We start from the raw sequence: 115343 nt of genomic DNA, 5'->3' as shown, positions 1-115343 counted from the left end.
GGGTGGAGAACGTTTCCGCGACCTGGGCTACACCGTCATCTTTTTTAGTGGTGGTTTCTGTCGCAGACGCCGTCGACGAGCTCGTGGTCGTGGCGTCACTGGAAGTTTCAACAGTGGACGACACTTCGGTGGACGCCTCTGTGGAGGTTGCCGGTGTTTCTTGGCCACTACCGCACGCCACCAAGGCTGAGGTGGCAAACACTGTAGCTGCCACGCTAACAATCAGGCGGACACAGGTGGAAGAGGCCATCGGAAAACTCCTTGGGAGGGTCAAAGTTTAATCGGCTATTGATTCTAGAGCATGCGCCAGACAAGGGGCGTCCGCGCTCTTTTCTACCACTGTTCGGGATCGGCCTCGAGACCGTATTTCAATGCTGCGATCACGTTGGGCGCAACGCCTGGACCGCCGCGCAGCTGGATATCATCCTGGGCAAAGGGGCCTGCTTCTTCGAGTTCTTCTTCGGTGGGGCGCAATTGGAGCAGGGTCTGTTCCGCGCCCTCGCGCAGCACGCCGGAAATCAGACGCGCAGGACGAGCCGGAGCGTCCGGTCCCGCCGAGGAGTCCTTGAACATAATCTCCTGGGTGAGCACCACGCCTTCGATATGTGGGGGCCAGGCGATGCGAGTGAGGTAATCGGCCAGCATGGCGGAGCCTGGTTCGATGTTCTCGGGCAGGTTATCCTGCACGATGAGCGTCAGGGGCGCGGTGTCTTCGTCGTCGACGTTGGTCAGGGTGATGTCGGCGTCGGCAAGCATCCTGGAGCTCACCAGGCCAAAAAGTACCGGCGGGCCGTCCCACCCTTCGGCGTGGACGTATTCAATAGCTTCGACCATGGCTTTATTGAGCGCCTGCTGAGTCTGCTCACGCTGCGTCATTTTTTACGCGCACCCCTACTTCTTTACTGCTTCATCACTGCGAACGTATTACCACACGGCTAACAAAATCCGTACAGTGGTATCACGATACCTGGCCAGATTCTCAACGTGTTCAAGGAGTTCCATAGTGGCGAACGGTTCCACTTATTCGGCAGCCCCGGCACGCGCCCCGAGAAAAGGCCTCGCATGGCTAGTCGGCATTCTTGCCGTCCTGGTCATTGGTGCACCACTCCTCGTTGGTTTTTACACCGACTGGCTGTGGTTCGGTGAGGTCGATTTCCGTGGCGTGTTTACCCGAGTGGTTGTCACCCGCATCATTTTGTTCATTGTTTTTGCACTGCTCGCAGGCCTGATTACATGGGCTGCAGGGTATTTGACGTGGAAGAATCGGCCGAACGATCTTGCCGATTTAGACCTCAACTCGCCCGTGCACCAGTACCGGCAGTCCATCGACCGTTCGGTCAAGGGCTTGCTGGTGGCTTTGCCTGTGGTCATCGGCATTTTTGCGGGGTTGACTGGCCAGGCCCAGTGGCGCAATGTGTTGATGTTCGTCAACGGTGAAAACTTTGGAATCCAGGACCCCCAGTTCGGGCACGACCTCGGTTTCTACGCGTTCACCGCACCATTCTTGCGTCTGGTTCAATCCAGCTTATCGACGTGGCTGATTATTGCCTTCCTTATCTCTCTAGTGGGCTACTACCTCTTGGGAGCGATCCGGATTGGTAACCAGGCTGCTGGAATCAACGGCACGGTGACCAAGCCGGCGCGTATCCAACTTGCCGTGATTGCTGGCCTGTGGATGCTGGTGAAGGTCTTCGGCTTCTGGCTGGACCGCTTCTCCTTGCTGAGTAACCGCCACGAGGTGTTCACCGGCGGTTCCTACACGGACATCAACGCCCAGCTTCCAGCCCAGATTATCCTCATGATTATTGGCGTCTTGGTGGCGGTGTCTTTCTTCTCTGCCATCGTTATCAAGGACCTGCGTATCCCAGCCCTCGGCGTGGTTCTGATGCTGGTTTCCCAGGTTGTCATCGGCGGCGCATGGCCGGCCCTGATGGAGCGTTTCTCCGTCAACCCGAACCGCGCTGCGAAGGAATCTGAATACATCGCCCGCAATATCGATGCCACCCGCCACGCGTACGGCATCACGGATGAAGAAGTCACCTACCTGGAGAACTGGGGCGCTGAAGGTGCTTCCAACGAGGCCGTAGCTTCCGACGAGGCAACCATTTCCAACATCCGCCTCCTGGACCCAGACATCTTGAGCCCAACCTTCACCCAGCAACAGCAGCTGCGTAACTTCTACGGATTCCCGGACACCCTGGCTGTTGACCGCTACGAGGTGGACGGGGAGCTGCGTGACTTCGTCGTCGCAGCCCGCGAACTCGACCCGAACGAACTGCGTGAAAACCAGTCCGACTGGATCAACCGTCACACTGTGTACACCCACGGCAACGGCTTCATCGCAGCGCAGGCCAACCAGGTGGATGAGGTTGCCCGTGATGTGGGCTCCACCCGTGGTGGCTACCCGGTCTACCGTGTGTCTGACCTGCAGTCCCAGACCTTGGCCCGCGAAAACGAGGCGAACGAAGATCTGGGCATCAAGGTCGATCAGCCTCGTATTTACTACGGTCCGGTGATTGCCTCTGCCGCTGATGGCAAGGATTATGCGATCGTCGGCACTGCTGGAAACGGCGACGTGGAATACGACACCGACAACTCCAACTACACCTACACAGGCAAGGGTGGTGTAGATGTAGCTAACTGGATCAACCGCGCAGCGTTTGCGATCAAATACCAGGAGATGAACCTGATTCTCTCCGACCGTGTTGGCGACGAATCGAAGATCATCTTCGACCGTGACCCGCGTGAGCGTGTGGAAAAGGTTGCCCCATGGTTGACCACCGATTCCAAGACCTACCCGGCTGTCGTCGATGGCCGCATCAAGTGGATCGTGGACGGCTACACCACCTTGAGCTCCTTGCCATACTCCTCCCGTACCAGCCTGCAGCAGGCCACCGAGGATGCCCTGAACCCGGACGGCACCAACCAGCGCCTGGTCTCCAACGAGGTTGGCTACATCCGCAACTCCGTCAAGGCCACCGTGGACGCGTACGACGGCACCGTGGAACTCTACGAGTTCGACACCGAGGACCCAGTCCTCAAGGCATGGCGTTCCATCTTCCCGGACACGGTGAAGCCAGAGTCCGAGATTTCCGACGAACTCCGTGAGCACCTGCGCTACCCAGAAGACCTGTTCAAGGTCCAGCGTGAAATGCTTGCCCGCTACCACGTCGACGACCCAGGCGTGTTCTTCACCAACGACTCCTTCTGGTCCGTCCCGAACGACCCAACCGCACCGGAAGGACGCCAGGAATTGCGCCAGCCTCCGTACTACATCGTGGCTGCCGACCCGGAGACCGGAGAATCCAGCTTCCAGCTGATTACCCCGTTCCGCGGCCTGTCCCGTGAGTTCCTGTCCGCACACATGACCGTGACCTCCGACCCGGAGAACTACGGCCAGATCACCGTGCGCGTACTGCCGACGAACACCCAAACCCAGGGCCCGAAGCAGGCACAGGACACCATGATGTCCTCCGACCAGATTGCCCGCGACCGCACCCTGTGGGAAGGCACCAATACGCTGCACAACGGCAACCTGCTGACCTTGCCGGTCGGCGGGGGAGAAATCCTGTACGTAGAACCGATTTACTCCCAGCGTAAGGATCAGGAATCTGCATTCCCGAAGCTGCTGCGTGTGCTGGTGTCTTACGACGGCCAGGTGGGCTACGCACCGACCATCGCTGAAGCCCTCCAGCAGGTGGGCATCGACCCGAAGTCCGCTCAGGACATCGAGGTCGTTGAAGAAGACGGAAGTACCTCCACCCCTGCGAAGTCGGCAGACTCCAAGGATGAGAAGAAGGGCGAGTCCACTCCATCCGCCCCGGCGTCTGGAACCGGTGACGCAGGCGACGCGATTGGCCGCATCAACGACGCCCTGCGCAACCTAGAATCTGCCCGTAACGGCAGCTTCGAGGAATACGGTCGAGCCCTAGACCAGCTGGACCGCGCTGTGAAGTCCTACCAGGACCAGCAGTAAGCGCTGAGTAGTGAGTAATCCCCTGGGCGTTACTTAGGTGGTGTGCCCAGGGGATTTGGTCTTTTATAGGAACGTGCGTATAGTACTTCTTTGTTGCCGCAAGGCACGGTATCCCTGATAAGGGTTACGTGACGCGGGGTGGAGCAGCTCGGTAGCTCGCTGGGCTCATAACCCAGAGGTCGTAGGTTCGAATCCTGCCCCCGCTACCAATTTAGATTCCCCTTCCAGTTCGCTGGAAGGGGAATTTTTTGTACCCACTTCCGGGGGTAAGTAAGGGGTTAAGTAAAGAAATGCGTTTGGCTTTCCGGTGTCGGTTCGCCAGTAGGCAACAGTAACATGGCGTATGTTTGATGGTAAAAGTTTCCTCAGGCGAGGAAAATGCCAACACTCGGAGTGAAGATATGACAGCAGCTGAAAAGTATGTGCCGTTCCTGGCTTTGGGGGTGCTGGTGTTTGCCTCGGTGTTGTGGGCGGTATACATGCACGTCAATGTGCTTATAATTTGTGGTCTTCTTATGGGGGCTGGGGTTACTGCGTGGCAAATATATCGCCTCGATATGAAGATTCCAGTAGTTGCTAGTTCAAGCGCGCTGATCGCAGGGGTGGCCTCGATTGTGGGTTTTGCCTTCCGGGCGTACTTCTCGAATCTTGTGGGGGATATGGTAGGAATCGGGACCGCTGCAGCATTAGTTATTTTTATCGTTTTTGTTTCTCTAAAGGAGCCTGCTTACAGCGCGGTATACGCGCCGAAATAAACGCCAGCGCAAGCCGGCAAGGTCGAACGTAACCGGCCGGGCGGAATTCAGCGGAGTGGCACTCCGTGCGGCGAATGCGGGCTGATGTTCAAACGGGCGAGAGGCGGCCGGAGGGCGTCGTGAAGCTGATACCCACCTCACCGCAACACTCCACAGTGGACACGTCACTCAATAGACCTTTTGGTTTTTTCGTGCCGATTCTTGGGGCCGAAAATATACCAAAAGGTTTCTTCTTTTTGGATTTGTTTAACCGCCATTAATGCCATAAAATCTCTTCGTTCTTTTTGCATCTACCTTTCGAAGGGAGTCTCATGAGTATTTTCAACAAGTCCATTGGCATGGCTTTGGCCAGCGCACTTGTCGTCACAACTGCGCCCGCAATTGCCTCAGCCGAGCCTCTCGGCATAGGAGTAACACCGAACGCCACAGAAAACCGGTCCGCCTCGAGTGGACCGGTAATACCTGCGGCGGTCGCGGTGTTTAACCCCTACTGGTTGCTCAAGCGCGAAGCCGATGACATTGCCAGGAAAGTTAAAGAAGCAAATCCTGAAGCCACAGACATCACCACTCCTGAGGGGACAGGGAAGGTCACCTTCACGCTCGGGGGAAAGCAGCAGGAGCTGAAGATCACTGACTTCGTGCTCTACAAGGATCACACCGCAACGGGTCAGCGCGAACCCGAACTGCCCACCTTCACGAACGCGGGCGAGAACATCGCCGAAAAGCCGACTGAAATGCACTTTTTCCGTGGTGCTGCTGGCCGCGACGTCAAGCACACCGTGAAGCTGCAGAATTTCCAAGCCAAGTTCTCTGAAGGGGACACCAGCCCGGCAACTCCTTGCTCAAATGCGCCTACCAAGGCACAAGAATCACAACAAACTGCCAGTGGCCTGTGCGTCTTTGCAAACAACATCACGGTGGTCAAGCGCAAAGAAAATGACGCGACCCCTGACGTTACGGTCCAAGGCCTTCCCAAGGGCCTGAGCATGAGCCTGGTCGGCGATACGCGCGACGGCAACCGTAAGGATGTCAAACCTGCCGACGCCAAACCGTATATGGCCGTGGACTACGCAATTACCGGAGCGATTGACCTCGACGCGCAGCTGGGCAAGAACGTAGTTACCTATTCGGTACCGCGAGCCACGAATCCGGCCGACATACGCGTGGGCACCATGAACCTGCACGTGTACCCGCTCAAGGACAAGTACGAGCCAGCGGTTAACACCGAACTGAACTCGCAGCAGAAGCCGCTGGATATCTCTAGTCTCGGGGATCTCACCGCGCAGAACCTCAGCAAGCTGGTCAGCTTCTCCGCGAAGAAGAAACCCAAAGCAGAGACTGAGGAAACCGGGCAACCGCTTCCCGACGGCGCCACACTCGTCGTTCACCCGTCGCAGAAATTAGAACCGGGTACCACCCAAACGGTTTCGGTTCAGGTTGTGTACAAGGACAACCAGGGTGGTGACTCCGTCGATACGTTTGACCTGTGGGTTCGCACCCCAGCACTGCTGGACGACATCGCGGAATCCACCGTCGTTGAGCATGCGCCGGTCGAGCCGATCGCCGTCACGGGTAAAAACCTGGAGGCTCACCCGACCTTCCACACTGCCGTCGGGCGCGGAACGCCGAATGCCGGCCTCCCCGAAGGGTTGACGTACAACCCGGAAACCCGTGAGATCACGGGCACGCCGGAAGTGACGTGGGAAAAGGGGGAGGAGACCAAAGAATTCAAGGTCGAAGCGAAGGTCACGCACCCAGGCGGGACAGAAGACGTCAAGTACTTCACCATCACCGTGCAGCGCGACACCGACCGTGACGGCGAGCCGGACCTCACGGACAAGGACGACGACGGCGACGGCTTCAGCGACGAGGTAGAAAAGCACGCTGGCACAGATTCCAAGAGTGAGAAATCGCAGCCAATGAGCGTCGTGAAGCCAGTCAAGTCCCTCGAGCCCATTGATAACCAGACCAAGGTAGAGGGCAAGGCCCTCGACGCGGTGGCGATTAAAGCCGAAGACCCCAAAGCAATCATCACCGTCGATGGGCTTGACGGCACTGGCCTGACCTTCGACGAAGCGACGCGCACCATCACCGGAACCCCAACCGTGACCTGGGATGGGGCAGAAGAAACCCGCGCCATCACGGTCAAAGTAGCCGCCGTCAACGAGGACGGCTCGGGCGTGACCACCAACTTCACCATCACCGTCGCCCGCGACACGGACAAGGACGGCGAACCCGACACCACGGATACTGACGACGACGGCGACGGCTTCACCGACACGTTAGAAACCGCGGCGGGGACCAACCCGAAGGATAAGGACGAATTCCCGGCGACCCCGCTTAACCCGGGCGCGGAAGCCGATGTCACCGGTGCTGGGCAGACGGTCTTCGAATACCAGCCCATCCACGACATCGTGATCACCCCTCGCGATGGCGCGACCGTCACAATCGATACCGCGAGCCTGCCTGAGGGCCTGACCTTCGACCCCGCGACCAGCACCATCTCCGGGACCCCGCAGGTGAAGTGGGGTAGCGGAAAGGAAGAACAACGCCTCACCATCGAAGCCACGGTGACCACGCCGGCCGGGGCGAAGACCACCAAGATCATTACTATTGACATCCTGCGCGACACCGACAAGGACGGCGAACCCGACACCACAGATACTGACGACGACGGCGACGGCTACACCGACGTCACCGAAACCGCAGAGGGAACCGACCCGAAGAATAAGGACGAATTCCCCGCAACGCTTCTTATTCCCACTAAGCCGCAGATCATCCCTGGTAAGGGCGTTGATCGAATCCTTGCCAATGGGGTGCCAGTGGCTCTCGACGACGTCGTCCGCAATCCACGCGAAGGCCTTACAGGAACGCTCCTTGGTGGCGACGGCACACCTCTGGCGGGCGCTTCCGTACAGGTTGATCCGAAGACCGGGGCGATTACGGTGACGGTGAGTAACGGCGCTCCAGCAGGGGATGCCACCGTAGTCATCGCCGCGAAAGACGGCACAACCGTCGGCGAAATCCCCGTCACGATTGAAGCCGTTGACGTGCAGGAACCAACAGCAGTGAACGGTAAATGTGTCGCCACGGGAGTCGGCCTGGGAATTCCATTCCTGGCGCTGATCCCATTCGCCCTCGGCGCATCGATTAACGTGCCTGGTTTGGCACAGCGTCAGGCGGAGATTTCGCAGTCCATCGCGGACGTGCATCGTATGCTGCAGCAGCGGGCCGGAATCTATAACCCTGACGTTGCTGCGTGGGTGGAGCAGCTCAATGCCACGCTCAAGTCCCCGCAGGTCCAGCAGGGTATGCGTTTTGCTGGTCTAATTGCGTACGCGGTCATCGCCGGGCTGACGATCGCGGATCAGTGCGTGAGTGACTAGCACATGGCTATGGATGCGAGGCTCGGGAATTCTCTCGGGCCTCGTGGCTTGTCCGCGTCTCCAGGCTGGGAAACTTAACTTTTTATCTAAAACGATTCAGAACGCTGCGAAGCCCAGCCCCCGCGTGCTCCGTGACGGGGAGAAGAACGCCGCCAGCCACACATTTCCGAGGACAAAGTAGCAGGTAAATGAATTGACTGGCGGGTGAGTGGGGGAGGGGGACGTCGATAAGCGCAGACATGGCGCGGTTGCCTTTTCTACGGCCGAAAATACGCCAAAAACCCAAAAAACCATTTGACCGTACTGTTACACCCCTCCACTATGTGAGCCATGACATTATTTTCACGGGCGTGTAAGGCGGTTCTCGCGACCGCGGCAGTAGCAGCACTCGCAGCCGGGTGCTCCAGCACCGGCGGCGCTCCACGCGAGGGCGACAACAGCACCGGAACGGCCGGCGGCGTGGATACGCCACGTTACGTCGTCTCGTTCATCTCCCACGGCGCGCCGGGGGATACCTATTGGGATCTCGTGCGCAAGGGCGCGGAAGAAGCGGCCGCGAAAAACAACATCGAACTGCGCTACTCCTCCGACCCGCAGGCCCCGAATCAGGCGAACCTGGTGCAGTCGGCCATCGACTCCGGTGTCGACGGCATCGCCGTCACCTTGCCCAACGCCGAGGCAATCGGGCCGAAAGCACAAGCGGCTGTCGACGCTGGCATCCCCACCGTGGGCCTCAACGCCGGAATGAACGACTACAAAAAATACGGCATGACCGGCTTCTTCGGCCAAGATGAGACCGTCGCCGGCACCGCAGCCGGGAAGCGCCTGGCGGAAGAAGGCAAGAAAAACGTGCTCTGCGTGATCCACGAACAGGGCAACTCCTCCCAAGAAGCACGCTGCGCGGGTGTCGCCGACGGTCTGCAGGGCGGCAAGGTGGAACTGCTCTACGTCAACGGCCAAGATCTCACCTCCGCACAGGCGACCATGCAGTCCAAGTTGGCGCAAGATAAGAACGTTGATGCTGTCATGGGACTGCAGGCACCCGTGGCGATGCGTGCCATCGATGCAGTAAAGGATGCCGGCTCCGAAGCGGAGATCGTTACTTTCGACACCAACGCGGAGCTCGTCGAGGCCATCGCGGATGGGCGTATCCAATGGGCTGTTGACCAGCAGCCTTACCTGCAGGGCTACCTCGCGGTGGACTCCCTGTGGGTAGCCAAGCGTAACGGTGGCACCTATGGTGGCGGGCGGCCGGTCTACACCGGCCCAAGTTTCGTGGACGCCACCAACGTGGATGAGGTTGCCGAGGCCGCGAAGGCAGGGCTGCGATGAACGTGGTCACGAAGGTGATCCGCCGCCCTGAATTGGCCAGTTTGCTGGGTTTCCTGGTCATTCTGGTCCTGTTCTTGGCAGTGGCGCCCGCGTTTCGTTCTTTAGACGCGGTGGCCACGATTTTGTACGCGTCCTCAACGCTGGGCATCGTCGCGGTGGCTGTGGGCCTGCTCATGATTGGCGACGAGTTCGATCTTTCCTCCGGCGTCGCCGTAACCACCGCAGCGCTTGCTGCCACGATGCTCAGCTATAACCTGCACCTCAACGTGTGGGTGGGTGCCCTGCTGGCCCTGGGTATTTCTCTGGCGATTGGTGCGCTCAACGGGATTTTGGTCACGCGTACTGGCATCGCCAGCTTCCTCATTACGCTTGCGGCATTCCTCATGTTGCAGGGGTTGAATCTGGCGGTGACCAAGTTGGTGACCGGCCAGGTAGCCACGCCTTCGATCAGCGATATGGCCGGTTTCGATTCCGCCCGCACTTTTTTTGCGGGCAGCTTTCAGATTGGCGGGGTAACAATCCGCGCCACGGTGGTGTGGTGGATCCTTTTCGTCGCGATCGCCGCGTTTGTCCTGCATAAGTCGAAGTTCGGCAACTGGATTTATGCCGTCGGCGGCAATAAGGAAGCCGCGCGTGCAACGGGTGTCCCGGTACGGCGCACGAAGGTCATCCTCTTCATGACCGTCGCTTTCGCAGCCTGGTTCGTCGGCATGCACACACTCTTTGCCTTTGACTCCATCCAGGCCGGCCAAGGCATTGGCAATGAATTCCTCTACATCATCGCGGCGGTCATCGGCGGGTGTTCCATGACAGGCGGGCGCGGCACCGCCGTCGGTACGGCGATCGGCGCCCTAATCTTCGGCATGACCAACCAGGGAATCGTGTATGCGGGCTGGAATCCGGACTGGTTCAAGTTCTTCCTCGGCGCGATGTTGCTGTTCGCGGTTCTAACCAATACGTCCGTCGCAAAGTACAACAAGACCAGGTAGGAGGTCCTCCATGGCAGTCATCAGCTTGCGCGACATCACCAAAAACTACGGCAGCTTCAGGGCACTGCGCGGCATCAACCTCGACGTCGAGGCCGGCCGCGTCACCTGCATTCTCGGCGACAATGGCGCCGGAAAATCCACACTGATCAAGATTTTGTCGGGTATCCACCAGGCGACGTCGGGCACAATGCTTATCGACGGCACCGAAACCCGATGGGCCTCACCCCGCGAAGCTATCGATAATGGCATTGCTACCGTGCACCAAAACCTGGCGATCGTCGATGAGATGAGCGTGTGGCGCAACTTCTTCCTGGGCCAGGAAATAACCGGTGTATTCGGCGCGCTCAAGGAAGAGGAGATGCGCAGGATCTGTGCGCAGCAATTGGAGGAAATGCGGATTAACATCCCGGATGTGAACGTTGAGGCCGGCACCTTGTCCGGTGGCCAACGGCAGGTCGTCTCCATTGCGCGTGCCATTTACTTCGGGGCGCGGGTACTCATCCTCGACGAGCCCACCGCTGCCCTTGGTGTGAAGCAGTCCGGGATGGTCCTGCGCTTTGTCAGCGCCGCCCGCGAAAAGGGAATCGGCGTGGTGCTGATTACCCACAATCCGCACCACGCCTACCTGGTGGGCGACCACTTCTCCATCCTGAAATTGGGGGAACAAGTTCTGGACGCCGACCGCTCCGAGGTCACGCTCGAAGAACTGACCTATCAGATGGCCGGCGGCGGAGAACTCGAAGCGCTGAGCCACGAACTCCAGCGCTAGTGGGATTCAGGTGCGAGCTTGCCTTCCTGCTTGAGGTTGTGCAGCACGGTGACGTGCTCCGGGCGGAGCTCGGAGACGTCCGCAACCTGCAGTAGTCGCATTGTACGGGCAACTTCGGAGGACAAGATTTCAATCATGCGGTCCACACCGGCCTCACCACCGGCCATGAGCCCGTACAGGTAAGCGCGGCCGACGAGAGTGAAGTCCGCGCCGACTGCCAGGGAAGCCACGATATCCTGGCCGGACATGATGCCGGTATCGATGGCAACGTCCACGTCAGAGCCCACCGCGTTGCGGACCTCCGGCATGAGGCGGAAGGGGACTGGCGCACGGTCGAGCTGGCGGCCACCATGGTTGGACAGCACCAGGCCGTCCACGCCTAGGTCCACGAGCTTGCGCGCGTCGTCTACATTCTGCACACCCTTGACCACGAGCTTGCCTGGCCAGAGGGCACGAATTTCATCCAAGTCGGAGAACTGGATGGATGGGTCCATCGCGGAGTCCAGGAGTTGGCCCACGGTGCCGCCGGTAGAAGACAGCGACGCGAACTGCAGTGGTTCGGTGGTTAGCAGGTTGATCCACCACCACGGGCGAATCGCAGCATTGACCACCGTGTTTAAAGCAATCTGCGGCGGGATAGAAAAACCATTGCGCGCGTCGCGCAAGCGGTTGCCAGCAACCGGCGTGTCCACGGTAAAGAACAACGTATCGAAGCCAGCCTTGGCGGCGCGTTCAACCAGCCCGTAGGAGATGGAGCGGTCCTTCATCACGTAGAGCTGGAACCAGTTGCGGCCGTTGGGGTTGGCTGCCTTGACGTCCTCGATGGAGGTCGTACCCAAGGTGGAAAGGGAGAAGGGGATTCCTGCGCGGCCCGCTGCGCGTGCGCCGGCGCGCTCGCCTTCAGTCTGCATGAGGCGGGTAAAGCCGGTTGGTGCGATGCCGAAAGGCTGCGTCGAGGACCCGCCGAAAATTTCCGTGGTGGTGTCTAACTCGGAAACGTCGTTGAGGATTGAGGGGTGGAACTCGATGTCGCGGAAGGCCTGGCGGGCGCGATTCATGGAGATTTCGTCATCGGCGGCGCCGTCGGTGTAGTCGAACGCTGCGGCAGGCGTCATGCGCTTGGCCACCTTGCGCAGGTCCCAGATAGTTTGGGCGTTATCTAGCTGAGCTTGCTTGAGGTTAAGTTGTGGCTTTTTGAACTTCACTAAATCAAAAAATTCCCCGAGATTGGGAATCTGACGATGCATTTTGACCATCGTTACTCCTTCGCTTGATTGGCAGGGTAGCCTAACCTTACGCTTGTACTATGGTCTAGTAAATGGGGTGCAACCTAAATCACGTTTTTTCTCGGCTCTGCGTTGTCGGGCCGGAGGGGCGTCGATAAGCATGAAAAGATGCCATACTGGAGTTTTAGGCTTCACGACGACCCAAAGACGAGGTGCGCCCATGGTAGATAATATTCAGGACTTCTTCGCCGACACGGAAAACGTTGGAATCAAGCTGCTGATCACCCTGGCAATCGTGCTGGCATTCATTGCGCTGCGGCGCAGTGCCCGTTATTTGGTTCGAAAGATTGCCCAAAAGGAAATCAACGTCATCAGGTGGACTCACGTTGCGACGGCCCTTTTCGGTTTTCTGGCGCTGGTGGCGGTGCTGCTCGTGTGGTTCAACGTGACGGGTGCGATTGTGATCTCTGCGGTCATCGTCATCGCGATCGTCTTCCTGGCGATGAAAGATCTGGTCAACGATCTTTTTGCCTTCTTCTACATCACCTCCCAGGCACCCTTCGACTCTGGCGATCGCGTCGAGGTAGGTGAGATTCGCGGAATCGTGCACGCCATAGGCCCGCTGCACACGCAGGTGCAAGAGGTAGAAGGCTGGCTGAGCACCGCTACACCAACCGGGCGGATTGTCTCTATCCCGAACTCGAAAATCCTGAGCGGTACTTTCGCCGTGACGCGCGATGAATTCCCATTCGTGTGGATCGAAATAGCCCTGCCCATCGCCCACGAGCACAACCTAGACAAAGCTGAAAAGATTCTCACCCAGGCCGGCGAACGGGAGGTAGCGCGCCTGATCAATGCGCAAAACTCCGATAAGGATGAGGAAGCTCCGGATGCTGAAATCCTGACCCGCGAAACCCTCGAAGAACGCGCGGGTGTGTACTGCACTGAGTCGGCAACGCCAACCATCACCCTGGATATGGACGGGCAAGGTATCACCGTGACGATGCGTTTCCTAGCGCACCAAAACGATATTGGCGGCGCAAAGACCCGAGTCTGGCGCGATGTTTACCACCGCCTAGCTGGCGTCGACGATGTTGCGCTCGTTCCCGATACCCTCGAAGTGGACTTGGGGGAACAGGATTAACGCCAGTTAGGGCTCCGGGGCCGGGACCGCATCATCCGGTTGAGGGGGCTGTTTAACGCGCCCGCGCAGGGCTTCAATACATGCGACGAGTCCCGCTTCGAGATTAGGCGGAAGGTCCGGGTATTCGGTGGCTTTCTCGACGACGTCGTTGAAGTCGATTCCCAGGCGCGTGATATGGAAACTGAGCTCTTCGGCCAAGCTTTCCACCGAATCTAGGTAGAGGGAGCGGTCACTGATATCGACGTAGCGCGCGGCGGCGAGATTATTCACTGCGTTGGCGAAGCGATGAACCATGGGCGTTCCCTTTCTTCCACTGTGAGACCTAGCCGGCTGAGAAGTGTGTGCCGGACTCAGAGACGGTCTGCGATAAATAAGAATAGTGTTCTCTTTGTTGCCGCTCAACGCTGTGTGTTCGGAGCGCACATCGCTTACCTGCACTTCTGTGAGTCTCATCATGGAATGTGAAGTGCGTTGCTTTGCCCCCTCGAGTGTGAAGTGCTTCAACGTGGCGTGATAGGTCGTCCTGGACTGTGGGACGAAAATCTGAAAGCTCACTTAACTCAACTAAATCAAGAAAGTGTGGCTAAAAACATAGCGAGCAACCAGATATTGCGGCCGTCGTGCGTGGGCGTAGCGGTGGGTGTAACGGTGGGTGTAGCGGTGGGTGTAACCCCGCGACATGGATAAAGCAATATTCTGCCCATATTCGTGGCATGATGGTGATAATTTGCGATTACAGATGGGGCGGATGGTGCGCACGGGACAACCGGGGCATAACGCGGAAAGGGTAGCGGTAATACATGAAAAGTAAGGTCGGCACACTAGCAGCTACAGTGTGCGCGGCAGTAGTGGCGTTGGGCACCGTGCCAGCGACTGCAGCAGAAAACGCCACAACCACACAGGGCCACGATGCGCAGGAGATCCAGCGCGGTCCCGTGACGGACGCGCTGAATCAGGCGCGTGCACAGCTCTCCAGCGTGGGCATTGAGGCCCCAGAGCTCCCGACGGACGTGCTCATGGAAGCAGACCGGGTGGTCACCGACGTCCAGAACCGCGTCCAGGATGCAGTAAATCAGTCCCGCGTCCAGTTCGAAAGCTTGGGGGAAGCCAGCAAGCACGTCACCGACCCGCTGCTTAATTACCCTAACTACACCTGGACTAATGATCCCGTCAGCCAGGTTCTTGCAGGTAAAGCACCAGGAAGTGGCCCCGTTTTGCACCGGGCGCCGGGCAGCTACTATGACGCGCCGCGTGTACCACAGGAGTCGGTAGCCGCAGAACGCCAAGGTAAAGCACTCTTCGGTGCAGGCACCCCGATCTATTTGGGGAAGCACAGCCTGTGCACCCTTACTGCAGTTGGCACGGACGCCCAAGGCCGCAAAGTGGGCCTGACTGTTGGCCACTGCGGCACGGTGGGCCAAGAGGTGCGTTCTGCGGATGCCGTTACCGTCGGCCCAGCGGGAACTGTTGTACGTGGCGGGTCGGGTGCGCCGTTTTCCGTCATTGAATTCGGCTCTAATACCGTGTTGACCGACAACTACAACGGTGTCAAAGTCGATGGCGTTGGCGGGGCAGCGACCACGGGCGACCGCGTGTGCAAGTTCGGCGTGGCAACCGGGTGGACCTGCGGTTATACGCTTCTGGGTAGTGGTTTGCAGTCCACTTCCCACATGGCGGCAATGCAGGGCGATTCGGGTGCCCCGGTTATGCGTGGCAACCACGTAGTCGGTGTTGTTGACGGTGGCCTGTGGGCCAACCCGGCACTGGTTTCTCGTTCCCCGCTCCAGGGAGTTTTCCACATGCCGGTGGTTTCATTTGCCATGGATAACGTAATCCGCCAGCTCAACCAAGGTGACGCTACCGCGGTCGGGTACGGATTCACCCCCTACGTGCAAAAATAAAGCACCGTGATGCCGGGCCCGGGCGGCCCGGCATTTTTTATGCCCCGAGCTGCTTGACGACTTCCTCGTGGAGCAGCCCATTCGTGGCCACGGCGTCACCGCCATGCGGACCGTCTTCACCGATTAACGACGTAAACCGGCCACCAGCTTCACGCACCACACAATCCAAAGCCGCGAGATCCCACAACGAAACCTCCGGCTCGGCGGCAATATCTACTGCGCCTTCGGCGACGAGGACGTAGGAGAAGAAATCACCGTAACCGCGCAGGCGCCAGGTTTTATCTGTAAGCTCTACGAAATTCTCGCGCAGACCACGGTCCTTCCAACCCGACAGGGAGGAGAAGGAAAGGGAAGCGTCTGCCAGATCGTCCACCTCAGAAACGTGCAGGCGCTTCGGGGTCCCACCCTGGAAAGTGCGCCACGCTCCCTCGCCCTGGGCTGCGTACCAACGCTTGCCGAGTGCCGGGGCAGAGACCACGCCGACGACGGGGACGCCGTCGATAAGCAAAGAAATAAGGGTCGCCCAGACGGGGACCCCGCGGACGTAATTTTTAGTGCCGTCGATGGGGTCGATGACCCATTGGCGGCCAACCTTTTCTACGTCGCCGCCGAACTCTTCGCCCAGGATGGCGTCGTCGGGGCGGCAGCGCTTAAGCTCCGCGCGTAATTTCTCTTCGGTGGCTAGGTCGGCCTCAGAGACGGGAGTCATATCCGGCTTCGACTTCACCTTCAGGTCGCTGGCTTCGAAACGGGGCATTGTGATGGCATCGGCGATGTCTGCCAGGGAAAGTGCCAGTTCAAGATCAGTATTAGACATGTTCATGCTCCTTGGTTGTTGTTACGCTTCGCGCAGGTGGGCGGCGATTTCCGCTACGGACTGCTTATTTCCGGCGATGCGCCACACCACGCCGTGGGACTCGACCTCCTCGGTGGTTCCACCGGCGCCTTCGACGAGTGCTCGGCCTGGAAGCCAATCCCAAGCGGGAACGCTGTGCTGGACCCACGCGCTCCACGTGCCGTCGGCGACGCCAGACATATCCACGGACCCTGAGCAGAGCATGCGCACGGTGGCAGCCTGTTGAACAGCTTTGATCCAGGCTTTCCGCACTGCGTCGACCTGCATCCACGTCGGGTGGAGGTAGGTGGCTACGCTCGCGTGATCTAACGGGGTGTCAGCTTGGGCGTGAACCTCTTTGCCGTCGCGGGTGGTTGGAATCTTCGGCCCGCCGAACCAGGTGTATCCCATAGCGGGACGGTGGACGGCACCGAAGAGAAGCTCATCGGGGGAGTGTGGGTCGCCCTTAACCAGGGCTAGTGCAGAGCACCAGTAGTCAGAACCTGCGACAAAGTTGTAGGTGCCGTCAACAGGATCGATGACCCATGTTTTGCCGGACTGCGATTCCCGGGCGGCTCCTTCTTCGCCAAGGATCCCATCTTTGGGGCGTAGAATTTCCAGAGCTCCGGCCACGAAACGTTCGGCGGCGCGATCGGCTTCGGTGACGACGTCGGAAATGTTCGTCTTTTGCTCAGTAGTGACCCCGGATTCGCGCATCCGCCAGGCTAAACGGCCGGCGTTGAACACTAGCGCTTGGGCAAGGTGTTCGTCGGAATCTTCGGTGTGTGCGACCGCAAACGTCTTAATGATTGCAGCCAGCATCTGGTCAAAATCTGCAGCAGGTTCACTCATGGACACTATTGTGCCCTGCCGTTGGAGGTTTCACCACACCTGCGGGACGGGCGTGGGGGTGGCGAACCTTGTCAGGGGTAGAAGCAGAAAAGAGCCACTATGGATAGTTGGCAATGGTCATACATGGGGTAGCACGGGGGTGGTCCGGTAACAACATTGACCTGGGAAACGCTCATTGGGATGCGGCAAGTTTCGCGCCAGAACATTCATTCCGATTACTCTTTTGTGAACATAACTTTCAATAACGGGTGCCACAGAACCCGATACAACACTGCAGAGGTCTGCCATGAACCTGTATTTCTTTATACTTCACGGGGTACTCATCCTGTTACCCGTCCTGGTAACGGTATTCGTTAGCTGGATCGCGTATAGATCGGAACGTAAGTCGTGGGAGGCGAAAGCAGAACTGCTCGCTGCCCACGGTTATACCTCGCCCCAGCCGCCACAGCGCCCACGGGCAGTAGCCGTCGGAGTCGTGGCGTGGGTCGCCGGGGCCGTGTCGTGGGTCGGCGCCCTGCTCGGTGGACTGGTCACCTTGCTTATCCCGGTCTCTGACCCGCCGCCGCTGTGGTACGGGGAGGTTTCCTTATACTCGGGTGTCGCGCTGATGGTAATCGTTCTGCTTGTCGCGGCTTTTTACCTGTTGCGGTGGACCAAATGGACGTACGGGCCTGCGTGCATGATCGCGGGGATGCTCACCTCTGGCGCGGCTACGGTGTTTCTCCTCTTCGGTGCGCTGCAGCCGTATGCTGATGGACTGTATCTTGTTGGCTGGCTATTCCTTATCGTAGGCATGGCGGTCGTGGCGAACCTCGTGTGTCTTATCGCTGTCGCGGCCAAAGGTTCCGCGCGCCGCGCTCCGGGCGGGTATCCGCAGCCAGGCCCGGACTCAGCTGAAGGCGGTTCTGCTCCGGAAGGCCGGGGTATGTAATGGACTTCAATCCAGTAGCGAAATTATTTTTGAAAGCCCTCTATTTTGTGGGATTTCCACTGCTCATCCCCTTCGCTCTTGCAGCGGGGACCGCGTGGTTTGTCTATTCGGCCGAAGCGGATTGGCGGGACAGTAGGCCTGCTCAAGCGGCCGCGGGCGACTACAAGGATCCTGCGCGCGTACCTCATCCGCTTGGGGTAGCTGGCGCAGCGTTCGTCGTAGGTTTTGTGTCGTGGGCATGGATGTATGTGGAGATGGCCGTGACCGACGCCAGGTGGGAGTGGGAGTTGTGGAAGCACATTCCTTCGCATACGGGCGTCGCAGTCTTAGTTGTGGGGCTGCTGATCGGAACAATTGTGTTGTTGCACTGGAGTGGCTGGCGCTACGGTCCGGGTTGGTTGGTTGCGAGCATGATGACCATAGGATTTAGCGCCGCATTCTATTATTTCGCTGGGGTACTGGACCCGGATCCTGCAAACATGTTTGGAGTCGGGTGGTTCTTCTTGATTGTCGGCATGGGGATTGTCACTCACCCCGCGTGCTTGCTCTTGGTCGCTGTGGCGCGCGCGGTGCATAGGCGTAGCGCTGGACGGGTTGACGCTTAAGCTGCTTATCGACGTCCCAGCGTGTCTTTCCACCGGCCTGCACCTGGAGAGCCAGTGGGGCTGTACTATCTAACGCATGCGCGCTGATGTTTCTTCTGACTTGCAGGATCTCGACCACACTCTCGCCGAGATCGAGAAGGTGATGGATCCGGAGTCTTTGCGTACCCGCATCCGCGAACTCGAAGCCCAGGCTGGGGACCCCACTCTCTGGGATGATCCGGACCATGCGCAACAGGTAACTAGTGAACTATCTGCGACTCAGGCGAAGGTCCGCAAGCTCACCGAACTACGTCAGCGTATCGACGACCTCCCGGTCATGTACGAGCTCGCCGAAGAGGAAGCCGACGGTGAGGCGCTTGCCGACGCCGAACGCGCCGAGCTACGCACCGCTATTGAAGCCCTCGAAGTGACGACCATGCTGTCCGGTGATTATGACGACCGCGAAGCCGTGATTAACATCCGCTCGGGCGCGGGGGGTGTCGATGCTGCCGACTGGGCTGAAATGCTTATGCGCATGTACATCCGCTGGGCGGAAAAACACGGCCATAAGGTAGACGTCTACGACATTTCCTACGCGGAAGAAGCTGGCATTAAGTCTGCGACGTTCGTGGTCCATGGTGATTACATGTACGGCCAACTCTCGGTAGAGCAGGGTGCGCACCGATTAGTACGGATCAGCCCTTTTGATAACCAGGGCCGCCGCCAAACTTCCTTCGCGGAGGTTGAGGTGCTACCGGTTGTGGAGCAGACGGACAAGATCGACATCCCCGACGCGGACGTACGCGTGGATGTGTATCGCTCCAGCGGACCTGGCGGCCAGTCGGTCAACACCACGGATTCCGCCGTGCGCCTGACGCACATCCCTACGGGGATCGTGGTGACCTGCCAGAATGAGAAATCGCAGATTCAAAACAAGGCCTCGGCTATGCGCGTCCTCCAGGCTAAACTCTTGGAGCGTAAGCGCCAGGAGGAGCAGGCTGAGCTCGATGCACTGGGTGCCGGTGGTAACGCATCCTGGGGTAACCAGATGCGCAGCTACGTTCTTCACCCGTACCAGATGGTCAAGGACTTGCGTACAAACTACGAGGTAGGCGATCCCTCCAAGGTTTTGGACGGCGATATTGATGGATTCCTCGAGTCAGGTATCCGCTGGCGGATGGCACAGCAAGAAAGTTAAAAGGCTAGGTCATATCGGCGCGGGGGTAGGCCGGGAGGACGTCGATAAGCATAGGAAAACCCTGGGAAAGGTGCACCCTTGAGGTTTGTGTGACTAGAGTGGTCTAAGTGATTACGTTTGACAATGTCACCAAGGTGTACAAGACCTCGACCCGACCCGCGCTGAACAACATTTCGCTGACCATTGATAAAGGCGATTTCGTGTTCCTCATCGGGCCGTCGGGCTCGGGTAAATCCACGTTCCTGGAACTGCTGATCCGGGAACAAAACGTCACCGAAGGCGACATTTACCTCGGGGATTTCCACGTCAACACACTCAAAGGCAAGCAGATTAATGAGCTGCGCCGCCGCATTGGATACGTCTTCCAGGACTTCCGCCTCCTGTCCAAACTCAACGTGTATGACAATGTTGCCTTTGCGCTGCAGGTTATCGGTGAGCGCAAGGAGCGCATCGCGCAATTAGTGCCAGAAACCCTGGAACTGGTTGGCCTGGCCAGCAAGGCCACGCGTATGCCTGGTGAGCTCTCTGGCGGTGAGCAGCAACGCGTCGCTATCGCGCGGGCCTTCGTTAACCGGCCCCTCGTGCTGCTTGCCGACGAGCCCACAGGCAACCTTGACCCCGATACCGCTGACGGCATCATGAACTTGCTCAGCCGGATTAACCGCACTGGCACGACCGTCGTGATGAGTACGCACAACTCTCGGGCCGTCAATGACATGCGTCGCCGGGTCATCGAGTTGCACCTCGGCGACCTGGTGCGTGACGACGCCCACGGTGTCTACGGCAGCGTCCTGTAAAGCCCGCACGTACAAAGGAGAACTACGATGAAATTCGGTTTCGTACTCAAAGAAGCTGTGCGCGGGCTTGGCCGCAACATCACCATGACCATCGCGCTGGTGATCACCACCGCGATTTCGCTGGCACTTCTGACCACCGGCTTCTTGGTGACCAAGATGACCGCCGACACCAAAGATATCTACCTGGACCGCGTCGAAGTGATGGTGCAGTTCGACGAGGAAACCTCCGCAAACGACGACACCTGTTCCTCCGAAGCGTGCCGTCAGGTGATGGATACCCTCGATGGGGCAGAAGGCGTGGAGTCGGTAACCTACCGCTCCCGTCAGCAGTCCTACGAACGGTTCGTCGAAGTGTTTAAGGACACGGACCCGCGCCTGGTCGAAGAGACCTCGTCGGACGCGCTGCCCGCAGCTGTTCACGTCCGCCTGACTGATCCTCTGGACACCACGCCACTGGATCCGATCCGTGACAACGAGCACGTGCTCGATGTTGTGGACCAGGTCGACGACCTACGCGGCGCAACTGACAACCTGGATTCGATCCGCAATGCGACCTTCCTCCTGGCTGGCGTGCAGTTGCTGGCTGCAATCTTCCTGATCGCGAACATGGTGCAGATCGCTGCCTACAACCGCCGCGACGAGATGGCAATCATGCGCATGGTGGGTGCTTCCCGCTGGTACACGCAGGGGCCGTTCATTATTGAGGCCGTCTTGAGCACCCTGATTGGTAGTGTTTTTGCCACCGCCGGATTGTTCTTGGGCAAGGAGTTCGTGGTGGACCGTGCGCTTCGCAGCCTGTACGACGCGCAGCTCATAGCCCCCATCACCACAGCGGACATTTGGGTGGTTATGCCGGTCGTGGCGCTGGTGGGCATGATTTTTGCCGGTGTGATTGCGCAGATTACCCTGCGGTTCTACGTGCGGACATAAACTGCGGTTATGGTGGCCCTTCCTGCGTTGCAGGAAGGGTTATTCTTTTGCCGAGGCATAAATGCGTAGCACTGTGAATGTTTTAAAAGCGAACCCGGAACTCATGAGCATCGCCGCCGCAAGGTAGTTCTGGGCTGGCAGCAGGAGAATTGCGGCGATTACAAAGCATATTCCCGCGCCACAATAAGCGTTTCGCTCCAGCGGTGTGGAGTCAAGCAGGTCGTCCACACGGGCTTCTCGTGGATTGGGGAACTTAACGGATCAATTCCTTAGCCACCCCGGAGCATCGTAGAGGGAACTAGCGCCGGGCACTTTTTAACCAGTACACTTGACAGCCATTATGGCCGCAAAGAAAAAGAAGTCTAAAGTCCCCGGCGACGTTGTTGCCTACAACCGTCGGGCACGTCACGATTACACCATCCTGGACACCTACGAAGCCGGCGTCCAGCTGGTGGGCACCGAGGTGAAATCACTACGCGACGGCAAAGCGTCCCTCGCCGAAGCGTTCTGCACTATTGACGACGGCGAAGTCTGGCTCCGTAACCTGCACATTCCGGAGTATTCGCAAGGCCACTGGACGAACCATTCGCCACGTCGCGTCCGCAAGCTCTTGCTGCACCGCCGCGAGATCGATTCGCTTACGGGCAAGGTCCGCGACGGCAACCGCACACTTATCCCACTTACCCTGTATTTCAAGAACGGTCTGCTGAAGTGTGAACTCGGGTTAGCCGAAGGTAAGCAAGCCCACGACAAGCGCGAGGCCATCAAACGGCGAACTGCAGAGCGTGAAGTCGTCCGCGAATTGGGCCGCCGCGTGAAAGGGATTCGAGCCTAGCCATGTTTTTTACGGATGCGCAGTTATGCGCGGCCCCCGGCTGCGCTTCCGAAATGTGGTCCCGTGCTCGCGAAAAAGGCTTGCCACTGTATGATCCGGCAACGATGCGTGCAACATTCCTGTGGGAATCGGACACGGCACCGGAAGCCGTGCACGTGTTCATCAACCGTGTGACGGATAAAGCTAGATTCAATGATGGCTTCATGCACCACGTTCCGGGGACGCGGTTGTGGGCACGGACCCTCGAGCTGCCACCGACGTTGAAAGTTTCGTATGGTTTTGCGGAATTCGCAGCCCGCGAGGAAGCAGTCCCGAGACCCCCGAAAAATGATGTTTACCACCGTTTCTATGATCCGCATTCGGCGTTGCCACCGCTCATCGACAGCGGGTCCGGTACTGGGCTGTCCACTTTCTACGGGCAACTCGCCGGGGATTCGCCCTGGCACCATGTAGTGGACTTCCCGGACGTTTCTATTGAAACGGATACCGTAGCCAACCACCAGGTGAAAGCCTATGTCCCTGAATCGGCGCGCGTAGCGCTCTTGCTTTTCGACGGCGAAACCTGGTTCCCACGCCTCCACCTGCCGGAAGTGTTCGCGCAGCTGGGCTTACCGGTGGCTATTTTTACAGTTTTTAACAAAGACACGGCAGACCGCAGACACAGCTTAGGTGCAAATTCGGAGTTTCTCAGCGCCATGCTGGAGTGGGTTCACTCCCGGGCGGCAGGATCGCCAGTGTGGGTCGCTGGCCAAAGTCTGGGCGGTTTGTCCACGTTGACTGCCGTTGCAGAATGCGGTGAACAGGTTTCAGCTGCGCTGGCACAGTCGCCGTCGATGTGGTGGGTCCCTGGTGGAAAGGCAAGTCCCGCAGACCTTTCCGCACCTGGCATGCCGTGGTTGAGTCGCAGGTACGCAGAAATTCCTGCCGGTGGGTGCCGGGTGACACTCCAGGTGGGGGACCACGAGGATTTAAGCATCCCGCGAGTGGCTCAGCTCCACGGAATTATGAAGGCGCGTGGCTGGGACACTACTTTCAGCGTGCCCGCCGGCGGGCACGATTGGACCTGGTGGCGCGATGAGCTCGTGGCGTGGGTGCGCGGGGAGCTCATCGCCTTAGAGGGCTAAGGCCTAGAATGTCTCACCCGGGGTGGGGGTTCCAGGCCCCAGTGGGATGCCCAGGTAGTACCAGGCGAGGAAGAAGAGGAACCAACCCACGAGCATGACCACAGCATGCGGCAGGCACAGTGAAATCAGGGTTCCTACTCCGCCCTTCTTGTAATACTGGCGCAGGTAAGTCAGCGCGATTGCAAAGTACGGGCTCATCGGTGTGATCGTGGAGGCAGGGGCGTCGCCGATGCGGTAGAGCATCTGCGTGACCTCCGGTGCCACGCCGAGCAGCATGAACATGGGCACGATAATCGGCGCCATGAGCGCCCACTGCGCGGAGCCGGATGTGATGAACATGTTGATCGCCACCACAATCAGAACGAAGAGCGCAAACAATAGAGGCTCGGGCAAGCTGACGGCCTCGAGGAATTCTGCGCCCTTAACCGCGATCCAGATGCCCAGGTTGGACCATTCGAAGTACGCCAGGAACTGGGAAGCAGCGAAGAAGAGCACCAGCACGCCGACCATAGATTTTATGCCCTTGCCCATGTAGGAAGGGATGTCTGCGGAGCTATTGATGGAACCGAAGACCAGCCCGTAGGTCACGCCAAGAACAAAGAACATCACCGCGATAACCACAGCAATGTTGCGGATGAGCACGGATTCCATGACCGCCCCGCCGGGGCCCTGCAAGGGCGACCCGGAAACAAACAGCAGCGCGAAGTAAGCGGCGAGCATGAGCACGAAAACGATGGCGGTAACGCGCAGCGCCTTATTTTCCCGGTCTTGGATCCACTGTTTTTCTTGTTCCTTGCGGGGGTTAGTCACTCCGAAGCTGGTTTCGCTGGCAGCCTTGTGGGCGTCGTACTGCTTGTTGCCCTGGAGCTGCTCGTCGGGGCTGTCGAAGGCAGCTTCCTCGTAGTCCACGGCGTCTGGGTCGACGATGGAGTTCACGCGCTTCTTCGTGACCAGTTCGGTGACCACGGTAATGAGGAGCGCGAGCACAATCGACGAAGGCATCACGAAGAAGTAGTTTGCGAGCGGGGAGACCTCGTAATCAGGATCCACGAACTGTGCAGCGGAAGTCGTGATTCCGCCCAAGAGGACGTCGGTAATGTTCAAAAGAAGTGAGGCGTTGAAGCCTCCAGCGCTGGCGGCGAAAGCCACGATTACGCCAGTGATGGGGGAGCGGCCCACTTCGCGAAACGCGGCAGCGCCAAGCGGAATCATGATGATGAACACGGCGTCTGATGCGATGGAACCGGTCACAGCAGTCATTGCGACGGCAAACGTAATCCACTTCGGGCTTACTCCGCGCACAGCCCAGCGCATCGCAGCACCAATGAGCCCGGAGTTCTCTGCGACCGCCACACCCAGCATCACGATGAGAATCACGCCCAGTGGCGGGAAGCTGACAAAGTTATTGACTGCTTCTTTGATCATCGTCTGGACGCCGTCGGCGGTCAGGAGGTTTTCGACCCCCACAATCTCGCCACTATTCGGGTCTTCAACCTTTAAGTCGGCGCGGCTGCCCAACCAACTTGCGAGCACAGTCACGCCCGCAAGAATGACGAACAGCCAATACGGATCCGGAAGCGCATTACCGATGCGCTCCACCCAATACAACGGTCCCTTGCGGGTTTTCTCCTGCGTATTCTCTGCGGGAGGAGAGGTCTGCGAGGTCATAGTCTGGCCCTTATCGTAGACAGCAAAGTGAAATTCGAATTCTACGGGAAGTTGCAGCGCAGCGTCAGGAAACTTTCGCTTATCGACGACCCCGCAACCCTCACCGCCTGCATAAATCCTTGCCCGGAGCATTTTTCTGTGTTATATTCGAGCTTCTTGAAGAAACCTTGAGCACAATCCCGGTTTCTTTAGGTGTACGAGGGCTCGACTTGGTTTCGACTCTGTGCATCAACCCAGGGGAAGCGTGCCGGTGCAGGCTGGAGACCACCGTGAGCGTCGCAGCAATCAATAAACGCAGAGAAGAACTCTCAGCGTGACTACGCCCTCGCTGCCTAATTAGCGAGCTGCGTGTCTGTCAGTCCGGGTTAGTCCCAGACCCGGTTCTTGGCATCGACTTATAGGGACTTGCCACCTGGCTCCGCCAACACGGCTAGGTGGGACTTCTAGTGTTGGCTGGGCCCACCATCCAGGCATGTTCGCCTGACCTGGAGGGTCAAGTAGAGGTACTGTGCGAACTGCGCACGGAGAAGCCCTGGCAAGATCACGGAGGACCCGGGTTCAATTCCCGGCGGGTCCACTTAAGGTAAAGCCCCTGACCATGTGGTCAGGGGTTTTATTGTGCGCGAAGGTGGGACAGATTCGCAGGAATTATGGTCCAGTTCACGATGAAGTTTGTTATGGTCATCAGGGTAGTTTTGGGCATATAATGGTTCGTATCACTAACCGCGCAGTTGCGGTTTCGAGCCCTGTGAAACGGAACGAACTATGTCTGTATCTACAACCCAGGCGCCTGCCGAATCTAAACGCCTTTCAAACGGCACAGTTATCTCCTATGCGCTAGGAGACGTAGCAAACAACCTGACTTTCATGATGACCTCGATGTTCCTCATGGTTTTCATGACGGACATCGCAGGTGTCGGTGCTGGTATTGCCGGCACCATCTACGGTGTGACCAAGGTGTGGGCTGGTGTTTCAGATCTCATCGCGGGGCAGACAGTCGACCGGATTAATACCCGGTGGGGGCGTTTGCGCCCGTGGATTTTGTATGTGTCCGCCCCGTTAGTTATTGTCTTCGTCCTGCTGTTTTCCATTCCGGCGGGTCTTTCGCCAGCGATTACCATTGCGTGGATTCTTCTCTTTGATGCCCTCTACCAGCTGGCATATTCCTTCATCAACATTCCGTATGGGTCACTCTCTGCGGCGATGACGCAAGATCCCGTCGATCGTTCTCGGTTGTCAGGCGCGCGGTCTATTACGTCTTCGCTTGCGTCGGTAGTTTTGGCCTTTGTTATTGCTCCGCAGTTCCAGGACACCGCTGCTGACAATATTCGGCTGAAGTTCACCCTCATTACCGCTGGTCTTGGTGTGGTGGCCCTATGCCTTTACCTGATTTGTTTCAAGAACACGCGTGAAACGGTGGAAAGGCCATCGTCGAAAATCACCCTGAAATCCACGTTTAAGACTGTCCGCAGCAACAAACCCCTGCTCATTTTGTGCTTCGGTGCCCTTTTCCTCTTGGCTTCCATGTTCACGATGAACGCAGTGGGCCTGTACTACGCCCGCGATGTGCTCGGGAATGCTGGTTGGTATGCGTATCTCATGGTGGCGCAGACGCTTGGTTCTATTCTGATTGCTTCCTTCGTACCTGCAATCACGACGAAGTTTGGTAAGCGCTTAGGGTATGCGTTTTCGGCTGCAGCTGTGATTGTTTCTTTCGTCATCATTTTCCTAGCGCCGGCAGGTTCTCTTATCGTCGGTCTTGTCGGATGGTTTATCTATGGTGTAGGCATCGGTGGCACGAATGCGCTGATGTTCTCGATGCAGGCCGACACCGTTGACTATGGCGAATGGAAAACCGGTGTGCGCTCTGAAGGCGGCTCCTATTCCATGCTGTCGTTCATCCGCAAAGTTGGACAAGGCGTTGGCGGTTGGGTTGCAGGCGTAGTTATCGGAATCTATGTCTACGAAGCTGGCGCAGCGGTCCAAAGTGCGGAATCAATTGAAGGTATCCGCATCGCTACGGGAGCTGTTCCCGCAGTACTAGCGGTAGTTGCTTTGCTTATCATGCTGCGCTACCCATTGGACCTGGATACTCACACCACGATTGTGCGCGAACTGAACCAGCGTCGCACCAATAAGGCCGTGGCTTCCTCTACTGGCCGGTCGGATGTTTCTACACCAGGCACTGGCGACGGGCGGACCACTCTGCTGCGGGAAAAAGGAGAATCGGCGCCACCAATTATCACCCTTTTCGGCACTTCCGGTTCGGGTGCTTCCATCATTGGTCCGATGCTGGCAGCGAAGCTTGGCGTGCCGTATATCGGGCAGCGGTTCAGCGCGGAAGAACTAGCGCTTGTTGACCATAAAGCCCTAGCGACAGACTCTGCCTTTGACCGCTGGATGCGCAAGGTGGCATACACGGGTACGCAGGACGCCACCATGGCTGCTGCCTCTGGTACCGCGCAAAACAACATGATCGCGGAGAACAACACCAAGGAGGTCTTGGAGAAGGTCGCCAATGGTGGCGTCATCTTGGGCCGCAACGGCGCATTCGTCCTGCACCACGTAGTGGGTGCTCTCCACGTTCGCCTGATGGCGCCGAAGAGAAAGCGTATCGAACGCGTCATGCAGCGCACAGGTCTCAATGCCGCTCAAGCCCAAACGCAACTTGAAGGCGAAGACCGTATGCGTTCAGAGATGGCTATCCACCTTTACCAGTGGGAGCCAAACAATGAGCACTACTACGACCTCATTATCAATACGGGCTCTGTGACCTACGAGCAGATCGTGGACACCATCATCGAGCTCTACCAAACCAAGTATCCGGAGAATAAACCGGATCCCGATGCTGTGGACGAAATCATCGACCTGAAAAAGCTTTGGGAAGATGCCAAAGGTGAGGGCAGCGAAGACGACATCAAGTTCTAGCAGCGCCGCCCGGCGCTAAAACCGCTGCGCCCCAGTTTCCGGATTCTTCGGGTACTGGGGCGCAGCTTATTGGGGCAGAAAAAGACCGCACCGGGTATTCCACCCGGTGCGGTCAGCACGATTACGGTTTAAAACCGCAGTCCATGGCCGTAGGTGTAGCGGACACCGTCGCGGTCCTGGTAAGCGTAAGACTCGTCGAGGTACTTGCCCGGCACATCGCGCGGGGAATCGGCGACAGCCTGCTCAGACGCAGGGAACGTGAGTGGTAATTTGCCCTGAGGTCCACCGTCTTCGCCGGCGAGCGACTTCAGAAGGTTGTGTGGCTGAATCTCAAAAGTCGCTACCACTGCGGCGGCGTCAGGTTCGATCTCGCTGAGGATCCATGGGTTGGTGATGTTGACCGCAAGGATCGTCGGGACTGTCTTTTCAATCTCAACGACCTTATCCACGTCTACGCCATTTGCGCGAGGATCTACGGAGAGCGGGTGGCCTTCCTTATCGTCCTCAAAGAGCGCGATTTCTGGGCGGGCCCAGACCAACGCTAGGTCTGCGTCCTCCGGCGAATCAACTAAGGTAGCGCCCGGCCATATCGTAGTCACCGCTGCTTCCAGTTTGGTTTGGACTTCGTCGATCTTGGTACGCCCGGTGGCCCAGACGTAGACCTTGCGTTCGGCCTGGAGGTCAAGCGGGAAGATGTCCTCGTTGTTGCGTAGGAGGGTGACGGACTGGCGCTGAGCCTTTTCGCCGCGCTTCCATAGCGGAGCGTTGCCAATGATGTCTTCAGCCTTGTCTTCGTCCACGTAGGGGTTTTCAAACAGCCCAAGCAGGAACATTTCTTCCAGCAGGGGGCCCACAGCTTTGTCCAGATCCGCGGTTGTGACCAGGCCTTGGTCAACGGCTTTGAGTAATTCGGTGGGGTCGGCCATGTCGGAAACGATGTTCGTGCCGGCTTTGATGGCGGCGGCAAAACGTTCAGGCTTGGTGAGGTTCTCCGCGCCCCACATCATGGCGTCGATAATGCCGGAGTCGGAGTTCACGTATCCTTTCAGCCCCATGTCCTTGCGGAGGATCGTGTCGATGAAAGTGGAGTTGTAGGCAAACGCGACTTCCTCGAACTGGGTGGTGGGGCCCTGCCAGTACTGTTCAGGCAATTGTGGCGCAGATGCGTTCACGGGCTTGGCGTAGTACGGCATGATTGAGGCCACTCCGGCGTCTACTGCCGCTTGGAATGGCGGCATGTGGTACTTGTAGAGCGCCTCGGGGGTGGGGTACTCGTTGGTTTGTCCCCATTCGAAGTGGGGGTCGTGGCCGTCGAGACGCACGCCGCCGCCGGGGAAGTGCTTGACGGTGCAGGCAACGGACGTGTTGCTGAGTTTGTCGCCCTGCATGCCGCGGACTGTGGCCTCGATGTAGTCGCGAACCAGTTCGGTGTCTTCGCCGAAGGTACCGTTGAAACGCGACCAGCGCGGTTCGGAGGCTACATCGGCCATGTACCCGTACATTTTGTGGATACCGCCGGCGCGCCATTCTTTAGCTATTTCGGTGCCAAAGAATTCAATGAGCTCGGGGTCCTGCAGCGCAGCGAGGCCCAGCTCACTTGGCCATTCGGAAAACACGCCGGCGGATTCGCTAACCCCGAATTGGGCAACCAGGGCCACGTGGTTACGTGGGTTAGAGGCAAAGACCACGGGGATGCCCAGGCGGGTGTTTTCTGCGGCAGCCTGTACTGCGTTGGTCCATTCGGCAAGCTGGCGTGGTTTGAGGTTGTCGCGCGCAATGAAGTAGTGCTGGAAGCGCTCGTTGAGGGCCTTGTCAGTTGCCGAGGTCACCAGAATCGGCTCAGGGTAAGCCTGCGAAGTGATCGGGTTGGCATCGCGCCACACATCGTTCTGGTTCAGAATGTCGTCGGTGGGTTCTGGCAAGAACTCGGAGTAACCCGGATAGTGGGAACCGATGACCATCATGCCGGCCTTTTCCTGGTCGGTCATTTTCGACAACAGATCAGCAATGCGTTCTGCTACGGGAAGGCGCCAATCCTCGTAGGGGCTGAGCTGTCCGTCGCCATCGAGGTCGCGGAACTTCAGGCCGTCGACTTCGATGATGTTTTTACCACGGGTTTCTACTGCGGGTTGTTGCGTACTCATTGATACTCCATCCTTGAGTTCAGCATGGCTGTGAGATGTTAGATCGGTACCCCTAAGTATATGTGTCCAAAAATTTAGCTGCTCTTGTTTCTTGCTTATCGACGTCCACCGGACCCACCCGGGCCGCAACCCTAGAGCGCACGCCCGTAGATGAGGTCCACGTCGGTCGAAGTACCGATGGTGAAGTAGTGCTCGCCGATATGTGTAAAACCAAACTTCGTGTAGAGGCGTAGCGCCGGTTCGTTAAAGTCGGCGACTCCCAACCACACCTTCTTCTTACCTAAGGCGCGCCCGCGTTCTAAGGCTTTTGTCATAAACGCGGAACCTAAACCTCGCCCATGGAACGCGTGGTGTAGGTACAGGCGCTGTATTTCTAGGGCCTCCTCGCCGTAAGGTTCAGTTTGTGCGCTGCCTGTGTTGATTTTGAGGTAGCCGGCCGGGAGGTCGTCGATAAGCACACAATAAAACTCGGATTCTGGGTTTGCGAGCTCAGCGGAGATGCGGGGGAGGGCGAACGCTTCGTCGACGTAAGCCTGCATGTTCTCTGCCGTGTCGGTGTGCCCGAATGTCGCTAGGAAGGTTTCGCGGCCGAGCTTGGCCACGACTGACGCGTCGGAAACAGTGAGTCTGCGGATAACGGGAGCCATGGGAAATATTAAACCTGCTAGCCGTGAAAGTTTCGGTTTTTCCTGTGAATGTGATCGTTTCGGGGGTAAATAAGGGGGAATTTATATGACACTAGCGTGTGTTAAATGTCCAGGCTAACCACGGTTTCAAACTTTAGTTGGCCATAATTGGGGGTAAAAATGTTTGACAGGGTCTTCACATTTAGATTTTTTCTTACTACACTCTGGCTTTAGGCAACGCTTACATAACTAAGCTTAGGCTTCTGTCAATATTGTGGAACCTCCCTGTCCCACCGGCGGAAAATAACCATGTTGGCGTTGCGCCCAACTTCATTACCGAAGCTATCGCGCGGTCCCGTGTGATAGTGAAGAACAACGTAAGGAATAACGATGGCGAAAACCCGTTACGCACTCGCAGGTCTTGTAACCACTGCTGCCCTGATTCTGGCAGGCTGCTCCTCTGACGAGGGAACCTCCGCTTCCTCCAGCTCCGAGAGCTCGGCTGCAACCTCTTCGGCTGCGCCTGCTGCAACCACGGTGACCGTCACCGACAACTACGGTGAAAAGACCATCGACGTTCCAGTTGAGCGCGTTGTTGCGCTGGATAACCGCACCTTCGAGACCCTCGCTGACTGGGGGGTCAAGCTTGAGGCCGCGCCGGTTGACCTGATTCCGGACACCATCTCCTACGCCAAGGACAGCAGCATTGCCAACATTGGTAACCACAAGGAGCCAAACCTCGAGGCAATCATCGCGGCTGACCCACAGCTGATTATCTCCGGCCAGCGCTTCACCAAGTACGACGAACAGATTGAGAAGGACAACCCGAACGCAACCCTCGTCGAATTTGAAGTCCGCAAGGGTGAGCCACTGGATCAGGAACTGATTCGCCAGACCGAAGCTCTGGGCCAGATCTTCGGCAAGGAAGCAGAAGCTAAGAAGCTTGTCGATGACTTCAACAAGGCACTCGAGCGAGCCAAGAAGGCCTACGACGGCACCTCCACCGTCATGGCTGTGAATGTTTCCGGCGGCAACATCAACTACATTGCCCCAGGTAAGGGCCGTACCTACGGCGCGCTCTTCGAGCTGCTCGGCCTGAAGCCAGCACTGGAGCACGTTGAAGGCGAATCCTCCGACCACAAGGGTGACGACATCTCCGTCGAGGCAATCGCGCAGTCCAACCCAGACTTCCTCTTCGCACTCGACCGCGACGGTGGCGCAAACCCGGATGATCCAGCATACGTTTCTGCAGACAAGATCCTTGCAGATGCTGCTCCGCTGCAGAACGTCACTGCAATCAAGTCCGGTCACGTGTACATCGCGCCTAAGGACACCTACGTCAACGAGTCGATCCAGACCTACACCGAGATCTTGAACGGTATCGCAGACACCTTCGAGGCAGCACAGAAGTAAGTCGCCTCCCTCGATAAATCTGCTGTGAAGGGCGACGTGCCAGCTGGCGCGTTGCCCTTCCTTTTGTTCTTCACGGCACCCTCGAAAATTAGGGCGCCCATACTAAGTGAAGCCTTGCCGATAAAAACTGCTATCTGTAGTGTCGATACTCAGAAGTAAGAATTTAATACCCTGTGGCGTACCACAGGAATATTGCTCATGAACGAAATATGTAAGGAGGCGGGCCAGTGAGCACTCAGGCCTCCGTGACCCAGGACGCTCCCGAACCGGTGAATCAGCCGCGGGGAAAGACACGTAATAAAGCGTCTAGTGCCAAAGCGTTTGGAAAGTCAGCCCGCTCGATTCTGCCTTTTATTATCGGGCTCATCGTAGTCGGAGCTTTGCTTGTAGCTTCACTGTTTACCGGTGTCTACGACATTGCCGGGCAGGAAGACGGGCGCCAAATGTTCTTCCAAACCCGAGTCCCACGCACTCTTGCACTCGTTCTCGCTGGCGCAGCGATGGCGATGTCGGGTCTGGTCATGCAGCTGATCACGCAAAACAAGTTCGTGGAACCCACTACCACGGGCACCACCGAGTGGGCTGGATTGGGCTTACTTTTTGTCATGGCCTTTATTCCGACAGCATCTATCGGAATCCGTATGGTGGGAGCGGTGGTCTTCGCGTTCGTCGGGACCATGGTGTTCTTCCTTTTCCTACGAAAAGTGTCCCTGAGGTCGTCGTTAGTGGTGCCCATTATCGGCATCATGTTGGGTGCTGTGGTGAGTTCGATTTCCACCTTCTTCGCCTTGCAGCTTGATATGCTGCAGAGCTTGACAGTGTGGTTTGCTGGCTCCTTCACCTCGGTGTTTAAGGGGCAGTGGGAAATCTTGCTCATTGTTATCCTCGTTCTCATCGCCGTCTGGTTTTATGCTGACCGTCTCACTGTGGCGGGTCTAGGCGAAGACATCGCGACGAACGTGGGGCTGAATTACAACCGCATCGTGCTCATTGGCACCAGTCTGATCGCTGTCGCAACGGGTGTCGTGACGGTAGTGGTTGGAAACCTGCCATTCCTGGGACTAATTGTGCCCAACATTGTCTCCATCTTCCGGGGCGATGACCTGCGCAGTAACCTCCCGTGGGTGGTGCTCGTCGGTATTGGGACGGTTACAATTTGCGACCTTGTCGCCCGCATCGTGATCATGCCGTTTGAGGTTCCGGTCTCGGTCATTTTGGGCATTCTTGGCGCAATTGTTTTTGTGTACCTGATCCTGAGGGGGCGGAAGAACAATGTTTAAATCCAGCTCGCCGGTCAACCCAGCAATCACCACCCCAGCGGACCAAGAGGCCTGCATTACTGTCCAGCGTATGCGTCGTTCAGCGGCAGCCTTCCCGACGGCTAAAGCGAAGCGCAAGTACTGGATCATTCTTGCCATTGTCATCGTCTTGTGCATCCTGTTCTCCGCAGGACTGCTCATGTATAAGAACCCGATTCCGCTCGGGGATCCGCGCTTCTGGACTGTCGCGAAGCGCCGCGCCATCGCCCTTGTCGCGATGGCAGTCGTCGCCGTCAGTCAAGCTGTTGCGACGGTCGCGTTTCAGACCGTCACCAACAACCGCATTATTACGCCGTCGATCATGGGCTTTGAGTCCCTGTATCGGCTGATCCACACCTCGACGATTTTCTTCTTCGGCGCAGTTGGCCTTATCAACGCAGCGACTGTCCCGATGTTCATTGTCCAAATTATTTTGATGGTGGGATTGTCGCTGATCCTTTACGGGTGGCTGCTCACCGGCAACAAAGCCAATATGCACGTCATGCTCTTGGTGGGCATCGTGATTGGCGGGGGACTGGGTTCACTATCGACGTTCATGCAACGCTTGCTGACCCCGCAAGACTTCGACGTCCTCACCGCCCGACTTTTCGGTTCGGTCAACAACGCAGACCCTTCTTACTATCCAGTAGCGATCCCGTTAGTCGTAGTAGCTTCGATCCTGGTGCTGGCCAACTCCAAGCGACTCAACGTGTTGGCACTGGGCAAAGCGTCTGCAACAAACCTGGGTGTGAAGTACCGAAGGCACACAATTTATACCCTAGTGCTCGTTTCGATTCTTATCGCTAGCTCCACGGCCCTCGTCGGGCCTATGACATTCCTGGGATTCCTTGTGGCTACATTGGCTTACCAATTCGCTGATACCTATGACCACAGGTACATCATTCCGATGGCAATCATGATTGGCTTTGCGGTCATGACCGGTGCCTACTTCATCATGAACCACATTTTCTATGCCCAGGGTGTAGTCAGCATTGTTATCGAGCTGGTCGGTGGTTCCATGTTCTTGTTCGTCATTCTCCGAAAGGGACGCCTGTGATTGAGTTAAAGCACGTAAAGAAGGCCTATAACGACAAAGTCAACATCGGTCCGGTCAATCTATCTATCCCACATGGCGGTATCACCGCGCTCGTCGGACCTAACGGTGCGGGCAAATCCACATTGCTGACGATGGTCGGCCGCCTGTTGAACATGGATGAAGGCGAAATCACCGTCGCAAATTACGACGTCGCCACCACTAACTCCAAAGATTTGGCCAAGATTGTCTCGGTTTTGCGCCAAGAAAACCACTTCGTGACGAAGCTGACCGTACGCCAGCTCGTTGCTTTCGGCCGTTTTCCGTACTCCCAAGGTCGGCTCACCGCAGAAGATGAGGAAATCGTGTCCCGCTACATCGACTTCCTCAACTTGGGCGAACTGGAGAATCGTTACCTTGACCAGCTTTCAGGTGGACAACGTCAGCGTGCGTACGTGGCCATGGTGCTTACTCAGGAGACGGAGTACGTGCTTCTGGACGAGCCCCTAAACAACCTGGACATCGCGCACTCTGTGCAGATGATGCAGCATTTGAAGAATGCGGCACAGGAACTCGGGCGGACGTTCATCATCGTGCTCCACGACATCAACTTTGCAGCCAGGTACGCCGACTACATTTGTGCAGTAAAAGATGGCCAGATTCTGGAGTTCGGAAAAACAGAGTCCGTGATGACGTCTGAAAAGCTCACCGAAATCTTCGGCACAACCATCAAAGTGATCGATGGGCCGGATGGATTGCTTGCTTGTTATCACTAACGACGTTCAAACCCGTGGGTTTACCTGCGGGTTTGTGTTGTTTCCGGGGTGTGTGTAAGTTTATGTCTCGTTGCCGACGAGGTCACCACAACACAGTGTGTGTGGGTGATGGTTGGTGAACATGCTGGGGGTTTACTTCACGTTTGCTTGTTTGTAATCGTGTGTGGTAGGCTCCTGGGACATTGCAATCGCACTGATTGGCACTCGTAAAACTTGTGAGTGTTGGTGGTGTGTGTTGTGGTTGTGTGAGAACTCAATAGTGTGCCAATGTACTTTTATTATTTTTGTTACTGGTTACATTGCGCCTGACACGTACTGGTTCGTATGACTGGTGGTGTTGGGGTGTGACTGGTCGAGTGTGTGGTGTGGGTTAACACCTGTGGCTCGTTAAATATGATCATGGTGTGCCTAACTATGTTTGACCACATTGGTTTCTTGTTCATGCACCCCCGTGTGTGGATAAGATTGGTGTGGTTGTTTTGCTAGTTTTTGTTTGTCAGGTTTTTCAGGCTTTCTTGCTTGAGGATTTTTTCTGATTGAATTTTTTCTTTTGTGGAGAGTTTGATCCTGGCTCAGGACGAACGCTGGCGGCGTGCTTAACACATGCAAGTCGAACGGAAAGGCCACTGCTTGCAGTGGTACTCGAGTGGCGAACGGGTGAGTAACACGTGGGTGATCTGCCCTGTACTTTGGGATAAGCCTGGGAAACTGGGTCTAATACCGGATAGGACCATCGTTTAGTGTCGGTGGTGGAAAGCTTTTGCGGTACGGGATGAGCTCGCGGCCTATCAGCTTGTTGGTGGGGTAATGGCCTACCAAGGCGTCGACGGGTAGCCGGCCTGAGAGGGTGGACGGCCACATTGGGACTGAGATACGGCCCAGACTCCTACGGGAGGCAGCAGTGGGGAATATTGCACAATGGGCGCAAGCCTGATGCAGCGACGCCGCGTGAGGGATGACGGCCTTCGGGTTGTAAACCTCTTTCGCTAGGGACGAAGCTTTTGTGACGGTACCTAGAGAAGAAGCACCGGCTAACTACGTGCCAGCAGCCGCGGTAATACGTAGGGTGCGAGCGTTGTCCGGATTTACTGGGCGTAAAGAGCTCGTAGGTGGTTTGTCGCGTCGTCTGTGAAATTCCGGGGCTTAACTCCGGGCGTGCAGGCGATACGGGCATAACTTGAGTACTGTAGGGGAGACTGGAATTCCTGGTGTAGCGGTGGAATGCGCAGATATCAGGAGGAACACCGATGGCGAAGGCAGGTCTCTGGGCAGTTACTGACACTGAGGAGCGAAAGCATGGGTAGCGAACAGGATTAGATACCCTGGTAGTCCATGCCGTAAACGGTGGGCGCTAGGTGTGAGACCCTTCCACGGGTTTTGTGCCGTAGCTAACGCATTAAGCGCCCCGCCTGGGGAGTACGGCCGCAAGGCTAAAACTCAAAGGAATTGACGGGGGCCCGCACAAGCGGCGGAGCATGTGGATTAATTCGATGCAACGCGAAGAACCTTACCTGGGTTTGACATACACCAGACCGGGCCAGAGATGGTCTTTCCCTTTGTGGTTGGTGTACAGGTGGTGCATGGTTGTCGTCAGCTCGTGTCGTGAGATGTTGGGTTAAGTCCCGTAACGAGCGCAACCCTTGTCTTATGTTGCCAGCACGTTGTGGTGGGGACTCATGAGAGACTGCCGGGGTTAACTCGGAGGAAGGTGGGGATGACGTCAAATCATCATGCCCCTTATGTCCAGGGCTTCACACATGCTACAATGGTCGGTACAACGCGTGTGCTACTTCGTGAGGAGATGCTAATCGCTGAAAGCCGGCCTTAGTTCGGATTGGGGTCTGCAACTCGACCCCATGAAGTCGGAGTCGCTAGTAATCGCAGATCAGCAACGCTGCGGTGAATACGTTCCCGGGCCTTGTACACACCGCCCGTCACGTCATGAAAGTTGGTAACACCCGAAGCCCATGGCCCAACCAGTTTTCTGGGGGGAGTGGTCGAAGGTGGGATCGGCGATTGGGACGAAGTCGTAACAAGGTAGCCGTACCGGAAGGTGCGGCTGGATCACCTCCTTTCTATGGAGTATTTTTTATTAATTGTTTTACTGGTGGATCACACCCCCTCTTGTGGTGCGTGTAACCATATGGTGGCAGGAATAAACGTTGGCATGCTGTTGGGTGTCTCATGCAACCCTTTGTGGTTGTGTGAAACATGTGCATCATAGGCTGGGATGACACACTGTTGGTTGTGTTGTTTTTGGTGTGTGGTGGTGTTGTGTGAGAACTGTATAGTGGACGCGAGCATCTTTATTTTTTGTGGCAAGTTGAATTGTAACTAGATACTAACCACAGTCTTTTGATGGTTGTGGTGGTGTTCTTGTGTGTTTGTTGTAAGGGCACACGGTGGATGCCTTGGTATGCTGAGCCGATGAAGGACGTGCAAGGCTGCGTTAAGCCTCGGGGAGTTGTCAATGGAGCGTTGATCCGAGGATGTCCGAATGGGGAAACCCGGCTACTGTTATTGGTGGTCACCCTTCCATGAATTCATAGTGGTTGTGGGGGTTACGTAGGGAAGTGAAACATCTCAGTACCTACAGGAGAAGAAAATAATATATGATTCCGTGTGTAGTGGCGAGCGATAGCGGATGATGGCTAAACTTTATGCGTGTGATACCTGGCAGGGGTTGCGTGTAGGGGGTTGTGGGAGATAATTGTTGTGGGTTCTGCCAGACCCACCCGCATGTCATATGACGCAAGTGGAACTGGTTTGGGATGGCCGACCGTAGTAGGTGAGAGTCCTGTACATGAATGTGTTGTGTGGTGTGGTGATTGTGTTCCCGAGTAGCAGCGGGTTCGTGGAGTCTGCTGTGAATCTGCCGGGACCACCCGGTAAGCCTGAATACTCAGTGTGACCGATAGCGGATAGTACCGTGAGGGAATGGTGAAAAGTACCCCGGGAGGGGAGTGAAATAGTACCTGAAACCGTGTGCTTACAATCCGTCAGAGCCCCGTATGTGGGTGATGGCGTGCCTTTTGAAGAATGAGCCTGCGAGTCAGCGGCATGTCGCGAGGTTAACCCGTTGTGGGGTAGTCGTAGCGAAAGCGAATCCTAATTAAGGGTGTTGTGTAGTGGCATGTCCTGGACCCGAAGCGGAGTGATCTACCCATGGCCAGTGTGAAGCAATTGTAAGAGGTTGTGGAGGCGCGAACCCACTTAGGTTGAAAACTGAGGGGATGAGTTGTGGGTAGGGGTGAAAGGCTAATCAAACTCCGTGATAGCTGGTTCTCCCCGAAATGCATTTAGGTGCAGCGTCACATGTTAGCTTGCCGGAGGTAGAGCTACTGGTTGGTTGAGCGGGACTATCATCTTAGCAATGTCAGCCAAACTCCGAATGCCGGTGAAGTGTTGTGTGGCAGTGAGACTGCGGGGGATAAGCTCCGTCGAGTCGAGAGGGAAACAGCCCAGATCGTTGGTTAAGGCCCCTAAGGGTGTGCTAAGTGGAAAAGGATGTGGGATCGCGAAGACAGCCAGGAGGTTGGCTTAGAAGCAGCCATCCTTGAAAGAGTGCGTAATAGCTCACTGGTCGAGTGGTTCTGCGCCGACAATGTAGTGGGGCTGAAGCATACCGCCGAAACCGCGGCATAATTTTTTGATTATGGGTAGGGGAGCGTCGTGCATGGGGTGAAGCCATACTGTAAGGAGTGGTGGACTGTGTGCGAGTGAGAATGCAGGCATGAGTAACGATTAACATGTGAGAATCATGTTCGCCGGATGACTAAGGGTTCCTGGGTCAAGTTCGTCTTCCCAGGGTGAGTCGGGGCCTAAGGCGAGGCCGACAGGCGTAGTCGATGGTTAACGGGTTGATATTCCCGTACCCGATAATGTGCGCCCAGTGACGAGGCTGATGATACTAACCTCCCACATGCTGTCAGCGCATACTTTGTGTGTGTTGGTGGTGTGTGGTTGGGACCTGAGTTGGTAGTAGTCAAGTGATGGGGTGACGCAGTGAGGTAGTCACGCCCCCGGTTGGTGTGGGGTGTAAGCGTGTGGCCCGCAGGGTAGGTAAATCCGTCCTGTATTGTGGGTGAGGCGTGATGCGTAGACCATTTTTTGGTTGATGGTGATGATCCTGTACTGTCGAGAAAAGCCTCTAGCGAGTGCATTATCGGCCCGTACCCTAAACCGACACAGGTGGTCAGGTAGAGAATACTAAGGCGTTCGGGTGAACTGTGGTTAAGGAATTCGGCAAAATGCCCCCGTAACTTCGGGAGAAGGGGGACCACTGCTGGTGGAATGGTCTTGCACTGTTTTTGCTGGTGGTGGTCGCAGAGGATAGAGGGAAGCGACTGTTTACTAAAAACACAGGTCCGTGCGAAGACGGTTAAGTTGATGTATACGGACTGACGCCTGCCCGGTGCTGGAAGGTTAAGAGGACCTGTTAGATCACTTTGTGGTCGAAGCGGAGAATTTAAGCCCCAGTAAACGGCGGTGGTAACTATAACCATCCTAAGGTAGCGAAATTCCTTGTCGGGTAAGTTCCGACCTGCACGAATGGCGTAACGACTTCCCTGCTGTCTCAACCACAGGCCCGGTGAAATTGCAGTACGAGTAAAGATGCTCGTTACGCGCGGCAGGACGAAAAGACCCCGGGACCTTCACTATAGCTTGGTATTGGTGTTTGGTTCGGTTTGTGTAGGATAGGTGGGAGACGTTGATGCAGCATCGCTAGGTGTTGTGGAGTCGTTGGTGAAATACCACTCTGATCGGACTGGGCATCTAACCTTGGCCCATGATCTGGGTTGGGGACAGTGCCTGGTGGGTAGTTTAACTGGGGCGGTTGCCTCCTAAATGGTAACGGAGGCGCCCAAAGGTTCCCTCAGCTTGGTTGGTAATCAGGTGTTGAGTGTAAGTGTATAAGGGAGCTTGACTGTGAGAGTGACGGCTCGAGCAGGGACGAAAGTCGGGACTAGTGATCCGGCACCTACTTGTGGATGTGGTGTCGCTCAACGGATAAAAGGTACCCCGGGGATAACAGGCTGATCTTCCCCAAGAGTCCATATCGACGGGATGGTTTGGCACCTCGATGTCGGCTCGTCGCATCCTGGGGCTGGAGTAGGTCCCAAGGGTTGGGCTGTTCGCCCATTAAAGCGGCACGCGAGCTGGGTTTAGAACGTCGTGAGACAGTTCGGTCTCTATCCGCCGCGCGCGTAGAAACTTGTGGAAGGCTGACCCTAGTACGAGAGGACCGGGTTGGACGTACCTCTGGTGTGCCAGTTGTTCCGCCAGGAGCAGGGCTGGTTGGCTACGTACGGGAGGGATAACCGCTGAAAGCATCTAAGCGGGAAGCCTGTTTCGAGATGAGGTTTCTTTTGAGGTTCCCTAGAGATGATGGGGTTGATAGGCCAGGGCTGGAAGGCATGTAAGTGTTGGAGGTGACTGGTACTAATTGGCCGAACGTAACACACAAGTAAGTTTGTAACGAGCCCAAAGATTTGTTGGGTGTTTGCGTCCACTGTGCAGTGTTTGACACAACACGTGGTGTTGTGGGCATGGTCCCTTTCGGGGTTGTGTTTATTGAGTGTGTTGGTGGTTATTGTGGCAGGGGTACGCCCGGTCCCTTTTCGAACCCGGTAGCTAAGCCTGTTAATCGCTGATGGTACTGCATGCGGGAGCGTGTGGGAGAGTAGGTCGCCGCCAACACTAAAAATTACATACAAGAAAAAGGGTGGTTACACCACGTCACGTGGTGTGACCACCCTTTTGTCGTTGATGAGTGTCCCCCGCGTCCACCTGCTCCTCGTCCTGTGAGTTTCCTCGGAATGTTTTCCGGTAGCGGTTATTCATAAGGGCGTTCTGTGCTTTTCGGAGTAGTGTAAAGCAATCAATTCCTCCGAAAGGACACCCATGCATATCTCTGATCTGATGGACGCCACTCAGCTCCTCAACAGTTTCGGGCCCTGGGCGCTCGCGGGCTTGGGCCTCATCATCTTTATTGAATCCGGCGTCCTGTTCCCATTCCTGCCCGGTGACTCCCTCCTAGTTACCGCAGCGATACTTAAAGACCAACTCAATCTAACGGTCGTCAGCATCATCGGCGTTGGTGTTGTGGCAGCATTCCTAGGAGATCAGGTCGGCTTCTATCTTGGACACAAATTTGGCCGAAAGCTATTCTCTGAGGACGCGCGCGTGCTTAAACTTGAATACCTTCACAAAGCGGAAGCATTTTTCGCGAAGCACGGTCCTTTAGCTTTAATCTTGGGCCGCTTCGTCCCCATCGTCAGGACCTACGTCCCAGTATCCGCCGGTACCGCGAACATGAAATACCGTAACTTTATCGTATGGAACGTGACGGGAGCGGTCTTGTGGATTGTTTCCATGACTCTGGTCGGGGTGCTACTTGGAGGCATCCCGGGGATTGCTGATCGCATTGATCTCATCGTTCTCGTCATTGTTGGTATTTCGCTGCTTCCGGTTATTGTCTCCAGTGCTCGGGGTTACCTTGTCAGTCGGCGTCAAGCAAAGGAATCATAGTGTTTATCCAACCGGCAGCTCGGGCGCGGGGCGTCCGCGAATCTATCTTTTCGACGATCACCGCCGAAGCTTCACGCCACGATGCAATTAATCTTGGACAAGGGTTTCCCGATTCTGACGGTCCCCAGGCGATGCTCGAGAAAGCCTGCGAAGCGCTGACTAGCGGCAGGAATCAGTACCCTCCGGCGGGAGGCATCTCAGAGTTAAAGAGCGCGGTGGCCGCTTTTCGGGAAAGCAGCTATGGGCTAAGGATCCCTCCTAGCAACGTATACGCGACAGTTGGCGCGACGGAGGCTATCGCTGCCTCGGTGCTCGCATTCGTGAACCCTGGTGATGAAGTCATCGTCCTAGAGCCGTTCTACGATTCTTACGGTGCGGCTATTTCGTTAGCCGGTGGTTCGCGTGTCAGCGTGCCGTTGAAGCAGGTCGCCCGCTCGTGGGACATCGACATTATCGCCGTCGAGGCAGCCTTGTCGCCGGAAACGGCGATGGTCATCGTCAACAATCCGCACAATCCCACAGGCTCGGTCTTTAGCAGCTCTGCTTTGCAATCGCTCGGTGAACTCCTCGACGGGACGCGGACAGTAGTGCTTGCCGACGAAGTCTACGAAACCCTCACGCATGGCGTCGAGTTCACCCCGGCGGCGTCGATAAGCAGTCTTGCTGAACGCACAATCACCGTGAGCTCGGCGGCAAAAATGCTCAACGTCACGGGATGGAAAGTCGGATGGGTCATCGCGCCGGAAGAGTTACTTGCGCCGATTGCGGGAGTGTCCCAATACTTGACGTTTGCTTCTGGTGCCCCTCTTCAGCCGGCTGTGGCCTACGCCTTGAATAATGAACGCGGGTGGATTGAACAGAATCAGTTGACGCTGCAGCAGCGTCGCGATGAATTAACCTGGACGCTTTCCCAGGCGGGGTGGGAGGTCTTTGATAGTCCGGGAACATTCTTCGTTTGTGCACGTCTGCCTGAGAGCGTGGCTACCCGCGATGCCGCGCAGTGGTGTATGTCGGCTCCGGAAGAGATCGGGGTGGCTGGCATACCTGTGTCTGCGTTTTGTGACAATCCGGAACCGTGGTCGGATATGGTGCGCTTTGCTTACTGCAAGAGTGAAGACGTCATCGCGGAAGCCTGCCGCCGGCTCAGCGCCTAAAGCTCGAGCAGGCTAAACTGTGTCTTCTGGACTTCGTCGGCGCGCCCGGCGTGCTTTTCCACGATCTGCCATTGTTGGAACGGAATCTCTTTGGTGGCTGCGGCGATAATGTCCTCGTCGGGTGTTCCCCAAGCAATCGGCATCGGGGTGATTTCGTCCCACTGACCTTGGCTGGACACTTTCCGGCGGCCAGACACAGCTGCGACAGGAACTCGGGTCCCCACAGTGCGCGGATGGCCCTTCAGGCGGGTGACTGTTCGGGTCGCCAGTGCCCAGCGCGGTTTCGCCTCCGGGTCCACGGATGTGTTTACCAGCGCTAAAAGTACGACATCGCGCGGGTTGACCTCGGCGATAATTGCGGGGGCGAGGGGGTAGGTGTCGTAAAGTTGTTGCGCAGTGCCAACCTTGCGCGGCACCACCCACGCGATGATGAAGCACAACACCATGACCGCCAACGCGGCGATGAGCACGAGCAGCCCCACACTCGAATTATCGATTAGGAACCACGCTGCAACCCCTGCTGTCGCGAAGATAAGGCCCATCACCACGGCAGAGAGCTGGAGGCGGGAAGTATCGCGGAGCAGTTCATTATTTTCTTTTGCCCACGCTTCGTCTACGTCAAAGTGAAATATTTTCATAGTTAATCCTTTCTGGACACGATACCTTCTTCGGTGAGGAAGGCGGGGAGATCGGTGGCGTCGAGAAGCCGGTAGGCGTATCCCTGCTCGGCGAGGAATCGTTGCCGGTGGGCGGCGTATTCGGCGTCGAGCGTATCGCGTGTGACCACGGTGTAAAAGTGGGCCTCGCCGCCGTCTGCTTTCGGGCGTAACAATCTGCCCAGGCGTTGAGCTTCTTCTTGGCGGGAGCCGAACGTCCCAGAAACCTGGATCGCCACTGATGCCTCGGGCAGGTCGATCGAGAAATTGGCTACCTTGGACACAACGAGTTGGGAGATTTCGCCCGCACGGAAAGCATCGAACGCTTTCTGCCGGGCGCTGGTGGAGGTGGAACCGTCGATAAGCGGGATGTTATGCCGCTCGGCGATCTCCTCTAATTGGTCGATGTAGGCGCCGATCACCAACGTGGGGGAGCCCGCATGCGCCTCGAGTAGCTTATCGACGACCGCACGTTTCTCCGGGGCGCATGCGGCAAGACGGTAGCGTTCGCGAGTCTCGGCGGTGGCGTATGCCATGCGCCCGGCGTCGCTCATGGTCGTGCGGATTTCCACGCACTCCGCGGTGGCAATGTAGCCGGCGGCCTCGAGCTCTTTCCACGGCGCGTCGTAGCGTTTCGGCCCAATGAGGGAGAAGACGTCGCCCTCGCGGCCATCCTCACGCACTAAGGTGGCCGTCAGTCCGAGGCGGCGGCGCGACTGCAGGTCCGAAGTCATGCGGAAGACGGGCGCGGGGAGCAGGTGGACTTCGTCATAGATGATTAACCCCCAGTCGCGGGAGTCGAAGAGTTCGAGCGCTCGGTACTCGCCCCGGGTTTTGCGGGTGACCACCTGGTAGGTGGCGATGGTGACGGGCCGGATCTCCTTCTTTTCCCCCGAGTATTCGCCGATCTCCTCGGGGGTAAGTGTTGTGCGGCGCAGCAGTTCGTCACGCCACTGGCGCCCGGCAACGGTGTTGGTGACCAAGATGAGCGTGGTCGTTTTAGCCAGCGCCATCGTGCCAGCTCCCACGATGGTTTTGCCTGCGCCACACGGCAGCACAACGACCCCGGACCCGCCTTCCCAGAAGGAATCGACTGCGTAGCGTTGGTAGTCGCGTAGCTGCCACTCCTCGGTGGCGTCGCTTAATGCGATGGGGTGATGCTCGCCATCGACGTAGCCGGCGCGGTCGTCGGCGGGCCACCCAATCTTGAGCAATTCTTGCTTCAGGCGCCCACGCTCGGAGGGATGTACCACGATGGTGTGCTCGTCGATACGTTGGCCCAACATTGGTGCAATTTTCTTGTGGCGTTGCACCTCCGCGAGAATTGCCGGTTCCGCTGATTCCAGGATGAGGCCGTGGGCGGGGTGCTTGTGCAGGACGACCCGCCCGTAGCGTGCCATCGTCTCTGCCACGTCAACGAGGAGCGCCTGCGGAACAGGGAAGCGCGAATACCGCTCCAGGACGTCGACGACCTGTTCGGCGTCATGCCCGGCGGCGCGTGCATTCCACAAGGCCAGCGGGGTGATGCGGTAGGTGTGGATGTGCTCTGGGGCGCGCTCGAGTTCGGCGAACGGCGCCAGTTCCAGGCGTGCCAAAGCAGCCTGGGGGTGAGCGACCTCCAGAAGAATTGTTTTATCGGACTGCACGATTAGCGGGCCATCGAGTGCCACGGCGGCTCCTTTACGATTGTGAACAAACCACCATTATGCCCGCGCCGGCCAGCTAGGGTGGAGAGACTCCTGCGATTCTCTCCACGGTGAAGCGGTATGCCTGGACCCCGTCCGGGTCGACGGCGTGTAAGGTCCCTTCGTCGAGGCGGATGGGGCGTACGATGCGCTCGGAAACGTGCCCGTTTTTATCCGCGACGGAAAGCATGACGGTCCGCTGCCCGCGAACCGCAGATTCCAGCATTCCGACAATATCGCCTGACGCATGTGCATGCCCTGTGCCATCGCCATTGGTCAGGGCGGTGATCGCGTTAGCCACGACGGTGTCGAGATGTCCTGGCGCGTACGCAGGTGCCGCCGCGCGCGGCGTGGGCAGGCGGGGTGGTTCGGGGCGAACGTCCAAGGCCGCGCCGGAGGCGTCTTCAGCGGCGGGGGCGAACCCGTTCTCGCGTAAAACACGCAACACGTCTGCGAGCGGGCGCGGTGAAATCGCGACCGTTGGCGCAATCAATCGCAACCCCACACTTTCGGCGACGCGCACAGCAGACACGAGCAATGCTTCATCGGTGGACCGAATGTAGGATCCGGCCGGCCCGCCGCGGAGGCTGCCATGGGTGCGTGCAACGTCATTGACAAGGTAGGTGACAGCATCGGGCAGGGTTCCCTGCGAATGTGAGGTGAAAAATGCCACGATGTCCTCGGCAGACATGCCGGCGTCCATACCTGCGCGAATCGTTTCTTCCGTAATCCGATAGACCGCTGCGAGGCCAGGCGATTCGATCTCCGCGAGCAACCGCATCCGCCACGCCACCTCGTGGACGAGCGGGCCAGGGGCCAAGACAGTAAGGTCTGCTTGAAAAATCAGCTTATCGACGGCCTCCGGCACCACACCGGCAACGACTTCCTCAGCGCCTGCGGCTGTGGGGGCGGTGCCGCCGTCGAGAAGCGCGCGTGTTGCCGCAGCGAACCAGGCGCCTGTGGGGGTGAGCGTGCTGTCGTCGATAAGCCCGAGGTAACTGGCCTCCTCGTAGAGGTGCTCCGCCACCGCAAGGGGCACGCGGTGAGCACGCACGGGGAACGTGAACCCAAATACTTCGGCTGCTTCGCTAGCAGTTAGCGCCGAGCCGGCCGGCCGCGCCGCAAGTGCCGCCCAGAACTGTTGCCGAATGTGCGTCAGGTGCGAACTACGTGTCGCCTCCGACATGACGTGACGTGTCTTGCCCGCCTCGTCGGGTGTTGCGGCCTGCCAAAACATCCACGGCGAACCCGGGAGTGCCGCAATCAGGACAGCCCACTGCTGGGCAAGCGTCCCGGCACGCCACTGCGTCGCTTCGTCCGTGGCCGCCAGATAATTCACATCCTCCGGGCAATCAGCAGGCAAAGGCCGTGGCTCACCAACAGAAAGCAGGCGGGCACTCACACCCAGACCGACGACGAACGCCAAGCGTTGCTGCGAAATACCAAGATCCGCTGCGAGATGCGCGGCCTCACGCACCCCAATCCCACCGGCGCGTAGCAATTGTTGTGGTCGCCGGTCCAGATGATCGATGAGCTGCGCAAGGAGACGCACCGTATCTAGGCCTTCGCCGGCTCCTGAAGCAGCCGCGTTTCCTTCGTGGAGTGTGGGCGGGTTAAGGGGAATCGGGCACATGCGCGTACCGCGTAACACCTGGGCTACCGAAAACGGCAAACGCACCGTCGACGAGTCGACGCGATACACCAAACCGCGCGCAATCAACGACGGCACCGGACGCTGAGGATCGGCTCCGATAGCAGCGTCTTTCGTAGTCCCTACGCCACCGGAGGTCGCCAAGGTGTGTAAGACGGCGCGTTCGCTATCGGACGCCTCGGCGAGCGCGGCCTCGATTTCTTCTGCGGTCAGGGGCGAATCGGTCACCCGCACCGCGCCGAGGCAACGGATAACGTCGGGAAGCAACCACACCGTCTCTTGCCCGTACATCAGCCCCGCAGCGCGTACCCGCTCGAAGGACTCCGGTGCACCAAGATCCGCTGCTGGAACAGGTTCCCACTCCGCGCCTTTATGGGCGGCAGCCTCGATGACGGCCAACTCTTGGGCATTCAGCTGCGCGACCGCACGCGCCAGCGACGCCGATAACTGTAACCGAGTAGCTAACGACGTCACCGTGGGCGGCGGAGGCGTAGCCGCATCAGGGCGCAGCCGCAGCAAGGACTCAAGCTCATTTGGCGTACGCTGGGCTAACCATTCCGTAAATCGTGCAGCGTGCGTGGATACCCTTTCGGATACCCCAGAAAGTGGGGAGGAGGGGTGGTCATTCATGGTGTCTTCATCCTAGTGCCCACCCGCGGGTACAGGGCTCTTCCCACCCACTTTGCACGGCCGTACCCCTGGTCAGGGCACGGCATGGAAAGATTTGGCACAATATACGGTATGGCTAACGTTGAGAAAAAAGACCACGCAAACCCGTCCTGGCCTGCTGAAATCCCAGGTTACGGCCATGTAGTCACCGAGTTGACTGCGCAGTTTGCTGGCGCATCCAGCCCCTACGGTGATGACACCGTTCTTCCCGTCCCTGCAGAGAAGACCGGCTACGTCCACCCGTACACCCGTATCAACAAGTAAAACGGCCCCAGCCTGTGGGCGCGCTCAGCGGATTTACGTGAAGTGAATCCGCTTTTTCTGCTGCCCGCATTGATCTTTTCGCGGGGTAAAAGAAAACCGCAACCGAAACCCGGTTGCGGTTTTAGTGCTTTACGCGCGATTAGAGCCCGACGATGGAGTCGATGAACTGCTTGTTCGCAGTGTAGAAAGCCTGCAGGTTCCCGCGGTTCGCGTTGTAGAGCGCGTCTACTGCTGGTGGAACTGCGATACCAACTGCAGCCAACTTCTCCTTAATGAGGTTGTAGACAGCGTCGACGGAAGCCTGCTCGACGCCAACTTCAGCTGCGTATGGGGAAGCTGCTGCGGAGGAAACAGCCTCCTGAACTTCTGCAGGCGCCGATGCCACGACGTCACGTGGGGTAGGAGCAGAGTTCAGGCCCAGGCGTGCGGAGCATGCTGGCCACGCGCCCCAACCCTGGCCCGCCAGGGTGCGCTCTGCAACGGCAATCTGCTGCTCGCGGGTAGCCAGGTTGGCGGTCGGGGCGAATTCGCCACCACCGTATGCGCGCCAGGTGGAGGCGCTGAACTGCAGGCCGCCGTGGTAACCGTTGCCGGTGTTGATGGCCCAGTTACCGCCGGACTCACACTGTGCCAGGCGGTCCCAGTCGGAGTCTGGCGCTGCCGAAGCGTTCGGTGCCAGGATTGCGGACGCTGCTGCGACTGCGGCGGTGCCTGCTGCAATCTTGGTCATGGTGGTGTTCTGCTTACGGTGACGTCCCATAGGGAAGTTCCTCTCTTGCGCACCCGCCCCAGCGAGGGGTTACCGCCTGCGTGTGCAATTTTCGTACTGATCGCTGGCCGTGTGGCCATCTCTGGTCGTGGTTGCACCCGTTGTGGCGCCGGTGGAAGTTACCGAAGGCGGTAGGGCTTAGATGGTAACTGTGGGACCAGCCGACGCGGTGCCTGGTTGGAAAGAATATCGAAATGTAACAAAATTGCAACATTTTTTGCCTGTTGTTTATCTTCACGGCGGTTCGCTCCCTAGGATTGGGAATAAAAGCAAAGGTGAGAGCGTTATACTCGCTATAGTGTGACAATCGGCACAACGGATCACGGGGTTGGGGCTAAGTTCCTCCCCAATGTGGGTGCATGGTTGGATAGTAGGTCAGTGTGCAGGCGCCCTGAAGCGCCGCCAGGAAAGAAGAAAGTGGTGATGATCATGCCAGTGGGCAAGGTGAAATGGTATGACGCAGAGAAGGGATTCGGATTCGCATCGAACCCAGGCGACGAAGACGTCTTTGTCAGCCGACAGGTTCTTCCCAAGGGAGTAGATGAACTGTTCCCAGGACAGCGCATCGAATTCGATTTCGCCTCTGGGCGCAAAGGCCCGCAGGCGCTGCGCATCAAAGTTTTAGATGCCCCGCGTAAGCCACAACACAAGTACACGCCAGAGCAGCTGAATTCTATGATTCAGGACCTGTTTACTGTCTTGGAATCTGCCGTGCAGCCGGAGCTGCGTAATGGGCGTTTCCCGGATCGAAAGCAGGGCCGTCAGGTGGCGGAGATTCTCCGGGCTGTGGCTAAGGAGCTTGACGCTTAATAATTACCGTCGGTGCGTTGTCTTACGCGCCGACGGTTTATTCTTTCGGGCGCACAATCGGGGGATAGTGGGGGAGCCGGTTCAGGACGGTCTTCGAAATTGCGCCCAGCGACAATGCGGCAATAATCGTGGCTTCGCGCACGCCTTCAAGATGGCCGAGGAAAATCAGGCCCAACGCTGCGGCGACGGCTACGTGCACAAGGTCGCTCACGGTCTTCACGGTGCCAAAATGGAGTCGTGGGCGGGGGCCGAACCGTCGGCGCAGCGCGGAGGTAATTGCCACGACGAAACCCTCACCGGGCAAATTAATCAGATTCGCGCCGACCTGCATGCCGATTCCTATCCCCATCCCCACAACACCAATCAGGGCGAGGCCTAGTTCCTGCCAGTAATGTTCGGGCCGCAGTGGCTCGACGAGGGGAGCGGTGGCGTCGATAAGCAAGCCAAAAATCAGGCCAGTAACCAATTGCAGGAGCTGAATCCACTGGTAGCGGCTGCGGAGCAGCAGAATCTGTACAGCGACGTACACAAAATTGAACACGATGGTCAACTGCCCGACGCTCAAATCTGTAATCGCGGCTAGCGCTACCGGCAGCGATGAATTCGTCGTGGTTCCGATACCCGCGACCACCGTCAGCGAGACGCCAAACGACATTATTCCAATGCCGACAAGGAGCAAAAATACGCGCCAGACCATGCTTGACGACGCCCCCTTATGCGCCCGTCGCAATGGACCAGTACGTGGTGTAGGGGGTTTCCTCGCCGCTGGCGTCCGTGCCAATGAGAACAGACGAAATCTCCACGACGACCAATCGCGGGCGCGGGCCACCTTCCGTGAGGGGATCTAGCGAACCGGCAACCGTCACCGAATCCGAGTCATAGCCTGCGAAAAGCTGCTGCTCGTTAGCCGCCGGATCATCGTAAATGGTGAGCAACTGCCAATCATGATTATGGATCTCGCGGGGGATGTCCAAGGTCATCTTCTCGTCAGGGCCCAGCTCCACCACGGTCGGCTCACCCTCGTTAGGCTCCACGCCTGGCTCAAAAAGCATGTAAGGGAATACGTCAGTGGACTGATCCCCAACGTGAGCAGTCACCGACACGTCCTGAGGTTGGCGGCCAGGGCGCGAATTCCACCACGACGTCGCCGCGAAAACCACGCCCAAGACCACAACAACGGCAACCACGAGGGCAAGAATCTGCCGGATATTTTTCTTCGAAGATGAAGTGCGCGCCATGGTCAGGAATCCTACCAATTAGTCGGCCGGAACAAACTTCACCTCGTACAAGTCCGGCCATCGCTTCCCGGCCAACAAGTAGCGATCAGTGCCCGGAATCGCAGCAATTCCGTTGAGTACATTATTAATGTCAGGCTCTGCGTTATTGGGAAGCCCGGATGCGTCGATGGTTGCGGTAACTTTCCCGGTAGTGGCGTCGATAGCCACAATTTCATCGGTGGTGAATATATTCGCCAGGACTGTCGCGCCACCCGGGCCACGATCGGCCGGCACGCACTCTAATTCGTTGAGCCCCGAAACCGGCACGCCTTCGCGGGTGACCGTCACCGTCGACGAAGGCACCAAAGTGTGCGGGTCAGCAACCTTCAGCTCAGCGCTTCCGTTCGAGGTGAGCACATGCCCGTCGTCCGTCGCGCAGATGCCCCACCCCTCGCCGTTGAAAGAGACGGTTTCTACCGGTTCCAAAGTCTGGGCGTCGAAGCGTAACGCAACCCCATCCTGCCAGGTTAACTGCCATATAGAATCGCCAACCACGGTGATTCCCTCACCGAAGTACGCTTCCGGCAAGTTAGTGGACTGTAATTCTTTGCCCTCTAACGTGCGCCGGTACAGCCGGGATTCTCCCTTTTGGCCAGTGCCCACCAGCAGGGTCCCGTCGCCGGCGAACTCAAGGCCCTGGGTGAAGGACGTCGCATCAAACGGGTACGTGGCCACGATCTCGGCCTTCAAACGCTGGGGTGGCGTGTCACCGGACGGGGCGTCGATAGGCGAAGAACAGGAGCTGAGCAGGGCAGTGGCTGCAAGCGCGAGCCCACAGCGAGAGGTGGTAGTCAAGGTCATGTCGCAATTGTGCCAAGCAGTGGGCAATAATGGTGAATGATGAGTACCCGCACACGCCGACACGCCCGATCCCCCAAGCACTCCGTGCTCCACAGCGCGCACGCCGTTTCCGCAGCCCGCGCAGCAGCACAGGACACTGATGAGGACGCAGTCGGCGACCACATCGGAGTGCGCATTATCGACGAGCACAGCGCAATCCACCGATTCCGCGCCGAACTACCGGGCTACCAGGGCTGGGAATGGCAGGTCGTTGTTGCGGCGGCGCCCGGTGCTGACCAGGTCACGATCAGCGAAGTGGCCCTCGTCCCCGAACCCCACGGGGAAGCGCTCCGCGCCCCCGAATGGGTCCCATACTCCGACCGGCTACGCCCCGGCGACCTCAAGCCGGGCGACATCATGCCCCCGGAGCCTGGCGACGAACGCCTCACCGAAGATCCCGAATACTCGGCAACAATCGCCACCGACGCAGACCGGTCTCGCGCTCATCTCGAGCGGCAGTACTTCCTCAGTCGCGCCGGGCTCAAAGAGGCCACCGCGCGGTGGCGCACTGGCGAATTTGGCCCCAACTCTGAGTACGCCGAAAAGGCGCCGCTGCAATGTACGACGTGCGCTTTTTATATCCCGCTGGGGCAGCCGGTGGGCACGAACTTTGGCGTGTGCGCCAACGAATACGCCGCGGATGGGCACGTCGTCCACGCAACCGCCGGGTGTGGAGCTCATTCCGAGGGCAGTACCGGGATGGAACCCGCGGAACGGGTGGGAAACCCCTTCGATGACGAGGCCTTCTAAGGAGCGTTTGTAAAGCCGCTGCGGAACATTTGTTGGGTCGTCCCCGCTTTTGGTGGAATCAACAGTTAGCCCTTAAACTTTCGGGACGTCAGGTGAAACCCCTGCGTTTAACACGCGTTGTTAACACGCACTGTTATAAGGAAGTTCGGCATTTCCATGGCTCAAACGCCCGAGTCGACGCGCCAGCTGAGTGCAATCGACACATACTTCAAGATTACGGAGCGCGGCTCCACCATCGGGGATGAGGTGCGCGGCGGTGTCGTGTCCTTCTTCGCGATGGCCTACATCATCATCATTAACCCCCTTATCCTTGGCACGTCGCCCGACCGCGAAGGCACAGTGCTGGGAACCGCGCAGGTCGCGGCTGCCACCGCACTCGCGGCCGGCGTCATGACCATCGCTTTCGGCGTGATCGCTAAGTACCCGTTCGGTATCGCAGCGGGCCTAGGCCTGAACACCATGGTCGCCGTCACACTCGTTGGTGGCCACGACTTGACCTGGGCAGAAGCCATGGGGCTGATCGTCCTCGACGGTATCGTTATCGTCCTGCTGGCCCTGTCCGGGTTCCGTGAGGCCGTGTTCAAGGCAATCCCACCATCGCTGAAAGCAGCAATCGGCGTGGGCATCGGCTTGTTTATCGCGCTGATCGGCTTCGTTGACGCTGGTTTTGTCACGCGTCTGCCAGACGCCGCAAACACCACTGTTCCCGTTGGCCTGGGCATTAACGGCTCGATTGGCACGTGGCCGACGTTGGTCTTTGTCATCGGCCTGGTTATCTGCGGTGGCCTCGTTGTCCGCAATGTTAAAGGCGGGCTATTCATCGGAATTATCGCCACCACCATCATCGCGATGATCGTCGAAGCGGTTACCGGCACCGGTTCGTCGGCGGAAAACCCGGGAGGCTGGTCCCTGGCCGTCCCCGTGCTTCCCGACGGCCTCGGCGGCATCCCGGATCTGTCCATCGTGGGCAACGTGGACATCATCGGTGCGTTCGCGCATGTGGGCGTGGTCACCGCGACGCTGCTCGTATTCACGTTGGTGCTGGCCAACTTCTTCGACGCAATGGGCACGATGACTGCGCTCGGCAAGACCGGCAACCTCATCGACAAGGACGGCAATCTGCCGGGGTTGAAGAAAGCCCTTGTTGTTGAAGGTGCTGGTGCGATTGTGGGTGGTGCCGCGTCGGCCTCCTCTAACACGGTGTTCGCGGACTCCGCTGCTGGCGTGGGCGACGGCGCCCGCACCGGATTGGCCAACGTTGTCACCGGCGTGCTCTTCCTCGCCGCTATGTTCCTCACCCCGCTGTATGAAATCGTGCCCATTGAAGCTGCAGCACCTGTGCTCGTGGTCGTTGGTGCCATGATGATTAGCCAGGTCACTGACATCGAATGGCATCGTTTTGAGATCGCGATGCCCGCGTTCCTCACGATCGTCGTCATGCCATTTACGTACTCGATTGCAAACGGTATCGGCGTCGGCTTTATTGCCTACACGGCGCTCATGATTTGTGCCGGCAAGATTAAGCAGATCCACTGGATCATGTGGCTGGTCTCAGCGCTCTTCCTCGTATTCTTCGGGATGACGCCCATCATGGAGGCAATCGGCTAGCCGGAGCATCAGCTTACGCACAGGACAGACTGTAAAGTGTGTCCTGTGTTTTTTATTTCTGACCCCTCCGACCCGCGCCTCGACGACGTCCGCGACCTGAACCACTCCGACCACCGCCCTGACCTTCCGGGTGGCAAAGGGCTAGTCATCGCAGAAGGTCCGCTGGTAGTTCCACGCCTTCTCGAATCGCGCTTTCCGGTTCGTTGCATCGTGGGATTCCCGGAGAAGGTGGAAAAATTCTTAGCCAGCCATGAAGTAGATCCTGCGATACCGATCTACACTGTCAGCCGCGAAACGCTGGCTCAGGTCGCAGGCTTTGACATGCACCGCGGGCTCCTCGCAACCGCCGACCGTGCTCCCGCGTATTCCGTCGACGAGGTTGTTCGCGATGCCCGCACCCTACTCATTCTCGAGGGAGTAGGCGATCACGAAAATATTGGAGCCATGTTCCGAAACGCTGCGGGCCTCGGCGTCGACGGCGTCCTTTTCGGAAACGGCTGCGCGGACCCACTGTACCGGCGCAGCGTCCGCGTCTCTATGGGCCATGTGCTCCGAATCCCGTTCGCCCACTTCGGCGGCACGCACACGACGTGGCAGCGGGAGCTTTCCCCGCTTGCCGACGCCTCCTTCCGGCTCATTTCGCTTACCCCGGACCCCGGCGCCGCGCACTTGGCGGATGCACTCGTCGATGATGAAGGCCGTCCGTGGGAACGCTTAGCCCTGTTGGCGGGGGCGGAGGGCCCCGGACTGACGGAGCATGCCATGCGGGCGACACATATCCGCGCGCGTATCCCGATGGCACCGGGGACCGACTCGCTGAACGTTGCGACGTCGGCAGCCATCGCCTTGTACGAGCGGGCACGATCCTTGCGGTAACTCCTTCTAAGGGCGGTCGGCGTGTCGGATACGTTCGCCGATAGCTTGAGCAGCGGACTTCGCGCGGCGCACCACGCCACGGCGCACTCGTTTCATCGCTGCCGCGGAAGCTTCCGCGAGGCGGGCGAATTCGTCGCCGGAGCTGGGCGTGCGGTCGTGGACTTCGTAGTCGTCGTAGTTGCCGCCTTCGCTCAGACCTAACGCGGCGGCGGAATGCTGCACGAGTTCCCCCAGGGGAGTGGTGGTTTCTGGGGCTGCGAGTTTGGGGGCGGGGCGACCGTCGACAGCAAAAGCAGAAATGTTGACGTCAATCCCGTCAGGGCTGATTTCCAGGCCGAGCCAGTAGTCTTCTGCCGCGGACGCCATGTGGATGGGGTGGAAAGGCAGTTGTATGCCGGTAGTTTCGGTGCCGTCTTCGCCTGCCCAGAATTCGGCTTCGAAGGGTTGCGGTAGCCCGATGTCTTTGTAGATGTGCTCGCGGGTTGCGGAGAATGCGCGCTCCACTTCGCCGTCGACGATGCGCACAAAGCCGCCGAGTCCAGTCTCCGGGTTGCGGGAAATGGCTACGAGCTCAGTATGTGGCAATGATCCGATGATGCGCTGGTCGATGTGCGTAATCTTTTCCACACCTTCGAGGACGGTTTGCATGACCGTGATGTGCGGGTACGCGGCTATATAAAATTCGCCGTCGCCGGCGGGCGTGGATCGGTTCATGGGGAAGTCGCCGATGGGCGTCACCGGCCACCCCGGTTGCAGTTGGGCTAAATATTTGCGACCGAATCCGCGGTCGGAATCCGGCTCCTGGGAAAGGATCGCGGCAGGGTCATCGGTGTTGATGAACCAGATCGTTACCGTTGCTTTGTGCTCGGTGCCTGCCTGTGGTGGGAATCCGAACATGGTCATGGCGTTCTACTTCCTTGGCCGTTTCGTGTTGGAACGCACGCCGAGCAAGACGTCTTCCCAGTGCGGGGTGACTGCTTTACGACGCTTCTTCGGCTTCTCTTCCGCTTCTGGGTGCTGCAAGAGGTCCTCGTCGTTTTCTTCGCGTGGTTCTTCATCGGCGGGAGGAGTCTCATTGAGCGGGACTATGCGGGGCAGGTCGCGAGTGTCGTCGTCGGAACGTGGGGTAACAGAGGCGACGGGTCGCGGACTCGAGGAGCGTTCGGGGTCGGTAAGTTCGGCGGCCAGCTCATTCGACGGCAACGCAGTGGGGGAGGAGGTCATGTGGTTTTGGATTGTCCACGTTGCGGTGTTATCGGATTGGCCGACTGACCAGCGCACCACCACAGTCCACTGGCGTTGTTCGTTGCGGTACGCGTCCCAGCTCGCGTCTTCAATATCTAATCCGCGCGCAGCAAAGGCGGTGGCCAAGATGGCCTCCAAGCTAAGCCGTGCGGGGCCGTTGTCGCGGACGGGGTGCGCACCGCGGCCCAGGGCGGCAAAGCGGGCACGTTCTTGAAGCACCGGGTGAGCGAATGGTTCGACACGTGATTCAGCCACGCCCATTTCTTCTGCCAGTTCGCTAACCGTGGCGCCGGAGCGAATGCGGTCCTGGATTTCGGCTGGCCGCATACTTAAAGGAGTGGTTAGGAGAGGATCTGGTTCGGAAAGCTGCTGTGGTTCACGGCGTGCATACGCGGGTGCCGCAGCCGGTTCTTCGGCGGGTGCTTCGGGCTCCGCGGTGTCGCCGAGGAGGGCAGTGCGTAGTTCGTCGGTGACGGCGAAAAAGAACCGTTCGCCGTCGTCGGGGTTCGTCGGGTCGGTGCTCAGTACAACAGACGATTCCGTTGATTCTGAACCGACGACGTAGAGCTCTCGCATCCGCTGGCCTCCTGTAGTGCGTTTATAACCTTATCCCACCACTGTAGACGAAATGGTGAGGGAAAACGGGCAGGCTAGCGGGCATGTTGCGCGCAAAAAGGGCGGTACGCAGCAAGTGCGCACCGCCCGTGAAGGCGCAGGATTGTGTTAAGCGCGGGCGACGCCGGCGTCGAGGCAGGCGTCGATAGCCTTGGTCAGGCGCTCGATGTCTGCGGAGTCGATGGCCGGGAACATGCCGATGCGCAGCTGGTTACGGCCGAGCTTGCGGTATGGCTCGACGTCGAGAATGCCGTTCGCGCGCAGCGTCTTCGCCAAGGCAGCGGCGTCGATGGATTCGTCAAAGTCGATGGTGCCCACGACCAAGGAGCGGGCAGATTTTTCAGCCACGAATGGGGTGGTTTCTTCGCGCTGCTCAGCCCAGGTGTAGAGGATGTCAGAGTTCTTGGTGGTGCGCGCGACCATGCCGTCCAGGCCACCGTTTTCGTTCATCCACTTGACCTGGTCCTCCAGCATGAGCAGGGTTGCTACGGCTGGGGTGTTGTAGGTCTGGTTTTTGCGCGAGTTGTCTACAGCGGTCTGCAGGTTGAGGAAAGCCGGGATGAAGCGGTCGGAGGAATTAATCTTCTCGATGCGCTCGATTGCGGCAGGGCTCATGGCTGCGAGCCACAGGCCGCCGTCGGAAGCGAAGCACTTCTGTGGGGAGAAGTAGTAGACGTCAGCCTGCTTCATGTCGACGGGCAGGCCGCCGGAGCCGGAGGTGGCGTCGATAAGCACCAAAGAACCCTCGGATCCTTCGGGACGGACGACGTCGACCATTGCGCCGGTCGAGGTCTCGTTGTGGGCCCATGCGAGGACGTCAGCGCCCTCGACGGCCTGCGGGGTAGGCACGGAACCTGGCTCAGCCTTGATGACGGTTGGCTCGTCCAACCACGGTGCCTTTGCAGCAGCGGTAGCGAACTTCTGGGAGAACTCGCCGAAGGAAAGGTGTGCGGACTTCTTCTCAATCAGGCCGAAGGTTGCGGCATCCCAGAATGCGGTTGCGCCACCCAGGGAGAGCACGATCTCGTAGCCGTCGGGCAGGGAGAAGAACTCGGAGAGGCCTTCGCGGATCGAGCCGACAACATCCTTGACGGCAGCCTGGCGGTGCGAGGTGCCGATGATGGACTCAGCGCCACGCTCAATTGCCTCAATCTGACGCGGGCGGACCTTTGATGGGCCGCAGCCGAAGCGACCGTCCGCAGGGATAAATTCGGATGGGATGGTGAAGAAGTCAGACATACGCGCACTTTCACTTGTAAGAGCTCACGCACCCACTGATAGTGGATGCCTTGTGCCGTATACCTTAATCTTCCGATCTAATCTTTGGAAGTGTTATACCGTCCGATGGGCTAAAAAAGAGCTTTTCGACGCCTCCGGGACATCTCGTGGGGGTAGAGCGGGGGCAATAAACCACCCCACGAACGTGTGCCCCGTCACCGTGTGTGAGGGTGTGTGCGGCGCCCCACTATTCGCGCGAGCTTGGGGAATGCGGCGCGACTGTGTGCCGTCTCCGACGAAAGTAGGGTACGTGAGTGACGCTACACTTGAACGCAGTGGCGACCCCCAAGACAGTATGCGTGTACTGTAATAGGGCAGAGGTGAAGCGGCGAAAAGCCCGCCGGGTAGTGGGCCGTCGCACAACCTGCACGTGGGCGCCATGCATAAACGTTTACGTGAATGCACGACACTTGAGAAAGGCTGAACATTATGGCTACAGACAACAAGGACAAGGCAGTACTGCATTACCCAGGTGGCGAGTTCGAAATGAACATCAAGCACGCCACCGAGGGGAATTCCGGCATTGAACTGGGCAAGATGCTCAGTGAAACCGGCCTCACCACCTTCGACCCCGGCTACGTTTCCACTGGCTCCACCGAGTCGAAGATTACCTACATCGACGGCGACGCCGGAATCCTGCGCTACCGCGGCTACGACATCGCCGACCTCGCAGAGAACGCCACCTTCAATGAAGTCTCCTACCTTCTAATCTACGGTGAGCTACCGACCCCGGAGCAGCTGAAGGAATTCAACCACGGCATCCGTATCCACACCCTCCTTGACGAAGACTTTAAGGCGCAATTCAACGTGTTCCCGCGCAACGCTCACCCCATGGCCGTGCTTGCGTCCTCGGTGAACATTCTGTCCACCTACTACCAAGATCAGCTCGATCCGCTCGACGAGGCCCAGCTGGACAAGGCGACGATCCGCCTGATGGCAAAGGTCCCCATGCTGGCCGCCTACGCATACCGCGCGTCTAAGGGTGCTCCTTACATGTACCCAGACAACTCTCTGAACGCTCGCGAGAACTTCCTGCGCATGATGTTCGGTTACCCGACCGAACCGTACGAGGTCGACCCAATCATGGTGAAGGCACTGGATAAGCTGCTTATCCTGCACGCCGATCACGAGCAGAACTGCTCCACCTCCACCGTCCGGATGGTCGGCTCCGCGCAGGCGAACATGTTCGTTTCCATCGCCGGTGGCATCAACGCGCTGTCCGGCCCGCTGCACGGTGGCGCAAACCAAGCCGTTCTGGAGATGCTCGAGGATATCGACCAGAATCACGGTGGCGACGCAACCGAGTTCATGAACCGCGTGAAGAACAAGGAAAAGGGTGTTCGCCTCATGGGCTTCGGCCACCGCGTCTACAAGAACTACGACCCGCGCGCTGCAATCGTCAAGGAAACCGCTCACGAGGTCCTGGACCACCTGGGTGGGGACCACCTGCTCGACCTTGCAATGAAGCTCGAAGAAATCGCGCTGAGCGACGACTACTTCATCTCCCGCAAGCTGTACCCGAACGTGGACTTCTACACCGGCCTGATCTACCGTGCCATGGGCTTCCCGACGGACTTCTTCACCGTCCTGTTCGCCATCGGCCGTCTCCCAGGCTGGATCGCACACTACCGCGAGCAGCTGGCGATGAACACAAAGATCAACCGTCCTCGCCAGATCTACACCGGCGAGACGCTGCGCAAGTTCGTTCCTCGCGACCAGCGCTAAGCACACGCTTCTAGGGCGTATCTACCGATTTTGCGTATAATCGGCAGGTACGCCCTTTGGCATGCGGCCATTCTGCCGGTAGCGTGGAACGTTCGTTCATGCCAGAGAAAACTAATCAAGGAGTATTCATCCATGGAGAAACCACAGATCGCCTTGTCTGCGGAACCGGCGCCTGATCACCTCGTCGTCGAAGACTTAATCGTTGGTGAAGGCGCTGAAGCCCCCCGCGGCGCGACGGTCGAAGTTCACTACGTGGGCGTGGACTACGAAAATGGGCAAGAATTTGATTCCTCGTGGGATCGTAAGCAAACTATCGAGTTCCCGTTGGACCGCCTGATTGCGGGCTGGCAGGAAGGTATTCCGGGAATGAAGGTGGGCGGTCGCCGCAAGCTGGTGTGCCCACCGGAATTGGCCTATGGCCCAGCCGGCGGCGGCCACCCGCTTTCTGGGCGCACGTTGGTCTTCGTGATTGACTTGCTGAACGTTCTCTAGTGGCTTGAGCGCTGCGCGCACCACCTCCTTGCGGGGTGGTGCTTTTTTGTGCGCGTGATGAGGTACGCGGGTGTACCTAATGGGGGTAGGTTCACCCATGCGTAATTGCACATATGACCAGCCAAGAGGCGAAATAAAGGTGTTATGTTTCGCGCGACATAAGGTACGCTCATGTGTGTTAAGTTATTGCGCAACCCAAGTGTGGCGCACGTCGCAAAGTGTGCCGAGGGTGTCGGTTTCGGCCGGAGACAGTAATAAAAACCAACAAAGGAGACGCACACGTGAGTACCACCGACAGCGCCCCCACCCGTAGGCAGCCCACTGCTGCCGAATTCCAAGCGATGCAAAAATCGCCACAGTTCCAGGAATTGCGCAGCGTGTACCGACGCTTCACATTCCCCGCAGCCATCGGGTTCTTCCTGTGGTTTGTGTTCTACGTCGTAGCCGCGACCTATTTCCCGAACGCCATGGGCATCACCATTTACGGGAGCGTGAACGTAGGAGTGGCCTTAGGGCTTGCTCAATTCCTGACCACGTTCATCATCACGTGGGCATACGTGAAGTACGCGAACAAAAACATTGAGCCGCGGGCTGCGGCCATTCGAGCAGAAATGGAAGGGGTGTAAATCATGGATAACGCATCTGTGGGCAACCCAATTTGGAACATCACAATATTCCTGGCGTTTATCGCGGTGACGTTGGTCGTCGTGATGCGCGCCGGAAAGACCACGAAGGCGGCGTCTGATTTTTACACCGGTGGCGCCCAATTCTCGGGCCGGCAAAATGGCTTAGCTATCGCTGGCGATTATCTTTCGGCAGCATCGTTCCTGGGAATCGTGGGCGCGATCGCGCTCAACGGCTACGACGGCTTCCTGTATTCCGTCGGATTCTTCGTGGCCTGGCTGGTTGCCCTGCTGCTCGTTGCGGAGCCACTGCGCAACGTCGGTCGCTTCACGATGGCAGACGTCCTATCCTTCCGCTTGAAGCAGAAACCCGTGCGCGTGGCTGCAGCGTTCGGCACGCTGTTCGTCTCCTTGTTCTACCTCATCGCGCAGATGGCCGGCGCCGGTTCTTTAGTTTCTGTGCTGCTTAACATTCACGACATCAACGTGCAGCGCCTAGTCGTTGCGGTTGTTGGCGTGGTCATGACGGTCTACGTTCTGCTCGGAGGGATGAAAGGCACCACCTACGTGCAGATGATTAAAGCGGTCCTGCTGGTGGGCGCCGTCATAGTCATGACCGGTCTGGTGTTCTGGCACGTTCGTGGCGGCATGTCTTCGCTTTTCGACGCCGCCGTGGCCACCCACGCCGACTCCGAAGCGAGAGCCGCGCGCGGCTACGACGCCGAAGCCATCCTCCAGCCAGGCCTCCAATACGGAGTGAGCAGCATTAAGCAGCTTGACTTCATCTCTCTCGGCTTGTCCCTCTGCCTGGGCGTTGCAGGACTCCCGCACGTGCTCATGCGTTTCTACACCGTCCCTACGGCCCGAGAAGCGCGCCGTTCAGTGACGTGGGCGATTGCGCTCATTGGCGGTTTCTACCTGATGACCCTGATCCTCGGTTACGGTGCGGCGGCGTTGGTTGGACCTGATCGCATCCTAGCTTCGCCGGGTGGTGCAAACTCTGCGGCGCCACTGCTGGCGCTGGAAATTGGTGGGAGCATCTTCATGGCTTTCATCGCGGCAGTCGCTTTCGCGACGGTACTCGCCGTGGTGGCCGGCCTGGCGATTACAGCTTCGGCCTCCGTTGCTCACGACGTGTACAACTCCGTTCTGCGCGGCGGGAAAGCCACGGAAGAAGAACAGGTCCGCGTTTCCCGCATCACGGTGATTGTGCTTGGTGTTGCTTCCACTGCGTTGGGAATCTTGGCGATGGAACAAAACGTCGCTTTCCTGGTATCGCTAGCATTCGCGCTGGCGGCTTCAGCTAACGTGCCGACGATTCTGTTCTCCCTGTTTTGGAAGCGCTTCAACACCACCGGGGCAGTGGCCTCGATGGTTACCGGCTTGGTGTCCGGCCTGCTGCTGATTTTCTTCTCGCCGGCGATTTCTGGGTCCCCGACCTCAATGTTCCCGGACGCTGATTGGGCGTGGTTCCCATTGGCGAGCCCTGGTTTGATTTCTATTCCGCTTGGTTTCTTGGCTGGCGTGATCGGTACGTTCGTCGGAAAGCGTGATAATTTGGACGATCTAGCTGCAGAAATGGAGGTTCGTTCCTTGACCGGTGTGGGCGTGGAAAAGCCAGTCGACCACTAGTGCTTCCCGCGGCATCGTGGGTTTAAGATGTTCGGTATGTCAACGTCTTCTCGGAGGCTTGTGCGCCTCAGCGTGACGACCACCGCACTTGTGCTGGTGGTCGTTGTTGTGTTGGTCGCCGTTGTCGGCTGGCGCGGGGAATCAGAACCGGCACCGAGCGTGGCGGCTTCGCCGACGGAAACCCAACCACGCCTGGACGATCAACGCGCGCTCGGCGAGTTCGCCGAAAACGTGCAGGGCTCGCAGCTTAGCTACATTGACCTGCGTACGGGCAAACGCATGGGCACGGCCACGGAACGCTATGCACGTCCGGCATTGAGCTTGTCCAAGCTATACATCGCGGACTACGTCCTTGATCACGGCGACGTGGGGGAGCAGTACGCTGCTTTGGAGATGATCGCCTCCTCCAACGACGAGACCGCCCAAGAACTGTATGACGCCTACCCGGAAGCTATCGACGAGACCGCCATCAAATACGGTTTGCTTTCCACACGCTCTGGCGTCGACTGGGGATATAGCGTGACCTCGACATATGACGTCGTCGAGTTCCTGACCGCGCTCATCGCGGAAGATCCCACACACCCCATCCTTGTGGCGATGGCGCGCGCCACCCCCTACGCGCACGACGGCTACGCCCAGGATTATGGGACCGCGATCATCCCGGGAGCGCTGGGCACGAAATGGGGTTGGTCGAATGACCTCGCGCTGAACTCCTCGGCGACGTTCGGTGAAGATTTCGTCGTCGCCGCAGCGGTGACGGGCAGCGCCGACGACCTCACCGCGCTCGTACGCACCCAGCTGCGGTTGGACTAGCTAGACAGCTTCGCTACAGAGTTCACCAGGTCTGCGACCTGACTTAACGACGACCCTCCCGGCAGCTGCACATCCGGCAGCGAAGGAGCAGCACCGGGTGCTGGCGCTGGAACAACCTGATCCACAATGTTCGACGGAGTCCATTGCCCCCAATCGTGGGCGTACACATTATTAATGTCTACGCCGACACCACCCACGCGATCCTTATCGATACGAATCTGGTGCAGCTGTGCACGTGGGTGAATACGACCCTGTGAACCCCAATTGTGCTGCCAGAAGAATTCGCCGAGGCCGTCGGCGATTGCCCAGTCGATGGTGAAGTAATTGCCGTAGATACCTAACTGGTATCCGGCTGCCTCAAGGGCGAGCTTGCAGGCCTGCAGGTAGGGGCGGATGAGGCGGTCGTATTCGTCGCGGGTGGGGTTGTCGTCGATGGCCATGTAAATCGGGCGGTTGCGCGGGCCACCGGCGGCGGCGTGCAGGGCGATGGCCTGTGGAGCATGCGTAGCAGCACCGGCGGCTCCGCGCCTCCAGTCCGCGGTACTGCCTTTTCCGAACTGGTAAACACTGGCGGTCTTGAGGCCCAAGGTTTCCAGAGCACGGGTTTCTTGCAACGTGACCGGCTTGCCTAGCATCCATGATTCGGTTCCCGGGCGACGCTGCGAAACGTAGCGCACAGCGCCCAGGTGGCCGGCGTTTTTAATCGACTGGGCGGATGGTACGCCGGCGGCGTAGTCGATAACGGTGCCTAGGACACGGTTTTGTGCTTGTGCACGTGGGGCAGCGGCCAGGGCAGCGCCACCAATGCCGGCGGCGAGGAGGGCGCTGCGGCGGCTTAGGGGGCGGTCGAAAAAGCTGGTCATGGTGTCTCCTCAGACTCGTTTATTCACTTCTGCAACATCAGCAACAATAGCACCGTCGTCAAGCGGGTGTTTTGGTCTGCGCGTGGAACCTTAAGGTAGTATTGCCGTGTCCACGCGACATGCCTCAGTAGCTCAGTGGATAGAGCACCGCTCTCCTAAAGCGGGTGTCGGAGGTTCGATTCCTCTCTGGGGCACTTTTTTCTGCCTTTTCGGGCTTGCCTGTGGATAACTACCCGTTTCGTACCATTATCCACAGAATTTCGGTTCTTTTAAGCGAGCTTCTTGGCGCGTGTTTATCGTCAAATTTATGACGACTCTCAACACAATATTCCAACCGTTCACCAGCCCATTTATGCTCCTCGAACACGTGCGTTCCAAAGAGCAACTCGCGGCGTTTGGCCTGCCGACCGCCTGGGTCAACACGCTCACAACAACCGCCGAGCTGTTTTTCGGCAGGACGTCACACACCCGTTACCAGCAGCGTTGCCGTGAACACGCCGCGAAATCAGGGCACACGCTCAAAACTCTGCACGTCATTGCCAGCGCCACGGCAGCATTCAAAGACAAAACAGAAGCGTGGAAAGTGCGCGAAGACCTGTGCCGCATGGAACCCGACGACCGCGAACTCAGGCGCTATGCACGTCAGCGATTAGAGCAAGTTCAGCCGCCAGAGCCGCGCGAATCCAGAGTGACAACGCGCACGTATAAAGACGGCAAGGCCTCCATGACTATCACAGGCGACGGCGCCACAATCGCTGACTTGAAGGCGAATATCAAGGATTACGCGGACGTCGAGAAGCTTTTCGACGGCAACCTCTCCCGCCAGCCCGCCGTGACCAATGTGATCGTGACGTTGGACGAGCTGGACGAAATCCTCGACGGGGACGGCGAAGAAGTCCTGGTCCGGCAGACTAACGGCACCACAATCACCGGCGCTGAAATGCTCACGCGCGTGTTCGCCTCCCGCGGATACGCACTTATGGCGCACCCCGTGAAAGGGCCGATAAACCTGTACAACTTGTCGCGCTTTGCCAACGAAAAACAGCGACACATGGCCAAACTGCGCAATCACAAGTGTGCCTGGCCCGGCTGCAACAAGGGCGCGGACTTTGTTCAAGTCCATCACGTGCAAGGGTGGCGCTTTGGTGGCCTAACCAACATGGATAACCTGGTCTGCCTGTGCAAATACCACAATCGTATCAACGACGACGCCCGCAACGGCAACGGCCGCGGCTACATAGAACTGGTGAACGGGAAGGCGGTGTGGGTGCCGCCGAGCGCATACGCGCCGGAATCAGGCTATGACCCGGCGAGAATACGTGAGAAAACGGTAGCGTAACGGCACCGGCGAAACACCGACTTTGAGGCGTCCGCGCTCGGATTCGAGCCATCCGGAGTCGCTGGTCTCGTAGAATGTTGCGGGGATGTCGGGGGCGCGGACTGCACGTTCGCGTAAAGCGGGCTCGAGGTGGGCGTCGATAAGCGTCACGACGAGCGTATCCATCTGGGCGACCATCGCTTCGTAGAGCTGCGCGCCACCCATGACCCAGCCAGCAAACGTGGTGGGCACGGCAGGAACGACGGTTGCGCCTGCAGACCATTCGCCTGGTTCGCGGGACGAGACCACGATGTTCTCACGTCGCGGCAACGGACGCTTAGGCAACGATTCCCACGTGCGGCGCCCCATGAGCACCGGCGAATCGAGTGTCGTCTCCTTGAAATGCGCCAAGTCCTCCGGAAGGTACCATGGCATGTCCTCGCCGTCGCCGATAACGCCGTCGAGGGATTGCGCCCAGATCGCGCCTTTCATTAGACCGACACCTGCGCCTTGATAGTGGGATGGGGGTTGTAGCCGATAAATTGGACGTCGTCGAAGGTGTAATCAAACATCGATTCCGCCTTACGCAGCTCCAACTGTGGGTACGGGCGAGGCTCGCGGGAAAGTTGTTCACGCACCTGCTCGAGGTGATTGTCGTAGATGTGCACATCGCCGCCGGTCCAAATGAACTCGCCGACCTCTAAGCCGGCTTGCTGGGCAAACATGTGCGTCAACAGTGAATAGGAAGCGATGTTAAACGGCACGCCCAAGAACATGTCAGCGCTGCGCTGGTATAGCTGGCAGGACAGTTTTCCATCGGCAACGTAGAGCTGAAAGAGCAAGTGGCACGGCGGAAGGGCCATGTTCTCCAACTCGGAGACGTTCCAGGCCGAAACGATATTGCGCCGCGAATTCGGGTTCTCGCGCAGCATGTCCAGCGCCCCCTGGATTTGGTCGATGTGGCGACCATCCGGGGTAGGCCAGCTGCGCCACTGCACCCCATAGACCGGCCCGAGCTCGCCATTTTCGTCTGCCCACTCGTTCCAGATACGAATCTTGTTGTCCTGCAGCCACTTCACGTTGGAATCACCGCTGAGGAACCACAACAGCTCACCGACGACGGCATGCGTGTACACCTTCTTGGTGGTCAGCAGCGGGAAAGAATCAGCCAGGTTGTAGCGCAGTTGCGCGCCGAAAAGGCTGGTCGTTCCAGTGCCGGTGCGGTCGTCCTTGTGTGATCCCTCTTCAAGAATTCGACGCAGTAGGTCTTCGTACGGAGTGTTGATGGCAGTCATGATGCGATAGTCTAACGCGCCCCGCAACGAAGTGGCTAGATGTAGGAGCCGTGCTCTTCCTTGTACGCGGCGGCCAGTTCCATGATCTGGTCAGCTAACTCTGGGCGGCAGATGAGCAGGTCCGGCAAGTACGTATCGTCCTGGTTGTAGACCAGCTCGGAACCATCGAGGCGCGAGCAATGTAGGCCGGCAGCCTTGCACACTCCAACCGGTGCGGCGGAATCCCATTCGTACTGACCACCAGCGTGGATGTAGGCGTCGGAATCGCCAAGCAGCACGTGCATGGCCTTCGCTCCGGCGGAACCAAGCGGCACGGTTTCGGAGCCGAGCTGTTGCGCCACCCACTGGGTTACCGCAGGTGGCCGGTTGTGCGAGATCGCAATCTTCTTCGCGTATGGCCCGGTGACGGCGCGCACATCATCGGAGCGGAAGACCACGCCCAGGTCAGGAAGACCCACTGCCGCGTTGACGGGTGCGCCGTTTTCCACGAGCGCGATGTGCACAGCCCAGTCCTGGCGGCCGGTGGCAAATTCTTTGGTGCCGTCGAGGGGGTCGATGATCCACACGCGGTCGCGCTTGAGACGGCTGGGGTTGTCGGCGGCTTCTTCGGAGAGGAAGCCGTCGTCGGGGCGGTGCTGTTCCAGGACGCGGGCAATCCAGGATTGGGCAAGCTCGTCGCCAGCATCACCGAGGGTGCGGCCACGCAGGAGTCCTACGTTGCGGACACCTTTCAGGATTTCTCCCGTGCCGAGGGCAAGTAGGTACGTCAGGCGGGCGTCGGAAAGCTCTGCAGTCATGGCATTCAGTTTATCCTGTTGAAGTAGGAAGCGGAGGTTACGTTGACGGATACGCACATTTTGCAGAAATTTCGACCCCAAGTGGCAACCTGGTTTGCTGACGTGTTCGCCGCACCAACGGCGGTCCAGGCCGCCGCGTGGGAAAGTATTTCTGCAGGTGAGAATGCGCTCGTTATCGCGCCGACAGGTTCCGGTAAAACGCTAGCCGCGTTCCTGTGGGCACTCAATTCTTTGGTGGAGGCGGAAGGGCAAACTGTTTTGCCGGCCGCGGAACCCGCCGAGATGACCGCCGCCGAAAAGGGGCGCGGCGTCAAAGTCTTGTATATCTCGCCGCTGAAGGCTTTGGGCGTGGACGTCGAGCACAATCTGCGTGCACCGTTGCAGGGGATTGCGCGTGCTGCACAACGAATGGGGCTCCCGGAGCCGAACGTGACAATCGGTGTGCGCTCTGGTGATACGCCGTCAGCGGAGCGTGCGCGTCAGCTGCGTCGCCCGCCGGACATCATGATCACGACCCCTGAGTCGGCGTACTTGATGCTCACCTCCAAGGCGGCGGGGATTTTGCGCGATGTCGATACCGTGATCATCGACGAAATCCACGCGCTCGCCGGCACCAAACGTGGCGTGCACATGGCGCTCACACTGGAACGCCTGGCGCGCGTTGCCGGTGATTTCCAGCGCATCGGTTTGTCCGCTACGGTCCGCCCACCGCGTACGGTTGCACAGTTCCTCGGCGGAGACCGTCCTGTCCAGATCATCGACCCGCCCGCGGAGAAAAAGTGGACGCTTGACGTGCACGGCGTTGTACCCGACATGGCGGATCTTCCCACCCCGGAACCAGGTTCCACGATTGGTGAGATGACTATCGACGACCCGTCCGGACTATCGGCCTTAGGGCCGTTGGAACCACTTGACCCCGAGGCCACGGACATTGAACCGTACGCCCCGGCGCAGAAGTCCATTTGGCCGTTCATCGAGCAGGACGTGTACAAGCACGTCATGCAAGCACGTTCGACGCTGATCTTCGTCAACTCGCGGCGCACGGCGGAAAGGTTGACGTCGCGGATCAACGAGCTCTACGCCTCCGAGCACGATCCAGAGGCCTTGGCGCGCCCATCACGGCGGGACCCCGCGCAGTTGATGAAGCAGATCGATACCGTAGGCCACGCCCCGGCGATAATTGCGCGTGCACATCACGGTTCTGTGTCCAAGGATGAGCGCGCGCTCACCGAAACGATGCTCAAGGAAGGCACGCTGAAAGCGGTGGTGGCGACCTCCTCGCTGGAGCTAGGCATCGATATGGGCGCCGTGGACCTGGTGATAAACGTTGAATCGCCTCCGTCGATTGCTTCTGGCCTGCAGCGCGTGGGGCGCGCCGGGCACGGGGTGGGCGAGGTGTCGCGCGGTGCTTTCTATCCCAAGCATCGCGCGGACCTGGTGCAAACCACCGTGACGGTGGAGCAGATGCGCGCCGAGGAGATCGAGGCGATTAGTGTTCCGCGTAATCCGTTGGATGTGCTCGTGCAGCAGACGGTGGCGGCCGTCGCGATGGAAGACCTGGACGTGGACGATTGGTTTGATACCGTGCGCCGCGCGTTCCCGTACCGCGATCTGGCGCGTGACGTGTTTGACGCCGTCATCGATTTGGCCAGCGGCGTGTACCCGTCGACGGATTTTGCGGAGCTTAAGCCGCGCGTGAACTTCGACCGGGTTACTGGTGTGCTGTCGGCACGGCCGGGTGCGCAGCGTGTGGCGGTCACTTCGGGTGGCACGATTCCGGACCGCGGCATGTTTGGGGTGTTCCTCGTCGGTTCAGAATCTGGGTCTGCACCGCGGCGTGTTGGTGAACTTGATGAGGAGATGGTCTACGAGTCGCGCGTCGGCGATGTGTTCACGCTGGGGGCGTCGTCGTGGCGCATCGAGGACATTACCCGCGACCAGGTGCTGGTCACGCCCGCGCCGGGGCACACGGGGCGCCTGCCGTTCTGGAATGGTGACCAGGCCGGTCGTCCCGCGGAGCTCGGCGCGGCGATTGGTGCTTTTCGACGTCACGTTTCCGCCGCCGAACCGGATGTCGTGGCCACACGCCTACGCGCTGCTGGCCTGGATCAGTGGGCGGCTGACAACGTCGTTGCGTTCTTGAACGAGCAGCGCGCAGCCACGGGCGTAGTCCCTGATGAGAAAACCCTGGTACTAGAGCGGTTCAAGGATGAGGTGGGGGACTGGCGCGTCGTTTTGCACAGCCCGTACGGCCGTGGCGTGAATGCGGCGTGGGCGCTCGCGGTGGGCGCGCGTGTGGCTGCGGAAACGGGCATGGACCCGCAAGCTGTGGCCGGCGATGACGGCATCGTGATACGCCTGCCCGAGGGTGAAGCCGAACCGGGTGCGCACCTGTTCACGTTCGAAGTAGATGAGATCGCGGACCTGGTGACTGAGCACGTCGGCGGTTCGGCGTTGTTCGCGTCGCGGTTTCGCGAATGCGCTGCACGTGCGCTGTTGTTGCCGCGCCGCAACCCAGGCAAGCGTGCGCCGTTGTGGCAGCAACGCCAACGTGCAGCGCAACTTTTAGACGTGGCCCGCAATTACCCCAGTTTCCCCATCATTCTGGAGACGGTGCGCGAATGTTTGCAGGACGTGTACGACGTTCCCGCGCTCACCGAGCTGATGGGAGCTTTGGGAAATCACTCCGTACGCGTGGCGGAAGTGACCACGGAGCAGCCGAGCCCGTTCGCTTCGACGCTCCTGTTCAACTACACGGGTGCGTTCATGTACGAAGGCGACACCCCGCTAGCGGAGAAGCGCGCGGCTGCGTTGGCGCTAGACCCGGCGTTGTTGGCGAAGCTGCTCGGCGAGGTGGAGCTACGCGAGCTGCTCGAGCCGGAAATCGTCCGCGAGACACACGAACAGTTGCAGCGCACGGCAGCAGGCCGCCAGGCCCGTACCGTTGAGGAGCTTATCGACGCCCTGCGCATCCTCGGCCCCATTCCGGTGGCAGAACTCACCGCGCACACCACGTGGCCAACCCCAGCTGCTGATGCGTTACGCGAGGCCAGCGACCGTGTCATGGAAGTGCGCATCGCAGGTGTGGAGCATCTTGCGGTGCAGCTCGACGCACCGCTGCTGCGCGACGGCCTCGGCGTGCCGGTACCGCCGGGAGTGCCGGCCCAGGTTGCGCCCGTTACGGATGCGGCTGACCAGCTGGTGAGCCGGTGGGCGCGTACGCGCGGGCCATTCGTGCTAGCTGACCTTGTGGAGGCCTTCGGTTTGGCGCCGTCGGTGGCAGCACGTCTACTCGACCGCGATGACATTATCGAAGGCCACTACCGCCAAGGCATCGATGAGCAGGAATACTGCAACAAGGACGTGCTCAGCGTTATCCGGCGGCGCAGTCTGGCGCGGGCGCGCAGCCAGATGCAGCCGGTCAGCCACAGTGCCTTGGCGCGGTTCCAAGCGCAGTGGAACAACGTGGCACCTGTTGGAACCGACCCGGAACTTGCCGGCGTGGACGGAACGTTCATGGCGATTGAACAGCTCGCGGGCGTGCGTCTGCCGGCTTCGGCGTGGGAGTCAGTGGTGTTGCCGCAGCGTGTGGTTGGGTATCAACCGGCGTATTTGGACGAGCTCACCAGTTCTGGCGAAGTGCTCATCGTGGGTGCTGGGTCAGCGGGGGCGGGGGACCCGTGGCTGATGTTGTTGCCGGCTGATTATGCGCCGCAGCTTATGCGGCAGGTGGAGACGTCGTTAAGCGTCCTGGAGGAGCGCGTCATGGAGCTGCTTGCCGGCGGCGGAGGCTTCCTGTTCAGTGACCTGAAGGCTGCTCTCACTGTGGAGACTGACGACGACCTGCGCGCAGCACTGTGGGCGCTGTGTGAAAAAGGGCTCGTGGCACCTGATAGTTTCGCCCGGGTGCGTGACCACCTGGTGAGCGGTCACGGAACGCGTGCTCATCGAGCGCGGCGCACGCCGGCTCGCGGTCGGCTGCGTATGGGGCGCACCAGCTTTGCACAATCGCAACGCGCCGGAGCGCACACGCCCAGCGACGTACTCGGCCGCTGGTCCGCGCTGCCGGCAGCCGCGACCGACGCAACGCAACGCGGCATCGCGCACGGGGAAGCGTGGCTTGACAGGTACGGCGTGGTCACGCGCGGTTCCGTGGTCAGCGAGGACGTAGTCGGCGGCTTCGCGCTGGCGTATAAAGTGCTGAGCTCATTCGAAGACAACGGGCAAGCGATGCGCGGCTATTTTGTGGAGGGCCTCGGCGCGGCCCAGTTTTCTACCCGCGCGGTGGTCGACCGGTTGCGTGGCCTCGACGACAGTCCGGACGTCGGCGGGTGGCCGTCGGGCACAGACACCCCGGCTGTTTACGTGCTCGCCGCCGCAGACCCAGCGAACCCCTATGGTGCGGCCTTGCCGTGGCCGGAGACCGGACCGACCCGGGGTGCCGGCGCCCTGGTCGTGCTTATCGACGGCCTCCTGCTCGCCCACCTGACCCGTGGCGGGAAGACGCTGCGCATCTTTGACCACACGTTGCCACGGTCGGATGTGGATGCGCCACACATCATTGTGGAAGCGCTGAAGAATGTTATTTCTAAGAATTGGCTTAAACCTGTGAATATCGAAAAGATTAACGGTGAGCCGGCGCTCTCCTCTCCTTACCTCGAATCTTTCCGTGAAGCAGGCGCTAAAATGACGCCGCGCGGCATTAAGGTGTTAACTTCGTCACAAAGTGCGCCGACACGGAACGGGCGCTCCCTGAGCGAGGCCTTAGCGGAATCTGAATTTACACAGGTAGATGGGGGTAAAAGTGCTACTCCATTTAAGGCCCGCACCCGCGGCCGAAGAGGCCGCAGGTAAGCGCCCACTACAGTGGGCAAGCTTTTGCACACAAGACCAGCGCCGCCCGCTACTATGACTAACCGGGGGCCTCGCGGGGACGAGGAAACACCGGGACCGCCAAACGTGTCAGCTGCCAACAGCTGCTTGGGGGAGTAGGTAGGGCCAGTGCTTTCTCGTCTCTGCGAGCGGGTCCAAAGGAATGTGTATCATCTCCCCCTACGTGGGGGACCGCGTTACACTGACGTGCATGCCAGAAGGTGATTCCGTCTACCAACTTGCCCGCCGCCTCTCATTCTTGCGTGGTCGTCGAGTTCTGCGCAGTTCAGTGCGTGTACCTGCCTACGCTTCCGTCGATTTCACCGGTCTGAAGGTAGAACGCGTCTGGCCGTACGGGAAATACCTGTTCATGCAGATTGGCAATAACATCCTGCATACCCACCTGAAAATGGAGGGGACCTGGGCCGTCCATGAGTCCGGGACCAGGTGGCGCAAACCAGGGCACACCGCGCGTGTCGTCCTCGAAGTAGAGGGCACACCGCATCCGCGCCCCATTGAGGTAGTGGGACACAGTCTAGGGTTCGTGCACATATTCCCGTCCGACGAATACCCACAACGCATCGCTCACTTAGGGCCTGACGTGCTCGGCGCATGGACCCCCGACGACCGCGCCGAGGCGTACCGGAGAATCACCGCGGAGCCTGGGCGTTCTATCGGTGCTGCCTTGCTTGACCAGACGAACCTCGCCGGCGTGGGCAACGAGTATCGCGCCGAAATCTGCTTTCTTGCAGGTGTCTACCCGGCTCGTACCGTCGCAAGTGTTGATGTGCACCGCATCCTGGAAATTACACACGCGCTCATGGACGCCAACAGAAATTCCCCGGTGCGCGTCACCACAGGGGTGAAGCGCGCCGGGGAAACCACCTACGTGTTTGGGCGCAATAATAAGCCGTGTCGCCGGTGCGGGAAGCTCATCGTCAACGGCATGCTGGGCGGGCCGGACGCCGGTGGGCGCGACGGCGAGCTGGAGCGCGTGATTTGGTGGTGTCCGCGCTGCCAGCCGCTCGAGGTTTAGCCGCGGTGCTCCCGGTACCAGGTGATGAGCGCGTCGGTGGATGCGTCGCCGGAGTCTACGGCGGCGGCACCAGAAACCGCCGGGGCGAGGTCGTTGGCCTGCTGTTTTCCTAGTTCGACGCCCCATTGGTCGAAGGAGTTGATGCCCCACAGGCTGCCTTGGACGAACACGATGTGCTCGTACAAAGCGATGAGGGCGCCCAGGGTGTATGGGGTGAGCTGGTCGGCCAAGATGGTCGTCGTCGGGCGATTGCCGGGCATGACTTTGTGCGGTGCGAGCTCGGCGGGGACGCCTTCGGCGCGGATTTCTTCGAGCGTTTTCCCGAAAGCCAGCACCTTGGTTTGGGCGAAGAAGTTGCCCATGAGGACGTCGTGCATGCTGCCGGTGCCGTCGGCGGTGGGGAGGTCGTCGTGGGGTTGGGCGAAGCCGATGAAGTCGGCGGGAATCAGCGTGGTTCCTTGGTGAATGAGCTGGAAGAATGCGTGTTGCCCGTTGGTCCCGGCCTCACCCCAGTAGATTTCGCCGGTTGTTTCGGTGACGGGGCTGCCGTCGTGACGCACGGATTTACCGTTGGATTCCATGGTTAGTTGCTGCAGGTACGCGGGCAGGCGGGACAGGTCCTCGGAGTAGGGGAGCACTGCGTGGCTTTGTGCGCCGAGGAGGTTCGTGTACCAGATGTTGAGCAGCGCCATGAGGATCGGTGCGTTGTGCGCGGGATCGGCGGTGCGGAAGTGTTCGTCCATGGCGTGGAAACCGTCGAGCATACGCATGAAGTCGCGCGGGCCGATCACGGCCATGAGAGAAAGGCCGATGGCGGAGTCCATGGAGTAACGCCCGCCGACCCAGTCCCAGAAGGGGAACATGTTGTCTGTGTCGATGCCAAATTCGGCGACTTTCTCGGCGTTGGTCGATACTGCGACAAAGTGCTTTGCGACGGCCCCCTCGTCGCCGTCGAAGGCGTCGAGAATCCAGCGCTTGGCCGCGTGCGCGTTCGCCAGAGTTTCCTGCGTGGTGAACGTCTTGGACGCGACGATAAACAACGTGGACTCGGGGTCCAGGCCGTCCAGGACCGCGCTCATGTCGGCGGGGTCTACGTTGGAGACGAATTCCGCGGTGATACCTGCAACTGCGTAGGGGCGCAGTGCTTTGGTTGCCATCGCGGGGCCCAGGTCAGATCCGCCGATACCGATATTGACCACCTTTTTAATGGTGTGACCGGTGTGGCCGAGCCACGTTCCGGCGCGTAGAGCGGTGGCGAAGTCACGCATACGCCCGAGGACGTGGTGGACGTCGGCTGCGACGTCCTGGCCGTCGACAACGAGGTCATCTTCGACAGGCATACGCAGGGCGGTGTGGAGGACAGCCCGGTCTTCGGTGGTGTTGATGTGCTCGCCGGCAAACATGGCCTCCCGGTGCGCCAGCACCCCGGACTGTTCTAGCAGTTCGAGGAGGGCGGAGGTCACGGTAGCGTCGATAAGGTTTTTGCTTAAGTCAATGTGCAACCCGGCTGCATCCACGGTGAGGGCTGAGACGCGATCCGGTTCGGTGGCGAACAGTTCGCGCAGGTCGCGCCGCTTTCCGGCGAGGTCCTGCAACGTGGACCAGGCGGGCAGCTCGTTCAAGGGAGTGTAAGGGACAGTCATGATTCTCCTTTGTGTTGTTTCTACGAGTCTAACCAAGCGGGCCACGGCCCAGGCGCAGAAGGATCGCCGCCAAGCCGGGGCCCTCGGGGCCGAGTTCTTCACGGAATTGGTTAATGATGGCAACCTCGCGGGTGTGCACCAGGCGGGTCCCGCCCGAGGACATGCGGGTGCGTCCAATGGTTTGGGAAACCTTCGACCGGCGCTTAATAGCGTTAATAATCACTTTATCCAGCCGGTTGATTTCTTCACGGTACTGCTGAATCTCGGCGTCGGATAAGGGGTCATCGGTGCCCGAGGGGAAGCTCAGCTCCTGGTTATCCTGCTCGGTAGGGGTTGTTTCCTTTTCCATAGTTCTCTATCTTGCCACCTCTTGTCGAGGGCTGTTGGTAGGTTAGGGACATTATGGACAACGTCGCAGAAAATCCGTTTACTAACGACCCCGGAGCCGCGCTCGTCGCAGGCCTGAACCCCCAGCAACGCCAAGCTGTTGAACATATCGGCAGCCCGTTGCTTATCGTCGCCGGTGCTGGTTCCGGCAAAACCGCGGTGCTCACCCGGCGCATCGCCTATCTCATGCAGGTCAGGGGAGTGCACCCGGGCCAGATTTTGGCGATTACCTTTACTAACAAGGCCGCCGCGGAAATGCGCGAGCGCGTGACAACCCTCGTGGGGCCGGTGGCGCAGCGCATGTGGGTGGCCACGTTCCACTCGGTGTGTGTGCGAATCCTGCGCCAGCAGGCAGCACTGGTCCCGGGTTTGAATACGAACTTCACGATCTACGACGCCGACGATGCCCGTCGTCTGCTGTCCATGATCGCCAAAGACCACAACTTGGACTTGAAAAAGTTCACCGCGCGCACGTTGGCCAACGCGATTTCGAATCACAAAAATGAACTCACCTCCCCGCAGGAGGCATTGGCTGCAGCCGAAGCGACGCACAATCCTTTCGAAAGCACTGTCGCGCAGGTCTATGCCGAATATCAGAAGCGCCTGCGCCAGGCCAACGCCTTGGACTTCGATGACTTAATCGGCGAAGTGGTACGCATTTTCCGCGAGCACCCCCAGGTCGCGGACTATTACCGTCGCCGCTTCCGCCATGTGCTTATCGACGAATACCAGGACACCAACCACGCCCAGTACGAATTAGCCTCCACGCTCGTTGGCCGTGGCCCTGAGGCCTCTGAGTTGTGCGTGGTGGGCGACTCCGACCAGTCTATTTACGCCTTCCGCGGTGCCACGATCCGTAATATTGAGGAATTCGAGCGCGACTTCCCGAACGCCCAAACCATCGTCCTGGAGCAGAACTATCGTTCCACACAAACAATTTTGGACGCGGCTAACGCGGTCATCTCCCGCAACGAAAACCGGCGGGCGAAAAAACTATGGACGGCCCTCGGCGAAGGGGAGCAGATCACAGGCTACGTCGCCGACAACGAGCACGATGAGGCTCGCTACATAGCGTCCCAGATCGATGAACTCGCCGACGGCGGCATGTCCTATTCCGACATGGCGATCATGTACCGCACCAACAATTCCTCGCGCGCGATCGAAGATATTTTCATCCGCTCTGGTATCCCGTACAAAGTCGTCGGCGGTACGCGATTCTACGAGCGCATGGAGATCCGCGATCTCGTGGCTTACCTCAAAGTTTTGGCGAACCCTGAGGACACTGTTTCTTTACGACGGATCGTCAACACCCCGAAGCGCGGAATCGGGGACCGGGCGATTGCTATGGTCAACCTCCACGCCGAAAACCACGGCATCGGCTTCGGTGCAGCGCTACGCGACGCAGCCGCCGGCGAAGTCAACCTCCTCGGCACGCGCGGCCAGAAGGCCATCGGCGGTTTCGTTGCCATGATGGACGACATCCGTGCTGTCCAAGACGAACTCGTCCACGAAGACACTGGCCTGCCAGACTTAGGCGAACTGATTAACCACATCCTCGACGTGACCGGCTACCGTGCCCAGCTCGAGGCATCCAACGACCCGCAGGATGGCTCGCGCCTAGACAACTTAAATGAGTTGGTCTCCGTTGCCCGCGAGTTCACCACTGATGCGGCCCACCAGCTTGCCTACGCGGGCATGGACGGATCCGACGCGGTTGCCGCAGCCGCCGCAGAAGGGGAGCCCGAGCCCGGCAGCCTAAACGCGTTCTTGGAGCGCGTGTCCCTGGTTGCCGATGCGGACCAAATCCCGGACAGCGAACAAGGCGTGGTCACCCTCATGACGCTGCACACCGCGAAAGGTCTGGAATTCCCCGTCGTGTTCCTCATCGGGTGGGAGGACGGACAGTTCCCGCACCTGCGCGCACTCGGCGATCCCACGGAGCTTGCCGAAGAACGTCGCCTCGCCTACGTGGGTCTAACACGTGCACGTCAGCGGTTGTTCGTCACCCGCGCGATGGCTCGCTCCGCGTGGGGCAACACGGTTACTAACCCGGCATCGCGCTTCTTGGCCGATATCCCCGAACACTTAGTGAACTGGGAACGCGAAGAACCACAACCATCATGGTCTGACTCCTGGTCGAGCGGCTGGTCGGGTGCGTCTGCCCCGCGCTCTGATTCGTGGCAACATCCACAGTCCACTGGAGCTTCGCGTACCCGCACGCGCCGTGGTCCGCAGAAGTCTGCCGGCGGTACGCAGGCCGCGAAACTGAACCTAGCGGTTGGGGATAAGGTCAACCACGATAAGTACGGGGTGGGCACCGTGGTCGCGGTCGATGGCCTAGGTAAGCATTCCACAGTGACCATCGATTTTGGTTCGAAAGGGACCGTGCGCCTGATGCTTATCGGGAATGTGCCGATGGAGAAACTCTAGGGTAAGAAAAAAGGCTGGGTGCACAGTGCACCCAGCCTTTGTGTGAAATTTATTAGACGGTAATTCCGCGTTCTGCCAGCCACGGCAGGGGATCGATAGCGTCCCCACCGGCAGGGTGGACCTCAAAGTGCAGGTGCGTGCCGGTAGAGAAGCCCAGGTTACCCATGCCAGCGATCTTCTGGCCTGCGGTAACGGTCTGCCCGACGGTGACGTCGATGGTGGAGATGTGGCCGTACACGGTGACGGTGCCGTCTTCGTGTTGTACGCGGACCCACTGGCCGAACCCGGAGGCCGGACCGGCGTCGATAACAACGCCGTCAAGGACGGAGAGGATTGGGGTGCCTTCGGCGTTAGCGATGTCAATGCCCTTGTGGACGGTGCCCCAGCGTGCGCCGTAGCCGGAGGTGAAGGTGCCTTCTGCTGGCTTGACAGCCTTAGGGGCGCGGGCGGCGGCGTCGGCAGCCATGCGCTCATTGTTGCTTGCCACTGCGGTTGCGAGCTGCTGCTCGAGGCCAACTGCTGGCTTGAATTCGGAGATTGCCAGAATCTGCGGTGCGGCGTTGGAGCTCAGCGCTGCAGCGTCAGTGGCCAGTGCGATGTCGGTAGAAGGAGTTTCCGTAATTTGCGCTGCGGTCGCTCCGCCGATGCCTGCGGTGGAAACTGCTCCAGCAGCTGCCGCTACAAATGCCACGCGACCTTTCGCGGTTTGGGCAGAAGTAATCTTACGGTGCTTCCCCACAGCGTCCTTCTTCCTCATTCATTACAAACTTGTTCTCGAATTGTAACCAATTCGTTATCTCCGAGTTGTAACACTACTCAACGAATCCCGATGAGGCAAGCAGATGCTTAAAAATTCTCACGATATCGAGCAGCCCTGAGAATGTTACATCAGCCAATAGTCTCACGCAAGGCCCTGTGACCGGCAGTTTTTGCCGTGTCACAACCCGGCTCGCCGGGCGTTTCGTGGCAAAGTAGTCCGTGATGAGTACGTCGAAGAATACGAGGCCGGCGCGTAGTAGGCGTCGACAAGCGAATGTCCATGGTGCGGTGCCGGCAGAAACCCCGGCGGCTTCCGCCTCCCCGCGGCAGGGCCGGCCGGCGTCGTCGTGGAAGGCGTACCTGCGGGGCGCGGCGATGGTGCACGCGGTTCTCGTGCTGGTGGCTGTTGCCTGCGCGATGGCAATTCTCCTCCTGGCGGCGGAGAGCTTGGGAGATGTGGCCTCGGTCGCGGCCCAGCTGTGGCTGCTCATGAACGCGGCGCCAATTGTTATTGCAGAGATTCCGCTCGGCTTCGTGCCCCTGCTTCCCGCGGTCGGTGTGGTTGCGCTGGTCCAATCGCGTGTCCACGTTGCGGTCAAAGATCGGATTAGTTTGGCAGGGTTGGGTTCGCTGGCAGCGTTTATGCTCGCGCTTCCCCTGATCCTTACAGGCGTTGCGCTTGCAGTAGCGCAGCCGCCCGCTCCGGTGGTGCCGGCATTAGTGAATACTCTGCTCGTGCACGGAGGCGCGTTCATCATTGGTATGCGCGGGAAATTGTGGCGGGCACTCGCACGGCACGCGAACCTCCCTGTCGCTGCTGTCAACGCTGTGCGCAGCGGTGCGGCGGCAGTCGGCGGATTGGCCATCGCGGGGTGTGTGCTGTGGCTGGTGTGCGCGCTGGTTGCGTGGCCACGTCAACAGGAAATCTTTGCGGAGTTTTCGGGACCGGCAGCGGTTATCGGGATTCTCGTGGTGACAATCGCGTATCTGCCTAACGTGGCGGTCGGTGGCGCAGCCCTGCTCGCCGGCGGTGACGTCATGATCGGTAATGCACACGTCAGTCTTTTTTCTGCGGCTCTTGTGCCACTTCCTCCGCTGCCGATTTTCGCCGCGATCCCAGGTTCTGTGGCGCAGTGGGCTGTCGTGCTGCTCATCATCCCGGCGGCCATTGCCGGATATGCGGCGTACAAGGCGGCGCCGACCTGGTGGGAAGCTCTGATCGCTGGGGCCGGCGCAGCGGTGACCGCAGCGTGGGCGCTGCACCTCGCGGGCGGCACGATGGGTGCCTACGGGTACACCGGCCCAGACGTGTGGCTCAGTGCGGGGGTCATCGGCGTGTGGGTGGCCGGCATGGGCCTGGGATTGTCACTGGTTATTACGCTCCAGCAGCGTCGCGGCGTGGAGCCAGAATCCGCGATGGATACTGAAGAGGCGGAAGTGGAGGTCAGCGAGGACGTCGATAAGCATGATGAGGAGCCCGCCGATACCCCCGACGAGGGGGGTGAGGATCAGCAACAGGGCTAAGATGCTTGACGTGGCACTTCAACACGCTGATACACCACTGAACATTGCGGTCCTCGTTTCAGGTACGGGGACACTTTTGCAAGCAATTATCGACGGCCAAGGTGACCACTACCGTGTGGTTCACGTCTTCGCCGACACCGCCTGCCCGGCGGTAGAACGCGCGCAGCGCGCAGGAATCCCAGCTACCGTCGTGCCGCTGGAACGCGGGGGCGACCGGGACGCATGGAACAAAGAATTAACGCATCAGGTGCACGAATGTGCCCCTGATGTTGTCGTTTCTGCAGGCTTTATGCGGATCCTTGGGGAAGAGTTTGTCCGCACGTTCGCTGGGCGCGCAATCAACACGCACCCGGCCCTATTGCCGGCTTTTCCTGGTGCCCATGCAGTCCGCGATGCGCTGGCGTATGGCGTCAAAGTCACGGGCAGTACTGTCCACTACATCGACGCGGGCGTGGATACCGGCCAGATTATTGCGCAGCGGCCCGTTCCTGTTCACGCCGGTGAATCAGAAGCTGAAGTCCACGAACGGATCAAAGTAGAAGAACGTGAATTAATCGTTGAGGTGCTGCGTCACGCGGACCTCAGCACTGGAGGAAAGGTGACATTTGCGTATGACGGACAATAACGCACGCATCCCTGTTAAGCGGGCGCTGGTGAGCGTCTTCGATAAGACTGGCCTGCCGGAGTTTGCTCGCGCGCTTCACGACGCCGGCGTGGAAATCGTCTCCACCGGCTCCACCGCACAGACTATTGCCGACGCCGGCGTGCCCGTCACGCCCGTGGAAAAAGTTACCGGATTCCCCGAATGCCTCGACGGTCGCGTCAAGACGCTGCACCCGAAAATTCACGGCGGCATCCTCGCCGACCAGACGAACGCGCAGCATGTGGAAGAGATCCGGGAACTCGATGTCGAGCCGTTCGAACTCGTCGTCGTGAACCTTTACCCATTTAGCGAAACCGTAGCCTCCGGTGCGTCCTACGCGGATTGCATCGAAAAGATTGACATCGGAGGCCCGACCATGGTGCGCGCAGCGGCGAAGAACCATTCCTCCGTGGCAATCGTCGTTTCCCCAGCAAATTACCAGGCGGCCGCCGAGGCCGTGGCAGCCGGTGGTTTCACTCACGAGCAGCGCGTCCACCTGGCGACAGAGGCTTTCCGCCACACCGCCTCCTACGACATTGCTGTAGCAACGTGGATGGGCCAGCAGGACACCGCCACCGAAGGCGCCTCGCCGTGGGTTGGGCATTCCTACGAACTTGCTCACGAGCTGCGTTACGGCGAGAACCCACATCAGAAGGCTGCGCTGTACGTCGATCCTTCGGTCAAGGGGCTGGCGTCTGCCACCCAGCACGGTGGCAAGGAGATGAGCTACAACAACTACCAGGACGCCGACGCCGCGTGGCGCGCTGCCTGGGATCACGAGGACCCGGCAGTGGCGATCATCAAGCACGCGAATCCGTGCGGCATCGCCGTGGGTTCCGACATCGCTGCAGCGCACCTGGCGGCCCATGCATGTGATCCGATGAGCGCCTACGGTGGAGTCATCGCCGCGAACCGTCCCGTCAGCGTGGAGATGGCCCAGCAGGTCCGCCCAATCTTCACCGAGGTCATCATCGCCCCCGGTTACGAAGACGGCGCGCTCGAGGTGCTGCAGGAGAAGAAAAACCTGCGCATCCTCGAGGCGCCTGCTCCGGAACGCGTGGGCAAGGAGACCCGCGCAATTAACGGTGGCCTCCTGGTCCAGGACCGCGACGTACTCGACGCTTCCGGTGATAACCCAGCGAATTGGACCCTGGCCGCCGGAGAAGCTGCCGACGACGCCACCCTCGCCGACCTCGCCTTCGCGTGGAAGGCCGTGCGCGCGGTCAAGTCCAACGCAATCGTGCTCGCAACCGGTGGCGCGACCGTGGGCGCCGGCATGGGCCAGGTCAACCGCGTGGACTCGGCCAAGCTTGCCGTTGAGCGCGCCAACACGCTTGGCGACGGAGCCGAACGCGCCCGCGGCGCAGTCGCCGCATCGGACGCCTTCTTCCCATTCGCGGACGGTTTCCAAGTCCTTGCGGACGCCGGAGTCAAAGCCGTGGTCCAGCCCGGTGGCTCTATTCGTGACGAAGAAGTCATTGAGGCCGCGAAGGCTGCAGGCGTGACCATGTACTTAACCGGGGAGCGTCACTTCTTCCACTAGTATTCGGTAACACGAACGCCGCCACAACCTGTGGCGGCGTTTTTGCGTTGTGCTTACTTTTCCTTGCGTTCCAACTCCGCTAGGAGCGCTAGCGTGACAGGCTCGCGGTCCTCAGGCTTCTCGGCATGCAGGACATCGAGGGCAGCATCGGCCACGATCCGGGCTTCCTTAGGCAGCGAGTCCGGGCGCAGAACACGCGGCACAGTCCCAGAGTTTGGACGCATGGCCGTTACAGACACCGCAAGCTGGAAGGGGAGTGTACGCCGCAGGTCCCATTCGCCGACGATGCGGGCAGAAATATTCTCAAACTCTTCCCGCATGCGCTTGCGTAGTTGATGGAATTCGGCGAATTCCTCGGTGTACGCGGTGGGGATGGAATACAGTTGGCCAACGTTCCAGCGGGTAGATAAAAGCTGGCGTGCTTCAGACGCCACGAGAGTCCACAGTTTTTGTTCATCGGAAAGGTCCGACTCGCGCAAGGCGCGCGAAAGGTCGCGTGCCGGTTGCATAGTGGTTTTCAGTAACGTCAGCAGGAGGGCTGATTTCGATGGGAAGTAGTAGTACATCGATGCCTGGCGTACGCCCGCCACTTCCGCGATCTCGTGCGTCGAAGTCATGGCGTAGCCCTGGGTGGTAAACAGCTCAGTTGCTGCGTCCATGATGAGTTCGCGAGTGTTTGTAGACTTATTGGTCTTATCCACGCGAGGACGGCCGACGTTGCGCGCCATGTACGCCTCCTTGGCACATAAAAATAAGCGAGGTTGCCGTAACCGTGCGCAACCTTTCTCAGCCATATTAGTCCGCTGTAATAGGTGTGCGCACATTGAGTATGAAAAAGCCGGCCATGCGGTTCACATGGCCGGCCTTAAAGATTCTTTTACCGTTTCACACGGGGTTCAGCGGCAAAAGTGCGCTGTTGAATGCGTCCCAGTTGCTAGTGTTTAGCGGCTGGTGAACGGCAGGAGTGCCATCTCGCGTGCGTTCTTCACGGCGGTGGCGACCTCGCGCTGCTGCTTCGGGGTCAGGCCCGTGACGCGGCGCGAACGAATCTTGTGACGATCAGAGATGAACTGACGAAGGGTGTTGATGTCCTTGTAGTCCACCTTCTCAATACCTGCTACCTTGAGCGGGTTCTTCTTGGGGCGACGGCTCTGCTCAACGCGAGCGCGACGTGCGTTGTTACGCTTCATTTGTGTAGCTCAACTCCCTCTTACCAGCTGGACTTACGGACACCGGGAAGCTCACCGCGGTGAGCCATCTCGCGCATGCGAACACGCGACAGGCCGAACTTGCGGAGGTAACCGCGTGGACGACCATCGTGGGAGTCACGGTTGCGGACGCGAACTGGGGAAGCGTCGCGAGGCTGACGGTTCAGCTCGAACTGCGCATCCAGACGGTCCTCGTCAGAGGTGTTTGGGTTCTTGATGATTGCCTTGAGCTCGTTACGACGCTCCGCGTAGCGGGCGACGATTTCCTTACGCTGCTCGTTCTTGGCGATCTTAGACTTCTTAGCCATAAATTATCGCTCCTCGCGGAATTCGACGTGCTTGCGGGCGACCGGATCGTACTTCTTCAAGGTGATGCGATCTGGGTTGTTCCGCTTGTTCTTACGGGTGACGTAGGTGTAACCAGTGCCAGCCGTAGACTTCAGCTTGATGATTGGGCGAATATCGTTACGTGCCATCTTTTAGATCTTCTCCCCACGTGCGCGAATCTTTGCAACCACGGACTCGATGCCATCGCGGTCGATGACCTTGAGGCCCTTGGTGGATACGTTCAGGGTGATGGTACGGCCCTCAGAGGGCAGGTAGAACCGACGACGCTGAATGTTGGGGTTCCAACGACGCGACGTGCGGCGGTGCGAGTGCGAGACTTGCTTGCCAAAAGATGGCTTGCGTCCCGTTACCTGGCAAAATGCCGACATGGGTTTAACTTTCTCCTAGCCGCCCACGTCATGCTCACTGCGCTCACAGTTAGCCGGTACGTGAATGTGGCTGGTTGGAGCTGTGCAGTGCCTAGCAAACGGGGCGTAGACGATTGATTTCGACAACAGCAAGGAAACACCTTACATGTTTTTGCCTTGATGTCCTAATTTTGCGTTAACTTTTCGTGCTTCCGCGACGGCTTCGGCCGCATCGTAGAAGACGGCGTCAGGGGAGAGGGCTTTGGTGGCGTGCGTGGCTTGCCTTAATAATGTGCGGTGTTCGGGCCGGGTGCCCACTAGAAAGACTGTGGTGTTTTGGGTCCGGAGGTCGTCGATAAGCTCGGCGAGGGTCGTTGCGCCGGTGGAATCGATGAGGTTGACGTCGGAAAGCTTGATGATAGCCACCGTGACAGCCGCAGTATCAGCGATTGTCAGGGAGATGCGCTCTGCAGCCCCAAAGAATAGTGCGCCGTGGATGGTAAATAGGGCAATCTTTTCATCGCCGGGTTGTGCGGTGCCGGGGAGGGCGCGGCGTTCGATGCGTGCGTCCTGGCTCAGCCTGCGTAGCAGAAGCAGCGCCGCCGCGCCTATGCCGACCAAGACCGCCACGACGAGGTCCACGGACACTGTAATAACGGCGGTTAAGAGGAAGATAGCGGCGTCGGAACGGCTCATTGAAAACGCATGACGCAACGCTTCAAGGGACACCATGCGTGCTGCCGTCACCATGAGCACACCGGCCAGTGCAGCCAGTGGAATAACACTCACGACGGGCGCAGCAACTAGCACGACGAGGAGTAAAAACACTGCGTGAATGATGGCTGCGCATCGGGTTTGCGCGCCCGCGCGGACGTTCACCGCAGTGCGGGCTATCGCTCCGGTGGCGGGCATGCCTCCGAAAAAGCCGGCAGCCAGGCTGGCTAACCCTTGTCCCCACAATTCGCGGTCCGCGTTGACGGGCCCGGTGGGGGCCATGGAGGCGGCGACCCGCGCTGATAATAAGGACTCGATTGCCGCCAGCGCAGCTACGGCGCAGGCGGGTCCGGCTAATTCGGCGAGCAAGGTCGCGTCCATTGCCGGGGCGTGCGGGGCTGGCAGTGTGCGCGGTAACTGGCCAATCGTTTCTAAAGGCACGGCGAAGACGGTAGCGACCACAGTAATAACAACAATCGCTGCGAAAGAAGCGGGAACCCGTGGAGCCACCCGCTGCAACACCACCATGATTGCTACCACTGCCAGGGCTACGCCGAGGGGCAGTAGGGCTTGTGGCCAGTGCGCATGGGCAAGGCTGGAGGCTGCGGCGACGAGGGCATTGGTGTGTTCCGGGGTTTCTGGGTTGCCCAGCGCACCGGGGATTTGCTGGGCGAAAATGATCACCCCGATGCCTACCGAAAAGCCTTCGATGACGGGCCAGGGAATGTACGTGACGAGGCGACCGAGCCGAAGCACTCCGGCAAGAGCCACGATTGTGCCCGCCATGACGGACACGGTAGCGATTGCGTGTGCGCCATGTTCTGCCACTATGGGGGCTAGTACCACGACCATCGCGCCCGTAGGGCCAGAAACTTGTACATTGGAGCCGCCAAAAATGGCGGCGATACACCCCGCAACGATAGCGGTAATAAGGCCGGCTTCGGCTCCCACGCCCGAACTGGCGCCGAACGCCAGCGCTAAGGGCAGTGCCACGATACCTACTGTCAGTCCCGCTGTGAGGTCGGGTTTCCAGCTCGTTTTCAACGCGGGATAGTCGGCGCCAGATGGCATCAAAAATCGCACATGCTGCACGATATTCAGTGTGATTCACCTCATTTAGAAGAATTAATGCGCCCTTACCATAGCCAGAAGGTGCCTGGTTGTCCATTAAAAACGCCAGGTGGGCATGGTGTGGGGAGGTGGTCTATAGCCGTATTGCTTTTAGGGGCTGGGTCCTGTACTATCGATCGGGTTATTGTCCAAGAAACCCAACTCAGGCACGATTCACGCGGTGTAACCGCGTGGAAGCGACCTGAAGTATCAAACCTGAGGGAATTGAGTTTTTATGAAGAAGGATATCCATCCTGACTACCACCCGGTAGTCTTCCAGGATGCCGGTACTGGCCACAAGTTCCTGACCCGTTCCACCGCCACCTCGGACCGCACCGTTGAGTGGGAAGACGGCCAGGAATACCCACTGATCGTGGTTGACGTTACCGCTGAGTCCCACCCATTCTGGACCGGCGCACAGCGCGTCATGGACACCGCCGGCCGCGTCGAGCGCTTCCAGCAGCGCTACGGTGGCATGGCTCGTCGTCGCAAGAAGACTCAGAACTAAAGGCACAAGGGAAGGTAAGGAGGAAAGTTCATGGCAACTCCAAAGTTTAAGATGTCACGTGCGAACACCCGCATGCGTCGCTCCCAGTGGAAGGCTAACAATGCCGACCTGCAGGAAGTACGCATCGATGGGCAGAATGTCCGCATCCCTCGTCGCCTGGTCAAGGCTGCTCAGCTCGGTCTCATTGACGTCGAGGAATTCTAAAGTTTCCGCACTCTTTGTAGTGCAGTAAAACTTTAACCCGGTTGCAGTCTGTGCAGCCGGGTTCTTCCGTATGGGGCGGAGGGTGCGCGGAGGGGCGTCGATAAGCATTGGACACCCCTCTGGTGTACTTATATTTTTGTCGGTCTTGTAACCTGAGAAACAGAACCACTATTCGTGGTGGATCCTAAACTTATTTGATAGGCGGGAAACCTTGGTGAAGATTCTTGTCGTGGACGATGAACAGGCTGTTCGTGAATCGCTACGACGTTCCTTAGCTTTTAACGGGTACGACGTCCTCCTTGCGGTCGACGGCGAAGACGCCCTGACAACAATTCGCGACGAAAAACCGGACCTAACCATCCTGGACCTTATGATGTCTAAGGTCGACGGTCTTGAAGTCTGCCGCATCTTGCGGTCCTCCGGTTACGATCGTCCGATCCTGATTCTTACCGCGCGTGATGGCGTCGCCGAACGCGTCGCCGGCCTGGATGCTGGTGCCGACGACTACCTCCCCAAGCCGTTCGCGCTTGAGGAGCTGCTCGCCCGCGTGCGTTCACTGCTGCGCCGCACGAACCTTGAAATGCAAGGCCCCATCGAGCAGAGCACGAACCTTGAATTTGAGGACCTCACCCTCGATCTGGAGACCCGCGACGTTCGCCGCGGTAATCGCCAGATTAGCCTGACTCGTACAGAGTTTGCGCTGCTCAAGCTGCTCATGTCCAACCCGATGAAGGTGTTGTCGCGCGAGACGATCCTCCACGAGGTGTGGGGCCACGATTTCCCCACCTCCGGCAATGCCCTCGAGGTTTACATCGGTTACCTGCGTCGCAAGATGGAAGCCGGTGGGGAAAGCCGTCTCATTCACACCGTCCGCGGTGTCGGTTACGTACTGCGGGGGACCGCACCCTAAACCATCAGGGGTTAGCAGACAATGTCTTTGCTCTACAAGTTGTCATCCCGCAGTGATGAGGTCGGGGATGAAGAAATCACCGCCCCAGTACGCTGGCGCCTTTCGCTGATCACCGGCGTATTAGTGGCTATCGCGGTGACGGCTGTGACGCTCGTCGCCTACCTGACCGTGGCGTTTTCACTCAACTCCGCCCAGGACAAGGATCTGGCCCGGGCGGTGGATTCCGTGATGGAATTTACTGACGACGCCGACTTCGTGGAAAATCTGCCCGCCGAAGTGCAACGATTTAAGGCGTACAACCCGGACACCAGAATCGCCATCACACCTCCCGGCTGGACCTTGTCCGTCGGTGATCCGATTCCTACCGGCGCAGACATCATGACTCCGCGTGACGACGACCAGATCACCGCGCACACCGTCGGTTCCGAACGCATCGCAGGCCGCACCAACATGGACGGTGCGACCGTCGTGATGGCAAAATCTCTGCACAGTCAGCATTCGGCGCTGGCAGCGCTGGGACTCGTGCTCCTAGCCGTGTCCGTGCTGGGTGTGATCGTCGCGGTGATCCTGGGCATCGTGGTGTCGAATGTGACGGTCCGGCCCTTCTCCCGCCTGCAACGAGCAATTGACAACGTGACGCGCACCGATTTGCTGCGCCCGATTCCGGTCAGCGGCGACGATGAAGTTGCCCGCCTGACGCGCAGCTTTAATGCCATGATGAGCGCGCTACAGGAATCCCGTGTCCGACAATCAGCACTCGTCGCCGACGCCGGGCACGAACTGCGCACACCACTGACCTCCCTGCGCACCAATGTGGAGTTGCTACTCGCGGTGACGAGCCAGGTGGAAAGCCCGCACTTTAGTAACTCGGACCGGCGTGACTTGGAGCGCGACGTCGTGGCGCAGCTCGACGAATTTTCCACTCTCATCGGCGACCTAGTGGATTTGGCCCGCTCCGACGACGCCGAGTCCTTCGATGAGGTCCTCGAACTTCCCGAGGTCGTGGAAGTTGCCGTGGAGCGCGTGCAGCGGCGTCGCACCGACGTCACATTCGACGTGCAGGTCGAACCGTGGGCTCTGATCGGCAGCAGTTTCACGTTGGGGCGCGCTATCGTGAACTTGCTCGACAATGCAACGAAATGGTCGCCGGAGAACGGGGTTGTCACTGTTCGCACCCACGTCGTAGACCCCAACACGATAGAGCTGACCATCGCCGACCAAGGGCCGGGTATCCCGGAGTCAGAACGCGGGAAGGTTTTCGAACGGTTCTATCGCGCTGTTACGGAGCGTTCGGCCCCCGGCTCGGGCTTGGGGCTGGCGATCGTGCGGCGTGCGATCGTGAGCCATGGTGGTGCCGTGTGGGCGGACGAAGCCCCCGGCGGTGGAGCCTTGATGCGCGTGCGCCTTCCCGGCTTGATGGATGAGTCTGCCGTGCTTGCTGCACAAGGCCGCCCTGAACTGGCCGGGAAGTCGGACGGTTCCCCTGAACTGCTGAACGCAGAAGACCGTACCAGCTTGCCCGAGATGTTGAAGCGTTTCCGCCACGCGCAGGAGGCGTACGGTAAGAAAATTTCCGGTCCGGGTGGCGAGGATTCGCCAGCACCATCTGACGGCAGGCCATAACGTTTCTGTTTCCCGTCCTGAAGCAATTTATTCAGGAGATTTTGGCAAGCGTACAGGAAACGTTCAGTAAGTTTCGCCATACTGGAACGTATGACTTTTAATGAACCACGCGGCGAACAGAACAACGGCTGGGGGCACGTACATTCCCCTTACTCCGGAACGGAGACATTCACGCAGCCACCACAACCGGAACCTGAGCCCAAGAAGGAAACCAAGAAAGTCGGCCTGGGAACGGCGATCACGTTAGCGGTTGTCTCTGCGGTTGCAGCTGGCGGCATTACTGGTGTGTATGCGGTGAATCAGGGGCAGGATTCTTCGACAAGCTCCTTGCAGAATCCCAGCGTGGAAGGCGCGGCTTCGCAGGAAGCCCCGGACGGTTCGGTGGAGAAGGTTGCGGCCGCGGTGCTGCCGTCGGTGGTGTCGATTCAGGTTGCTACCAACAATGGTGTGGCCAGCGGGTCGGGCTCAATTATTAGTTCCGACGGCTACGTGCTCACCAACCACCACGTGGTCGGATCCGCGGCCTCTGACAACGCGCAGATGCAGGTGACGCTGAATAACGGGCAATCATTTCCCGCGACGTACGTGGCCTCTGACCCCGCCACCGACATCGGTGTTATCAAAATTGAGGGCGTCACCGACCTTCCCGTGATGCAATTCGGCGACTCTGATCAACTCAACGTGGGCCAGTCCGTCGTGGCTATTGGTTCGCCGCTGGGCTTGTCCTCGACCGTGACAACCGGCATTGTGTCCGCGCTGAATCGCCCGGTCCGTGCCTCTGACCGGGGTGGGGAATCTTCGCTTATCGACGCTATCCAGACCGATGCGGCCATCAACCCAGGTAATTCCGGCGGTCCGCTCGTCGATATGCAGGGCAACCTGATCGGTATGAACTCCGTGATCGCGTCATTGTCCGGCGGAGATACTGGCGGTTCGATTGGTTTGGGCTTTGCTATTCCAGCTAACTTTGCCAAGCGCGTGGCTACGCAGCTGATTGAAAACGGTGAAGCCACCCAGCCGATGCTCGGCGTCCAAGTTATGGCCGGTGGCGCGGTAGCAAGCCTAGCCGATGGCGCAGTTGTTGCACGCGTCGAACCGGGCAGCCCCGCTGCGGAAGCTGGTCTGCAGCGCGGTGACACAATCGTGCGCATGAACGACCGCATCATCGACTCCGCTGATGCGCTTATTGCCGCCACCCGCTCCCACGATTTCGGCGAAACCGTGACACTGCAGGTCAAGGCACCGGATTCGGAGGAAATCCGGGAGGTAGAGGTTACGCTTTCGACCGAGTAAGTTTAGAGAAAACGTTTCCATTCCTCTTTTACTGTGATGCTGCAGAAAGGCCCTGCCACTTATGAGCACCTACGACTACGAGCTCGAACGATCACGTTCGTTGCCCGAGAACTTGGAACCCGACACCAAAACCCTGCTCGCCGCTGAGCGTGAGGAACAGCTCAAGCCCCGCCGCCGTGCGCTGGTTGTCCTCGTCGCCGACCATACGCTCGCGTCCGGCCCGAACACCGACGCGTTGCTGTCCGAGCTGCTCAACGAGGCCGACTTCTTTGTCGACGGCGTGGTGCAAGTGAAGTCCAAGAAGTCGCAGATCCGCAAAGCTATTGAGACGGGCGTTGTCGGTGGTGTTGACTTGGTTGTGACCGTCGGTGGTACTGGTGTTGGCCCACGCGACAAGACCCCCGAAGCAACGCGCTCTATTTTGGACCAGTTTGTCCCCGGTATTGGCCAGGCATTGCGCTCCAGCGGCCTAGGCTGCGGATCCGTGGAGGCCGCAACGTCGCGTGGTATCGCAGGCGTGTCCGGGCAGACGGTGGTTGTGAACTTGGCGCCAACGCGCGCCGCCATCCGTGACGGTATGGCTACATTGACCCCACTGGTCCACCACTTAATCGACGAGCTTCAGCGCTATTCGCTGCACTAAGGAGAAGAATGGCTGATACGCCACGCACCCGGCGTCACCGGCGGCGCGTGCAGAGGACTTCGCCGGCTGCCGATTATGATCGCACCGCGGACACCCCCTGGCAGGGCCTGAACTCTGCGGACGGCGAACGTGTAGTCGTGCTTGACGACGACACCACCCCCGACGACCCCCAAACCACCGAAGAGTTCCTCCGCTCAGAGCGGCCCCCGCACTACGGTGGTTAACCCCCGTCAGGCCTAGCTCCTAGTTGGTAGCTGGGCCTTCGTTCTTGTTCTGCAGGCGTGCAGCCGCGGAAGGGTTCTTGCGCAGCTCTTCGAGGATTTCGGACAGCAGGTTTGCCTCAAGCGATGCTGGTTCATCTTCGGGGGCTTCCTCAACGCCCTTGCGCTTTGCCTGCAGTTCGTTGAGCTTGTTCATCGGCATGATGAGCAGGAAGTACACGACTGCTGCGATAATCAGGAAGTTAATCGCGGCGGTAATAACGGCGCCGAAGTCAATGAAGGTGGCGTCATTACCTGGGCGAATGTGGGAGCCCAGGCCGGAAACGTCCGGGCTGGAACCCAGGGAGGCGACCAACGGGTTAACGATGTTGTCGGTAAACGATGTCACGATCGCGGTGAACGCTGCACCAATAACCACAGCGACAGACAGTTCGATGACATTGCCGCGCAGAATGAAGTCGCGGAAACCCTTAAGCATGGATGTGTGTTCCTTTCGTAATTGCAAGACAGGGAAAAGTACTCCGAGGAATGTAGTACAACTTATTCGTCTACGCCTAAAAACATACCCTCCGGGAAAGTGGCACGTCCTAACGTGTTTGCTTAATCACAATTGTCAGTGGATTTGACGTAGCGGCGGCCGCAATCCGCACGGCTTCAGCTGGGGCGACAGCAACCACAACTGTGGCCGCGGAACTGCTTCGTTCGGACCGTGCAGAGCTCTCCACGGAAGGTAGGGCGACACGGGCGCTCTCCGCGAGTATTTCGGGTGGCCCTCCGTCACGGGCAGCGGCGATGACCGTAACGGTATCGCCGTGGCGGACCAGCGCGGCGACGTCGGGGGAATGGACTGTAACGGGAACCAGCGTCGCGCCCTCGCCGGCAAGCCCGGCCGCGCTCAACGGATGGAGAACGCGCCCGGGCGTCATGACTTCGCCGGCAGAAATGGGGGCGACTGCAGCATCGGCGGTGGCGGGATCGAATTCCGCAGCGGCCGCGGGAACAGCGTCCGAAGGCAGGTGGCGCGTACGAAAGTCGTCAACGCCAAGCGGCGTTCCCGCGGGGATATCTCGTGCAGCGACATAGACGGCGACCGTGTCGCGGTCGGGGGTAACCGCCAAGGCAAGCGCTACCGCAACCAGCGCTACTGCGACAACGCGGTGGATGAATACGCGCCGCTGCCAGCTGGGTTGCCCGAGCAGCGCGCGCAAGGACGGCAATGAGGGTGAGGTGGAGGTGTTCACACCACCTTTAGACGCGGCGGCGGCCGGTTATGGTTCCAGGAGGGTGACGCCTTCGTCGGTAATCACGCCGCTGACCTGCATGTCGTGGGGTTCGGCGTTGAAGTCGACGGGGTATTCGTTGGAGTACACTACCGCGACGGCCCGCGGCGGGGTGGGGATGGCGGCCCAGGTGCGGTCATAGAATCCGCCCCCTTGTCCTAGCCTGTGGCCCTGCGCCCCCACGCCGAGGGAGGGCACAAGGACCAGATCGCACGTTTCTAAAAGAGAAGAAGGCAGCCGCTGCGAGTCTGGTTCGGAGATGCCTTGGTAGCCGGGCTTGAGGTACCCGGTGTCGAGTGCCCATTTCAGGGTGTCGCCGGGTAGGGCCACGGGAAGGTAGAGTTCAGCGCCCGTGGCGCGCAAGGCGGGAAGCAGTGCCTGGCCGCCGGGTTCGCCGTCGAGGGGGACGTAGGCGGCTACGCGTGGCCGTTCCATGCCCAGCTCAGCTATAAAGTTTGCGCAATGGGAGGAGAGGGTGGCGTCGGCAAGCGGGCGTGGGGTAGCGCGCAGTTGACGTAGCTCGGATCGGAGAGTGCTTTTATCCATAATCTATGCGGTGTCCTACTTTTCAACGTTCTAAGAGCGTGTGTAGTGCCACATTAGCGCTTGGGGCGGGCTAGAGTAGTACTTTATGAGTACTCCCATTGACCAGCACCCCCATTTGGTGAAAACTGTTGTGGTTCCTGCGGCCGGCCTGGGCACCCGTTTTCTCCCCGCGACGAAGACCGTTCCTAAGGAGCTGCTCCCGGTTGTGGATACGCCGGGTATTGAAATGATTGCTGACGAAGCCGCAGATCTTGGGGCCACCCGCTTAGCAATTATCACCTCTCCTGGGAAGGACGGAGTGCTGGAGCACTTCAAGCCAGAACCTGAGTTGGAAGAAACCCTTAAGGCGCGCGGTAAGGATGAGCAACTTGCTAAGGTGCGCCATTCCTCCCACCTCATCAACGTGGAGCCGGTCATCCAGGACAAGCCCTTGGGGCTCGGCCACGCGGTCGGGTTGGCTGAAGAAGTGCTCGACGATGATGAAGACGTCGTCGCAGTGATGCTTCCCGACGACGTCGTGATGCCTAGCGGAATCGTGGAGCAGATGGCAGCTGTCCGCAAGGAGTTCGGCGGATCGGTCTTGTGTGCCGTCGAGGTTCCGGAAGACCACGTCTCCAATTACGGAATCTTCGAAGTCGAGGAAGTTGGCCGTGACGACGTCCGCAAAGTTACCGGCATGGTCGAAAAGCCGGACCTGGAGGACGCGCCGTCGAACCTGGCTGCCACCGGCCGTTACCTGCTTGACCGGGCTATTTTCGATGCGCTTCGCCGCATCACCCCAGGTAAGGGCGGGGAACTGCAGCTTACCGACGCCATCGCGTTGCTCATCAGCGAAGGCCACCCAGTCCACATTGTCATCCACACCGGCAAGCGCCATGACCTGGGCAACCCGGCTGGGTACATTCCTGCCTGCGTGGACTTTGGCCTGCACCACCCGAAGTATGGCCCGGGCCTGCTGCGCGATATTAAGAAAATTATCGCGGACTTCGAGGCCGAACAGAACTAAAGTTATTGCGCGGAGGTGCAACCACGAAGTGGCTGGCCGCGCGGTTAGAATGACGCTCTAGTATTTTCGGTACCGTCAGGTGGCCGACACACCAAGGAGGGCTGGGATTAGTGCGATCAGTTGAAGAACAACTTGCGCTGATTACCGCTGCGGCGGTTCACCCGGAGCCGGTCCGCATTGCCATCGTCGATGCCCTGGGGCTGATGTGCGCAGAAGATATTGAAGCTTCCGCCGACCTGCCTGGCTTCGCCCAAGCCGCTATCGACGGCTATGCCGTGCGCGCCGTGGACGTGGGCGGGGAAGTAGGCATCTCTAACCGCAACCAGCCCGAGACCCAGTCGGGTGGGCGCGCCCTCGAACCGGTCGAGCGTTCCCTCCCCGTCGTTGGTGAGGTGGCCGCGGGATCCCAGACTCCGTTGCGTTTGCAGCCGAAGCAGGCGGTCCGGGTGCATACCGGCGCTCCTCTTCCCACGCTTGCCGACGCCGTCCTACCCCTCGGGTGGTCTGACCGCGGCCGGAACCGTGTCGTGGCCACGCGTGCTGTGCGTTCGGGGGACTTCGTACGCCGCCCGGGTGATGATATTTCCCGCGGGGACCTTGCGGTAAGCGCCGGTTCGGTGCTGGGGGCTGCGCAGATTGGGTTGCTCGCCGCGGCTGGTCGTTCTCATGTGCTCGTGTACCCGAAGCCGCGTGTATCCATTATTTCCGTGGGGGCCGAGCTGGTGGATGTGCACCGTACTCCGGCGTTGGGGCAGGTTTTTGACGTCAACTCGTATTCCCTGTCGGCCGCCGCGCGGGAGGCGGGCGCCGACGTACACCGGGTGGGTATCGCGGCAGGTGAGCCACGTCGGCTGCGCGAGGTCATTGAGGCGCAGATGATGCGCAGCGAAGCCATCGTGATCGCGGGTGCCGTCGGGGGCTCGGGTTCGCGCGTGGTCCGTGACATCCTCAACGAACTCGGCGATATTGACACCACCCGCGTCGCCGTCCACCCAGGTTCCGTCCAAGGCTTCGGTGTGTTGGGCGAAAACAAGACGCCGGTTTTCCTCCTGCCGTCGAATCCGGTGTCTGCGCTGGTGGGCTTTGAGGTGTTCGTGCGCCCGCTGATTCGTCTCGCGTTGGGGAAGCGGAATTACACGCGCCGGACCGTGCGTGCTCGTGCGCTCAACCACATCACCAGCAGGATTGGTCGGCGTGGTTACATTCGTGCCCGCCTCATGCGGGATGCGCACACTCAGGATTACCTTGTCGAAGGTTTAGGCGGGGCCACAGGTGCCCCAGCACACCTGCTTGCTGGCCTGGCGGAAGCCAACGCGCTGATTCTCATCCCAGAGGATGCCCCGGAGATTCGTCCTGGCGATATCGTGGACGTCATGTTCCTCGCGCAGGGCACCGGCCGCTAACCTCGCCATGTTGAATTTTCTTGGGCTGAACTCAGCCCGTATTTCCCGGCCGGCTACGGGCGCGCCGAATCCTTTACACCCCGGGTGGGCGGAGGCGACGCGGGCCGTCGTTACGCAATCGGGCAGGTCGGTTCGGCTGCGCCCACTTTTGCGTCGCGACGGCCGCGATTGGGCCCAGCAACGCATCCTTGATGAAGCTATCCTGCGGCCTGTGGAGCCTACTGTCGAGGAGCCGTGGGAGGTTGCTCATTCCCGGGCTGCGTACCTGAACCTGTGGGCGTATCTGCGTAAAAGTGCCCTCGAAGGGGACGTAGTTCCGCTGGTGGTGGAGGTTGACGGCCATTTTGCCGGCCAGATTACGGTGGGCAATATTCAGCGGGGCGCGACGTCGTCGGCCTGGATTGGGTACTGGGTCTATTCCGGAGTGAGTGGCCAGGGTGTAGCGACGGCCGCGTGTGCGCTGGCCACGGATCACGCGTTTCAACGCTGCGGCCTCCACCGGTTGACGGCCACGTACTTGGAGGCGAACCAGGCGTCCGGCACGGTGCTGGCACGTAACGGTTACCGCCGGGAAGGTTTCCTGCGCCGGAACCTGCATATCGACGGCCGCTGGCAGGACCACCACCTGGTTGCAATAACCGCTGAGGATTTTGCCACGTCATGCGTAGACCGCCTGAAAGTGGCGGGTTTTCTGCGCGGATAGGCGGCGTGGGAACGCCACGGTGACCGGCGAAGAGACTATCGTTTTGGCACAACTATCGTCGTCGTGGAAGGTGGATGAAAACCCGTGCTGTCTGGTGGCGTCATCATCCTTTTAATTATTGTGGTCTGGCTGTTTGTGCTGGCACCGCTACTTATGCGTGGCACCAAACCGATCCGGAAGTCGGGTGAAGCGTACGAGGAGACGCGCGTCCTCCACCACGGTGGCACGGAATTGCCTGCGGAGCTCTCCCGTGAGATGCAGCGTCGCGCTGTACCGGAGACTGCGAAAACTACCACCCCTGAGGACGTAGCCGCAGATCAGGATTATGAGGTGGTGTCGGAAGAGGACATCATCATCGACGACCTCGACACCGCAGAGCCCGTCGAGGAGCCGCAGGAGACCGTGTTCACGGCGCGCTCCCGCGTGGACTCTGCCCCGGAGGCACAGCCGGATGTTATCGACGGCGACATCGTTCACGAGCTCGTCACCGCCCCCACTGCGGAGCAGGACGATACCCCCGAAGCTACTGAGGCGCCCGAGACGGGTGACTTCTTCGCCGAGGTGGAGATTGCCGAGGGCGGCTACGACTACGACTCGGCCTACCTGGATCCCGACGACCTGCTGTACGAAAACACCCGCGGCGTGCGCGCAGTAGACGCCCCAGCTCTGGAAGAAGAAGCCCCAGAGCTGCACGACGACGAGCCCGTGGAATCCTACGACGAGCTTTCCGCAGACGAGCGCGCCTTCGCCGAAAAGCGCGCGCGCCGTGGTGGCTGGGACCCCGAAGCTGCGCAGGCGCATTCAGCGTCGACGTACCAGCGCCGTCGCCGGACCCTCGTGGGCTTGGCCGCTGCGATTGTTCTTGGTTTTATCCTTGGCTTCGCGGTCGGCGGCTGGACGTGGTGGATCCCAACTCTGGCTGTCGTGGCTACCGCGGTGTACTTGGTCGCCCTGCGTAAGCAGGTTCAGGAAGAGACTGCTTTACGACGCCGCCGCATCCACCACCTGCGCCGCGCTCGTCTTGGCGTGGCCAGCCGGGACGCCCACGAACTGAATATTCCCCGCCAGTTGCGGCACCCTGGCGCGGTGGTTGTGGACCGTGACGACGAAAGCCCTGACTTCGCCCATCTTGAGGTAGCTACGTACCAAGATGAGCACGGCGATCACGATCCTGGCGTCGGCGGAGACCATCACCCAGGTCTGCGCGTCGCAGGTTAATACACACCCGGCATCTTCACGGTGCCGGGATTTTTTATGCCCACACCCCGGAACTTCCGCGGCGGTACGAACCCACCAAGTGGGTGTCAACGATCCCGATAGCTTCCATTAGCGCGAAGCAGGAGACTGGGCCCACGAAGGTGAAGCCGCGTTTCTTCAGTTGCTTCGCCATGGCCTCGGATTCGGGGCTGCGGTTCGGCACTTCTTCCATGGTGCGCGGGGCCGGGGTTTCGGCAGGCTTGAAAGACCAGAGAAACGTGTCCAAGCCGCCTTCTTCGCGCAGGGCGATTGTTGCTTGGGCGTTGGTGATTGCGGCACGGATTTTGCGTTCGTTGCGCACGATACCTTCGTTGGACATGAGGTTTGCGACCTTGGTGTCGTCGAAAAGCGCAACAGTGTCCGGGTCAAAGCCGTCGAAGGCGGTGCGGAAGGCCTCGCGTTTGCGCAGGATGATGGCCCACGACATCCCTGCCTGGAAGCTTTCCAGGACCAGGCGTTCGAATAGTTCTGTTTCGTCGTGAACGGGCATGCCCCATTCGGTGTCGTAGTATTCCCGCAGCAGGGGAGATTGTGCTGCCCACGGTGGACGGGCGAGGCCGTCGGTTCCAATTACTGTTCCGTCACTGTGATTTGTCATAGCGTTCATGTCCAATGTAGACGTGTGTGGGCCCGCGCGTGGTTCCGTACGGTATTCTTAAGCGCATGGATAAGCCTGTTGTGCGCGATGGTGCCCTCCTGCTCATACGAGTCGTGGTGGGCATCGTTTTTGTGGCACACGGCTGGAATATCTTCTTCGTCGCAGGTATCACCGAAACCACCGGCCAGTTCTCCGCATGGGGAGTACCACAGCCGGGTCTTTCCGCATGGATTGCTGGCTTGGGGCAACTGTTAGGTGGAGCGTTGCTGGTAGTGGGGCTCTTAACGACGATCATCGCAGGTGCCCTAGCGCTGCTGACCGCATGTGCGCTGTACTTTGTGCACCTTGGTTCCGGTTTTTTCGCGACCGATGGGGGTATAGAATACCCGGCGGTGCTGCTTGCGAGCCTGCTGATGATCGTGGTGTTCGGCTCTGGTCGGGCTAGTGTTGACGCCGCATTGACCCGCTAAAACTTTCGTGAAAGGGGAAGTCAGCCATGATTTCACACGATGACGTGCAAGCCGACATTTCCGCACGCCTCGACGGTGAACCTGGCACTATTCCCGACGACGTATTCGAAGCACACCTCGCCGCCTGCCCCACGTGCACTGGGTTCTTTCACCGGGCGCAGACTCTGCAGCAGGCGCTTGGCGGCCCAGCGGAACACCGCACTGATCTCACGGACACAATCCTGGAACAGGTGGAACCGCAGTGGCGGAAGGCAACAGGTTCGCGTGTGGTTAGCCGGACGGTATCGCGCTTGGCAGTTATCGCTACGGCGGTGGGTTTCGTGGTGTGGGCGATCCTCATGCTCATCGATACCGCAGGGTTAGTACCCGCAGTGATGGGTAAAGACCAGGTACTTCCACTCGAAGCTGATCCCGTGTTGGCCAATACCTTGGCACAAGGTGCGGCTGTGCGGATGGCCACCGCGCTGGCCCTGTTTTTCGGAGCCTGGCGCCCACGCCTCTTGCCGGGCCTACTTCCGCTTCTGTGCGGTTGGTTTATGTTTAGCTTCGGGTTCGGGATGCGTGACATCCTTCTGGGCCTGGGTACGCAAGCGCAGTACCTGCAGTTGCTTTTCCTCGGGTTTTCTGCCGGAGCAGCCGGGTGGTGCTGGTGGGCGCACCGCCCGCGGCGTATCTAACGCCAGCTGGGCAGCCACATTAATTGGTTGTAATACGCCTCCGGAATCAGGTAGCCGTAAAGGATTGGGCTAAACGCCGCAAACATGGCGACGACCGCACCGAGGTAGACGATCACCGCGAACGTACCCCAGCGCATGGGGCCACCTGCGAGGCGTTGGAGCCACCGCCACGGAATGACGCTCCCGCGCCCCTGCACGAAGCCTAAGGCTAGGGCAAGCAAAACGATCGTAAACGGGACCAGCGCGGTGGCGTAGAAGAAGTACATCTGCCGGTCGTAGCCAATCAGCCAGGGGATGAAACCTGCCGCGAACGCCACTACGGGGACTGCGAAGCGCCCGTCGCGGCGACCGATGAGCCGCCACAGACCCCACAGCAGTATCGGGATGGTCAGCCACCAAATAATAGGGGTGCCAAAAAGGTAGATCATGCGCCGGCAGGTTCCCACGGCGCAGTCCACGTCGGTTGAAGAAAGATACAGCACCGGGCGGCCTGCAACTAACCACGACCACGGTTTGGAATCCCATGGGTGCGAATGGCCGCCGGAGGTTGTCAACGAAGAGTGAAACTCCAAGACGGAGAAGTGGTAGTACAGCCAATTAATCAGCGAGTCCGGAAGCGGAAGAGACCGCAGCCAGGAGTCTGCGGAGACCTGCCCGGTCTCGGTTGCATGCCGGTATACCGCGGTTTCTGAGGCGAACCAGGAGCGCCAACTCCACAGGTATAGCGCGCCGGGGAGCACGGCAAGGGAAGCGGTGGCGGGGATGCAGTCCCGGGCGAACATGCCCGACCACGGGCGGGGTGCGCCGTAGCGTCGGCGAATCAGAACGTCGCCGACGAGTGAGGCGATGAGGAAGAAGATGATGTAGTACAGCCCCGACCATTTCACGGACATTGCCGCCCCGAGCATGATGCCGGCACCGAAACGCCACCAGCGGAATCCGATGCGCGGCCCGCCGTAGGTAGCCCAGCCCCCAGCCGGCAGGCCGGGGACATGGTCGTGGAAACGGTCAATAACCTGGTTTCGGTCGCAGGCGAGCATCCAGGCTGCGGCAACGATGAAGGTGACTTGGAAGATGTCGAGCATTCCGAAGCGGGCGCTGACGAGGAGGACGCCGTCGCAGATGGCGATGATGCCGGCGAAGGCTGCAATCTCCCATGACTGAGACAGCTCGCGGGCCAGGGCCATAATCGCCAGGATGGTGAGCGTTCCACAGAGGGCCGTCATGACGCGCCACCCCCACGGGCTGTACCCGAAGACAAATTCTCCCAAGGCCAGGAGGCGTTTGCCCAGCGGCGGGTGCACAACAAGGCCGTAGCCCGGGTTGGATTCGATGCCTCCGAGGAGGGGGTTGATCCAGCTGCGGACCATGTCGTAGCCCTGCGGGACGTAGTGTTTCTCATCGAATACCGGCGTCCCTGATGCGACGGCAGAACCCAGGCCGATGTAGCGGCTTAAGGCTGCCACGAGACCCAGGATCACAAAAGTCAGGGTGTCCGGGCGTTTCCAGGGGGTGCGCAGTGGCTTCCTGGAGATGTAGGCCGGGGCTGTGAACTGGGGTGTCGTGCCGGAGGCGTCGATAAGCGTCTGATGACTCACGGGCAACAAGTCTAGCCAGCGGGCTATGGAGTGTGGAAGTGTAGGAGGTATGAGTGAGACGAAGATGCCCGGAATTGCAGATATCGAGCTTCCCCGCGGGGTCATCGTTGCCGCGACACCGCTCGGAAATATTGGCGACGCCTCCGTGCGCCTGCAGGCCGGGCTGGCGCGTGCCAACGTGATTGCCGCCGAAGATACGCGGCGCACGCGTGCCCTAGCTGCGGCGTTAGGGGTAGAGATTACCGGGCGTGTGGTCTCTAATTTTGATCACAATGAAGAAGAGCGTGTCGCAGCACTGCTTGACGACGCCCGCCGCGGCACCGTGCTCGTGGTCACGGATGCAGGTATGCCGGTGGTTTCTGATCCTGGCTTGGCCCTGGTTGATGCTGCGCTGGAAGCAGGAATTCCCGTGACGTGTTTCCCGGGGCCTTCTGCCGTACCGACAGCCCTGGCGCTGTCCGGTTTATCGGTGGGCTCTTTTATCTTCGATGCGTTTGCTCCCCGGAAAGAAGGGCAGAAGCGCACGTGGCTTGAGGGCTTTATTCATGAGCGCCGGGCGGTGTGCTTCTTTGAATCGCCGCACCGTATTGCGGCCACTTTGGAGCTTGCGGCGGAGGTGCTGGGTCCGCAGCGTCGGGCGGCGGTGTGTCGGGAACTTACTAAGACGTATGAGGAGGTCCGGCGCGGAACGTTGGCGGAACTTGCGCAGTGGGCGAGTGAGGCTCGCGGTGAGATTACTGTGGTGATTGACGGCGCTGATCCACACGCGGCTGAAGCCGACGAAGCGGACCTGGTGGCGTTGGCACTGGACAAGGCGGCCGCCGGTGTGCGGTTGAAGGCCGCGGTGAAGGAGATTGCGGCTCAGTATAAAGTGCCGACGCGCGAGTTGTACGACGCAGCCGTCGCAGCGCAGAAGGACCAGAAGGGCGACGGGGACTAGTTTTCGTGGTGGTGTCACCATCCATATAGTGTGTCCTGCGGCACAATTATTAAGTTGTTACCATCCCGTTATAAACGAATGTTGGTTCTGTAGAGTGAACTGCGCGAAAGGGCGGTAACAATTTGATAACGTCCGTGGATAGATTTCTGTAAAACCGCTGAAAAAGTTGGGATTACTTTGAAAAATACCCGATTGTGACGGAAAGTTATACGTATGACTAACCGTGACCATAATTCTGATGAGCCGCAAAAGGATGAGTTAAGCGACCCGTCAGTGAAGGATCTGTCGGGAGAACCGGTAGCCATGGCGGAGACCCGCCAGGTGCCGGAAGGGTTCAATACGGACGCCGTTGATCAACCTTCGGCTACCGAGGAACTTGCCGCAATGCTGGAGGGCCAGCATGCGATTAGCACCACCCTGGACAAGGGTGAAGAAGAGGTTGAACTGGCCTCTGAGTCCGATTCGGACAAGATTAATTGGCCAGTCGTTCTCATTGCCGGCTTTATTGTCTTGGCAACTGTTGCCTGGGGCTTGGGCGCGCCAGAGTCCTTTGGCAACTTCGCGTCGAACGCGATTGACATCGTGATGACGAACTTTGGCTGGGCATTCGTTCTGTTCGGTACCGTGTTCGTAGTCTTTGTCATCTGTATCGCGCTGAGTAACTTCGGCACAATCAGGCTTGGGCGTTCCGACGAAGAGCCCGAGTTCCGCACGGTGTCGTGGATCGCGATGATGTTCGCAGCCGGCATGGGCATTGGTCTGATGTTCTACGGCGCGTCCGAGCCACTGACCTTCTACCGTCAAGGTGTTCCTGGGCGGATTAGTGAGGATGTTTCCTCGTCGATGGCATCGGCGATGTTCCACTGGACGCTGCACCCGTGGGCTATCTACGCCATCGTCGGCATGGCTATTGCGTACTCGACGTTCCGTATTGGTCGTCGCCAGCTGATTTCTTCCGCGTTTATCCCGCTGATCGGTGAGCGCGCTGCGGAGGGCTGGCCAGGACGCATCATCGACATCCTGTCGATTTTTGCAACCGTCTTCGGTACCGCATGTTCACTGGGTCTGGGCGCACTGCAGATTGGTGCTGGCCTTTCGGCATCCGGCATCATTGAAAGCCCGTCTGAGTGGGTCATCATCGGCATCGTTTCCGTCTTGACCCTGTGCTTTATCTTGTCTGCAATCTCTGGTGTGGGCAAGGGTATCCAGTACCTCTCTAACGCCAACATGGTCCTGGCAGCATTCCTGGCGATCTTCGTGTTCGTCTTCGGCCCAACGCTGGCTGTTCTAAACCTGATCCCAGGTTCCGTTGGCGCGTACCTGTCGGATTTCTTCACCATGGCTTCGCGCACCGCGACGAACTCCGATGGTGAGTGGCTGCAGAGCTGGACCATCTTCTACTGGGCATGGTGGATTTCGTGGTCCCCATTCGTGGGCATGTTCTTGGCTCGTATTTCCCGTGGCCGTACGATCCGCGAATTCTGCATCAGCGTCTTGCTGATTCCAGCTGGTGTCTCCACCGTGTGGTTTGCCATCTTCGGTGGTACCGCGATCACGATGGAGCGCGAAGGCAACTCCATCTGGGGTGACGGTTCGGCAGAAGGCCAGCTGTTCAACCTGCTGCACAACATGCCCGGTGGCACGATCCTGGGTTGGGTCGCCGTGGTCTTGCTGGCTACGTTCTTCATCACCTCTGCTGACTCCGCGTCCACGGTCATGGGTTCGATGTCCCAGTTCGGTCGCGCTGATGCCCGCCCTGTGGTCTCGGCAGTGTGGGGTTTCCTCACGGCCCTGATCGGCCTGACCCTACTTATCGGTGGTGGCGACGACGCCCTGTCGAACCTGCAAAACGTCACCATTGTCGCGGCAACGCCATTCTTGGTGATCGTCATCTTGCTCATGTTCGCCATCGTCAAGGACTTGCGTAACGACGTCATCTACCTGGACTACCGCGAACAGCAAGAATTCGGCCGCCGTCTTGCCCGCGAGCGCCGTATCCACAAGGAAAACCAGCGTCGTGAAGAAAACCTACGCCGCCGGAAAGCCCGTGCTGCTCGCGCTGCACGTACCCCGAAGCGGAAGTAAGAAAACTACCTAGGCTTTTTAAGTCGCGCCCGGCTCGCTCCTTTGCGTGGAGCGCGCCGGGCTTTGTGTTCTGCGCGGGTGGTATCTGGGTGTGCGTTCGAATGTGTCTGGGGCACTTGATATTGTTGTGTGCATGACAAAAACCGTGCTCGTCAATGTTGCTTGGCCTTATGCCAATGGACCCCGCCACATCGGACACGTGGCGGGTTTCGGTGTTCCGTCGGATGTGTTCGCCCGGTATCACCGAATGCGGGGCAACAATGTACTGATGGTTTCCGGTACGGATGAGCACGGAACCCCGCTGCTCGTGCAGGCGGATAAAGAAGGCGTAACTGTCACTGAGCTTGCGGACCGCTACAACCGCCAGATTGTGGAGGACCTGCAGGGCCTAGGCTTGTCCTATGACCTGTTCACCCGCACGACTACGCGCAACCACTACGCGGCTGTGCAGGAACTCTTCCGTGGCCTGTACGACAACGGTTATATGGTCAAGAAGACCACGATGGGTGCAGTATCTCCAACCACTGGCCGTACGTTGCCGGACCGTTACATCGAGGGCACCTGCCCAATCTGTAAGGCCACCGACGCCCGCGGTGACCAGTGTGATAACTGCGGTAATCAGCTAGATCCAGTGGACCTGATTAACCCAGTTTCCAAGATTAATGGTGAGACCCCGCAGTTCATTGAGACTGAACACTTTATGCTGGACCTGCCAGCTTTGGCTGGCGCGCTGGAGGAGTGGCTCAAGGGCCGCGAGAACTGGCGCCCCAACGTGTTGAAGTTCAGCCTGAACCTGCTGGAGGATATTCAGCCGCGCGCTATGACCCGCGACATTGACTGGGGTATCCCCATCCCTGTCGAGGGTTGGGAAGATAACGGGGCAAAGAAGCTCTACGTCTGGTTCGATGCAGTGGTCGGTTACCTGTCTGCCTCCATCGAGTGGGCGTACCGTTCTGGCAACCCGGATGCGTGGAAGCAGTGGTGGCAAAACGGTGAGGCCGAGTCCTTCTACTTCATGGGCAAGGACAACATCACGTTCCACTCCCAGATCTGGCCCGCAGAGCTCTTGGGCTACGCCGGCAAGGGCGACAAGGGCGGTAAGGTCCACGAACTCGGTGAACTGAACTTGCCGACGGAAGTCGTGTCCTCCGAGTTCCTGACCATGTCCGGTTCCAAGTTCTCTTCCTCCAAGGGCGTTGTTATTTACGTCAAGGACTTCTTGAAGGACTTCGGTGCTGACGCGCTGCGCTACTTCATCGCAGTCGCCGGCCCAGAGAACAATGATGCCGACTTCACCTGGGATGAGTTTGTCCGCCGCATCAACAATGAGTTGGCCAACGGCTGGGGCAATCTGGTGAACCGCACGGTTTCGATGGCGCACAAGAACTTCGGTGAGGTCCCGCAGCCGGGCGAACTCCACGATGCGGATAGCACGCTGCTGAAACTTGCGGAAGACACCTTCGGCACCGTGGCTGAGGCTTTGGAGGCCTCGAAGTTCAAGGTCGGAATGTCTGCCATCATGCACGTGGTCGCAGAGGCTAACGCGTACATTGCTGCGCAGGAGCCGTGGGTTCTGGCAAAGAGCGAGGATCCTGCTGACCGCGAGCGTCTAGCCACGGTCCTGTGGACTGCACTGCAGGTGGTGTCTGACTGCAACGTCATGCTCACCCCGTACCTGCCGCACACTGCGCAGAAGGTCCACGAGACCCTCGGTCGCGACGGCATCTGGGCAGCGCAGCCACGCATTGAAGAGGTTGTCGATGACATGCCTGTCGACGTCGTCGGCGTCGGCGTACCTGAAAAGGGCCGCCACTACCCAGTGATTACTGGCGACTATGACGATCAGCAGGCCGTCTGGCAGCGCGTTGACGTGGTACCTGGTACCGCGCTGGCAAAGCCGAAGCCGCTCGTCGCAAAGCTTGACCCCGAGCTCGGTGAGACCGGCCCGGAGTGGGCGCCGGTCCAGTAAGAACTTTAAAGCTGACGCGCTTCCTGCACTGCTGCGTGGAAGCGCGTTCGCGCTATCTGGAGGGTATCGGGGTGGGTAGTCACGGCGTCGATAAGGCCGCGGACTGCGTCCCAGTGGCGGTAGGCCTGTGCGTCGGGGAGCAGGTCAGCTGTGCCGAGCGCCTGCGCAACAGCCTCCGGCAACGCGGGGTCGACGTAGGCCAGCACACCATAGTCGGCCGCCGGGTTACCCACAGCGCAGCGGGAAAAGTTGGTGAAGTCAGCGCTTCCCACGATCACGCAGTCGGCGGTCCACAGGTGTTCGGCGCGGTCAAGGATGCCGTACACCACGTCGAGGTCCGCGACAGGAAGATGGGCGGGGAGGATCACCGCCGCTTCACGCTGAACTCGTGCGACCTGCTGCGCGTGGGTGCTCGATGGGTCGTCCCACCGCTGCAACCCAGCGGGTGCGTCTGCGGCGTGGAGTGCGTGGAAGAAATCCGCCCACTGTTCGGCGGACGCGGTTTCGGGCGCTGAAAAGGCGGCGGACACGTCCTGCTGGGCTGGAGAAATCATGGTTAGGATTCCTTCTTCTTGCGGCGCATGCGGTTTTTGATCTGGTCCATGGTGCGTGAGGCCATGGGCAGCACAGCGCGGCGATCCACCGGTTCGCCGGGGATCCAGCCGCGGATTTTACGCAGACGCAGGCGGTCGGCTTCGCGGGCGAAGTTCGGGCGGGGGATGGTCAGGCTTACAGCGCCCGGCAGGGTCCAGCGGCGCCAGCGCGCAACAACGCCCAGGACAGAGCAGAGGACTACGGATACGCCCATGCCCAGGTTGGCGTTGCCCACAAATTCGGTGAAGAAGACGGCGTTCAGCGAGCCCAGGATTGCCACGGTGGCACACAGGGGCGTGCCGCCGAAAATGGAGGGCACACGGTTGACGAGGACGTCGCGAAGCACACCACCGCCGACCGCGGTGATCACTCCCATGCCGACGGCGGGGATCCAGTCCAGGCCCACGGCCAGGGCTTTGTTCACGCCGGTGGCGGTCCAGCAGCCCATACCCAGGAAGTCGATGACGATCAGCGCGCGGTTTGTCCATTTGCCAGACAGGTCGATGAAGTAGGCCAGCGCTGCGGCGAGGAGGGCGCCGACCATGTAGCCGCGGTCGGTGAGCATGACGGGGAAGCCCGTGTTGAGCATGAGGTCACGGATCATGCCGCCGCCCATACCGGTGACGATGGCGAGCAGGATGAAGCCGATCACGTCGAAGCGCAGGGCACGCGCGACGACGCCGCCGAGGACGCCGTTGGCGAACACTGCGCCGACGTCGACAAGCCTGAAAAAGAGTTCGGAATCAATGACTGTTTGGGTCTGCACGCCTTCTGCCTTTGCCTACTTGGTTGTTGCTCCCAGCCATCGTACTCATCGCCTTTATACTTGCCCCATGAGCAAAAAGAAACCGCGCCCCGAACCCGTACCGGCAGCTGGACTTTCTGGGCTTATCGACGCCCATACGCACCTCACCAGCTGTAAAGACGATGCCGCAGACCTGGTTGAACGGGCGCGGCGTGCTGGCGTGGAGAAGATCTGCACCGTCGGCGACGGGCTAGCAGAGACGCGGGCGGCGTTGGATCTTGCGAAGCAGTTCCCGGATGTGTGGGCGGCGTGCGCCATCCACCCGACGCGCGCGCACGAACTCGATGCTGCTGCCCGTGCCGAGCTGGAGGAGATGGCAGCCGACCCGAAGTGTGTGGCCATCGGGGAGACAGGCATTGATACCTATTGGATTAAGCACGATCCCGAAAAAACCGCGCCCCTGGACGTGCAGGAAGAGGCGCTGCGCTGGCACGCAGACTTGGCGGTGCGCACGGGGAAGGCGCTGATGATTCACAATCGGGAAGGTGATGAGGAGCTGCTGCGCATCCTCGACGACTGCCCAGCGCCCCCGCACGTGATTTTGCACTGTTTCTCTTCACCACTCGACGTGGCGCGCGCGGCGCTAGACCGGGGCTGGATCTTAAGCTTCTGCGGAAATACCACCTTCAAGCGCAATGATGAACTGCGCGCGGCCGCGGCGTTGGCCCCAGCGGATCAGTACCTTATTGAAACGGACGCGCCGTATATGACGCCGGAGCCTTTCCGAGGGAGCCGTAATGAGCCGTCCTTGATCGGGCATACGGCATTGGTGGTTGCGCAGGCCCGCGGGGTGGATGTTCGTGAGGTTGCCGGGGACGTGTCGGCGACATTCGACCGCGTGTACGGGCTGGCGGAAAACTAAAGAAACCTGAGCCCATAAGTCACGTGAGTGCACTGGCGTTAACACCCGTCACGGGGACGGTGTGACGTGCATTGCAGTCGCGTGTGGTTTTGGACAGTCACGTGTTTGTTACCGTATTGTTATCAAGAGAAGTTGCCGGGCATATACCCCCGCCTGAAAACTACAATGCTACTTGGAGAAGTTTTACTAACCCATGACTGGTTCCACTCGTTCCCTTAACCGAATCAACCGCACCGCGTCTGTCCCGCTGCGCGCCGCTACCGGTGGCGTGCTGGCGACCATGGTCGTCGGCGGTGTTGCTGTTGTGAGTGCGCAGAAAGACATCACGCTCGACATCAACGGCGAGCAGATGGCGCTAGCTACCTTCTCCTCTGACGTTGCCGGCGCCCTTGAGGATGCGGGCATTGAGGTCGGCGCCCAGGACATTATTTCGCCTGCGCCGAGCACTGCGCTGGGGAAGAATGACACGATTACGGTGCGTACCGCGAAGCCGGTCGCAGTGGTCATCGACGGGGAAGAACGCACACTGACCTCGAACGCGGTGACCGTGGGTGAGCTGCTCGGCGAAATTGACGTAGCTCGCGGGTCCAACGTGGATGGCAGTGCCGACGCCAAGCTGCAAGACGGCATGAAGGTGGAAGTCACCACCCCGAAGATCATTGCCGTCAACGAAGCAGGCACCGTCACCTACACCGCCGTTGCGGCGAAGACCGTGGGAGACGTACTCAAAGAACGTGGCATCGCAGTTGGATCCGAGGACCGCGTCACCCCGGCCCCGTCTGAGAAGCTGGCCAACAACACGGTCATTACCGTGGACCGCGTGGAATCCACCGAAGAGACCGTCCGCGAACCCTTCGAGGCCCCGGTCGAATACATCGACGACCCCGAATCCCCAGAAGGCACCGAAACTGTTGTCACGCCGGCGCAGCCGGGTGAGCGCGAAGTTACTCGGCGCATCGTCACCGTCAACGGCGTGGAGGAATCCCGCGACATCATTCACGAAACTGAGCTGGCACCGGCGACGGCGGCCGTCGTGAAGCGGGGCACCAAGCAGGCCCCATCTGCTCCGTCGGTCGCGTCGGGGTCCGTGTGGGACCAGCTGGCACAGTGTGAGTCCGGCGGCAACTGGGCCATCAACACTGGTAACGGCTACCACGGCGGCCTGCAGTTCAGTGCCTCCACCTGGCTTGCTTACGGTGGCGGCCAGTACGCGCCCACCGCCGACCAGGCTTCCCGCGAACAGCAAATCGCAATTGCTTCCAAGGTGCAGCAGGGCCAGGGCTGGGGTGCGTGGCCAGCGTGTACCGCACGCATGGGCCTGCGCTAAACCCGCGGGGTACTGCGGTAGGCTGGGCTACCGTGAGTGAAGAATCAGCAGTCCAGCTTCTTGGGCCGGTAGAAATCCGCGCCCTCGCCGAGGAACTCGACGTCACCCCGACCAAAAAGTTGGGGCAAAACTTCGTGCATGACCCCAACACGGTGCGTCGCATCGTCGATGCAGCCGAGCTCAGCCCGGATGATCACGTCGTCGAAGTGGGGCCCGGCCTTGGATCTTTGACGCTTGGGCTGCTGGACACCGTGCAGAAGGTCACCGCAGTGGAGATTGACCCGCGCCTGGCGGGTCGCCTTGAGCAAACGGTTTCTGAGCGCGCCGCCAGCGTGGCCGATCGCCTGACGGTGGTTCTCAAGGACGCGCTTACGGTCACGCCGGATGACGTCGATAAGCCCACCGCCCTAGTGGCAAACCTGCCGTACAACGTGTCCGTGCCGGTGCTCCTGCATTTTCTTGAGGTATTTCCCTCCATCAAACGGGTCCTGGTGATGGTGCAGCTTGAGGTCGCCGACCGCCTCGCCGCGAAGCCTGGCTCCAAGATTTACGGGGTGCCCTCGGTAAAGGCTGCGTTCTACGGGGACGTGCGCAAGGCCGGGACGATCGGCAAAAATGTGTTCTGGCCAGCGCCGAAAATCGAATCCGGCCTGGTACGCATCGACGTGTTCGAGGATGCGCCGTGGCCGCGCAGTGCACGCGAGCAGGTTTTCCCGCTTATCGACGCCGCCTTCGCCCAACGCCGCAAGACACTGCGCGCGGCCTTGTCCTCTCACTTTGGGGGCGGCCCAGCTGCGGAGGCCGCGCTGAAGGAGGCGGGCATCGAGCCGACCCAGCGTGGAGAAAAGCTGGGTGTCGCGGACTTTGTACGGTTAGGGGCCAGCGATGTCAGCGCCGATTAATGCCCGCGCCCACGGCAAGGTCAACCTGTTTTTGGGTGTTGATTCCGTCCGTGATGACGGCTACCACAATCTTGTCACCGTATTCCAATCTATTTCGGCGCACAATGACGTGACGTTGACGCCGGTTCCCGACGTCAGTGCGGCTCGCGATTCTGTGGTCACCGAATTGACCGTCAGCGGCCTAGACGCTGCGAAGGTGCCCACGGATTCTACGAACCTGGCGTGGCGTGCCGTAGACGCGATTGCCGCTATCGCGCGGGTGGGGGCCAGCGAGGCAGCGTTGCCGTGCCTGCGTGTTCATATTGCAAAATCTATCCCCACGGCCGGCGGGATGGCCGGCGGTTCCGCCGATGCGGCGGCCGCGCTCGTGGCTGCCAATGAATTTTATGGCACCGGCCTGGGGCTAGACGATCTGCTCAGAGTTGCCGCGACTTTAGGCGCCGACGTGCCGTTTTGTGTGCGCGGTGGCACCTGCCTAGGCACCGGCCGCGGAGATGAGCTCGTTCCTGTGCTGTCGCGTGGGACGTACTGGTGGGCGTTTGCTGTATCACCTGGCGCGGGCCTTTCTACCCCGAAGGTTTTTGACCAGCTGGATGGGATGGAGCGCACGCCGCACGTGGATCCTGAGGCCGTCATTCAGGCGATCGGGCGCGGCGACGTCCACGCGCTTGCGGGGGCGTTACACAATGATATGGAGCCGGCTTCGATAAGTTTGGCCCCGCACCTGCGCCGCACGCTCGCGGTTGCGGAGGACGCGGGGGCGCTGCGCGCGGTGGTTTCGGGTTCGGGGCCGACGGTCGCATTCCTGTGCGCGGGCCAGGATGAAGCCCAGGACGTGGCGGATTATGTGCTTAGTGCGAATGTGGCACGCGCTGCTGTGGTGGCTTCTGGGCCAGCTCAAGGCGGTGCGTATCTGATTTCTCCGGAACAGTCCACGCGGCCACAAAAGTAGTCAGCGGCACCGCCAGGATAAGCGCGAGGGCGCCGATGATGGAGCGCAGCAGCTCGGTGGCGACGACATCGCTGGTCAGAGTGTCAAATAGCGAACGGTCCGCGGCCGAGATGAGCAGTAGCAGGGGAAGTGCCGCGCCGGTGTAGCTCAGGACCAGGGTGTACACCACGGAAGTGATGTGGTCTTGGCCCACGCGCATCGCACCGGTGAACAGGCGCCAGGGGGTGGCGTCGGGATCCAGGTCGGCGAGCTCGTTGATGGTGGAGGCTTGGGCGATGGTCACGTCGTTGAGCACGCCTAGGGTGCCGATGATAAACCCGGCGGACAGTAACCCCATGACGGAGACTTCCGGCAGGTAGAGCATGATGTTGAGCAGGTCCTCGGAACCCAGGCCGCGCACCCCCGTGGAGCGAAGCCCCAGGGTGGTTAGCCCCGCTGCGAGGAGGAGTGCGAGCAGAGTGCCGGCAAGCGCAGCCGCTGATTTCCAGTTAATGCCGTGCACCAGCGGAACCACTGCAAGCAGAATTACGGCGCCGGTAATCACGGCCAGCAGGGAGGACGACACGCCCGTGGCCACCGCCGGCAGGAGATAGGCCAGGATGAACGCCAACGTGATCCCCAGGCCTGCGAGCGCGCGTACACCGCGCCATCCTGCGAAGATAATCAGCCCGAGTACAACCGCTAGGCCCCACCACAACAGGGAAGGGCCGCGGGCATAGTCGGCGAAGGCTAGCTGGTCGCCGGAGGTCATGCGGATCTTGTCACCGGGTTCCAGGACTGGTTCTCCGGGGACGTTGTAGTGCACAAACATGGTGTTGCGCCCCGCATGTTCGCCGGAGGTGATTTCTACGACGGAGCGCCTGCACTCCTGGTCGGCCGAAGTGTCATCCACTGGGAAGATGGGGGAACCGTCGAAAACCTGGCCGACGGAGGGGGATTGGCAGGCGTCACTGTCGACGGAGATCACGGTGCCGTCGATAAGCTTCTGGTTGTATTGCGAATGCACGAAGGCGTCGCTAATGTCTGGGTAGCCGCCGCGCGGCCACGTCCATGCCATCCCGACCAGCGCTGTGATCGCGGCGAGGATAAGACCACCGAGGAGGAGGCGTCTGGGCAGGGAGCGCGTGGTGGCGCTGGCATGTCTGGACATGGTGGTTAGCCTAGTCTGTTCCGGCGGGTGGAAGCGACTAGGCTGTGCAGGTGATATGACGAACTTAATCAACGTAGAAAACGTGTCCCTGTCTTACGGTTTAAAGACGCTTCTCGACGGCGTCTCCCTGGGCGTCCAGGACACTGACCGCATCGGGGTAGTCGGCTTAAACGGCGGTGGCAAGACCAGCTTGTTGGAAGTGCTCACCGGTTTGGAGGAGCCAGATTCCGGGCGCGTGTCCCACAATTCGGACATGAGTTTCGCGGTGGTGACCCAGCGTGCGGAACTCAACCCGGAGGACACGGTGGCCGCCGTGGTCCTGGAGCCGCTGGGCGTGGAGACCTACGAGTGGGCCTCGAACCCTAAGGTCCGCGAAGTCCTCGGCGGGCTGGGGATCGTGGACTTAGGCTTGGATACCAAGGTGGGCCAGCTTTCTGGTGGTGAGCGCCGCCGCGTGAACCTGGCTGCGGCGTTGGTGCGTGACCTGGACCTGATCGTCCTCGACGAGCCCACCAACCACCTGGACATCGAGGGCGTCCAATGGCTGGCTGAGCACTTGCTTTCCCGCAAGATTGCCATCGTGGTGGTCACCCATGACCGTTGGTTCCTGGATACCGTGGCTAACCACACGTGGGAGGTCCACGACGGCACCGTTGACGTTTACGAGGGTGGCTACAACGATTGGACGTTCGCCCGGGCTGAGCGTGCTCGCCAGGCCGATGCCGCCGAGCAGCGCCGCCAAAACTTGGCGCGTAAAGAACTTGCGTGGCTACGCCGCGGCGCTCCGGCGCGTACGTCGAAGCCGCGCTACCGCATCGAGGCAGCTGAAGCCCTGATCGCGGATGTTCCCGAGCCGCGCAACAAGGTAGAACTACTCAGCTTTTCAAAGACCCGCCAGGGCCGCGTGGTCATTGAGCTGGAGCACGCGCAGATCGATACCCCGGACGGGCGCACGCTGGTCGACGACCTCACGTGGCGTCTCGCGCCGGGCGAACGCATCGGCTTGGTGGGGGTGAACGGTTCAGGTAAGACCACCTTGCTGCGCACCCTCGCCGGCGAATACCCGCTGGCTGCAGGCAAGCGCATCGAAGGCCAGACCGCCCGGATCGGGTGGTTGCGCCAGGAACTCGACGACCTGGACCCCGACCGGCGCGTCATCGACTGCATCGAAGACGTGGCCACCTACGTGGAATTCGCCGGCGGAACCCTGTCGGCCTCCCAGCTGGCCGAACGCCTAGGCTTCGCGCCGAAACGCCAGCGCACCCCGGTGCGTGACCTCTCCGGCGGCGAGCGTCGCCGCCTCCAACTCACCCGCGTGCTCATGGCCGAGCCGAACATCTTGCTTCTCGACGAGCCAACGAACGACCTTGACATCGACACGCTGCAAGAACTCGAAGACCTTTTGGATAAGTGGCCGGGCACCCTCGTGGTGATTTCCCACGACCGCTACTTGATCGAGCGCATCGCCGATTCCACCTGGGCCCTCTTCGGGGACGGCACGCTGACCAACCTCCCCGGTGGTATTGACCAGTACTTGGAGCGCCGCGCGGCGGAAGCCGATACCGGTGGGGTAGTAGATCTTGGTGAGCACACAGAAAAACCCGACACACCGAAAAACGATGCGCCGGGTCTGAGCGCTCAAGAACACCGTGAGCTGCGCAAGACGCTCAACCGCCTGGAACGTGAGATGTCTAAGCTTTCCACAACCATCGAGCAGACGGAGAAGAAACTCGCGGACGCGTCCGTGGCCGAGCCGCTGGACACGGAACTTCTGGCGCGCCTCGACGGGCAGCTGCGCGAAGCGCGCAGCCAGCACGAAGAGATAGAGATGGAGTGGTTAGACGTGGCGGAGCGAATGGAATAGGCGCTGGCCCAGCCACACCACAATAAAGATCACGCCGTAGAACACGCTCATCGTCGCAGAGGTTGCCGCACCCAGGTGGTAGGCGGACCAGAATCCACCGAGGATCCCAGGACCGCGATGCCGATGGTGAGCGCAAACATCGTCGATAATTGCTTGCTCAGCAGGTACGCCGTCGCCGCCGGAACCACAATGAGGGCTACCACCAGCAGGGCGCCGGCGGCATTGAACGCTGCGGTCACCGTGACAGAGACCAGGAACATGAACGCGGCGTTGAGCAGGCGCGGGCGCATGCCCATGGTCTGCGCGATCTCCGAGTCGAAGGTGCTCAGTTTGAGCTGCGGGTAGAACGCAAAGATAAAGCCCGCATTGATGGCCAGGACCAGCAGCATCACGTACATGTACTGTGGCCCGAAGTCGCGGGTGCCCACGATCAGGTGCGGCATGCTGGCCAGGTTCAGGTCACCGACGAGCACCGCGTGGGTATCCAGGTGGATGTTGGCGAAGTTGTTGGTCACCAGGATCACACCACCTGCGAAGAGGGCGGGGGAAGATGAGCCCCTGCGGGGCGTCGCCGCTGATGAGGCGGGTGGCGGACAAGTATTCCGCGCCCAACACCACAACCCAGGCCAGCGAGCGCTGCGCCCAGGATTAGCCAGGGCGAATCCAGGTCGTGGGTGAAGAAGTAGCCGACGACGATGCCGGG

The 115343-nt window shown here is 59.5% G+C and carries 102 protein-coding genes, 2 tRNA genes, 3 rRNA genes, 1 other RNA gene and 1 pseudogene (1 of these 109 running past the window's edge); 66 read left to right on the top strand and 43 right to left on the bottom strand.

The genetic code is table 11. The annotated features are described in order from the left end of the window. Both ATK06_RS00540 and ATK06_RS00535 read right to left on the bottom strand, forming a co-directional pair. Positions 1 to 250: the beginning of a hypothetical protein gene (locus ATK06_RS00540; protein ID WP_048381377.1), read on the bottom strand. 431 nt of this gene lie to the left of the window's left edge; 250 of the gene's 681 nt are visible here — the first part of the coding sequence; its start codon is at positions 248 to 250; the stop codon falls past the left edge of the window. Positions 251 to 333: 83 nt separating this feature from the next. Next, positions 334 to 876, bottom strand: a complete 543-nt coding sequence (locus ATK06_RS00535; protein WP_048381374.1) for a PPA1309 family protein — start codon at positions 874 to 876, stop codon at positions 334 to 336. Positions 877 to 1003: 127 nt separating this feature from the next. Here ATK06_RS00535 and ATK06_RS00530 point away from each other — a divergent pair, with 127 nt between their 5' ends. From ATK06_RS00530 to ATK06_RS00500, 7 genes are all read left to right on the top strand, one after another. Then, the gene (locus tag ATK06_RS00530) at positions 1004 to 3976 is read left to right on the top strand and encodes a UPF0182 family protein (protein WP_098388662.1); all 2973 of its coding nucleotides are present in this window, start codon (positions 1004 to 1006) and stop codon (positions 3974 to 3976) included. Positions 3977 to 4108: 132 nt separating this feature from the next. Continuing rightward, a tRNA-Met gene (locus ATK06_RS00525) sits at positions 4109 to 4185 on the top strand. A 192-nt stretch (positions 4186 to 4377) separates the two neighbouring features. Beyond that, positions 4378 to 4731: a hypothetical protein gene (locus ATK06_RS00520; RefSeq protein WP_111704138.1), complete on the top strand. Its 354-nt coding sequence runs from the start codon at positions 4378 to 4380 to the stop codon at positions 4729 to 4731. A gap of 311 nt (positions 4732 to 5042) precedes the next feature. Next, the gene (locus ATK06_RS00515) at positions 5043 to 8117 is read left to right on the top strand and encodes a putative Ig domain-containing protein (RefSeq protein WP_098388659.1); all 3075 of its coding nucleotides are present in this window, start codon (positions 5043 to 5045) and stop codon (positions 8115 to 8117) included. A gap of 330 nt (positions 8118 to 8447) precedes the next feature. Then, on the top strand, positions 8448 to 9449 hold the full coding sequence (locus ATK06_RS00510; RefSeq protein ID WP_048381366.1) for a substrate-binding domain-containing protein: 1002 nt from the start codon (positions 8448 to 8450) through the stop codon (positions 9447 to 9449). Beyond that, the gene (locus ATK06_RS00505) at positions 9446 to 10438 is read left to right on the top strand and encodes an ABC transporter permease (RefSeq protein WP_048381364.1); all 993 of its coding nucleotides are present in this window, start codon (positions 9446 to 9448) and stop codon (positions 10436 to 10438) included. The genes ATK06_RS00510 and ATK06_RS00505 overlap by 4 nt, the downstream gene beginning before the upstream one ends. Positions 10439 to 10448: 10 nt before the next feature. Beyond that, positions 10449 to 11207 (top strand): ATP-binding cassette domain-containing protein, encoded by a 759-nt coding sequence (locus ATK06_RS00500; protein WP_098388657.1) that lies wholly within the window; start codon positions 10449 to 10451, stop codon positions 11205 to 11207. On the opposite strand, the gene ATK06_RS00495 is transcribed toward ATK06_RS00500, so the two are convergent. Beyond that, entirely contained in the window at positions 11204 to 12463 is a 1260-nt protein-coding gene (locus tag ATK06_RS00495) for an alpha-hydroxy acid oxidase (protein ID WP_048381362.1), read from the bottom strand. The two genes, ATK06_RS00500 and ATK06_RS00495, sit on opposite strands and share 4 nt — an antisense overlap. 190 nt (positions 12464 to 12653) lie before the next feature. Here ATK06_RS00495 and ATK06_RS00490 point away from each other — a divergent pair, with 190 nt between their 5' ends. Next, positions 12654 to 13577: a mechanosensitive ion channel family protein gene (locus ATK06_RS00490; RefSeq protein ID WP_169916226.1), complete on the top strand. Its 924-nt coding sequence runs from the start codon at positions 12654 to 12656 to the stop codon at positions 13575 to 13577. 6 nt (positions 13578 to 13583) lie between these two features. Here ATK06_RS00490 and ATK06_RS00485 read toward each other — a convergent pair whose 3' ends face one another. Continuing rightward, on the bottom strand, positions 13584 to 13871 hold the full coding sequence (locus tag ATK06_RS00485; RefSeq protein ID WP_048381359.1) for a hypothetical protein: 288 nt from the start codon (positions 13869 to 13871) through the stop codon (positions 13584 to 13586). Positions 13872 to 14377: 506 nt separating this feature from the next. Here ATK06_RS00485 and ATK06_RS00480 point away from each other — a divergent pair. Next, positions 14378 to 15478, top strand: coding sequence for a S1 family peptidase (locus ATK06_RS00480; protein ID WP_098388653.1), 1101 nt, complete (start codon positions 14378 to 14380; stop codon positions 15476 to 15478). A 37-nt stretch (positions 15479 to 15515) separates the two neighbouring features. Here ATK06_RS00480 and hisN read toward each other — a convergent pair whose 3' ends face one another. Continuing rightward, positions 15516 to 16295, bottom strand: a complete 780-nt coding sequence (gene hisN, locus ATK06_RS00475; protein WP_048381357.1) for a histidinol-phosphatase — start codon at positions 16293 to 16295, stop codon at positions 15516 to 15518. 21 nt (positions 16296 to 16316) lie between these two features. Then, entirely contained in the window at positions 16317 to 17165 is an 849-nt protein-coding gene (locus tag ATK06_RS00470) for an inositol monophosphatase family protein (RefSeq protein ID WP_048381914.1), read from the bottom strand. A gap of 286 nt (positions 17166 to 17451) precedes the next feature. On the opposite strand from ATK06_RS00470, the gene ATK06_RS00465 reads away from it, so the two are divergent. The 5 genes from ATK06_RS00465 to ftsX all read left to right on the top strand — a co-directional run bounded on the left by ATK06_RS00465 (position 17452) and on the right by ftsX (position 21605). Further along, positions 17452 to 18096: a hypothetical protein gene (locus tag ATK06_RS00465; RefSeq protein WP_048381355.1), complete on the top strand. Its 645-nt coding sequence runs from the start codon at positions 17452 to 17454 to the stop codon at positions 18094 to 18096. 47 nt (positions 18097 to 18143) lie between these two features. Next, on the top strand, positions 18144 to 18701 hold the full coding sequence (locus ATK06_RS00460; RefSeq protein WP_143341365.1) for a hypothetical protein: 558 nt from the start codon (positions 18144 to 18146) through the stop codon (positions 18699 to 18701). Between the two features lie 76 nt (positions 18702 to 18777). Next, positions 18778 to 19878 carry a peptide chain release factor 2 gene (gene prfB, locus ATK06_RS00455; RefSeq protein WP_048381349.1) on the top strand — a complete coding sequence of 367 codons (1101 nt, stop codon included), beginning with the start codon at positions 18778 to 18780 and terminating at the stop codon, positions 19876 to 19878. A 107-nt stretch (positions 19879 to 19985) separates the two neighbouring features. Then, on the top strand, positions 19986 to 20675 hold the full coding sequence (gene ftsE / locus ATK06_RS00450) for a cell division ATP-binding protein FtsE (RefSeq protein WP_048381347.1): 690 nt from the start codon (positions 19986 to 19988) through the stop codon (positions 20673 to 20675). A gap of 27 nt (positions 20676 to 20702) precedes the next feature. Beyond that, the gene (gene ftsX / locus ATK06_RS00445) at positions 20703 to 21605 is read left to right on the top strand and encodes a permease-like cell division protein FtsX (protein WP_048381346.1); all 903 of its coding nucleotides are present in this window, start codon (positions 20703 to 20705) and stop codon (positions 21603 to 21605) included. A 39-nt stretch (positions 21606 to 21644) separates the two neighbouring features. Here ftsX and ATK06_RS00440 read toward each other — a convergent pair whose 3' ends face one another. Continuing rightward, positions 21645 to 21833, bottom strand: coding sequence for a hypothetical protein (locus tag ATK06_RS00440; protein WP_048381344.1), 189 nt, complete (start codon positions 21831 to 21833; stop codon positions 21645 to 21647). 112 nt (positions 21834 to 21945) lie between these two features. Between ATK06_RS00440 and smpB the strand changes: the two genes are divergently transcribed. Both smpB and ATK06_RS00430 read left to right on the top strand, forming a co-directional pair. Further along, positions 21946 to 22440: an SsrA-binding protein SmpB gene (gene smpB / locus ATK06_RS00435; RefSeq protein ID WP_048381342.1), complete on the top strand. Its 495-nt coding sequence runs from the start codon at positions 21946 to 21948 to the stop codon at positions 22438 to 22440. A 2-nt stretch (positions 22441 to 22442) separates the two neighbouring features. Beyond that, positions 22443 to 23564: an alpha/beta hydrolase-fold protein gene (locus ATK06_RS00430; protein WP_098388651.1), complete on the top strand. Its 1122-nt coding sequence runs from the start codon at positions 22443 to 22445 to the stop codon at positions 23562 to 23564. Between the two features lie 3 nt (positions 23565 to 23567). Here the strand turns inward: ATK06_RS00430 and ATK06_RS00425 are convergent, their stop codons facing one another. Continuing rightward, the gene (locus tag ATK06_RS00425; protein WP_048381913.1) at positions 23568 to 25232 is read right to left on the bottom strand and encodes an AbgT family transporter; all 1665 of its coding nucleotides are present in this window, start codon (positions 25230 to 25232) and stop codon (positions 23568 to 23570) included. A gap of 200 nt (positions 25233 to 25432) precedes the next feature. Between ATK06_RS00425 and ssrA the strand changes: the two genes are divergently transcribed. Next, positions 25433 to 25812, top strand: a transfer-messenger RNA (tmRNA) gene (gene ssrA, locus ATK06_RS00420). Between the two features lie 185 nt (positions 25813 to 25997). Further along, positions 25998 to 28160, top strand: a complete 2163-nt coding sequence (locus ATK06_RS00415) for a cytidylate kinase family protein (RefSeq protein ID WP_098388649.1) — start codon at positions 25998 to 26000, stop codon at positions 28158 to 28160. Between the two features lie 128 nt (positions 28161 to 28288). Here the strand turns inward: ATK06_RS00415 and ATK06_RS00410 are convergent, their stop codons facing one another. Both ATK06_RS00410 and ATK06_RS00405 read right to left on the bottom strand, forming a co-directional pair. Beyond that, complete coding sequence (locus ATK06_RS00410; RefSeq protein WP_098388648.1) at positions 28289 to 30304, bottom strand: glycoside hydrolase family 3 protein; 2016 nt, start codon at positions 30302 to 30304, stop codon at positions 28289 to 28291. Positions 30305 to 30435: 131 nt separating this feature from the next. Continuing rightward, positions 30436 to 30951, bottom strand: a complete 516-nt coding sequence (locus ATK06_RS00405; RefSeq protein WP_048381336.1) for a GNAT family N-acetyltransferase — start codon at positions 30949 to 30951, stop codon at positions 30436 to 30438. A gap of 369 nt (positions 30952 to 31320) precedes the next feature. Here ATK06_RS00405 and ATK06_RS00400 point away from each other — a divergent pair, with 369 nt between their 5' ends. The 9 genes from ATK06_RS00400 to ATK06_RS00360 all read left to right on the top strand — a co-directional run bounded on the left by ATK06_RS00400 (position 31321) and on the right by ATK06_RS00360 (position 43135). Continuing rightward, positions 31321 to 32343 (top strand): siderophore ABC transporter substrate-binding protein, encoded by a 1023-nt coding sequence (locus ATK06_RS00400; protein ID WP_048381334.1) that lies wholly within the window; start codon positions 31321 to 31323, stop codon positions 32341 to 32343. 227 nt (positions 32344 to 32570) lie between these two features. Beyond that, positions 32571 to 33623, top strand: a complete 1053-nt coding sequence (locus ATK06_RS00395) for an ABC transporter permease (protein ID WP_083986171.1) — start codon at positions 32571 to 32573, stop codon at positions 33621 to 33623. Positions 33624 to 33693: 70 nt separating this feature from the next. Continuing rightward, complete coding sequence (locus ATK06_RS00390) at positions 33694 to 34698, top strand: iron chelate uptake ABC transporter family permease subunit (RefSeq protein ID WP_048381910.1); 1005 nt, start codon at positions 33694 to 33696, stop codon at positions 34696 to 34698. Next, complete coding sequence (locus tag ATK06_RS00385) at positions 34695 to 35450, top strand: iron ABC transporter ATP-binding protein (RefSeq protein ID WP_048381332.1); 756 nt, start codon at positions 34695 to 34697, stop codon at positions 35448 to 35450. Before ATK06_RS00390 ends, ATK06_RS00385 begins: the two co-directional genes overlap by 4 nt. 549 nt (positions 35451 to 35999) lie before the next feature. Then, a 16S ribosomal RNA gene (locus tag ATK06_RS00380) occupies positions 36000 to 37525 on the top strand. Positions 37526 to 37828: 303 nt separating this feature from the next. Then, a 23S ribosomal RNA gene (locus ATK06_RS00375) occupies positions 37829 to 40917 on the top strand. A gap of 115 nt (positions 40918 to 41032) precedes the next feature. Continuing rightward, a 5S ribosomal RNA gene (rrf, locus tag ATK06_RS00370) occupies positions 41033 to 41150 on the top strand. The 16S, 23S and 5S rRNA genes sit together here, the layout of an rRNA operon. A gap of 204 nt (positions 41151 to 41354) precedes the next feature. Next, on the top strand, positions 41355 to 41981 hold the full coding sequence (locus ATK06_RS00365; RefSeq protein WP_048380256.1) for a VTT domain-containing protein: 627 nt from the start codon (positions 41355 to 41357) through the stop codon (positions 41979 to 41981). Then, entirely contained in the window at positions 41981 to 43135 is a 1155-nt protein-coding gene (locus ATK06_RS00360; RefSeq protein ID WP_249026783.1) for an aminotransferase class I/II-fold pyridoxal phosphate-dependent enzyme, read from the top strand. The genes ATK06_RS00365 and ATK06_RS00360 overlap by 1 nt, the downstream gene beginning before the upstream one ends. Here ATK06_RS00360 and ATK06_RS00355 read toward each other — a convergent pair. The 3 genes from ATK06_RS00355 to ATK06_RS00345 are packed head-to-tail and all read right to left on the bottom strand — an operon-like array spanning position 43132 to position 47757. Further along, a complete protein-coding gene (locus ATK06_RS00355; protein ID WP_048380259.1) occupies positions 43132 to 43773 on the bottom strand; it encodes a DUF3239 domain-containing protein in 642 nt (213 codons plus the stop codon). The genes ATK06_RS00360 and ATK06_RS00355 overlap by 4 nt on opposite strands. Before the next feature lie 2 nt (positions 43774 to 43775). Further along, on the bottom strand, positions 43776 to 45461 hold the full coding sequence (locus ATK06_RS00350) for a DNA repair helicase XPB (RefSeq protein WP_098388646.1): 1686 nt from the start codon (positions 45459 to 45461) through the stop codon (positions 43776 to 43778). 52 nt (positions 45462 to 45513) lie between these two features. Next, positions 45514 to 47757, bottom strand: coding sequence for a helicase-associated domain-containing protein (locus ATK06_RS00345; RefSeq protein ID WP_098388644.1), 2244 nt, complete (start codon positions 47755 to 47757; stop codon positions 45514 to 45516). A gap of 111 nt (positions 47758 to 47868) precedes the next feature. Between ATK06_RS00345 and ATK06_RS00340 the strand changes: the two genes are divergently transcribed. Further along, positions 47869 to 48060, top strand: coding sequence for a hypothetical protein (locus ATK06_RS00340; RefSeq protein ID WP_048380266.1), 192 nt, complete (start codon positions 47869 to 47871; stop codon positions 48058 to 48060). Between the two features lie 139 nt (positions 48061 to 48199). Here ATK06_RS00340 and ATK06_RS00335 read toward each other — a convergent pair whose 3' ends face one another. Continuing rightward, positions 48200 to 48820 (bottom strand): resuscitation-promoting factor Rpf1 domain-containing protein, encoded by a 621-nt coding sequence (locus ATK06_RS00335; protein WP_048380268.1) that lies wholly within the window; start codon positions 48818 to 48820, stop codon positions 48200 to 48202. Positions 48821 to 49258: 438 nt separating this feature from the next. On the opposite strand from ATK06_RS00335, the gene ATK06_RS00330 reads away from it, so the two are divergent. Then, positions 49259 to 49639, top strand: a complete 381-nt coding sequence (locus tag ATK06_RS00330; RefSeq protein WP_098389353.1) for a cold-shock protein — start codon at positions 49259 to 49261, stop codon at positions 49637 to 49639. A 37-nt stretch (positions 49640 to 49676) separates the two neighbouring features. On the opposite strand, the gene ATK06_RS00325 is transcribed toward ATK06_RS00330, so the two are convergent. From ATK06_RS00325 to ATK06_RS00315, 3 genes are read right to left on the bottom strand one after another with little or no spacing between them, the layout of a single operon-like run. Beyond that, positions 49677 to 50336 (bottom strand): YczE/YyaS/YitT family protein, encoded by a 660-nt coding sequence (locus ATK06_RS00325; protein WP_098388642.1) that lies wholly within the window; start codon positions 50334 to 50336, stop codon positions 49677 to 49679. A gap of 16 nt (positions 50337 to 50352) precedes the next feature. Then, positions 50353 to 50877, bottom strand: a complete 525-nt coding sequence (locus tag ATK06_RS00320; RefSeq protein ID WP_098388640.1) for a DUF2771 domain-containing protein — start codon at positions 50875 to 50877, stop codon at positions 50353 to 50355. A gap of 18 nt (positions 50878 to 50895) precedes the next feature. Further along, on the bottom strand, positions 50896 to 51717 hold the full coding sequence (locus ATK06_RS00315; RefSeq protein WP_098388639.1) for a glutaminyl-peptide cyclotransferase: 822 nt from the start codon (positions 51715 to 51717) through the stop codon (positions 50896 to 50898). Positions 51718 to 51756: 39 nt separating this feature from the next. Between ATK06_RS00315 and ATK06_RS00310 the strand changes: the two genes are divergently transcribed. The 3 genes from ATK06_RS00310 (at position 51757) to ATK06_RS00300 (ending at position 54990) form a co-directional block, all read left to right on the top strand. Continuing rightward, entirely contained in the window at positions 51757 to 52506 is a 750-nt protein-coding gene (locus ATK06_RS00310) for a DUF3027 domain-containing protein (RefSeq protein ID WP_231913478.1), read from the top strand. A 156-nt stretch (positions 52507 to 52662) separates the two neighbouring features. Then, entirely contained in the window at positions 52663 to 54114 is a 1452-nt protein-coding gene (locus ATK06_RS00305; protein ID WP_048380276.1) for an NCS2 family permease, read from the top strand. Between the two features lie 45 nt (positions 54115 to 54159). After that, positions 54160 to 54990, top strand: a complete 831-nt coding sequence (locus ATK06_RS00300) for a TrmH family RNA methyltransferase (RefSeq protein ID WP_231913479.1) — start codon at positions 54160 to 54162, stop codon at positions 54988 to 54990. Between the two features lie 6 nt (positions 54991 to 54996). Here the strand turns inward: ATK06_RS00300 and ATK06_RS00295 are convergent, their stop codons facing one another. The 3 genes from ATK06_RS00295 to serC all read right to left on the bottom strand — a co-directional run bounded on the left by ATK06_RS00295 (position 54997) and on the right by serC (position 58089). Continuing rightward, positions 54997 to 55893: a DUF6928 family protein gene (locus ATK06_RS00295; protein WP_098388637.1), complete on the bottom strand. Its 897-nt coding sequence runs from the start codon at positions 55891 to 55893 to the stop codon at positions 54997 to 54999. A 6-nt stretch (positions 55894 to 55899) separates the two neighbouring features. Next, positions 55900 to 56811, bottom strand: coding sequence for a septation protein SepH (gene sepH / locus ATK06_RS00290; RefSeq protein ID WP_098388636.1), 912 nt, complete (start codon positions 56809 to 56811; stop codon positions 55900 to 55902). Positions 56812 to 56958: 147 nt separating this feature from the next. Next, positions 56959 to 58089, bottom strand: a complete 1131-nt coding sequence (gene serC / locus ATK06_RS00285; RefSeq protein WP_098388634.1) for a phosphoserine transaminase — start codon at positions 58087 to 58089, stop codon at positions 56959 to 56961. 468 nt (positions 58090 to 58557) lie between these two features. On the opposite strand from serC, the gene ATK06_RS00280 reads away from it, so the two are divergent. From ATK06_RS00280 to ATK06_RS00260, 5 genes are all read left to right on the top strand, one after another. Beyond that, the gene (locus ATK06_RS00280) at positions 58558 to 59853 is read left to right on the top strand and encodes a citrate synthase (RefSeq protein WP_048380283.1); all 1296 of its coding nucleotides are present in this window, start codon (positions 58558 to 58560) and stop codon (positions 59851 to 59853) included. 132 nt (positions 59854 to 59985) lie between these two features. Continuing rightward, positions 59986 to 60345, top strand: a complete 360-nt coding sequence (locus tag ATK06_RS00275; RefSeq protein WP_048380285.1) for an FKBP-type peptidyl-prolyl cis-trans isomerase — start codon at positions 59986 to 59988, stop codon at positions 60343 to 60345. A gap of 341 nt (positions 60346 to 60686) precedes the next feature. Next, on the top strand, positions 60687 to 60971 hold the full coding sequence (locus tag ATK06_RS00270; protein ID WP_048380604.1) for a DUF485 domain-containing protein: 285 nt from the start codon (positions 60687 to 60689) through the stop codon (positions 60969 to 60971). 3 nt (positions 60972 to 60974) lie between these two features. Beyond that, positions 60975 to 62600 carry a solute symporter family protein gene (locus ATK06_RS00265; RefSeq protein WP_098388632.1) on the top strand — a complete coding sequence of 542 codons (1626 nt, stop codon included), beginning with the start codon at positions 60975 to 60977 and terminating at the stop codon, positions 62598 to 62600. Positions 62601 to 62636: 36 nt separating this feature from the next. Further along, positions 62637 to 63413, top strand: a complete 777-nt coding sequence (locus ATK06_RS00260; RefSeq protein ID WP_098388631.1) for a hypothetical protein — start codon at positions 62637 to 62639, stop codon at positions 63411 to 63413. On the opposite strand, the gene ATK06_RS00255 is transcribed toward ATK06_RS00260, so the two are convergent. After that, positions 63410 to 64276, bottom strand: a complete 867-nt coding sequence (locus ATK06_RS00255; RefSeq protein WP_098388629.1) for a DUF1906 domain-containing protein — start codon at positions 64274 to 64276, stop codon at positions 63410 to 63412. The two genes, ATK06_RS00260 and ATK06_RS00255, sit on opposite strands and share 4 nt — an antisense overlap. 121 nt (positions 64277 to 64397) lie before the next feature. On the opposite strand from ATK06_RS00255, the gene ATK06_RS00250 reads away from it, so the two are divergent. Further along, positions 64398 to 64470, top strand: a tRNA-Arg gene (locus ATK06_RS00250). A gap of 113 nt (positions 64471 to 64583) precedes the next feature. Next, the gene (locus ATK06_RS00245; protein WP_143341364.1) at positions 64584 to 65615 is read left to right on the top strand and encodes an HNH endonuclease signature motif containing protein; all 1032 of its coding nucleotides are present in this window, start codon (positions 64584 to 64586) and stop codon (positions 65613 to 65615) included. Here the strand turns inward: ATK06_RS00245 and ATK06_RS00240 are convergent. The 3 genes from ATK06_RS00240 to ATK06_RS00230 are packed head-to-tail and all read right to left on the bottom strand — an operon-like array spanning position 65571 to position 67686. Further along, on the bottom strand, positions 65571 to 66086 hold the full coding sequence (locus tag ATK06_RS00240; RefSeq protein WP_048380290.1) for a dihydrofolate reductase: 516 nt from the start codon (positions 66084 to 66086) through the stop codon (positions 65571 to 65573). The two genes, ATK06_RS00245 and ATK06_RS00240, sit on opposite strands and share 45 nt — an antisense overlap. Next, positions 66086 to 66889, bottom strand: coding sequence for a thymidylate synthase (locus ATK06_RS00235; RefSeq protein WP_048380609.1), 804 nt, complete (start codon positions 66887 to 66889; stop codon positions 66086 to 66088). The genes ATK06_RS00240 and ATK06_RS00235 overlap by 1 nt, the downstream gene beginning before the upstream one ends. A 35-nt stretch (positions 66890 to 66924) precedes the next feature. Then, positions 66925 to 67686 carry a 3'(2'),5'-bisphosphate nucleotidase CysQ gene (locus ATK06_RS00230; RefSeq protein ID WP_098388627.1) on the bottom strand — a complete coding sequence of 254 codons (762 nt, stop codon included), beginning with the start codon at positions 67684 to 67686 and terminating at the stop codon, positions 66925 to 66927. Positions 67687 to 67728: 42 nt separating this feature from the next. On the opposite strand from ATK06_RS00230, the gene ATK06_RS00225 reads away from it, so the two are divergent. Beyond that, positions 67729 to 72540: an Lhr family helicase gene (locus ATK06_RS00225; protein WP_098388626.1), complete on the top strand. Its 4812-nt coding sequence runs from the start codon at positions 67729 to 67731 to the stop codon at positions 72538 to 72540. Between the two features lie 229 nt (positions 72541 to 72769). Next, the gene (locus ATK06_RS00220) at positions 72770 to 73594 is read left to right on the top strand and encodes a DNA-formamidopyrimidine glycosylase family protein (RefSeq protein WP_048380613.1); all 825 of its coding nucleotides are present in this window, start codon (positions 72770 to 72772) and stop codon (positions 73592 to 73594) included. Here ATK06_RS00220 and pgi read toward each other — a convergent pair. Both pgi and ATK06_RS00210 read right to left on the bottom strand, forming a co-directional pair. Continuing rightward, complete coding sequence (gene pgi, locus ATK06_RS00215; protein WP_098388624.1) at positions 73591 to 75237, bottom strand: glucose-6-phosphate isomerase; 1647 nt, start codon at positions 75235 to 75237, stop codon at positions 73591 to 73593. The genes ATK06_RS00220 and pgi overlap by 4 nt on opposite strands. 28 nt (positions 75238 to 75265) lie before the next feature. Beyond that, positions 75266 to 75586: a chorismate mutase gene (locus ATK06_RS00210; RefSeq protein WP_048380292.1), complete on the bottom strand. Its 321-nt coding sequence runs from the start codon at positions 75584 to 75586 to the stop codon at positions 75266 to 75268. A 53-nt stretch (positions 75587 to 75639) separates the two neighbouring features. Between ATK06_RS00210 and pcrA the strand changes: the two genes are divergently transcribed. Then, entirely contained in the window at positions 75640 to 78054 is a 2415-nt protein-coding gene (gene pcrA, locus ATK06_RS00205; RefSeq protein WP_098388622.1) for a DNA helicase PcrA, read from the top strand. Positions 78055 to 78106: 52 nt separating this feature from the next. Here the strand turns inward: pcrA and ATK06_RS00200 are convergent, their stop codons facing one another. Then, positions 78107 to 78811, bottom strand: a complete 705-nt coding sequence (locus ATK06_RS00200; protein ID WP_048380294.1) for a M23 family metallopeptidase — start codon at positions 78809 to 78811, stop codon at positions 78107 to 78109. 224 nt (positions 78812 to 79035) lie between these two features. Between ATK06_RS00200 and ATK06_RS00195 the strand changes: the two genes are divergently transcribed. The 3 genes from ATK06_RS00195 to purH are packed head-to-tail and all read left to right on the top strand — an operon-like array spanning position 79036 to position 82523. Then, complete coding sequence (locus ATK06_RS00195) at positions 79036 to 80337, top strand: cell division protein PerM (protein WP_143341363.1); 1302 nt, start codon at positions 79036 to 79038, stop codon at positions 80335 to 80337. A 1-nt stretch (position 80338) separates the two neighbouring features. Next, on the top strand, positions 80339 to 80962 hold the full coding sequence (gene purN, locus ATK06_RS00190) for a phosphoribosylglycinamide formyltransferase (RefSeq protein WP_048380298.1): 624 nt from the start codon (positions 80339 to 80341) through the stop codon (positions 80960 to 80962). Further along, complete coding sequence (purH, locus tag ATK06_RS00185; protein WP_048380300.1) at positions 80949 to 82523, top strand: bifunctional phosphoribosylaminoimidazolecarboxamide formyltransferase/IMP cyclohydrolase; 1575 nt, start codon at positions 80949 to 80951, stop codon at positions 82521 to 82523. The genes purN and purH overlap by 14 nt, the downstream gene beginning before the upstream one ends. Before the next feature lie 53 nt (positions 82524 to 82576). Here purH and ATK06_RS00180 read toward each other — a convergent pair whose 3' ends face one another. The 6 genes from ATK06_RS00180 to ATK06_RS00155 all read right to left on the bottom strand — a co-directional run bounded on the left by ATK06_RS00180 (position 82577) and on the right by ATK06_RS00155 (position 86223). Further along, positions 82577 to 83251 (bottom strand): TetR/AcrR family transcriptional regulator, encoded by a 675-nt coding sequence (locus ATK06_RS00180; protein ID WP_098388620.1) that lies wholly within the window; start codon positions 83249 to 83251, stop codon positions 82577 to 82579. A 213-nt stretch (positions 83252 to 83464) separates the two neighbouring features. Further along, the gene (gene rpsR, locus ATK06_RS00175; protein WP_048380302.1) at positions 83465 to 83713 is read right to left on the bottom strand and encodes a 30S ribosomal protein S18; all 249 of its coding nucleotides are present in this window, start codon (positions 83711 to 83713) and stop codon (positions 83465 to 83467) included. Positions 83714 to 83733: 20 nt separating this feature from the next. Beyond that, positions 83734 to 84039 (bottom strand): 30S ribosomal protein S14, encoded by a 306-nt coding sequence (rpsN, locus tag ATK06_RS00170; protein WP_048380304.1) that lies wholly within the window; start codon positions 84037 to 84039, stop codon positions 83734 to 83736. A 3-nt stretch (positions 84040 to 84042) separates the two neighbouring features. Continuing rightward, positions 84043 to 84207: a 50S ribosomal protein L33 gene (gene rpmG, locus ATK06_RS00165; protein WP_012359793.1), complete on the bottom strand. Its 165-nt coding sequence runs from the start codon at positions 84205 to 84207 to the stop codon at positions 84043 to 84045. A gap of 3 nt (positions 84208 to 84210) precedes the next feature. After that, complete coding sequence (rpmB, locus tag ATK06_RS00160) at positions 84211 to 84447, bottom strand: 50S ribosomal protein L28 (RefSeq protein ID WP_098388618.1); 237 nt, start codon at positions 84445 to 84447, stop codon at positions 84211 to 84213. A gap of 141 nt (positions 84448 to 84588) precedes the next feature. Then, positions 84589 to 86223, bottom strand: a complete 1635-nt coding sequence (locus ATK06_RS00155; RefSeq protein ID WP_048380617.1) for a SulP family inorganic anion transporter — start codon at positions 86221 to 86223, stop codon at positions 84589 to 84591. A gap of 262 nt (positions 86224 to 86485) precedes the next feature. Between ATK06_RS00155 and ATK06_RS00150 the strand changes: the two genes are divergently transcribed. From ATK06_RS00150 to ATK06_RS00120, 7 genes are all read left to right on the top strand, one after another. Next, positions 86486 to 86758: a type B 50S ribosomal protein L31 gene (locus tag ATK06_RS00150; RefSeq protein ID WP_048380308.1), complete on the top strand. Its 273-nt coding sequence runs from the start codon at positions 86486 to 86488 to the stop codon at positions 86756 to 86758. Positions 86759 to 86788: 30 nt separating this feature from the next. Beyond that, positions 86789 to 86962, top strand: a complete 174-nt coding sequence (gene rpmF, locus ATK06_RS00145; RefSeq protein WP_048380310.1) for a 50S ribosomal protein L32 — start codon at positions 86789 to 86791, stop codon at positions 86960 to 86962. Positions 86963 to 87176: 214 nt separating this feature from the next. Next, a complete protein-coding gene (locus ATK06_RS00140; protein WP_048380312.1) occupies positions 87177 to 87872 on the top strand; it encodes a response regulator transcription factor in 696 nt (231 codons plus the stop codon). A gap of 21 nt (positions 87873 to 87893) precedes the next feature. After that, a complete protein-coding gene (locus ATK06_RS00135; protein WP_098388617.1) occupies positions 87894 to 89495 on the top strand; it encodes a HAMP domain-containing sensor histidine kinase in 1602 nt (533 codons plus the stop codon). Between the two features lie 90 nt (positions 89496 to 89585). After that, complete coding sequence (locus ATK06_RS00130) at positions 89586 to 90788, top strand: S1C family serine protease (RefSeq protein ID WP_083986017.1); 1203 nt, start codon at positions 89586 to 89588, stop codon at positions 90786 to 90788. 61 nt (positions 90789 to 90849) lie between these two features. After that, positions 90850 to 91431, top strand: a complete 582-nt coding sequence (locus ATK06_RS00125) for a MogA/MoaB family molybdenum cofactor biosynthesis protein (protein ID WP_048380314.1) — start codon at positions 90850 to 90852, stop codon at positions 91429 to 91431. Between the two features lie 8 nt (positions 91432 to 91439). Continuing rightward, entirely contained in the window at positions 91440 to 91655 is a 216-nt protein-coding gene (locus tag ATK06_RS00120) for a hypothetical protein (protein ID WP_048380315.1), read from the top strand. A gap of 19 nt (positions 91656 to 91674) precedes the next feature. Here ATK06_RS00120 and mscL read toward each other — a convergent pair whose 3' ends face one another. From mscL to ATK06_RS00105, 3 genes are all read right to left on the bottom strand, one after another. Further along, complete coding sequence (mscL, locus tag ATK06_RS00115; RefSeq protein ID WP_098388615.1) at positions 91675 to 92130, bottom strand: large conductance mechanosensitive channel protein MscL; 456 nt, start codon at positions 92128 to 92130, stop codon at positions 91675 to 91677. 109 nt (positions 92131 to 92239) lie between these two features. After that, positions 92240 to 92893, bottom strand: a complete 654-nt coding sequence (locus ATK06_RS00110; RefSeq protein ID WP_053072769.1) for an SAF domain-containing protein — start codon at positions 92891 to 92893, stop codon at positions 92240 to 92242. Positions 92894 to 92920: 27 nt separating this feature from the next. Continuing rightward, entirely contained in the window at positions 92921 to 93478 is a 558-nt protein-coding gene (locus ATK06_RS00105) for a 5-formyltetrahydrofolate cyclo-ligase (RefSeq protein ID WP_048380318.1), read from the bottom strand. 85 nt (positions 93479 to 93563) lie between these two features. Between ATK06_RS00105 and ATK06_RS00100 the strand changes: the two genes are divergently transcribed. The 4 genes from ATK06_RS00100 to sepX all read left to right on the top strand — a co-directional run bounded on the left by ATK06_RS00100 (position 93564) and on the right by sepX (position 97808). Then, complete coding sequence (locus tag ATK06_RS00100) at positions 93564 to 94484, top strand: UTP--glucose-1-phosphate uridylyltransferase (protein ID WP_048380320.1); 921 nt, start codon at positions 93564 to 93566, stop codon at positions 94482 to 94484. Positions 94485 to 94594: 110 nt separating this feature from the next. Next, positions 94595 to 95887 carry a molybdotransferase-like divisome protein Glp gene (glp, locus tag ATK06_RS00095; RefSeq protein WP_048380322.1) on the top strand — a complete coding sequence of 431 codons (1293 nt, stop codon included), beginning with the start codon at positions 94595 to 94597 and terminating at the stop codon, positions 95885 to 95887. Between the two features lie 7 nt (positions 95888 to 95894). Continuing rightward, complete coding sequence (locus ATK06_RS00090) at positions 95895 to 96590, top strand: GNAT family N-acetyltransferase (RefSeq protein WP_098388613.1); 696 nt, start codon at positions 95895 to 95897, stop codon at positions 96588 to 96590. A gap of 84 nt (positions 96591 to 96674) precedes the next feature. After that, positions 96675 to 97808 carry a divisome protein SepX/GlpR gene (sepX, locus tag ATK06_RS00085; RefSeq protein WP_053072772.1) on the top strand — a complete coding sequence of 378 codons (1134 nt, stop codon included), beginning with the start codon at positions 96675 to 96677 and terminating at the stop codon, positions 97806 to 97808. 34 nt (positions 97809 to 97842) lie between these two features. On the opposite strand, the gene ATK06_RS00080 is transcribed toward sepX, so the two are convergent. Next, a complete protein-coding gene (locus tag ATK06_RS00080) occupies positions 97843 to 98445 on the bottom strand; it encodes a DNA-3-methyladenine glycosylase I (protein WP_048380626.1) in 603 nt (200 codons plus the stop codon). Positions 98446 to 98510: 65 nt separating this feature from the next. On the opposite strand from ATK06_RS00080, the gene ATK06_RS00075 reads away from it, so the two are divergent. Together ATK06_RS00075 and ATK06_RS00070 are read left to right on the top strand one after the other, a co-directional pair. Continuing rightward, positions 98511 to 98915, top strand: coding sequence for a DoxX family protein (locus tag ATK06_RS00075; RefSeq protein WP_048380628.1), 405 nt, complete (start codon positions 98511 to 98513; stop codon positions 98913 to 98915). 26 nt (positions 98916 to 98941) lie between these two features. After that, positions 98942 to 99592 (top strand): zf-HC2 domain-containing protein, encoded by a 651-nt coding sequence (locus ATK06_RS00070; protein ID WP_098388610.1) that lies wholly within the window; start codon positions 98942 to 98944, stop codon positions 99590 to 99592. On the opposite strand, the gene ATK06_RS00065 is transcribed toward ATK06_RS00070, so the two are convergent. Further along, a complete protein-coding gene (locus ATK06_RS00065) occupies positions 99589 to 101172 on the bottom strand; it encodes a dolichyl-phosphate-mannose--protein mannosyltransferase (protein WP_408608307.1) in 1584 nt (527 codons plus the stop codon). The two genes, ATK06_RS00070 and ATK06_RS00065, sit on opposite strands and share 4 nt — an antisense overlap. Positions 101173 to 101239: 67 nt before the next feature. Here ATK06_RS00065 and rsmI point away from each other — a divergent pair, with 67 nt between their 5' ends. From rsmI to metG, 3 genes are all read left to right on the top strand, one after another. Continuing rightward, positions 101240 to 102130 carry a 16S rRNA (cytidine(1402)-2'-O)-methyltransferase gene (gene rsmI / locus ATK06_RS00060; RefSeq protein ID WP_231913480.1) on the top strand — a complete coding sequence of 297 codons (891 nt, stop codon included), beginning with the start codon at positions 101240 to 101242 and terminating at the stop codon, positions 102128 to 102130. A gap of 213 nt (positions 102131 to 102343) precedes the next feature. Continuing rightward, on the top strand, positions 102344 to 104215 hold the full coding sequence (locus ATK06_RS00055; protein ID WP_083986019.1) for a BCCT family transporter: 1872 nt from the start codon (positions 102344 to 102346) through the stop codon (positions 104213 to 104215). Positions 104216 to 104348: 133 nt separating this feature from the next. Further along, the gene (metG, locus tag ATK06_RS00050) at positions 104349 to 106184 is read left to right on the top strand and encodes a methionine--tRNA ligase (RefSeq protein WP_048380634.1); all 1836 of its coding nucleotides are present in this window, start codon (positions 104349 to 104351) and stop codon (positions 106182 to 106184) included. A 5-nt stretch (positions 106185 to 106189) separates the two neighbouring features. On the opposite strand, the gene ATK06_RS00045 is transcribed toward metG, so the two are convergent. Both ATK06_RS00045 and ATK06_RS00040 read right to left on the bottom strand, forming a co-directional pair. After that, positions 106190 to 106738, bottom strand: a complete 549-nt coding sequence (locus ATK06_RS00045; protein ID WP_048380325.1) for a hypothetical protein — start codon at positions 106736 to 106738, stop codon at positions 106190 to 106192. Between the two features lie 2 nt (positions 106739 to 106740). Beyond that, entirely contained in the window at positions 106741 to 107544 is an 804-nt protein-coding gene (locus ATK06_RS00040) for a trimeric intracellular cation channel family protein (RefSeq protein ID WP_098388606.1), read from the bottom strand. 67 nt (positions 107545 to 107611) lie between these two features. On the opposite strand from ATK06_RS00040, the gene ATK06_RS00035 reads away from it, so the two are divergent. The 4 genes from ATK06_RS00035 (at position 107612) to ATK06_RS00020 (ending at position 111626) form a co-directional block, all read left to right on the top strand. Continuing rightward, positions 107612 to 108445, top strand: a complete 834-nt coding sequence (locus ATK06_RS00035) for a TatD family hydrolase (protein ID WP_098388604.1) — start codon at positions 107612 to 107614, stop codon at positions 108443 to 108445. Positions 108446 to 108638: 193 nt separating this feature from the next. After that, positions 108639 to 109772, top strand: coding sequence for a resuscitation-promoting factor (locus ATK06_RS00030; RefSeq protein ID WP_048380327.1), 1134 nt, complete (start codon positions 108639 to 108641; stop codon positions 109770 to 109772). Positions 109773 to 109804: 32 nt separating this feature from the next. Continuing rightward, positions 109805 to 110674 carry a 16S rRNA (adenine(1518)-N(6)/adenine(1519)-N(6))-dimethyltransferase RsmA gene (gene rsmA, locus ATK06_RS00025; protein WP_048380328.1) on the top strand — a complete coding sequence of 290 codons (870 nt, stop codon included), beginning with the start codon at positions 109805 to 109807 and terminating at the stop codon, positions 110672 to 110674. Next, positions 110658 to 111626: a 4-(cytidine 5'-diphospho)-2-C-methyl-D-erythritol kinase gene (locus ATK06_RS00020; RefSeq protein ID WP_098388602.1), complete on the top strand. Its 969-nt coding sequence runs from the start codon at positions 110658 to 110660 to the stop codon at positions 111624 to 111626. The genes rsmA and ATK06_RS00020 overlap by 17 nt, the downstream gene beginning before the upstream one ends. Here the strand turns inward: ATK06_RS00020 and ATK06_RS00015 are convergent. Continuing rightward, complete coding sequence (locus ATK06_RS00015; protein WP_048380331.1) at positions 111526 to 112776, bottom strand: YibE/F family protein; 1251 nt, start codon at positions 112774 to 112776, stop codon at positions 111526 to 111528. The genes ATK06_RS00020 and ATK06_RS00015 overlap by 101 nt on opposite strands. A 55-nt stretch (positions 112777 to 112831) precedes the next feature. Between ATK06_RS00015 and ATK06_RS00010 the strand changes: the two genes are divergently transcribed. Beyond that, on the top strand, positions 112832 to 114640 hold the full coding sequence (locus tag ATK06_RS00010) for an ATP-binding cassette domain-containing protein (RefSeq protein ID WP_098388600.1): 1809 nt from the start codon (positions 112832 to 112834) through the stop codon (positions 114638 to 114640). 47 nt (positions 114641 to 114687) lie between these two features. Here ATK06_RS00010 and ATK06_RS00005 read toward each other — a convergent pair whose 3' ends face one another. Further along, entirely contained in the window at positions 114688 to 115155 is a 468-nt protein-coding gene (locus ATK06_RS00005) for a metal ABC transporter permease (protein WP_169916223.1), read from the bottom strand. 5 nt (positions 115156 to 115160) lie between these two features. After that, positions 115161 to 115343: pseudogene (locus ATK06_RS11290) on the bottom strand (hypothetical protein); the annotation flags it as partial.

Origin of the sequence: Corynebacterium renale (assembly GCF_002563965.1) — a bacterium.
Taxonomy (GTDB): domain Bacteria; phylum Actinomycetota; class Actinomycetes; order Mycobacteriales; family Mycobacteriaceae; genus Corynebacterium; species Corynebacterium renale.
The sequence above is the reverse complement of the archived record's forward strand: the minus strand, read 5'-3'. Positions and strand labels throughout refer to the sequence as shown.

Coding starts and splice junctions, on each gene's coding strand:
- ATK06_RS00425 (WP_048381913.1), bottom strand. CDS start 25,232: ATGACCTCGCAGACCTCTCCTCCCGCAGAGAATACGCAGGAGAAAACC.
- rpsR (WP_048380302.1), bottom strand. CDS start 83,713: ATGAAGCGTAACAACGCACGTCGCGCTCGCGTTGAGCAGAGCCGTCGC.
- ATK06_RS00100 (WP_048380320.1), top strand. CDS start 93,564: ATGAGTACTCCCATTGACCAGCACCCCCATTTGGTGAAAACTGTTGTG.
- ATK06_RS00515 (WP_098388659.1), top strand. CDS start 5,043: ATGAGTATTTTCAACAAGTCCATTGGCATGGCTTTGGCCAGCGCACTT.
- ATK06_RS00180 (WP_098388620.1), bottom strand. CDS start 83,251: ATGGCGCGCAACGTCGGCCGTCCTCGCGTGGATAAGACCAATAAGTCT.
- purH (WP_048380300.1), top strand. CDS start 80,949: ATGACGGACAATAACGCACGCATCCCTGTTAAGCGGGCGCTGGTGAGC.
- ATK06_RS00310 (WP_231913478.1), top strand. CDS start 51,757: ATGAGTACCCGCACACGCCGACACGCCCGATCCCCCAAGCACTCCGTG.
- ATK06_RS00480 (WP_098388653.1), top strand. CDS start 14,378: ATGAAAAGTAAGGTCGGCACACTAGCAGCTACAGTGTGCGCGGCAGTA.
- ATK06_RS00500 (WP_098388657.1), top strand. CDS start 10,449: ATGGCAGTCATCAGCTTGCGCGACATCACCAAAAACTACGGCAGCTTC.
- ATK06_RS00125 (WP_048380314.1), top strand. CDS start 90,850: ATGAGCACCTACGACTACGAGCTCGAACGATCACGTTCGTTGCCCGAG.
- ATK06_RS00080 (WP_048380626.1), bottom strand. CDS start 98,445: ATGACAAATCACAGTGACGGAACAGTAATTGGAACCGACGGCCTCGCC.
- pcrA (WP_098388622.1), top strand. CDS start 75,640: ATGGACAACGTCGCAGAAAATCCGTTTACTAACGACCCCGGAGCCGCG.
- ATK06_RS00510 (WP_048381366.1), top strand. CDS start 8,448: ATGACATTATTTTCACGGGCGTGTAAGGCGGTTCTCGCGACCGCGGCA.
- serC (WP_098388634.1), bottom strand. CDS start 58,089: ATGTCTGACTTCTTCACCATCCCATCCGAATTTATCCCTGCGGACGGT.
- pgi (WP_098388624.1), bottom strand. CDS start 75,237: ATGACTGTCCCTTACACTCCCTTGAACGAGCTGCCCGCCTGGTCCACG.
- metG (WP_048380634.1), top strand. CDS start 104,349: ATGACAAAAACCGTGCTCGTCAATGTTGCTTGGCCTTATGCCAATGGA.
- ATK06_RS00415 (WP_098388649.1), top strand. CDS start 25,998: ATGTCTGTATCTACAACCCAGGCGCCTGCCGAATCTAAACGCCTTTCA.
- ATK06_RS00280 (WP_048380283.1), top strand. CDS start 58,558: ATGGCTACAGACAACAAGGACAAGGCAGTACTGCATTACCCAGGTGGC.
- ATK06_RS00240 (WP_048380290.1), bottom strand. CDS start 66,086: ATGAAAGGCGCGATCTGGGCGCAATCCCTCGACGGCGTTATCGGCGAC.
- hisN (WP_048381357.1), bottom strand. CDS start 16,295: ATGTCTAATACTGATCTTGAACTGGCACTTTCCCTGGCAGACATCGCC.
- mscL (WP_098388615.1), bottom strand. CDS start 92,130: ATGCTTAAGGGTTTCCGCGACTTCATTCTGCGCGGCAATGTCATCGAA.
- ATK06_RS00355 (WP_048380259.1), bottom strand. CDS start 43,773: ATGAAAATATTTCACTTTGACGTAGACGAAGCGTGGGCAAAAGAAAAT.
- ATK06_RS00130 (WP_083986017.1), top strand. CDS start 89,586: ATGACTTTTAATGAACCACGCGGCGAACAGAACAACGGCTGGGGGCAC.
- ATK06_RS00015 (WP_048380331.1), bottom strand. CDS start 112,776: ATGTCCAGACATGCCAGCGCCACCACGCGCTCCCTGCCCAGACGCCTC.
- ATK06_RS00390 (WP_048381910.1), top strand. CDS start 33,694: ATGCGTCGTTCAGCGGCAGCCTTCCCGACGGCTAAAGCGAAGCGCAAG.
- ATK06_RS00490 (WP_169916226.1), top strand. CDS start 12,654: ATGGTAGATAATATTCAGGACTTCTTCGCCGACACGGAAAACGTTGGA.
- ATK06_RS00055 (WP_083986019.1), top strand. CDS start 102,344: ATGACTAACCGTGACCATAATTCTGATGAGCCGCAAAAGGATGAGTTA.
- rsmI (WP_231913480.1), top strand. CDS start 101,240: ATGAGTGAGACGAAGATGCCCGGAATTGCAGATATCGAGCTTCCCCGC.
- ATK06_RS00235 (WP_048380609.1), bottom strand. CDS start 66,889: ATGACTGCCATCAACACTCCGTACGAAGACCTACTGCGTCGAATTCTT.
- ATK06_RS00535 (WP_048381374.1), bottom strand. CDS start 876: ATGACGCAGCGTGAGCAGACTCAGCAGGCGCTCAATAAAGCCATGGTC.
- ATK06_RS00200 (WP_048380294.1), bottom strand. CDS start 78,811: ATGAGGAAGAAGGACGCTGTGGGGAAGCACCGTAAGATTACTTCTGCC.
- ATK06_RS00245 (WP_143341364.1), top strand. CDS start 64,584: ATGACGACTCTCAACACAATATTCCAACCGTTCACCAGCCCATTTATG.
- ATK06_RS00400 (WP_048381334.1), top strand. CDS start 31,321: ATGGCGAAAACCCGTTACGCACTCGCAGGTCTTGTAACCACTGCTGCC.
- rpmG (WP_012359793.1), bottom strand. CDS start 84,207: ATGGCACGTAACGATATTCGCCCAATCATCAAGCTGAAGTCTACGGCT.
- sepH (WP_098388636.1), bottom strand. CDS start 56,811: ATGCGAGAGCTCTACGTCGTCGGTTCAGAATCAACGGAATCGTCTGTT.
- ATK06_RS00325 (WP_098388642.1), bottom strand. CDS start 50,336: ATGGTCTGGCGCGTATTTTTGCTCCTTGTCGGCATTGGAATAATGTCG.
- ATK06_RS00210 (WP_048380292.1), bottom strand. CDS start 75,586: ATGGAAAAGGAAACAACCCCTACCGAGCAGGATAACCAGGAGCTGAGC.
- ATK06_RS00405 (WP_048381336.1), bottom strand. CDS start 30,951: ATGGCTCCCGTTATCCGCAGACTCACTGTTTCCGACGCGTCAGTCGTG.
- purN (WP_048380298.1), top strand. CDS start 80,339: ATGCTTGACGTGGCACTTCAACACGCTGATACACCACTGAACATTGCG.
- ATK06_RS00090 (WP_098388613.1), top strand. CDS start 95,895: ATGTTGAATTTTCTTGGGCTGAACTCAGCCCGTATTTCCCGGCCGGCT.
- ATK06_RS00070 (WP_098388610.1), top strand. CDS start 98,942: ATGATTTCACACGATGACGTGCAAGCCGACATTTCCGCACGCCTCGAC.
- ATK06_RS00465 (WP_048381355.1), top strand. CDS start 17,452: ATGAACCTGTATTTCTTTATACTTCACGGGGTACTCATCCTGTTACCC.
- rpmF (WP_048380310.1), top strand. CDS start 86,789: ATGGCAACTCCAAAGTTTAAGATGTCACGTGCGAACACCCGCATGCGT.
- ATK06_RS00505 (WP_048381364.1), top strand. CDS start 9,446: ATGAACGTGGTCACGAAGGTGATCCGCCGCCCTGAATTGGCCAGTTTG.
- ATK06_RS00255 (WP_098388629.1), bottom strand. CDS start 64,276: ATGACCAGCTTTTTCGACCGCCCCCTAAGCCGCCGCAGCGCCCTCCTC.
- rpmB (WP_098388618.1), bottom strand. CDS start 84,447: ATGTCGGCATTTTGCCAGGTAACGGGACGCAAGCCATCTTTTGGCAAG.
- ATK06_RS00075 (WP_048380628.1), top strand. CDS start 98,511: ATGGATAAGCCTGTTGTGCGCGATGGTGCCCTCCTGCTCATACGAGTC.
- ATK06_RS00295 (WP_098388637.1), bottom strand. CDS start 55,893: ATGACCATGTTCGGATTCCCACCACAGGCAGGCACCGAGCACAAAGCA.
- ATK06_RS00030 (WP_048380327.1), top strand. CDS start 108,639: ATGACTGGTTCCACTCGTTCCCTTAACCGAATCAACCGCACCGCGTCT.
- ATK06_RS00270 (WP_048380604.1), top strand. CDS start 60,687: ATGCAAAAATCGCCACAGTTCCAGGAATTGCGCAGCGTGTACCGACGC.
- ATK06_RS00045 (WP_048380325.1), bottom strand. CDS start 106,738: ATGATTTCTCCAGCCCAGCAGGACGTGTCCGCCGCCTTTTCAGCGCCC.
- ATK06_RS00305 (WP_048380276.1), top strand. CDS start 52,663: ATGGCTCAAACGCCCGAGTCGACGCGCCAGCTGAGTGCAATCGACACA.
- ATK06_RS00365 (WP_048380256.1), top strand. CDS start 41,355: ATGCATATCTCTGATCTGATGGACGCCACTCAGCTCCTCAACAGTTTC.
- ATK06_RS00135 (WP_098388617.1), top strand. CDS start 87,894: ATGTCTTTGCTCTACAAGTTGTCATCCCGCAGTGATGAGGTCGGGGAT.
- smpB (WP_048381342.1), top strand. CDS start 21,946: ATGGCCGCAAAGAAAAAGAAGTCTAAAGTCCCCGGCGACGTTGTTGCC.
- ATK06_RS00035 (WP_098388604.1), top strand. CDS start 107,612: ATGAGCAAAAAGAAACCGCGCCCCGAACCCGTACCGGCAGCTGGACTT.
- ATK06_RS00430 (WP_098388651.1), top strand. CDS start 22,443: ATGTTTTTTACGGATGCGCAGTTATGCGCGGCCCCCGGCTGCGCTTCC.
- ATK06_RS00120 (WP_048380315.1), top strand. CDS start 91,440: ATGGCTGATACGCCACGCACCCGGCGTCACCGGCGGCGCGTGCAGAGG.
- ATK06_RS00010 (WP_098388600.1), top strand. CDS start 112,832: ATGACGAACTTAATCAACGTAGAAAACGTGTCCCTGTCTTACGGTTTA.
- ATK06_RS00335 (WP_048380268.1), bottom strand. CDS start 48,820: ATGGGACGTCACCGTAAGCAGAACACCACCATGACCAAGATTGCAGCA.
- ATK06_RS00320 (WP_098388640.1), bottom strand. CDS start 50,877: ATGGCGCGCACTTCATCTTCGAAGAAAAATATCCGGCAGATTCTTGCC.
- ATK06_RS00105 (WP_048380318.1), bottom strand. CDS start 93,478: ATGGATAAAAGCACTCTCCGATCCGAGCTACGTCAACTGCGCGCTACC.
- ATK06_RS00470 (WP_048381914.1), bottom strand. CDS start 17,165: ATGAGTGAACCTGCTGCAGATTTTGACCAGATGCTGGCTGCAATCATT.
- ATK06_RS00265 (WP_098388632.1), top strand. CDS start 60,975: ATGGATAACGCATCTGTGGGCAACCCAATTTGGAACATCACAATATTC.
- ATK06_RS00220 (WP_048380613.1), top strand. CDS start 72,770: ATGCCAGAAGGTGATTCCGTCTACCAACTTGCCCGCCGCCTCTCATTC.
- rpsN (WP_048380304.1), bottom strand. CDS start 84,039: ATGGCTAAGAAGTCTAAGATCGCCAAGAACGAGCAGCGTAAGGAAATC.
- ATK06_RS00345 (WP_098388644.1), bottom strand. CDS start 47,757: ATGAATGACCACCCCTCCTCCCCACTTTCTGGGGTATCCGAAAGGGTA.
- ATK06_RS00315 (WP_098388639.1), bottom strand. CDS start 51,717: ATGACCTTGACTACCACCTCTCGCTGTGGGCTCGCGCTTGCAGCCACT.
- ATK06_RS00485 (WP_048381359.1), bottom strand. CDS start 13,871: ATGGTTCATCGCTTCGCCAACGCAGTGAATAATCTCGCCGCCGCGCGC.
- ATK06_RS00520 (WP_111704138.1), top strand. CDS start 4,378: ATGACAGCAGCTGAAAAGTATGTGCCGTTCCTGGCTTTGGGGGTGCTG.
- ATK06_RS00340 (WP_048380266.1), top strand. CDS start 47,869: ATGGCTAACGTTGAGAAAAAAGACCACGCAAACCCGTCCTGGCCTGCT.
- ATK06_RS00330 (WP_098389353.1), top strand. CDS start 49,259: ATGCCAGTGGGCAAGGTGAAATGGTATGACGCAGAGAAGGGATTCGGA.
- ATK06_RS00495 (WP_048381362.1), bottom strand. CDS start 12,463: ATGGTCAAAATGCATCGTCAGATTCCCAATCTCGGGGAATTTTTTGAT.
- ATK06_RS00275 (WP_048380285.1), top strand. CDS start 59,986: ATGGAGAAACCACAGATCGCCTTGTCTGCGGAACCGGCGCCTGATCAC.
- ATK06_RS00195 (WP_143341363.1), top strand. CDS start 79,036: ATGAGTACGTCGAAGAATACGAGGCCGGCGCGTAGTAGGCGTCGACAA.
- prfB (WP_048381349.1), top strand. CDS start 18,778: ATGCGCGCTGATGTTTCTTCTGACTTGCAGGATCTCGACCACACTCTC.
- ftsX (WP_048381346.1), top strand. CDS start 20,703: ATGAAATTCGGTTTCGTACTCAAAGAAGCTGTGCGCGGGCTTGGCCGC.
- ATK06_RS00020 (WP_098388602.1), top strand. CDS start 110,658: ATGTCAGCGCCGATTAATGCCCGCGCCCACGGCAAGGTCAACCTGTTT.
- ATK06_RS00410 (WP_098388648.1), bottom strand. CDS start 30,304: ATGAGTACGCAACAACCCGCAGTAGAAACCCGTGGTAAAAACATCATC.
- ATK06_RS00230 (WP_098388627.1), bottom strand. CDS start 67,686: ATGACTGCAGAGCTTTCCGACGCCCGCCTGACGTACCTACTTGCCCTC.
- ATK06_RS00150 (WP_048380308.1), top strand. CDS start 86,486: ATGAAGAAGGATATCCATCCTGACTACCACCCGGTAGTCTTCCAGGAT.
- ATK06_RS00260 (WP_098388631.1), top strand. CDS start 62,637: ATGTCAACGTCTTCTCGGAGGCTTGTGCGCCTCAGCGTGACGACCACC.